Origin of the sequence: Hungatella hathewayi WAL-18680 (assembly GCF_000235505.1) — a bacterium.
In the GTDB taxonomy this organism is placed as follows: Bacteria; Bacillota; Clostridia; order Lachnospirales; family Lachnospiraceae; genus Hungatella_A; species Hungatella_A hathewayi_A.
On sequence record NZ_JH379027.1, the window covers coordinates 1,039,569 to 1,154,911 of the forward strand.

Below are 115,343 nucleotides of genomic sequence, written 5' to 3' on the forward strand. Positions count from 1 at the left end.
CCGAAGTCTTGTATTTTGAGAGAATACAAAAAAATCAAAGAACTGACCGGCATCCCCCTGGTGATGCACGGCGGCTCCGGCATCAGCGTGGAGGACACCCAGAAAGCCATCCGCTGCGGAATCCGCAAAATCAACTATTTCTCCTACATGTCCAACGCAGGAGTAAAAGCCGTCAAAGAACTGCTGACCACCCGCGAAGTCAAGTACTTCCACGACCTCGCAAACGCCGCTGTAGCCGCCATGGAAGAGGACGCCTGCCGCGCTATGGAGATGTTTTCCCTGAAATAAAAATAATAGAGCAGCAAACAAAAACTGCCCCGGACGCCGGGGCAGTTTTTGACTGATAGGCTAAACATACCATTTATTTCTTCTTCACCGGATAACAAATCTCCGTCACATACTCCTCCGGATTCTGGGTCTCGTGGGGGCTTACGTGGTATATCCAGAAGCAGGGGCCGTTGAATTCGTAGCCGTTCTGGGTAATCCAGTTGACGACGGCTTCGTTGATGGGGGCAATCTGGTCGTAGCTTCCTTTGCAGGTGACGGACGCCATCTCCACGGCAGGGGCGGTTTTGAAGGTGACGTGCTCGGTGTCCTTGTATTGGCCGGTGACGGACATCTGGATTTCCACATCCACATCATTTTCCTTGAACTCCTTGTCGTGGAAGACGGCCATGGAATAGCAGGGGGAGGTCATCTGGAGGTTCATGGCTGCCGTTTCCTGGGCCAGGAAGCCCCAGAGCATGCCCTCATTTTCGTAGGCGGGGATAATCTGGCGTACACTTGCCACATAGCGTTCCGGTAATGTCTTTAAAGTCACATGATAATTCATAATACTTCCATCCTTTCTCAACCATTTGATTGTGCTGTCAAGAAGCCGCATTTTCTGCTGGAGGTTCTGCTCCTGGTCTGCCAGTTCTTCTTTTTGAAGCAGGAGGAAACGCTCCAGCTCGTCCGGGTTTTCATACTTGGTCAGAACTTCTTTTATCATAATCAGGCTGAATCCCATATTCTTTAACACCTGAATCAATTCTGCCATGGGCAGCTGGCTGGCGCTGTAATAGCGGTAGCCGGTGTCCCCGTCCGTCTCCTCCGGGATGAGCAGGCCAATCTCGTTGTAATGGCGCAGCATCCGGATGCTGATTCTTGTCAGTTTCGAAAAATCTCCTATTTTTAACATGTTCTCTACCTCACATATATGTGTATTTCTGAGCTCAAATGTAGTATAGAGCATACCATAATGGTAGAGTCAAGCAGATATGTAAAAATTTTAAAAATTCCCAAAGAAAATTACGTGCAAATTCATTTCGCCGTGTTAAGAAAACGTAAAAAAATAAACCACGTCACCATAAAAATAGAATAATATTTCTAAAAAATCCCAGAAAAATTTTGTGAAATTTTCAATATCATAATGTAAACGTTATGAATTCATTAAAATTTTGTATTTGAAATGGGAAAAACAGGTGCCTATAATAAGCAGGATGATATCCAACCGGGTATCCCGCAAAATAGGAATCAAGGGGAAAGGAGTGAGTAAATGGATGGACTTGTGGAAGCGTTGATGGAAGAATTAAACTGCAATGTGGTATTTACCATCCCGCTGTTTGGCGGCATTGACGTGATGGAATCGGTAGTGGTCACCTGGATTATTATGGGTATTTTGATGGCGGCGTCCCTTCTTCTGGTCCGCGGGCTGAAAGTCCGGCGTATTGGAAAGAAGCAGGCGGCGCTGGAGAGTGCGGTGGCCTTCATCTATCAGTTTTTTGAGGACCTTCTGGGAAAGGACGGGACGGCGTACATTCCTTATCTGATTACGGTGGTGGTCTATATCGGCGTGGCCAACATGATAGGTCTGCTGGGCTTTAAATCGCCGACCAAGGATTTGAATGTGACAGCCACGCTGGCGATTATGAGCATCGTGCTGGTGGAGGCGGCGGGCATTCGAAAGAAGGGAATCAAGGGCTGGCTGAAGAGTTTTACGGAGCCAATCGCCATTATCACCCCCATCAACATTCTGGAGCTGGTGATACGGCCCCTGTCGCTGTGCATGCGGCTGTTTGGAAATGTGCTGGGAGCCATTGTGGTCATGGCGCTGATTAAATATCTGGTGCCGTTAGTGATTCCACTGCCGTTCAGTTTTTATTTCGATATATTTGATGGAGTGATACAGGCCTACGTCTTTGTGTTCCTCACATCACTATATATAAAAGAGGCAATTGAGACAGAGTAAACAATTAAAAAATGAAAAAAGTAAATGGGAAGAGGAGAGAGAGTTATGTCAGGATTAATCGCAATAGGAGCAGCAGTCGCAGTTATTACAGGTGTTGGAGCAGGAATCGGAATCGGTATGGCAACCTCCAAAGCAGTGGACGCCATCGCAAGACAGCCGGAGGCAGACGGCAAAATTACCAAGGCGTTACTGCTTGGATGTGCCCTTGCTGAGGCAACCGCGATTTACGGCTTCGTCATCGGTCTGTTAATCATTCTGTTCTTAAAATAATTCGCAGGGAAAGGCGGCAGGATATGTTAAAGATTGATGTTTGGAATATCGCCTTCACGGTGGTGAACCTGCTGGTTTTGTACTGGTTTATGAAACGTTATCTGCTGGGGCCGGTCACCGCGATTCTTTCGGAGCGCCAGTCCATGATTGAGCACGATTTGGACGCGGCGTCCGACGCAAAGAGCGAGGCGCTGGAGATGAAGAAGCAGTACGAAGCCTCCATGGGAAATGCCGACGAAAAGGCAGCTGAGATTGTGGCTGCCGCCCGCGCCAAAGCCGGTGAGGAGTACGATAAGATTCTGGAGCGGGCCAATGCGGACGCCGGAAAGAAACTGGAACAGGCCGAGAAGACCATTGCCCTGGAGCAGGAGAAATCCCTCCACGAGCTGGAAACCTCCATCGCCGGTCTGGCGATGACGGCCGCGGCCAAACTGCTGGAGGAGACAAAGGACAGCGCCCAGGATAAGGCGGTTTACGACAGATTCTTAAAAAAAGCAGGTGAGAGCCATGACTGAGCAGGCGGAGAAATTTGCGGTAGTTCTGTATGAGCTGAAGGTGCCGGCAGAGCAGGTTCACATGATGGCGGAGATATTTACCGGGAACCCGGAATTGACACGGGTTCTGGCAAGCCCTGTGGTGACACGGGAAAAGAAATGCCGGATACTGGAGCAGGTGCTGGCGAAGATGGAGATACGGGACGAAGAGCATCTGTTTCTGCATTTTCTGTGCAAGGTCTGTGACGACGGCTGCATCACGGAGATAGATGACGTGTTCCAGGCATGGCTTCGTTATAAGCATCAACAGGAAGGCGTGCTGGAAGCGGAACTCTACTATGTGACGGAGCCGGAGGAGGCCCAGTTTAACGGATTCCGGGAGTTTCTGCGCCGGACGTATGACGGGAAGGAAGTTCTGCTCCGCGTGGAGCCACGGCCGGAACTGCTTGGCGGGTTCGTGTTGAAGACAGGAGACGTGGAGTACGATTACAGTCTGGCCGGCCGGATGAGGAAGCTTCGCCGGGCCGTGGTGGAACAGCAGGCATAGGAATCCGGAAGGATTCGAAATAAATGTGATAGGAGTCAGAATATGAGTACAATCAGTTCGCAGGAAATTATCTCCATCATCAAAAGCGAGATTGAGAACTACGACATGCAGCAGGAACAGGAGCAGGAAACAGGCTCCGTCATCTGGGTCGGCGACGGCATTGCCATCGTATACGGTATCAACCACGCGATGTATGGCGAGATTGTAATATTTGAAAATGGTGTCAAAGGGATGGTCCAGGATATCCGAAAGGATGAAATTGGCTGTATCCTCTTTGGAAAGGACACCGAGATTACGGAAGGGACGAAAGTCGTCCGCACAAAGAAAAAAGCGGGTATCCCGGTGGGAAATGGTTTCGTCGGCCGGGTGATCAACGCGCTGGGGGAACCCATTGACGGGTTCGGCCCGGTGAAGGAGGAGGATTACCGCCCCATAGAGCAGGAAGCGCCGGGAATCGTGGACAGAAAGTCCGTAGGTGTGCCAATGGAGACAGGAATCCTTGCTATTGATTCTATGTTTCCCATCGGCCGCGGCCAGAGGGAGCTGATAATCGGCGACAGGCAGACGGGAAAGACGTCGATTGCCATGGATACCATCTTAAACCAGAAGGGGAAGGACGTCATCTGCATCTACGTGGCGGTGGGCCAGAAGGCTTCCACCGTGGCCAATCTGGTGGCGACGCTGAGAAAGCATGATGCTATGGATTACACCATCGTTTTGTCCTCCACGGCCAGCGAGCCGGCGCCCCTTCAGTACATTGCGCCCTATTCCGGCACGGCCATGGCGGAATATTTCATGCACCAGGGAAAAGATGTGTTGATTGTCTATGATGATTTGTCGAAACATGCGGTGGCCTACCGCGCCCTGTCCTTATTGCTGGAGCGTTCCCCGGGACGTGAGGCGTATCCGGGCGATGTGTTTTACCTGCATTCCCGGCTGCTGGAGCGTTCCAGCCGGTTAAACGACAGCTTGGGCGGCGGCTCCATCACAGCGCTGCCAATCATAGAGACCCAGGCGGGTGACGTGTCGGCCTATATCCCGACCAACGTCATCTCCATCACCGACGGCCAGATATTTTTGGAGAGCGACCTATTCTTCTCCGGCCAGCGTCCCGCTGTCAATGTGGGACTGTCCGTATCCCGTGTAGGAGGTGCGGCACAGACAAAGGCCATGAAGAAGGCGTCGGGAAGTATCCGGATTGACTTGGCCCAGTACCGGGAGATGGAAGTATTTACCCAGTTCAGCTCCGATTTGGACGCGGCGACGAAGGAACAGCTGGCTTACGGCAAACGCCTGATGGAGCTGCTCAAACAGCCCCTTGGAAGGCCGCTGAATCTCCACGAGCAGGTGATTACCCTGTGTGCGGCCACCGGCAAGGTGATGCTGGATGTGGAGGTCAGCCGGGTGAAGGAGTTCCAGATGGGAATGCTGGCCTGGTTTGATGACAAACACCCGGAGATTGGCCGGGAACTGGAGGAATCCACCGTGCTGAGCGACGAGCTGAAGGAGCGCATCGTACAGGCGGCCGGAGAATATAAACAGAGCCTGCCATCTGCAAAGGGGTGAGGAAGTAATGGCGAGTGCAAGAGAGATTCAGGGCCGGATGAAAAGCATCCGTGACACCAGGAAAATAACAAATGCCATGTACATGATATCCTCCACAAAGCTGAAGAAGAGCCGGAAAATGCTGGAGGAGACGGAGCCCTATTTCTACACGCTCCAGACGCTGATTAAACGTGTCCTCCGCCACATGCCGGAGATGGAGCACCGGTATTTCAGCACGAGAGCGGATGTGAAAGAGGAAGAGCGGACCCACGGCCTGATTGTCATCACCGGCGACAAAGGTCTGGCCGGCGCCTACAACCACAACGTGTTAAAACTGGCGGAAGCCTGGATGACAGAGCATGAGAACCACCGCCTGTATGTGGTGGGCGAGTTGGGACGCCAGTATTTCACAGGAAAGAATATTCCGGTGGAGGAGGAGTTTCACTACACCGTGCAGAACCCCAGCATGCACCGGGCCCGGCTGATATCCATCCGGGTTCAGGAGGACTACGAGCAGGGGCTGTTGGACGATGTCAGTATATTGTATACAAGGATGGTCAACAGTCTGACCATGGAGGCGGAGATGGAGACGCTGCTGCCGTTAAAGCGGGAGACCTTCAGCGATTTGGTGATACCCGCCGGCATTGTGCAGGAGGAAATGCAGATGCTGCCAAATCCGTCGGCGGTCATGGACAATATTGTGCCCAACTACCTGACTGGATTTGTGTTTGGCGCGCTGGTGGAGTCCTTCTGCAGCGAGCAGAATGCCAGAATGATGGCGATGCAGTCGGCCAGCGACAATGCCACAGCCATCTTAAATGATTTGTCCATTGAGTACAATCGGGTGCGCCAGGCGGCGATTACCCAGGAGATCACGGAGGTCATCAGTGGAGCCAAATCCCAGAAGAGGAAACGCAGATAAATTTATATAGAAGGAGTAGCCATGAAAAAAGGGAAAATCATTCAGGTCATGGGGCCTGTGGTAGATGTGGCTTTTGAGGATAACGAACTTCCCCATATCAAGGACGCCCTGGTGGTTGACAACCAGGGAAAGCGCTGTGTGATGGAGGTGGCCCAGCATATCGGCGGCGATGTGGTCCGCTGTATCATGCTGGCGTCCAGCGAGGGGCTGTGCAAGGACATGGAGGTGGAACCCACCGGTTCCGGCATCAAGGTGCCCGTAGGGGAGAAGACCCTGGGCCGGCTGTTCAACGTGCTGGGGGAGACCATCGACGGCGGGGCGCCTCTTGACGGGGAGAAGCAGTGGGTGATTCACAGGGATCCGCCTTCCTTCGAGGAGCAGAGCCCTGTGGTGGAAATGCTGGAGACCGGCATCAAGGTCATCGATTTGCTGGCGCCTTACGCCAAGGGCGGCAAAATCGGTCTGTTTGGCGGCGCCGGCGTGGGCAAGACGGTGTTGATTCAGGAGCTGATTACAAACATAGCGACGGAGCACGGCGGATATTCCATATTCACCGGCGTCGGGGAGCGTTCCCGTGAGGGAAATGATTTGTGGACGGAGATGGCGGAATCGGGAGTGCTGGATAAGACGGCCCTGGTGTTCGGCCAGATGAACGAGCCGCCGGGAGCCCGTATGCGGGTGGCGGAGACGGGACTTACCATGGCGGAATATTTCCGGGATGAGGAGCACCAGAACGTGCTGCTATTTATCGACAACATTTTCCGGTATGTGCAGGCGGGTTCGGAGGTGTCGGCTCTGCTTGGACGTATGCCGTCGGCGGTTGGGTACCAGCCCACTCTGGCTACGGAGGTGGGGGAACTTCAGGAGCGGATTGCATCCACGAAGAACGGCTCCGTCACCTCGGTGCAGGCGGTGTATGTGCCTGCCGATGATTTGACGGACCCGGCGCCAGCCACGACCTTTGCCCATCTGGACGCTACGACGGTGCTGTCAAGAAAGATTGTGGAGCAGGGCATCTATCCGGCGGTGGACCCGCTGGAATCCAATTCCAGAATTCTGGAGGAGGACGTGGTTGGAAAAGAGCACTATGAGACAGCCAGACAGGTGCAGCAGATGCTCCAGAAATACAAGGAACTTCAGGATATCATTGCGATTCTGGGCATGGAGGAGCTGTCGGAGGAAGATAAGCTGACGGTGAACCGGGCCAGAAAGATACAGAGATTCCTATCCCAGCCCTTCCATGTGGCGGAGAATTTCACCGGCATTCCGGGGAAATATGTTCCGGTGAAGGAGACCATCCGCGGTTTTCAGATGATTATAGATGGTGAGATGGATGATTATCCGGAGGCGGCGTTTTTCAATGTCGGGACCATTGACGAGGTGGTGGAGAAGGCAAAGGGGATGTAGAAAGGAGCCGTAGATATGGCGAAATTTTGGCTGAAAATCATTGCCAGTGACCATGTGTTTTACAATGGGAAATGCCAGATGCTGATTGTGCCGGGACTGAATGGGGAGAAAGGCATCATGGCCCATCACGAGGCCATGATTATGGCAACCAGGGAAGGCACGGCCAGATTCCGGGACGAGGAAAATGGCGAATGGACAAAGGCGGTTATCGGCCGCGGCATCGTTCAGGTGGCCAACAACCGGGTGACGGTGGTGGTGGACACGGCGGAGCGGCCGGAGGATATTGACGAAGTCCGGGCGAGAGAGGCCCTGGAGCGGGCCGAAGAGCAGATGCGCCAGAAGCAGAGTCTCCAGGAGTACAAGATGTCCCAGGCGTCCATGGCGAGAGCATTGTCCAGGCTGAAGGAACGGCAGTGGAAGGAACTGCATTAAGAGATGCATGAAAAAGTGTACGAGAAAGTGCATGAAAAAGTGTATAGAAAAATCAGGATAGAAAAACAGGTGAAAGCAGACTGCCGGGATGGCAGGAGAGGCTTTCACCTGTTTTTGGTATGGCGTATTAGAATGTATTAGAAAGTATCAGATGGTATCAGAAAGTATTAGCTTATATCAGGTTAAAATGCTTCAAAGCATTGTAGATACCATCGTGGTCCACGTCATCGGTGACGTAGTCGGCGGCCGCCTTCACGGAAGGGACCGCATTGCCCATGGCGACGGAAATGCCGGCGAACTCCATCATATCCAAATCATTTTCCCCGTCGCCGATCGCCATGATTTCTTCCCGTGGGATGTTGTAGTACTCTATCATTTTGCGGATGCCATTCTGCTTGCCGCCTTTGGCCGGGATAATGTCGATGGCAAGCTCGTGCCATCTGGTGGGCAGACTGTTAGGCATCAGGGACAGAATGTGTTCCTCCTGCTCCGCTGTCACGTAGGGAATCAGCTGGTATATCTCCCGCTCCCCAACCCGGTTGATATCTCCAATCTCCGGCAAAGGGGTCGATATGGCGTCCTGCACCATCTGCACATAATCGTCGTTGTAGTTGATATACATCCGGTCCTCCTCCACAAAAATGCAGGGATAGCGGTTCTGCTTAATATCCTCCACCATGGCCATTAAATCGCCCTTGTCGATAGGAAGGTCATAGATGACTCTCTCATTATTGTAGCAGTACTGGCCGTTGAGGGTGACGAAGCCCTCGAAATCGTCGATATTTAAGGGGAGCTTCTTCATCTCCGACGCGTGGCGGCCGGAGGCAATGAAGGTTTTGATGCCGTTTTGTTTCAGCATTTCAAGGGCCTTCAAAGTGGACTCAGGAACGTGGCAGCAGGTGTGGGAGAGCAGTGTCCCGTCTATATCAAAGAAAATTGCTTTTATCATAATGACCTCCATGCGGTAGTTAATGTGAGTCTAACAGAGAGACAAATTTTTGAGCAGGCAGGCTCAGTGGGTGTTCTTTGCTGTATATTAGACTGATTTGCGTGTGGATTTTTGGAGATATCTTTACGATGGAGATATTGTTATTCGTAAGCTGCATAATAGGGTTCTGGGTTAACAGTGCGATACCTGCCCCCTTTTCTACTAATGCAATGATATTCTCACTTCGTCTGCCAGTATAACCAACAATTGGCTCAAAACCAGCTTTTTTACATTTGTCAACACATAAGTGATACATAAATGTATCACTGGACAATAGTAGCAGTGTTTCATTTGCCAATTCTTCCAGACCGATCGCATCTTTTTCGGCCAAAGGATGAGTGCGTGGCATAATGGCGGCAAGTGTATCTTCAGCAAATAAGATTTGCTGGAACTGAGAACCAAGATCCTCACTGCTTCGAACAAAAGCGAGTTCTAGTTTGTTGTTTTCTATCATTTCGATTAATTGAATGGAGTCCTGTTCAATAAGGTTCAGGGTAAAATCCTGATACTCCTGCTGAAAACGGAAAAGAAGATCAATAATTTTATATTGTGACATGGAAGGGATTGATCCGATGGATAAGGAGCCATGTGAACTTCTTTTGTAATTGAACAGAGCTTTTTGATATTTGGATTGAATCTGTGTGATCTCGCTGGCATAGGGGAGAAAGGTTTTTCCAAATTCACTGAGCGAGATATTTCGTGTAGTTCTATCAAAAAGCGGTATGCCAAGTTCTTCTTCCATAGATTTAATATGTCTTGAAAGAGAAGACTGTGACATAAATAGCTGGTCGGCTGCAGCCAGGTAATTGCCGACTTCTGCAAGTACCACAAATTCTCTTAGATAGTTGATTTCCATGTAGTCTCCTTTGAGCATTAAGAAACTGTAAAAATTGATTTATGCACTCTTTGCATAAATTATAAATGAAAGCGGATTGATTGTCAATTTCGCATAATATATAATTTAAAATACAAACAAAAGTGCAAAGGATGCACAAAAGAGGAGCAGAAAAATGATTATAGATTCAAACATGTATTGGTTCCCGGAAGAATTATTTGAGAATGATAGGCTATTGGAACAATTTCTTCAGGAAATACCAGAAGAATATGGCTGGTATGGTCACTGTGAAGAGATTGTGGGAACAGATGGCTTAAAGCAAATTGTTCTTGAAAAACCGAAAGGATTTCAAAATTTGAATTATGCGCAGCATGATTACATTCTGGAAGAGCAATTGAAGGATATGGATGCGGCAGGCGTAGATAAAGCGGTGCTGAAGGTACCTTGCTGTCAGGAATGGATGAGCGTTTCTATGTGTCGCTATTTTAACAATGAAATGCATAAGCATGCAGAAAAGAGTGGTGGCAGAATGATACCATTAGGAATTGTTCCGCCATATGATACAAAAGAAAATATGGAGGAATTGATTCGGTGCTATGAAAAACTAGGTGTCAGGGCAATCCAGATGTCAGCACATTATGGTGATTCCTATTTAGACGATGAAAAGTTTTCGGCATTTTTTGAGAAGGTAAATGAATTAGAAATGACAGTTTATGTTCACCATACACCAGTGCCGGTTGAGTATGATTCCTTTTTTGAATATAATAATGTAAGAAGGTCCTATGGCAGGTGTGTAGACCAGGGGCTGGCAGTTGGACGAGAATTGTTTAGTGGATTTTTTACAAAATATCCAAACATTAAAATAATTCATTCCATGTTGGGTGGCGGCTTTTTTGCAGTCAGCAATATGATGTTTCCGAAGAAAGCAAAGGTGGAGACTATAAATCGTTTTAAATCTGACAACGAGAAAGTGGTAGAGCAGTTTAAAAATAATATGTTTTTTGAAATGTCCCATGCGCAGCCGTGGGGAAAATCCCAGCTCCTATGTGCCATAGAAAGTCTGGGAGCTGACCATATCATTTTTGGTACTTCTTATCCGGTTCGAAAAGAATGGTTATTAGAAGGGGCTGGCTTCGTAAAAGAGTTGGAGATTACAGAAGAAGAGAAAGAATTAATTTTAGGAAAAAATGCACAGAGCCTTTACGCGATTGAATGAGAGGGATAAACATGTATCGATTAAATCAAAACGGTATTTTTGAAAAAGAGGTTGTGGAAGGCGTAGCAGAATCTTATGTCCAAATGGGATTTGATGCGCAGGCCATGTTCTATTATCCGTCAAATGAAGCAGACATAAAATCTGTCGGTGTTATTTTAATGCATTGTGACCAGAATTATATGGCATTAAATATGGGCCCTCAGTTGGCAAAGCAGGGGTATCAGATATTGGCCTGTGATTCGGATTTTGGTGAAATTGAAAACAAATTTAAGATATTAAACAAAACTATGAAATTTTTGCGAAGTCTGCCGACCGTAGAAAAAGTAATACTAATGGGTCACAGTGGCGGAGCAACTTTGATGACAGCTTATCAGAGCATTGCAGAAAATGGTGCAGAGATATATAAGGGACCAGAGAAACTATACGCCACAACCATTCAGGAAGAATTGATTCCAGCAGACGGCATCATGTTAATCGATGCGAATTATGGAAATGCAGTGATGACATTGCTGAGTCTTGATCCGGCAATTGAAGAAGAAGGAAACGGAATCAAATTGAATCCTGAATTTGACATTTTTGACACTGCCAATGGATATGATCCGGAAGGAGCAAAGTATAGCGAAGCGTTTAAAGAAAAATACTTTAAAGCGCAGGCAGATAGAAATAAACGTCTTATTCAAAAGGCATTAGAGCGGCTGGCATTAATTGAGGAAGGGAAAGGTTCTTATGTAGATGATGAACCTTTCATTATTGCGGCAGCAAATCAGCCAAAGCCCAATAACCGGTTATTACCGGAGGACCTTCATCTTTTAAGCCATACAAAGAACGCTTATGACTTACTTCACGGTGATGGAACCATAACAAACGAAAGGATATATTGTGTTAGAACTCCTGAAATAGACCGCTGTTTTTCCTCAACCTATCATATGGGAGCCAACAAAAATACGGTAAGAAGTTTCTTGAGTTCCCAGGCAATTGAAACGACAGATGATTTTTGTGTGAAAGAAGACGGCATCATTGGACTAAACTGGGATTCTTGTTATGCATCACCGATTGGTAATATTAAAGATATTCGTGTACCAATGTTAACAATGGGATTTACAGGCAGTTATGAATATCTTGCAGCAGAAATGATTTTTGAAAGAGCAGTTATGGAAGAAAAAACGATTGTATTTGTGGAGGGTGCCGGGCATATGTTCACACCAAACCGTGATGCAGAGCAAATACATGGCAGTTTTGGAGATACGGAAAAAATAATATATGATTATATGGGACAATGGCTGAACCGTTTTGTATCGAAATGAGAGGAGGTGATGAATCAATGATGCTGGAAGGAAGAACGTGTGTATTTGCGGGTGCGACAGGGGGAGATGGTGTTGTAGCAGTCATAGAACTGTGCAGAGGCGGTATGAATGTTGTAATGATGACTCACCAGATGGGACAGGCAGAAACGTTGATGAACAAAATCAATGGTATGCAGTTAAAGGGGAAATGCTTTGTTGTTCAGGATGGAGAATGCCAGACACCGGTCAAGACAGATGAAATAGTCTATCGTGAAATATATGAAAGATTTGGCTCTATCGACGTCGTGATCAGTAATACGGGAGATGATGGCTTTGAAGACAGCATCGACATGGTGGATACAAAAAATTTGTTAAGGGGGGTAGATCATCTGCTGGGGGGCAGTTATACCATGTTAAAAAATGCATTGCCTTATTTGCGGAAAAGTAAAGCGGCCAGAGTGATTTTTATGACAACAGTAGAAGGCGTAAAAGGAGGAGTCAATGAGAGCTTTGTCAATGCGGTTGCAAAGGGGGCAGTGCTTTCCCTGACGAAGAACTGTGCGGCGAGACTTGCTGTGGATAATATCAATGTAAACTGTATTGCAAAGGGGCCGATTGAACGGTTAAAACCGTTATTGGAAAGAGATAAAAGCTTACCACCGGTAAAAGATACAACAACATTTTTGGATGATGTTCCCATGGGAAGAATGGGAACTCCAGAAGATATTGCGCACGCAATTTGTTACCTGGCAAGTGAGGAATCCTCTTACATAACAGGAACTGTATTGGATGTAAGCGGCGGAATGAACGTAACGTAAACGATTTGAGCCATAAATGGGCAAATATAAGGAGGTTACTATGAGAGGGAAAAAGATTACAGCATTATTATTATGTGCAACAGTTACCATGTCTTTACTTGCAGGATGCGGCAGTTCTTCCAGTGAAGAGGCAGTTGTAACAGGTACCACAAGTGAACAGGAAAAAGTTGCAGCAGAAAATGCAGAGGCACCGAAAGTAGACACGACCAGAAAGACAACCGCAGATAGTGATGAGAGATATCAGAAGGTTTCTATTGGACTAATCAGTGATCCAAAGGATTTAAGTCCGACCGCTATGAATGGTGATAACAGTAAGTTATATATATATTATAATTTTTATGAAACATTATTTGATTTTAGAAACAATGAATACATACCCATTTTAGCAAAAGGTTATACAGAGGTTGATGAACTGCATTGGGATGTTGAAATATATGATTACATTTATGATACGAACGGTAATCATATCACGGCTAATGATGTTGTTTTTTCCTTGAATCTTTTAAAAGAATCCGGAAATGCATTTAAGTTTGATAGTTTTGAGAGCGCTGAAGCAATGGATGATTACACAGTCAGATTTACATGGACATCTCCAATTGATTCCTTGGGAGCATTGGAATGGCCATGGTGTAGAACCTGTATTATATCCCAGAAATCTTTTGAAGAAGGAAACTTTACAGATGCTCCGGTTGCAACCGGTCCTTATAAAGTAACTGATTTTGTTTCTGGGTCTCACTGTATCCTGGAGGCCAACGATGATTACTGGCAGAAAGAGGAATTGCGTGATGCAGAACATCTGGCAAACGTTCAGACGATAGAATATGATATTATTGCTGAAACATCGCAGCATGTAATCGCATTAAGTACAGGCCAGATTCAGTATTCCGAGTATATCCCTGCAGAAAACCTGGCAGATTTCAGTGATGGTGGACAGTATGCAGATGGAAATGATGTATATGTCTCACAGGGAAGCGGTCTTTACATGTTAATGTGCAACAATTACGGTGGTAAAATAACAGAGGATGTCAACCTTCGGAAAGCAATTTACTGGGCATTAGACAATGAAGCTATTGAAAAAGCAACTGGAAATACGGTGGCAGCAAAAGCATTAGGAACAAGATTCTTTAGCGATTATCAGAGCTCCTGGGAGGAGAATCCTGAAAATTATATGGCATCCTGCAATCTTGATAAGGCAAAAGAATATTTGGAGAAGTCTGATTATAATGGGGAAACGTTAGTTTTATTGGCGCCAAGCGATGAAACAATCAAAACTATTATGACGATGATGCAGGCACTGCTGATGCAGGTTGGCATCAATGTGGAAATCGTAGCAGAAGAAGCGGCTTTGGCTCAGACGGATATGCTTGACCCGGCCAAATGGGATTTGCTGATTAGCCAGATTGGCGGCGGCTCCCAGGTAGGTGAATGGAACCGTCCTATGAACAACAAGGAATTTGGCACAGAATATAACATGGCATTTATCGCGGATGATACCTTACAGGAAAAATTGTTAAATGTTATGTCATTAGCAGGACATACCGATGAAAATACGACAGATATGGTTGACTATATTCTGGAAAATGGGTATTACTATGCGCTCTGTTCGCCAGCAACAAATGCAGTTTACAGCGAAGACTTTGCAAAACTTGTATATCGTGAAAGTGAATTCCTGCGTGCAGGTGCATGTGACTATTACCTAGATTAATATAGATGGCAGTATCTCGTTTGGAAACATCGTTGTGGAGAACTGGATACTGCCATTTTATGAAGACCATATGAATGGAGAAATAATATGGGGAAATATATTGGCAAAAGACTGCTTTGGATGATTTTTATTGTAGTTGGGACAGCATTTGTAATTTTCACAATTCTTTATTTTACACCGGGTGACCCTGCGGTTGTAATCGCGGGGGGAAATGCCAAAGCTGAAGATGTGGAAAATCTGCGTCGTATGATGGGACTGGATCAATCCTATTTTGTGCAGTTAAAAGAATTTTTGTATCATACATTTTTTAAATTTGATTTAGGAACCTCATGGGTTTATGGAAAACCTGTTCTGGATGAACTGCTTATCAGACTTCCGAGAACCCTGATTATTGGATTAACGGCCATGGCTTTAAATCTTACAATTGGTTTACTGATGGGGATTTTTGCGGCAACACATGAAGGGAAGTGGAGTGATTCTCTTACCATGGGAATTGCAATGATATTTATCTCCTGCCCGGATTTTTGGGTTGCATTGATGATGATATTACTGTTTTCATCAAAACTGGGCTGGCTTCCATCCTACGGTATTGGCGGCCCCCAGTATTATATTATGCCTATTCTATGTAGTGCTTTAGGTGGCATTGCGGTAAATGCAAGGCAGACTCGTGCAAGTATTCTCGGTGTATTTCGAGAGGATTATATTACAACAGCCAGAGCAAAAGGACAGAAGGAAAGAAGAGTTGTATTTGGACATATGCTTCCTAATGCATTGATGCCAATTATTACATCAATCGGAAATGGTTTTGCCCGCGTAGTTGCTGGTTCAGCAGTTATTGAAAGTGTATTTTCTATTCCGGGTGTGGGCCTTTATCTGCTAACGGCCATTAATAGCAGAGATTATCCGGTTGTACGTGCCTGTGTATTGTTCTTCGCGATATTTACGGCAGTTGCAATGTTAATAGTTGATCTTGTCTATGCATTTGTTGATCCGAGAATCAGAGCTCAGTATTCACATGCAAGAAAGGGGACGAAACATGAAAAATGAAAAAAGAACCTCGCTTTTTGCAGAAACCATCCAGCGCATTTGGGCGAATATTGGTGCCAGGGCAGGACTTGTTTTATTGGGAATAATTGTATTGGCATGTATTTTTGCACCGTTGATTGCACCATATGGTCTAAATGAAATGGATTTGTCAAACATGTTTAAAGGACCAAGTGCAAAACATATCTTTGGTACTGACGGGATGGGGCGTGATTTGTTTAGCCGGTTATTGTATGGTGGACGTTATTCGCTTGCCTTGGGAATCTGTGCAGCGATTGCTGGTTCTGCAATTGGTACTATCATTGGAAGTATCGCCGGATATTTCGGTGGAAAAGTAGAGACGATTATCATGCGCTTTATGGATATCTGGTCATCTCTTCCAAGCATGCTTTTGTGTATTTTGATTTCTGCTGTTTTGGGTGCCGGTTTTTTTAATACCGTATTGGCTCTTTCTGTGGGAAATGTTCCTATTGGCGTGCGTTTAATCCGAGGACAGATTTTATCGGAACGTTCTAAAGAATATTTGGAGGCAGCTGAATCTATCAATTGTTCAAAAATCAGTATTATGTTCCGGCACTTATTACCAAATGTTATTTCACCAATTATCGTAGATGCTACTATGGGTATTGGTATGACGATTACTATGGCAGCGGCACTTTCTTACATTGGCTTGGGAGTTCAGCCACCTACACCAGAATGGGGAGCTATGTTAGCTGATGCACGTACTCATATTTTGAACTACCCATACTTAATTATGTTTCCAGGACTTTTTATTGCATTGACCGTAACAGCAATTAATTTAATTGGGGATGGACTTCGAGATGCCATGGACCCCAAATTACGGAAGTAGGAGGAAGAATAAGTGAGTGAAGAGAAAAAATTTCTATCGGTACGAAATTTGGAAGTCATCTATACTTCCGGGAAAAAAACCGTGCAGGCAGTTAATAAAGTATCCTTTGACCTTGAAAAAGGCGAAACACTTGCGCTTGTTGGTGAAACCGGGGCAGGAAAAACAACAATTGCAAAATCTATTCTCGGTATTTTACCTAATCCTCCTTCAAAAGTTCTGGGTGGAGAAATATGGCTGGAGGGTGAAGAACTTCTGGGAATGCCAGAATCGAAGAAACTGAAAATCAAAGGCGAAAAAATTGCAATGATTTTTCAGGACCCAATGACAGCTTTAAACCCTTTGATGACAGTTGGAGACCAGATTGCAGAAGGACTTTTATTACATAATGATTATACAAAAGAAGAAGCAGTGAAACAGTCAGAAGAGATGCTGGAAATGGTCGGTATTCCGAAGGCCAGATATATAGAATATCCGTTTGAATTCTCAGGTGGGATGAAACAGCGTGTTGTGATTGCCATGGCTTTAGCATGCAATCCATTATTGCTGCTGGCAGATGAACCGACAACAGCTTTAGATGTAACCATTCAGGCACAGGTCTTGGATTTGATAAAAGAACTGAGAAACAGGCATAACACGTCTATGATTCTGATTACACATGATCTTGGGGTAGTAGCACAGACCAGCGATTATGTTGCGGTAGTTTACGCAGGTAGTATTATAGAATATGCATCAAAAGAAAAGTTATTTTTGCATCCGGCCCATCCATATACAATTGGGTTGTTTGGCTCCCTTCCGAGCATGACAAGAGGGCAGAAGCGTCTGAAACCTATCGCAGGTTCACTGCCCGACCCTACCTGTCTTCCGGAAGGCTGTCCCTTTGCACCTCGTTGTTCTCAAGCAACGGAACTATGTAAACAGGATATTCCTTTTGTGGAAGTGGAAGAAGGACATGTTTGCCGTTGCTGTAATCTGAAAGTGGAGGATTAGACATGTCATTGATTGAGGTTCGTAATTTAAAAAAATACTTTAAGGTTCCTACCGGAACAAACCATGCGGTTGATGATGTCTCTTTTACCATTGAAAAGGGAGAAACATTAGGCGTTGTTGGTGAATCAGGATGTGGTAAGAGTACACTTGGCAGAACATTAATCCGGTTACAGGATGCGACAGATGGACAGATTTTATTAAATGGTCAGGACATTACCAAGGTCAAAGGCAATGAGTTAAAAAAAGTTCGTGAAAAAATGCAGATTGTATTCCAGGACCCATATTCCAGTTTGAATCCAAGAATTCGTATTGAATCTACAATTATGGAGCCATTAAAGCATTCTGGGTTATATAAGACAAAGAATGAACTGAAAGGGCAAACAAAGAGACTGATGGATTTAGTTGGCATTGATGAAAGACTAAGTCAATCTTATCCACATGAATTAGATGGAGGCCGCCGCCAAAGGGTTGGGATTGCCAGGGCATTGGCTTTAAATCCTGAGTTTATTGTTTGTGATGAACCGGTTTCCGCATTAGATGTTTCTATTCAGGCGCAGGTATTAAATCTGCTTATGGATTTACAGGATAAAACTGGTATAGCCTATATGTTTGTTACGCATGACCTATCTGTTGTCCGGCATATTTCTAATTCTATCTGTGTCATGTACCTAGGGCAGATGGTGGAAAAAGCTTCGACAGAAGATTTATTTAAACATACGCTACATCCATATACAAAGGCTCTTTTATCGGCGATTCCATCAACAGATATTTATCAACCGATGCAGAGAGTGGAATTAAAAGGGGAGATAACGTCTCCTATTAATCCCAAGCCGGGATGTCGTTTTGCATTGAGGTGTCCGTATGCTACGGAAGCATGTTCCCAGCCTCAAAAATTAGAGGAAATAGAACCACATCATTTTGTGGCATGTTGTAGAGTTCGTGAACTAAACTAAGGAGTACCAAATGATACAAAACATTGATTTAGCGAAGCGGCCATTTTATTTAAATCAAGATCAGGAAGCCTGGGTGAAATGCAAACTGGAGTCCATGAATGAAAGACAGAAAGTTGGACAGCTTTTTTGTTTGATGGCCGGGGAGTACAGTGAAGAAGAACTGGAAAAACTGATAAGTGAATATTATGTTGGGGGAGTGTTATTCAGACCAATTCATACGAAGGAAGAATTACAGGCAAAGTATGAACGGTTAGACCGAATCGCACCAATTCCTCTTTTAAAGGCTGCAAATTTGGAAGAAGGAGCAGCAGGCGGGTACTTAGGAGGTACAAAATTTGCATACCAGGAAGGAATCGCTGCAACCGGCAATCCTGATATGGCAGAAAAATTTGCAAAAGTGACAGCAAAAGAAGGTCTGGAAGCGGGAATCAACTGGACTTTTTCACCGGTTGCGGATATGGATATTAATTTTAGGAATCCTATAACCAATATTCGGACGTTTGGAAGTGATTTTGCAACGGTTAGAGATTATACCCGGATTTTTGTAGAAACGATTCAACAATATGGGATGGCGGCTTGTGCAAAACATTTTCCAGGAGACGGTGTAGATTATCGGGACCAGCATCTTCATCCAACGTATAACACCTTGTCAGCACAGGAATGGTATGATACATACGGTCAGATTTATCGGAATATGATAGAGGGAGATCTTCTTAGTATTATGGTTGGGCATATTGTGCAGCCGGCTGTTGAACGGGATGTGAATCCGAATTTGACAGAGGAAGAACTACTGCCAGGTTCTCTCAGCAGGGAGTTAGTAACAGGTATATTGCGCCAAAGATATCATTTCAATGGAGTGATTACGACGGATGCAACGATTATGGGTGGATATACTATGGCCATGGAGAGAAAAAAAGCAATTCCTGCAACCATTGCGGCCGGTTGCGATATGATTGTCTTTACGCCGGATTTTTATGTGGATTATCAATTTATGCTGAATGGTTTGAAGGATGGGAGTGTTACAAAAGAACGTCTGGATGAAGCCGTGATCAGGATTTTGGCGTTAAAAGCTAAAGTGGCGTGTGAAAATCCGGTAAAACGGATGCAAGGAAAAGAGTTTGTTTGTAGTATGAGTGATGTAGTAAAGTATACGAACGAGTGCGCCGATGAGGCAGTTACACTGGTAAAGAACCATAGAGACATTCTTCCAGTCAGACCAGGAAAATATAAAAAAGTGAAGCTCATCAATGTAGGGAAAGAAGAAACGGTAGATGGTAATTTAAGTGACATTGTATCCGATTACCTGAAAAAGGAAGGCTTGAAAGTAGAACGGTATGATCCGTATGTAGAGGAACTTCACAGTTCAATATGTGTGAAACATGATGTTTTAACGATGTATATTTGTTGTAAAGAAGCAGAAAGTAATGTGACTACTGTCAGAATATCCTGGTGTATGAAACATGCATTAGATATACCAAGATTTGTAAATGAAGAAGACAGTGTTTTTATTGCATTTGGAAATCCGTATCTTCTCCAGGACGTTCCAAGAATTCCGGTGTTTATCAATGCATACACAGCAACAAAAGTTACAGTAGAAGCGGCACTTGATAAAGTGTTTGGTAAAAGTGAATTTAAAGGAATAAGCCCGGTTGATCCTTTTTGTGGATTACTGGATACCCATTTATAAGGAGAGGAACGGCAAGTGAATGCAATTATTTTTGATTTAGATGGGGTTATTTGTTTTACAGATCACTATCATTTTCTGGCATGGAAACAGATTGCTGATAGCATTGGCGTGTATTTTGATGAACAGGTCAACGACAGACTTCGTGGTGTAAGCCGTATGGATAGTCTGGATATTATTTTGGAAAAATCAAAAATAGAATATTCTCTGGAAGAAAAAAGAATATTGGCTGAAGAAAAAAATAAAAGATATGTTCAATTATTGAATCATATTTCCACTGCAGATTTGTCTGATGAAGTGAAGGATGTACTGCAGGAATTATGTAAGCGTGGCTATAAATTGGCGATTGGCTCAAGTAGTAAAAACACAAAATACATCTTAAAGCAAATTGGATTAGAACATTATTTTGATGCCGTTAGTGATGGCACCATGATTAAGAAATCAAAACCAGATCCGGAAGTATTCTTAAAAGCGGCAGAGATGTTGCAGGAGAGACCAGAATCATGCCTGGTTGTTGAAGATGCATTAGCTGGTGTGGAAGCTGCATGGCGGGGGGGCTTTTTCAGTGCAGGAATGGGGGAAGCAGCAACCCATAAACATGTAACTTTTCCTATAAAAAGACTTTCGGATTTATTAATTATTATGAAGGAATAGAGAGAGAACCGTAGAATAAACTGCTTCCAGGTAAATTTTTTTGCAGGATGGGAAAAAAGTGCTATGATAAAGCAAAAGTTTAGAGACAGAGGGGTAGTTTATGGAATTATTACAATTGCGGTATTTTCTCACGGCGGCGGAGTATCAGCACATGACGAAAGCGGCGGAGCATTTACAGATTGCACAGCCGGCGCTGTCGCAGGCCATTCACAGACTGGAGCATGAGCTGGGGGTGTCCCTGTTTGACAGGAAGAGCAGGAGCATTGAGCTTAACGAGTCGGGGCGGCTGTTACAGAAGCGGCTGACGCCTATCATGCGCGCGCTGGACAGGATTCCGGGGGAACTGAGAGCGGGGCAGGATGTGGCGAACCACACCATCCACTTGAAGATTCTGGCCGCGTCTACCCTGGTGACCAACTGCATTATCGCGTACCGGGCCCTGCATCCGGATGTGAATTTCCAGCTGTATCAGTCGGATACCAATGAGGATTTCGACCTCTGCGTGACGGCCATCCGCTCGGACGTGCCCTGCGAGCTGGAGGATTACAGCGTGATGCTGGAGGAGGAGTTATACCTGGCCGTTCCGGCGAAATCCCAGTACGGGGGAAGAGACTCCATCAATCTGTCGGAGACGGGAAATGACGGCTATATCTGCCTGGCCGGTTCCAGGCCCATCCGCAAGATTTGCAACAGCTATTTTGCGGAGGCGGATTTTGTGCCAAATGTGATATTTGAGAGCGATACCACGGAGTCCGTGCGGAATCTGATTGCCGCGGGGCTGGGAATCGGGTTCTGGCCCAAATATTCCTGGGGAGACATGTCCACCAAACATGTGGTGCTGCTTCCCATCAAGGACCAGGTCTGCCGCAGAAGCATTATCCTGATTCAGTCACCGAGGGGGAAACAGCATCCTATCCTTGGGGATTTCTGCAATTTTTTTGACGGAAAATGCGAAGTGGCTGTAATGTTTTTTGTCTGCTGAATGAAGGCGGGAGATTTATCCAAAGCCTTGTACACCAAATCACAATCACAGGAATAAGTTATAGTAACAACCGTTTAAGATAGGAAGGACTTATGAATTGGATTGTGATTGCTGCCATAGTTATTGTGGTGCTGATACTGGCGGCTGTTTTGATATGGTTTATACGGATGAGACATTTTAAACCCACCAGGGATAAAAGAGTACAGCAGGATATGCTGAATCACGACCTGAAGGAAACCGGATTTGCCTATGAGCTGAGAGGAGATTATTTTTATTCACTGATGGATTGCTGGCAGCGGGAGATGGGGTATTGCAGGCTTTACGATGAAAATGCCCATCTGTTTAACATGATTATGGACTGCGAGCCGGTGACATTTTCCTACGGAGGAAAGAAATGGCTGATTGAGTTCTGGAAGGGGCAGTATGGAATTACCACCGGAGCGGAAATCGGGATTTATAATACGGTGGACGGAACCGTGGATACGGAGAAGTTCCAGGGAACGTTTTATGAGGCGGCCAATGACGGGGAGAGACTTCCCATGTCGTTTGTGCTGAAGAAGAACGGGAAAACGATCATGAAGAGGAAGGACGTTCACTGGTGGCTTACCGGATTTAAGCTGGGTGAGTTTACGGAGCCGGACGCCCTGACTATGGATATTACGATGAAGTTCCCGGACAGGGGAATGTGTTTTGCATTTGTCAACGCCCTTCAGGAGATTGGGTATCAGAAGAGAGAGTACCGGGTGCGGAGAAATGAAGTCAGAATCCATTACGGAAGACCTCATGGGACACAGCCGCTGGCGAACAACCATTTTCAGAGAGCACTGGTCCAGCAGACTAATGAGAATAACTGCGGATTGTATCGGGTGGCGACTATCCGGTTTAAGAATACGCTGGATAAACTGGAATTTATAAAGTCGTCCGTGCCGGAATTGTATGAGATTTTTGTGAATTCGCTGTATGGGAAGGGACTGTATGATTTGTTTGGATGGCTGTTGGATTTGATTCATGGTGGACACAGACCGGAACCGCCGGTGCCGCCAGAGCCGCCGTGCCCGGAGCCACCGGAACCGCCGTGCCCGGAGCCACCGGAACCGCCGTGTCCGGAGCCACCGGAACCGCCGTGTCCGGAGCCACCGAAGCCGCCATGCCGTCCGGAGCCACCGAAGCCGCCATGCCGTCCGGAGCCGCTGTGTCGTCCGGAGCCGCTGTGTCGTCCGGAGCCGCCGTGCCGACCGGAGCCGCCGTGTCGTCCGGAACCGCCATGCCGTCCGGAACCGCCGTGTCGTCCGGAGCCGCCGTGTCGTCCGGAGCCGCCGTGCTGTTCGAGGCCGCCGCATTTCCAGGGGATGCCGTACCGCCAGTATGGTTCGGACTTACCTTTTGGGGAGGCGCAGGAGAGAGGGATGGAAAACTACCGGAATCAGGAAGACAGTCAATATATGCCGTATGTTCCGGAAACGCAGCATGTTCCAGGGGTGCCGGATTATGAGGATTACCTGAATTACAAGCATGGTACCGTAAATGACTATCCCGATATGTCTGGGCAGTTTTCCGACAGCCCACAGGAGGAAGACCAGGACAACTGGGACTTCCGGTAAGGGGCTATGAAGACTTATGAGGACAGAAGATTAAACCAGGCATCCGAGACAGCAAAGGTACTGCCATACAATGACAGTTCCAAAATCGTTCTCATGAGCGACTGCCACCGGGGCCAGGGAAACGCGGCAGACAATTTTCTGCCCAACCAGAACCTGTTTTTCGGGGCGCTGGAGTATTACAACCAGAATGGGTTTACCTATATTGAGCTGGGAGACGGCGACGAGCTGTGGGAAAACCGCAGAATGAAACCCATCATCGAGCTACACAGCGATGCGTTCTGGATGATGAAGCAGTTTTATGAGGACGGCCGCTTCCATATGATATATGGCAACCATGATATCATAAAAAGCAGACAGAAATACTGGGCGAAGCATTGCACCAGTTACTACTGTGAGTGTGAGAAAAAAGAGGTCACCCTGTTTCCAGATTTGGAGGTTTTGCAGAGCATGATCCTGGAGCATGAGGAGAAGAAGCACCAGATACTGCTGCTCCACGGCCATCAGGGGGAGATACTCAACGATATGCTGTGGCCGCTGGCGAGATTCCTGGTCCGGTATGTGTGGAGAAGTCTGGAGCTGGTGGGAGTCCTTGACCCCACCAGAGCCGGCCGCTCCCACAGGGTGAAAGACCGGATTGAAAACCGCCTGGACACTTACGCCAGAGAGCACAACCAGCTGCTCATCGCCGGCCACACCCACCGTCCCTTCTTCTCCGAGCCGGGGAACGGCCACTACTTCAACGACGGAAGCTGCGTCCATCCTAGGTGCATTACCTGTATTGAGATAGAGGACGATAAGATATCCCTGGTCAAATGGGCTGTTGCTGCAAGGGAAGACCGCTCCCTCTATGTGGCAAGAACGGTCCTGGAGGGGCCGGAGGAGATTGATAGGTATTTCTAAATAAATATAGTCAGAGGAGACGTGACTGCGTCTCCTCTATTTTGAATTGAATTTCAGTTAAATTTCAGCGGGCTTTCTATCGTACAACCGGGTATCCATTTCCAATCCAGCTTCGGGAATCACCGTCGATTCCGCCGGACAGGGTGTAGGATTCATAGCCCAGGAAGCGGAGGATGGTCATGACCTGGGAGGATATCTGGCCGGTCTGGCTGTAAACGACGATTGGCTTGTCTGTGGGCAGGGCGGAGAGCTGGGGGCTCATGGCATCGTCGAAGGGGATGTTGAGGGCCCCTTCGATGTGGCCGGCCTGGTAGGAGGCGGCGTCGCGGACGGAGAGGAGGGTGTAGGCGCCGTCATTTGCCTTCACGGACTTTAATAAGTCGGAGGCCGGGAAGTTGAAGGAGGAGTAGGTACTCTTGGCGGAGGCGGCGAAGTAATCGCTGGCGGCCGTTAAGAGCGCCGGGGAGACGGGATAACTGCCTTCCAGAATTCCGGACTGCTCCTGGCTGGTGTGTGCGGCGGCATTGTCAGCCAGGGAGATGCCGTTGTTCCAGCCGCCGTCAATGTTGGCGGCGTTTTTGCCGGCAAGGTTTAAGATTGCAGTCACCTGGGAGCCCAGCTGGCCGGTATAGCAGTTTACATAAATCGGAACATCGTCAGGAATCAGCTCCAAAGACTGGACGATTTCCGGCCCATAGGGAACATTGTAGGCGCCCTCCAAGTGACCGCCCTTGTAGGCGTCGAACGCGCGGACGTCAATGAGCACCATGTTTTCGTTGAGGTCCATTTTTTGGAATACCTCTTCGGGGGTTATCATGTGGTTGTCCTCCGGCAGATTTTCAAAATACATGGAAACAGCTTCCGATACACTGGTGTCAGGCGTTTGGGGGACATCCATGGAGTCCATAGAGTCCGTCTGCATGGAATCATCGCTGGAATTGGTGGCATCGGCTGCTGCGGGAGCGTCTGTCATGGAGTCTGTCTGCATGGCATCCATTTGATTCTGACCGGATGGCATGGAGGAACAGGCACTTAAAGACAGGATTGCACCAGCAGTTAAAAGAAAATATCTCAGTTTCATATAGACCTCCTTGTGGGTATATGTAATTAGTGACATTACAGTTCATAACTGTAATTATATATGTTACAGTTAAATGTGTCAAGAAGTTTTTTCGCTAGTTACCGGCTGGAATATTAAAACGTATGGATCAGTGATCCTTATATACTGATTATCTGAGTCATAAAAAAACAATCGACAAGTCGTTCACACATTGACTTGTCGATTCTTCTTCTATTTCCAGACCTGAGCTAAGATATCTTTTAGTACCAGCCCGGCGTCTACATCATTGTACCCGTAATTCTTTTTCAGACTGTCCAGCATTTCCCTCAGTTTAGGTGTATATTCGTTAATATCAACTTCGTTCTGATATGTGGTGAGAATGGGATATTTTTTGCCCCAGACTTTGGTCCAGTCCACTTTCTTTTCGGTCTCTTCGCTGGTGTGCTCAATGACTTGTTCGATTTCTTTTAAATCAATATCAAATTCAATCAATTCATCCAGACTCAAATGATACAAAAGCGCCAGCTTTTTCGACTGACAGATATCCGGCAGCGTTTCGTCTGTTTCCCAGTTCGAAATCGTCTGTCTGCTCACGCCCAGCTTCTCAGCCACTTCCTCCTGGGATAATCCATTCTTTTTCCTTGCTTGAAATAAACTGTTTCCTAAATTCATAAGCGTCACCTCTCTGTTTGGTATAAAGTAAGTATAGAGGCTGCCGGTGAGAAAATCTACCCATTATGTTTTGCAGTTTTGCAATTGTTTTTAACATGATTTGATAGTTCAAATTTCTTTGTCGTATTTCATCATTTTTTTCTGTTGAGAAATTCAATCAATACCTATATAATAAAACCATTATGCACAAAAGAGGAGAGAGCCATGGCTGTCAATGATGTGATCATGTGGATTATGGGAATCGGGGTGTTGATTGGGGGCGGGGACTGCCTGATTGGGAACCGGTTTGGGCTGGGGGAGAAGTTTGAGGACGGGTTTCGATGTCTGGCTCCCATGGCGCTCAGTATGACCGGAATCATTGCCATCGCACCGGCAATTGCCAGGTGGCTGGGGCCGGCGCTGGTTCCGGCCTGCCAGGCGGTGGGGGTGGACCCGGCCATGTTTGGCTCCCTGTTTGCCATTGATATGGGCGGATATCCTCTGGCCATGGAACTGGCCGGAGATGCGGCGGTGGGATATTTCTCCGGCCTGATTGTGGCGTCCATGCTGGGCGTGACCATCACCTTTGCCATTCCCATGAGCCTGACTCTGCTGGAGGAGGCGGACCAGACGTATTTTGCCAGAGGGGTTATGATAGGACTGATTCCCATCCCGGCGGGGGCCTTTGTGGGAGGTCTGATGATGGGGCTTCCGGTACCGGTGATTGTCCGGAATCTTCTTCCCATCTGTGTGATCGCGGTGGCTCTCATTATCGGCCTTGTGAAGGCGCCGGAGAAACTGGTGCAGATATTTGCCAGGCTGGGCTTCGGCATCCGGGCCATCACCTATGTGGGGCTGATACTGTCAGCCTTTGAGTATATGACGGGAATGACCCTGGTCAAGGGAATGACGCCGATTCTGGACGCGATTCAGGTTCCCTGCCGGATTGCCATCCTGATGCTGGGCAGTCTGCCTTTCATGACGATGGTCACAAAACTGTTCCGCCGCCAGTTCGCTGCTGTGGGACGTCTGTGCGGCATCAATTCGGCGGCCGTGGGCGGTCTTCTCATATCCTGCGTCACCACAATCCCCGTTTATCGTTCCATGAAGGAAATGAACCCCAAGGGGAAAATTGTGGTGACGGCCTGGATGGTCAGCGCCATCGGCGTGTTTACGTCCCATCTGGGTTATACCATGAGCGTAGACCCTGCTTTTTGCGGCCCGGTGCTGTCTGCAAAGTTGATTTCAGCGGCCCTTGCCCTCTGTCTGGCCTGCATATTCCAGTCAGATTCAGGTGGGAAGGCGTCTGATGCGGGACGAACTACAATTATTTAGTTGTGATATCAACAACATATTGACTTTGGCTCGCGCCTGTGTTAGACTACAAACCATAACAAACGGCAGAAATTCCCAACCGGAAGGGAAGCTGCCGCAGATAGGGTAACTTGCCAATGGGGGCAGCACAATTTTATTTGTGCTGTCATTTTTTAAAAAAGGGAAGAGGTAGAAACATGACAAGTAATTTTATTGCACAGTCCTATGGAAAATCTTTAAACTACACCAATATCCAGAACAGTCTGTTTAAAGAGTACGATGTGAAGAAGGGACTTCGAAATGAAGACGGCACCGGCGTGAGAGTCGGACTGACGAGAGTGTCCGACGTAGTGGGCTACGATATTGTGGAGGGAAAAAAGACCAGTGTTCCTGGCGAGCTGTATTTCCGGGGGCTGCGTGTCAATGATTTGGTGGAAGGAAAGGGAGATTCCCATTTCGGCTACGAGGAGACCTGCTTTTTACTGCTGTTCGGTTACCTGCCAAACAAGCAGGAGCTGCGGTCATTCTGCGACGTGGTCAGCAGTATGTATGAGCTCCCTCATGAATTTTTGGAAATGCGTCTGATGAGAATGCCGTCCCGCAATCTGATGAACTGCATCCAGCAGTCAGTACTCAGCCTGTACGACTATGATGACAATCCGGATGACGTGGACCCATATCATACCGTGCTGAAGGGGCTGAATATTCTTGCGAAGCTGCCGTCCATTATCTGTTACGGGTATCACAGCAAGATGCATTATTACAACAAATCCAGTCTGTTTATCCATTATGCCAAGAAGGAGTACTCCATTGCGGAGAATATTCTGTATATGCTGAGGGAGGACAGGAAATTTACGCCCAAGGAGGCGGAACTTTTGGATACCCTGCTGGTGCTTCACGCGGACCACGGCGGCGGAAATAACTCCACATTTACCAACGTGGTGATATCCTCCACGGCCACGGACTTATATTCCACCATGGTCGGTTCCATCGGCTCTCTGAAAGGACCGAAGCACGGCGGCGCCAATGTCCGCTGCGCGGAAATGATGGAGGCGGTCATCAAGGAGATTGGGATTGACGCGGATGAGAAGGCCATCAGAGGCGTGCTGAAGAAAATTCTGGATAAGGATTTCTATGACAATTCCGGTCTGATTTACGGCCTGGGCCATGCGGTCTACACCGAGTCCGACCCGAGAGCGGAGATTCTGCGCCAGTGCTGCAAGGATTTGGCTAAGGAGAAGAAGAGGGAGAAAGAGTTTGCGTTTATGGCAAGATTCGAGACTACGGCCCGTGATTATTTCCAGGAAGTGACAGGGCGCAGAGTGTCCAACAACGTAGACTTTTACAGTGGTTTCGCTTACGATATGCTGAATATTCCCAATGACTTGTACACACCGCTGTTCACCTGCAGCCGCACCATCGGCTGGCTGGCACACAACATCGAGAACAAGCTGTACGACGGCAGAATCATGAGACCGGCCACGAAATACGTGGGAGAATTGCAGGAATATAAGAAGATGGCGGAGCGGTAAGAGCCCGAAAACATCCTGATAATGAGAGAAGCGCGGTGGTTGTGGTAACATGACAGGCCGCGCTTTTGGATTTTGCCGGCCGGGTTTTAGCGGACACAGCCACAATCCGCACTTGCATCCTGCCTCAAAAACAGGTAAAATGTAGAGAAAAGGAAGATGAAAGGAGTACACAGGCGATGATAGAATTATATGATGGCGGGGCCTATCTGGTTCACGGCGACAGGCTTGTGAAAGAGGCGGACGCGGCAGAATTGGCGTCCCTGACAGGCGCACCTGTGAGTAAAGATGAGGCAAAAAAGGGCACGATAGCCTATTCCATTCTGGAGGCCCACAACACCTCCGGCAATATGAATCAGTTGAAATTAAAATTTGATGCGATGGCATCCCATGATATTACCTTCGTTGGGATTGTGCAGACAGCCAAGGCATCCGGGATGACCCGTTTCCCACTGCCCTATGTGCTGACCAACTGCCACAACTCCCTGTGCGCGGTAGGCGGAACGATTAATGAGGACGACCATATCTTCGGTCTGACGGCAGCCAAGCGTTACGGCGGCATTTTCGTGCCTCCCCATATTGCGGTTATTCACCAGTACATGAGGGAAATGATGGCCGGCTGCGGGAAAATGATTCTCGGCTCCGACAGCCACACCCGCTACGGCGCGCTGGGCACCATGGCTGTGGGCGAGGGCGGCGGTGAGCTGGTGAAACAGCTGCTCTGCGACACCTACGACGTGGCATGTCCGGAGGTAGTTGCGGTTTATCTGGAAGGAAAACCGGGCCCTGGCGTGGGACCTCACGACGTGGCGCTGGCCATTGTGGGGGCTGTGTTTAAGAATGGTTATGTGAAGAATAAAGTGATGGAATTCGTGGGACCTGGCGTTTCGTCCATGGATACGGATTACCGGAACGGCGTGGATGTCATGACCACGGAGACCACCTGCCTGTCCTCCATCTGGAGAACGGATGAGGACACGAAAGCATTTCTCACCATGCACGGCAGAGGGGACGAATATCAGGAACTGAATCCTGCCGATGTGGCTTACTACGATGGCGTGGTGAAGGTGGATTTGAGCACCATCAAACCGATGATTGCCCTTCCATTCCACCCAAGCAATACATACGAGATTGACGAGCTGATTGCAAATCCGGGCGATATCTTGAGAAGCGTGGAGAAAGAGGCGGCGAAAATCAGCGGAAGACCGGAAGGCGAGTTCAAGCTGACCGACAAGATCGTGAATGGAAAATTGACCGTGCAGCAGGGGATCATCGCAGGCTGCGCCGGCGGCAACTACACCAGCGTGATGGCGGCGGCCCATATCCTGAAAGGAAAGGACTGCGGAAGCGATATCTTCACCCTGGCGGTTTACCCGTCCTCCCAGCCGGTATTTATGGACCTGGTGAAGAAGGGGGCTATCTCCGATTTGATGGCGGCAGGCGCCACCGTAAAGACGGCCTTCTGCGGACCGTGCTTCGGCGCAGGCGATACACCGGCCAACAACACCTTAAGTATCCGCCACACCACGAGAAACTTCCCCAACCGGGAAGGTTCCAAACCGGGCAACGGACAGATGGCGGCCGTGGCTCTTATGGATGCCCGCTCCATCGCGGCAACCGCAGCCAATGGCGGCGTGCTGACCAGTGCGGCCACCGTGGCGGACGGCTATCAGATACCGGAATATGAGTTCGACGATTCCGCATACAGAAGCCGCGTTTACCAGGGCTATCAGAAGGCCGATGAGAACGAGGAAGTGGTCTACGGACCAAACATCAAGGACTGGCCGGAGATGAGTCCGCTGGCCGACAACATTTTGCTGAAGGTCTGCTCCAAGATTATGGACGACGTGACCACCACCGATGAGCTGATTCCTTCGGGCGAGACATCGTCCTACCGCTCCAACCCGCTGGGACTTGCCGAGTTTACCTTATCCAGAAGAGACCCGGCCTATGTGGGCAAATCCAAAGAGGTGGATGTCATAGAAAAAGCCAGAACCAGAGGAGAAAACCCGGAGAAGACGGCGCCGGAGCTGGCGGCTATCTTTGACACCATCCGCACCATTCCTGGAAATGAAGCCGTAAAGGCGGAGGACACCGAGATCGGAAGCATGATTTACGCCAGAAAACCAGGCGACGGCTCCGCCAGAGAGCAGGCGGCCAGCTGCCAGAGAGTGCTCGGCGGCCTTGCCAACATCGCCAGAGAGTACGCCACAAAGCGCTACCGCTCCAATGTGATGAACTGGGGCATGCTGCCATTCCTGATGGATGAAGAGCCGGAGTTTGAAGTGGGCGACTACATCTATGTGCCGGGGATTCTGAAGGCGCTGGATGGCACTATGGAAGACATCCCTGCTTATGTGGTAAAAGCGGATAGAGCGAGCAAGATTACGCTTCACATTGCCGATATGACGGAGGATGAGAAGAAGATTGTGAAGGCCGGTTGCTTGATTAACTATAACAGGAACCGTAATAACGCATAAATTTATAAAATAAGGCGAGAAAACGCTGCCTGTCCTGCAAAGTACGAAGTATTTGCGGGGCGGCAGCGTTTTTTTAAACTGTTTAAATGAATCGCACTTTCTATGCGGTTCCTATTTCTCTTTCTTCTGTTTCTTAATCACAGACAAAATATAACTGCTTAAGAAGAACCCAGCCGCCGCGAAGCCGGCCATCATGAGGAATACAATACGGTAGCCGCTGATACCCGGATTGCCATCCAGGATACTTCCGTAAACAGAGTACATAAATGCGCCTGGCAGGTAACCGATAAACGCTCCTAAGGACATGGCGGAGCCGGTAATCTCACGGGGAACATCCACTTCGTCCATAGGTGCGAAGAAGATTGCCCGCATACTGAAGACACAGGCGCCGATACTCAATGTCATGACCATGCCAACGTATACATTCATGCTGCCATGGGGCAGAAAAGTGAAGATGGCCAGCATCGCGCCGGTAATGACAAACACGACCTTCAAATACTTTGTGGCGGAATGGAATACCTTATCCGTTAAGTATCCGCCAATAGGCCCGCCCAGCATTTTCAGCGCATATTGATTGATGATTCCGTAAGCGCCTACCAGGACCGCGGGGAGTGCATAGACATCCTTTAAAAATGGAATAAAATATGTAAGGCCGCAGTATACGCAGTAAACGGCAAAGACGTTGAAGGAAACCAGCCAGATATTTCTGTTTTTTAGGGCGCGGATGACACCTTCCATGGCCGCTTTGTTTTTGCTGACGGCCGCACCGGTCTCACTGACTGTTTGAATTTCATCAGGTTCCAGAAGGAAATAGGAGATAAATCCAATGACCAGTGGAACGATGGAGTAGAACAGGATGGCCGCCTTAAAACCGGCTACGGTGCTTCCCATGGCGGCGAAGATTCCTAAAGCGCCAAAGGCCACGAGAGTGTCCATCAGTCCACGGCCGGCTTCCAGGATACCGAACATTCGGCCCTGCTCCTCCTCCGTGCCTAACAGCCGCACGGTTTTTAACATGGTGGGCCAATAGAGCATGTCAGCGCAGATGGCCAGACCGCAGTAGATAAGTAAAAACATCCAGTATGGCGGAAAGGTTGAGAGACCGATTCCCATTAATCCTATTCCAATCAGGGAGACGGGAATCAATATTTTTTTGGAAACCCGGTCCGTTAAATAGATAGACACCAGAAACCCGAAGGTGGAAATAATTCCGGCCACGCTCATGGCGGTGCCAATCTGTGTGTGGGACAGCCCCATGAATTCCTGCATAGGCACGTAAAAAGCGTCTTTCAAAAATCCCAGTTTGTAGATGGTTCCGGCTCCCAGAACCAGGGTTCCGAAGGAGACCCATTTTTTTGAGTTACTGTTTGCTGCTTCTTTTGACATTTCACTCAACTCCTGTTCTTTTCTATTATTTTGTGTGGGTTTGAATACATCGGGCGCACCCGCCTTATGCAGTCAGTATATATGCAAAAATGTGTTAAATCAAGTGAAAATGTGTTAATAAATGCAAAACTGTGGAAATAGACAAAAATATATGTGTGAATTTGTGCAAAAGTTTGGGGAAATATGGTTGATACAGTTGTGAAAGTGTGCTATAATGTGTAAAACGTAGTAAATATTGGGGATGAACTGAAATCTGAATATTTAGAAGGAAAGGAGAACGAGACCATGTTGGTGGAAGAGCGGTATCAGAAAATATTGGACTTGATGAAGGACACCGGCAGCATACGAGGGGTGGAACTGCAGAAAAAACTGCATGTATCGTCGGAGACGGTGCGAAGGGATTTGGAGAATATGGAGGCGCAGGGGCTGATACGGAGAGCCAGGGGCGGCGCGTTCCTCAAGGAGGAGGCGGAGCAGGATAATTCACACAACCGCTACACTCCATTTGGACTCCGGGGCCAGGAACATCCAGACAGCAAGAATGAAATTGCGGAATTTGCGGTTACCTTTATTAAGGATGGGCAGTCCATCGCTTTGGATTCGGGAACGACGGCGTTTGCGCTGGCGAGAGCCTTGAAAAACCGTTTCAAAGATTTGACAGTAGTCACGAATTCTATGGCGATTGCCAATGAACTGGCGGATGCCAGGGGGATTACGCTGATTGTGACTGGCGGTGTGTACCGGCCGGAGGAGTCGGCATTTGTCTCCGATATTGCGGGCCTTATTTTTTCAAAATTAAATATTGATGTGTTTTTTCTGACTACCTGCGGCATTTCCGTGGAGCGCGGGGTGACGTACCAGCGGATGGATGAGATTCTGGTTCAGGAGAAAATGATGGAGTCCTCAGACCAGACGGTTGTCATTGCGGACAGCAGCAAACTTGGGGTGAATTCCCTGGTGAAAATGTGTGATGTGGACAGAATCAGCCGGATTATCACGGATTCGTCCGCAAGCGCCGAACAGATAGAACCGTTTGTGAGAGCGGGAATACCGGTGGAAAAACCACAGTAAGGAGAAGAATTATGATGGAGAAGAACAGACCAAGCGTTTTATTAGTATCTGTGGATGCGTTAAAGCCTGAATTTGTGTTTGAGCAGAAGAGGCTGGGGATATCGCTGCCCAATATCAGCCGGTATTTTGTAGAAGGAGGGGCCTGCGCCAGAGGCGGTGTGAAGAGCGTATTTCCTACCTTTACATATCCATGCCACCAGAGCATCATCACGGGTGTCTGCCCGGCCACCCATGGCACTTATAATAATGGAGTCTTTGATCCGATGGGAGACCATTTAGGGGCGTGGCATTGGTTTGCCAACCGGAAGGTCAAGACGTTGTGGGAAGCTGCAAAGGAGAACGGATATGTGTCGGCGAGCGTGGCATTTCCCACATCCGTAGGCGCGAAGGGGGATTATGTGGCGCCGGAGTTTTGGTGGGATGGCAGTGAGTTTGACAGTCTGCTTCTGGATGCGGTGGCAAAGCCCCAGGGCATGATACTGGAGATGGAAGAGGAGATTGGAAGATATGCCGGCGGCCTGGATTTGACGGAGGAGGGGGACCGGCAGCGGTTCAAAGCGGCCATGTGGGTGCTAGAGCATAAGATTGCGCCGGAATGCTCTGAAAAACCGTTCTTTCTGTCGGCCTACTTTGCATCCTTCGATGAGACGGCCCATCAGCGGGGCGTGTACAGCAAAGAAGCGGCCGGGGCGCTGGAAAAGATTGATTCCATGCTGGGTGAGATGATACAAAAGGTCCATGAGATGACAAACGGTCATGTAGTGGTCTGTGTCTGCTCCGACCACGGAACGCTTGACAATCAGTACAACATCAGTCCCAATGTGAAGCTGAAAGAGGCGGGGCTGATTGACACGGATGAATATGGCCGGGTGACTTCGTGGCGGGCCTGGTCCCAGAGAGCCGGAGGTATGTCGGAAATCAGACTGAAGGACCCGGAGGACGAGGAGGCGAAATCATGCCTGAAGAACGTGATGGAACAGCTGGCTTTGGAGGAAGACAGCGGCATCCTGGAAGTAGTGGACCGGGAAGGCGCCCGTGCCAGAGGAGGATTTCCGCTGGCCGAGTATGTTCTGGTTTCCCAAAAGGGATATGAGATACGTGATAATGTAAACGGTCCTTACTGCACAACAAAACTTCACCAGAAGGCACAGCACGGTTACAGTGAGAATTTTGAGGAAATGCGTGCTTCCTTTATGCTGGAAGGCGAAGGCATACAGGCGGGCGATGACCTGGGGGCCATGAACCTGATTGATATTGCGCCCACACTGGCAGCGCTTATGAGTTTTGAACTGCCTGATGCAGAGGGAACATGTGTGTTAAAGTAAATGGGGAATGCCTATGAAGGTAGTGGAAGGTTTGTTTGGTGGCTTGGCGGATATCCTGTGGGGAAACTGGATGCTGTATCTGCTGGTGGGGCTTGGAGTTTTTTATACGGTGGTGACGAAAGGAATCCAAATTCGCTCGGTTCCCTGGATGATTCGGGAGTTTGGGGGGCGGGATAAAAAGAAAACGAAGGTTCCGGGGCAGGATGGCGGACAGGGGACGCTCTCCTCTGTCCAGGCGCTCTGTACGGCCATTGCGAGCTGTGTGGGCAGCGGCAATATCGTGGGGGTGGCCACGGCGCTGATTGCCGGCGGTCCCGGTGCGCTGTTCTGGATGTGGATTGCGGCATTCTTTGGAATGGCTACGAAATATGCGGAGATTGTGCTGGGCCTGCTTTACCGGGAGAAGACGGAAGAGGGGATGTACCAGGGCGGTCCGATGTACTATATTGCCCATGGACTCCACGCGCCATGGCTGGGAGTGGTGGCGGCAATGCTGCTGTTTCTTCAAAATGCAGGCGCCACGCTGATACAGTCCAACACCATTTCTTCGGTACTGTCAGATATTGGCCATGTGCCGAAGCCGGTTACCGGGATAGTTCTGGCGATAACGATGTCTTTTATTATCCGCGGAGGGCTAAAACGGCTGGCCCATGTGGCACAGCGGATTGTACCGGTGATGGCCGGACTTTATATCATCGGTGGAACTGTGGTGGTGTTGTCCAGCCTGGACAGTTTTCTGCCTATGCTTTCGAGCATTGTGCGGGGAGCATTTTCCCTGGAAGCGGGGATGGGAGCGGTGGCCGGTGTGACCATGAAGGAGGCTATGCGGTTTGGCGTGGCAAGGGGGCTGTACTCCAACGAGGCCGGTGAGGGCTCCGCGGCGGTGATTCACTCGTCCGCCAATGTGGACCATCCGGCAAGGCAGGGGTTTTACGGCGTGGTGGAGGTGTTTGTGGATACGATTGTTATTTGCAGCACGACCGGCTTTGCCATTCTTTCCAGCGGCATTCCCATGGAGGGGGCCAGTGCGGCTTCGCTGGCGGCAGCGGCATTTGGAACCGTGTTTCCGGCCTTTCGGTATATTGTATCCGTCAGCCTGGTTCTGTTTGCGGCCACGTCGATTATGAGCCAGTGGTATTTTGGTCATGTGAGTCTTGTGTACATAAAAAGTAAAAGAGGAACTATCATCTATCGGGTGTTGTTTCCGGTTCTGATTTTGTGCGGAAGTTTAAGCACAGTCGGCCTGGTTTGGTCTATTCAGGATTGTATGCTGGGGCTTTTGATTATTCCCAATGTAATCGCGTTGTTTGTCATGTCGCCGGAGGTTTCGCGGGCGACCAAGGAATTTTTTATCAAGAGGAGAAATGATGATGAATGAGAAGATAAAAGGATATATGGAGCAGATTCCCGCAGTAAAGGACGCGGCAGCCGGAACAGAGACCTTCTGGCTGAATGACAGAAAATGTCCTGAGAGTATGCAGGGGGAGAAGAAGGTTTCCACAGAGCAGATTGAGGATGCTAGAAAGCGGCTGGAGCGTTTTGCACCTTACCTGGCGCTTGTGTTCCCGGAGACGGCGAAGGACAATGGAATCATTGAGTCGGAGCTGCGGGAAATCCGTGCCATGAAACATGAGCTGAATGAGAACTGGGACGCAGGAATTGAGGGGCAGCTGTTCTTAAAGATGGACAGCCATCTGCCAATCTCCGGCTCGGTGAAGGCCCGCGGTGGGATTTATGAGGTCTTAAAGCATGCGGAGGAGCTGGCCATGGAGGCCGGACTTTTGACCGAGGAGGACGATTACAGGAAGCTGGCCCAGCCGGACATGCAGGAGTTTTTCCACAAGTATACGGTGCAGGTAGGCTCCACGGGCAATCTGGGATTAAGTATTGGCATTATGAGTGCAAAGCTGGGATTTCGCGTGATTGTCCACATGTCCGCCGATGCGAAGCAGTGGAAAAAGGATTTGCTCAGGAGCAAGGGCGTGACAGTTGTGGAGTATGAGTCAGACTACTGTGCCGCGGTGGAGCAGGGAAGAAAGAATTCCGATTCAGACCCCATGAGTTATTTTGTGGACGATGAGAATTCCGTCAATTTATTTCTGGGATACGCGGTGGCAGGAGAGCGGGTCAGAAAGCAGCTGGAGGAGAAGCATATCACGGTAGATGCAAAGCATCCTCTGTTTGTCTACCTGCCCTGCGGCATCGGCGGTGCGCCGGGCGGCGTGGCCTACGGATTAAAGGAAATCTATGGTGACCATGTGCATTGCTTCTTCATGGAACCGACACAGGCATGCTGCATGCTGCTTGGAATGGCCACCGGCGAGCATGACGGCGTGTGTGTCCAGGATTTCGGTATCGGTGGGAAAACCGATGCGGATGGCCTGGCTGTGGGACGTCCGTCGGCATTTGTCGGAAGGGTTGTGGAAAAACGATTGAGTGGAATCTGCACAATCGAGGATAAGAAGCTGTATGATTTGATGAGAAGCCTGCTGAAGACGGAGGACATCTTTATTGAACCGTCCGCCTGTGCGGCATTTGCGGCATTTCTGCAGCCGGATGTATTGAAAGAATATGCAAGGAAAGAAGGTCTTACGGACTGTATGGGTAAGGCCACACACATTGCCTGGGCGACCGGTGGGAACATGGTGCCGGAGGAGATGGTCAAGAAGTATCTGGAGACCAGGTAAAACGGTCTGCCTGCCTGTGACGGGTAAGCGTGTTTATAGAAAAAGGGAGCCGGGCTCCCTTTTTTGATGTGCTGGGAATGGAATCTTCAAGTTGTGTGGAATTCTGTCTGCCGGGAAGCGGCAATATTCAGATTCCGGTGTTTCTCATCCGGACCAGTATCTGCTCCACCCGCTTTTCGTGGTCTTCCTTCCGGTAGGCAGGAAAATCCAGCCTTCCGGCGATTGTGCCGTCACTCATGAACATGACCCGGCTGGTTCTGGCGGCCACCTGGGCATCGTGGGTGACCAGTAGGATGGCAGTGCCATTTCGGTTAATCTGCGCCAGCAAATCCATGACTTCTCTGGCCGACTGGGAGTTTAGCGCTCCGGTCGGCTCGTCACCGAAGATAATATCCGGCTGGCACATCAAAGCGCGGCAGATGCCTGCCCGCTGAAGTTGTCCGCCGGAAACCTGGGTGATATCACGTGACGCCAGGTCTCCGATTCCCAGCTGTGCCATCAGCATGTTCGCCCTGCCGGCAAGCTGGTCCGCCTCTTTCGGGTGGTCCCGCATCAGCGGCAGGATGATATTATCCAGAAGATTTAAATTCTTTAGCAGGGCTGGTTGTTGAAACACGAAGCCCATTCTGGTTCTGCGCAAGTCAGAGCGCTGTCTGTCTGACAATTCCGTTAAGTTCTGTTCCTCAAAAAGCACCTGACCGCCGTCAATCTCATCCAGCCCGCCTAGGGCGTAGAGCAGTGTGGATTTTCCGGAGCCGGAGGGGCCCATCACGGATACAAATTCGCCTTTGGCAATCTCTAAGGATACCTGGTTTAATACGGTTCGCGTTTCCGCGCCGGTGCGAAATGATTTTACAATTTTTCTGCCGGTTACGATTGGTTTCATGATTACTCCTTTATGGATTCACGGATGGACACATCCCCCGCCCGGCCGGTTCCCCATACGGCGGCAGCCAGAGCGGCGGCCAGCAGGATGAGCGGCGACAGAAGATAGGTGGACAACGGGTTTATTTGAAAATGAAAGGCGGCCGCGCCGAAACTGGAGATGGCCAGGCCGGCCAGCTGCTCGCCCAGCGTGTTGGCCAGGATGGTTCCAGCGAGGATTCCGGCCGTCAGCACAGTTACCGCCCGCCAGATATACTGGCTGCGGATATCGGAGCCGGTGAAGCCAAGGGCTCTCATGACAGCGATGGAATAGCGGTCTTTGGAAATCAGCATTTTTGTGAACAGCAGTGTCACCAGCAGGGTAATGAAGGCTGCGGCCAGGATGGCAATCTGGGATGCGGACTTTACGGAGTGCAGGGTCTGGCCGAAGGTCTGTGCCACATAGTCATCGATACCGGATATTTTGGCATATGGGAAATCTGCCTGATAGCTGGCGATTTTTTCGTCGAGTATACCCTGATCAGTCAGGGTGGCGCAGATGGTAGTCCAGGCCGTTGGAGTGGCGGTATCGTCAAAGGATGCCTTGGCTGTTTTTCCACCGTTGGTGATGTCCGGGTAAATGCCACAGACCGTAAGCGTCTGCTCCCCATGGTCGGTAATAATGGTCATTGTGTCGCCGACCATCTTTTCTAAATCCTCCGCACTTAGCACGGATAAGGCGATGTCCCGGTCCGTATTCGGCATATGGCCTTCTGTGTACTGAAGCGGATAGACGGTGTGGTCGCCCAGCTCAATTTTCAGAGTTTCCTTGCTTCCGTCATTTAACTTTGCGGAAAAAATCTTGGTGGTAAACCGTGCATACAGGGAAATGTCCCGGTCCTGTTCCAGACGGTCTTCGACAGCGGCGGCCTTCTCGTCAAGCTGTTCCATCTGCTGGAGATCCAGGCGCAGGTCGCAGGTGCCGACTCCCATGTAGGTGACAAATTCAGGGTCCGATATGGTGTGGTACAGATTCTGGGGCACAATCATGATAAAACCTGCCAGAATGATTACCGCCAGCATGGTGGAATATAGTTTTTTCCTGGACAGGACATCCCGAATAGCCAGCAGCGGGCTGAGGGGAAGTCTTCTGTTTTTGGCCAGTGAAAAGATTCCGGTAGAGCCGCCATTTCCCTGCTCCATGCCAAACCGGATGGCCTGCACCGGGGAGATCGTCCGAAAACGTCTCAGCTGGGCGGTGACGTAGAGCAGCACCAGCAGAACAATAAGAACCGCGGCGGCTATGCCAACCAGGATAGAGAGGGCGGGATTTCCGCTGTCTCCAAAGTTCAGCCGTATCTGCGCCTGCATCTGCTCTCTGACTGGGAGGGATAGTAAAAATCCCAGGGCACCGCCGGTCACTGCCATGGCGGCATAGATGGCCAGATAGAGATTGCGGATATCTGTCACCCTCATGCCGATTGCTTTCATCACTCCGATTTCCCGGTAATCGTCCTCAATTTTTGCCTGGAGGGTGAACCGGATGCAGAGCAGGGCAATGATGATAACCAGGAGACTGATAAGGAGGATAACCGCGATGAGGATTCCGTCGGAGACCGCGTTGATCATACGAAACAGCGGCCAGGTCAGGCTGGGACCGTTGGCCGGAAGCCCCGCATTGCGGTATTCCGTTTCAAACGCGCCAAGTTTGGATAAGTCACGGAGACGAAATTCAATCAGATATTCCACCGTGCCAGAGGATGCTAACTGACGGTAGTCGTCTTCATTGACCAGAAAACGCTTGGAGGAAGCCAGCGTGGAATTCATCTGGGAATCCCGGATAAAACCGGCCACGGTAAAGGGGATGCCTCCTACCATGGCCGTATCTCCTGCCCTGGCGGTTCCATCCTTTAGATAGCAGATGGGGACATATAATTCCCCTTTCGCCGGTTTTGCCGGTCTCTGGTCCAAATCAAGGAGAAAATCAAACTGGCTGCTCTGGGTGCACAGACCGTTGTCCTGAAGACTGCCGGTGAGCGTGTGTTCCCCCAGAATGATGTTGGAACCGTCCAGATTGAGGAATTTCAGTATCTGAAAATCGTCGACATTGTCATTCTGAGCGGCAAATGTCTCCAGCCCGCCGGTGGAAAAGTCTCCGGAATGCATTTGCATGAAATGGGGCGCTTTGGCGTCCTCCATCAGCCGGTCGATGGAGCCGGTGAGACTGATGGCCAGACCGGCGGCCAGGGACACCAGCATGGCGGCCGCGGCGATGAACAGGACGGTGACAGCGGTGATGACTTTGTTTCTGGAAATATCACTCAGGATAAACTTTAACTTCATGGGCGCCTCCCATTTCCCGCCGATTCCAGTTGACGGATGGGTTTCATGGAGAACAGGAAGACAGATGTGGCACAGAGCAGCAGTCCCGCCAGTACAATCAACAGGCCGATACCCCGCCCCTGCCCGGTGCCCAGGATACGTCCCACGCTGGCAGACAGGATTCCACCAGGAAGCAGAAGCGGTGTGAACAGATAATCTGCCAGCACACCGGACAGGGCGTAGGCGGCCACATAGCCCAGCTGGGAGATAAGGCCGATGAGTCCCCAGGCCCGCCCCTGGACCTGATTGTCGATATTGGTGCGTAGCAGATAGTCAAGGCTGGCATTCGCGAAGGGCAGCATGGCGAAAAAGAGGAAACCGAAGACCCCGATAAGCAGGAGATTCTCCCGCAGTCCAAAGAGAGCCATGGTGACGCCTGCCCCAAACAGGGAGAGGGACAGTAGATTTGCGTAGGAGGTCCTGATGGAAATGCTGCCCAGCAAAAGGCTGGATGCCAGCATTCCCGTGGCGGCAGCCGTCATGATGGTTCCAAGGGATGCGCTGTCAGAGAAACTGAGTATCATGGGCGAGGCCAGGGTCTGAATAAAGCCCAGGCAGAAGGTAATCAGCGAACCCATGATTACCAGGGGGAGAAGCCCCTTCTTCTCAGTCAATGCCCGCCAGCCGTCTCTCAGTTCCAGGAGGAATGAGTGATGTTCCGCGGATGCCTGGCTGGCGATATCGATGCTGCGGCGGACCACAAGGGTGGTAGACACTGTTACGAAAAAGGTACAGATATCGATAAGCAGCAGGAGACGGATATCGGATATGGTGAGCAGAAAACCGGCAAGTACGGGAGAAATCAGGTATTTTGCTGAGCCTGCTATCTGTACCATGCCGCTGGCTTTGCTGTACTGCTCAGGAGTGAGCATGTCTGTGATAGTTGCCTTGTAGGCGGGCTCCAGCAGGGAGGAGAAGACGGAGCTGATGGTGACGCCAATGCATATCTGCCACACGCTGGCCTGCCCGGACATCAGACAGATCAGGATAAACACCAGGCCGATAGCCGAGAGACTGTCCCCAAGCACCATCAAAAGCCGGCGGTCATAGCGGTCCGCCAGCACGCCGGTGGGAGCGCCAAGAAGCAGGGATGGCAGGAAGGCCAGCAGGGTGACCAGGGCCATATAAGACGCCCGGCCGGTCTGCTGGAAGATGTATACACCCAGACCAAAGGAGGTCAGGCCGCTTCCGATCGCGGAGACGAAATCCCCCGACCACAGGATTAAAAATTTCCCAAAGGAGTGTTCTGTACAAGCTGTGTATCGGTTCCCATATTTCATCACGATTCTCCTAACATTGTTTGGATAAGGCTAAACTGCCCGGGTTTCGCGCCGAGCATCCGTTCCATGAGGAAGAGAAAGGCCTGGATTTTTGTAGTGCGCTGTTCGGGTGTCAGTTCCAGGATGTCGTCGTCCAGCACCGTATTCAGATAGGTAACTGCGATCTCCATCGCTTCCAGCGGATAAGACGTGTCAATCACGCCCGCCGCAATTCCGTCCTCCAAAATCCCGGCCAGGATGGCAGGCACCTGCCCTAAAAGGATGCGCTGTGTCTTCTGGTGCATCAGGGCATTCTGGGGATTGTGTAAATGTTGAATCATTTCCTGCCCCTCCCCATGTTCCGTCACCTCCACATGAAGCGCCATGATAGTCTGTACCATCCGCTCCTCCACAGAACCGCTCTTATCCTCCGCAGCCTCTCTGGCCCGCGCCAGCAAACGGTTCGTCTGCCGCTCAATCAGAGCGTCCATAATATCCTCTTTCGACTTAAAATGATGATACAGCGTCCCCCTGGCAATCCCCACCACGTCCAAAATATCGTTCGTGCTGGTACTATCAAATCCCTTTTCCCCAAACAACGCCGCCGCCGCGTCCAGAATCTCGTTTTTTCGAACTTCCGCTTCTTTTACTACTCTCATGATTTTCACTCCTTTTATGAATAGACCGACAGTCTGTCGGTTGCCTCGTGACATAACAATAACATGGGAATACAGGAATGTCAAGTATAATCATAATAGAAATCAAAAGAGCGATGGGCATATATAAAAGGCTAGAAATCGCCCTAACCAAGGTATATACTAAAGAAAAAGATAAATTCAGTTAAACGGAGGTATATGTCCAGATAGCGACTCACATTCTGGAGGGCTGCACCGTCCGTATGAACGAAATTTTAGGAGAATAAACTCACAAACCAATTTATGATTCCGGATATAAAAAGAAACCCGATACAATGACCATCGTCAAAGTATCGGGTTTTTTTTATCCAATCTACTTACTTAAATCTCATTAATCCGTCTCTTCACATAAGTCGTATGCAGCAGATGATGTGCCATCTCACTGCCTGGTCTGCCAAGATAGGTATCATACAGCTCTTTAATCGCCGGATTCTCATGAGACTTTCTGATAGGATTGTTCTTATCAGAGTCATAGAGAACCTGGGCGCGGAGCGCTCTGACATCCACGGTGTTGCGTACCGGGCCTGGCTGTTGTGGCTGGCCGCCGCCGTTGACACATCCGCCTGGACAGCCCATAATCTCGATGAAGTGGTAGTCCGCCTCGCCGGATTTCACTTTGTCAAGCAGCTTCTTCGCGTTGCCAAGGCCGGAGGCCACAGCAACTTTGACATCCATTCCGGCAACCGGGTAGGTGGCCTCCTTGATGCCTTCCATGCCGCGGACATCGGTGAAGTCCAGAGCCGCCAGCTCTTCCCCGGTCAGTGTCTCCACTGCGGTACGAAGGGCCGCCTCCATAACACCGCCGGTAGCGCCGAAGATGACAGCCGCACCGGTGCCAAGACCGAGAGGCGCGTCAAATTCTTCGTCAGGCAGCTCGTTGAAACGGATGCCCAGCTTCTTTATCATTCTTGCCAGCTCCCTGGTGGTCAGAGAGTAGTCCACATCCGGCACGCCGTTGGCGGCCTGGTCGTTTCTGCCAATCTCGAACTTCTTGGCGGTACATGGCATGATACTTACGGATACGATATCCTTCGGCTTTAAGCCCTGTTTCTCCGCATAGTAGGATTTGGCGATGGCGCCAAACATCTGCTGTGGGGATTTACAGCTGGACAAGTTCTCGGTCATATCCGGGAAGTAGTGCTCGCAGTATTTAATCCATCCTGGAGAACAGGAGGTAATCATCGGAAGCACCCCGCCGTGCTGTACTCTTTCAATAAACTCGTGGGCCTCCTCCATAATGGTTAAGTCCGCACTGAAGTTGGTGTCAAATACCTTGTCAAAGCCGATTCTTCTCAGAGCCGCGGCCATCTTGCCTTCCACATTGGTTCCAATCGGATAACCGAATTCTTCCCCAAGTCCGGCACGGACAGCAGGAGCGGTCTGTACAATCACATGTTTGTCCGGGTCCGCGATGGCAGCCAGAACATCGTCAATGTAATCCTTCTCGCGAAGAGCGCCGGTTGGGCAGACTGCGATACACTGACCACAGGATACACAGCTGGTCTCGCCCAGCCCCATCTTGAAGGCAGAGCCGATATTGGTGTCAAATCCACGGTCATTGGCGCCGATCACGCCGATGCCCTGAACCTTCTCGCAGACAGCCACGCAGCGGCGGCAGAGGATACATTTGCTGTTGTCGCGAATCATGTGGGCCGCGCTGTCATCCGGGCAGGACTGTGTCACAGCGCCATCATAGTACGCCTCGTCCTCCACACCCAGCTCCTTGGCTAAGGTCTGTAACTCACAGTTGCCGCTTCGCACACAGGAGAGACATTTTCTCTCATGGTTGGAGAGCAGAAGCTGCAGAGTCTTCTTTCTGGAATCCAGTACTTTTGGGGTGTTGGTAAATACTTCCATCCCCGGGTTGATTGGGTATACACAGGAAGCCACCAGGCTTCTTGCGCCCTTTACCTCTACCACGCACATACGGCAGGCGCCGATTTCGTTAATCTCTTTGAGGAAACAAAGCGTCGGAATCTCAATATGTGCGATTCTGGCTGCCTCAAGAATGGTAGAGCCTTTTGGAGCACTGACTTCTGTGCCGTTAATTTTAATTGTAATATTCTCCATCTTGATTCTCCTCCATTATTTCTTGTAAATAGCGCCGAATTTACATTTCTCCATACAAGCGCCACACTTGATACACTTATCCTGGTCAATGACATGAGGATTCTTAACCGTACCGACGATCGCGTTGTTTGGACAGTTTCTGGCACACAAGGTACATCCCTTACATTTATCCGGGTCGATGTTGTAGGACATGAGAGCCTTACAAACGCCGGCCGGACATTTCTTATCCCTGATATGAGCTTCATACTCATCGCGGAAGAAGCGCAGGGTGGAGAGAACCGGGTTCGGTGCTGTCTGGCCTAAGCCGCACAGTGCATTTTCCTTAATATAGTAGCAGAGCTCTTCCAGCTTATCCAAATCTTCCATGGTAGCTTTGCCTTTGGTAATCTTGTCGAGAATCTCCAGCATACGCTTGGTTCCTACACGGCATGGGGTACATTTACCGCAGGATTCCTCCACGGTGAACTCCAGGAAGAACTTGGCGATATCCACCATACAGTCGTCCTCATCCAGAACAATCAGACCGCCGGAGCCCATCATGGAGCCGATGGCAATCAGGTTGTCATAGTCAATCGGAATGTCGAAGTGCTCTGCCGGGATACATCCGCCGGAAGGTCCGCCGGTCTGAGCCGCCTTGAACTTCTTGCCGTTTGGAATGCCGCCGCCGATTTCTTCGATGACTTCCCGGAGGGTTGTTCCCATGGGAACCTCCACCAGTCCGGTGTTATGTATCTTGCCGCCCAGAGCGAATACCTTGGTGCCCTTGGACTTCTCCGTACCCATGGATGCGAACCACTCCGCACCGTTTAAGATAATCTGAGGAATATTGGCATAGGTCTCCACGTTGTTTAAGATGGTTGGCTTGCCAAACAGACCCTTCTGGGCTGGGAACGGAGGTCTCGGTCTTGGCTCACCGCGGTTGCCCTCGATGGAGGTCATGAGAGCGGTCTCCTCACCACACACGAACGCGCCGGCGCCCAGTCTCAAGTCGATATCGAAGGAGAAGTCGGAGCCGAAAATGTTGTTGCCCAAAAGTTCCATCTCTCTGGCCTGGCTGATGGCAATTTTCAAACGCTCAACGGCGATCGGGTACTCCGCACGAACGTAGATGTAACCCTGGGAAGCGCCGATGGCATAGCCTGCGATAGTCATAGCCTCCAACAGTGCATGTGGGTCACCTTCCAGCACGGAACGGTCCATAAATGCACCAGGGTCGCCCTCGTCGGCGTTACAGCAGACATACTTCTGGTCCGCGTCATTGCCCTTGGCCAGCTTCCATTTGAGGCCAGTGGAGAAACCGCCGCCGCCGCGTCCGCGAAGACCGCTGTCCAACAGAGTCTGGATTACGTCATCCGGAGTCATCTCCGTGAGAACCTTGCCAAGCGCTGCATATCCGCCGGTACCGATGTACTCCTCGATAACCTCCGGGTTGATAACACCACAGTTGCGCAGGGCAATCCGGTGCTGCTTTTTGTAGAAGTCAGTGTCACTTAAGGCTTTCACGCCGCCGCCGGCAGTGACGGTCTCCTGGTAGAGAAGTCTGGTGACAACTCTTCCCTTTAACAGATGCTCGGATACGATTTCAGGAATATCACTTACCTGAACCATAGAATAGAAGGTTGCATCCGGGTAGATAATCATAATCGGGCCCAGTGCACAGAGGCCGTGGCAGCCTGTCTGAACGACGGCAACTTCCTCCGTGAGGCCGTTTTTCTGGATTTCTTCTTTTAATGTTTCCAATATCTGCTGGCTTCCGGAGGAAGTACATCCTGTTCCGCCGCAAACTAATACATGTGAACGATACATTGGGGCTCCTCCTTATTTGATGTCTGCTGAACTTAATGTGTAGTTTTCCACAACATGACCACCAATCAGATGACGCTCTACAATTTCTTCTGCTTTTTCTGGTGTCATTTTAATATAGGTAACTTTTTCCTTGCCAGGTTCCAGTACTTCGACGATTGGCTCGTATTGGCATAAGCCGATACAGCCTGTCTGGGTAACGGATACTTTGTTTGTCAGTCCACGTTCCTGAACCAGGTTTGACAAGGTGGTGAGCACAGGTCTGGCTCCACTTGCGATTCCACAGGTTGCCATGCCGACTACTACACGGGTGTGCGCATGGTCTTCTCCGCGCATGCTGACCTGACTCTGCATCTTCTCGCGGATTGCCTTTAATTCTTCAAGAGTTTTCATGATTATTCCTCCAATTTAGGATGCCTTACTATGGTTAATACTGGGCACCGCCGTCAGTTTCTAATTTATTTTCCTGTAAATACTCCATGATGTATGAGGAAATCTCCGGCGTGTCAAAGGGGATGTCCCCAATCACCTCGCGAAATTCCCTGGTGTCCAGTGTAAATGTGTTATCGTTGTACTGGTAGTGATAGACGAATTCTGTCTCCGGATGATACACAATCAGCGTGTGAATCGTGCTGGAAATGTCTCCGAGAGGCATGCGGTCTATATGGGAAAGTACGAATACCGCGGTAACGGTAGTTCCGATACCGACCTGGGATTCAATGGTAAAGCTGCCACCGGTGCTCTCTGCCGCGTACTTGAAAAACGGAACGCCGAGCCCCACCTTACGGGTGGTTCTGCTGGTGAAGAAGGGGTCTGTCACCCTCTCAATCTGTTCTTCGCTCATACCGCAGCCGTCATCTTCAATGATGATAGTAAGCCTGTCCGCGTTAAAATCGGCCGCTACCGTGATGGTAACTAACTTCGCGCCGGCTCTGGTGGAGTTCTCTGCCACATCCAGGACATTTAAGGAAATCTCCGTCATCATAGGCTTATCGGTACTTCGCTAAGATACCGGGAATATCGTCAGGAACCAGTCTGCCATAAACCTCATCATTCACCATCATGACAGGGGCAAGTCCGCAGGCGCCTACACAACGGCAGGAGTCTAAGGAGAACTTACCGTCGGGAGTACACTCCCCGTTGGTGATTCCAAGCAGTTCTTCCAATTTGGTAAAGATTGCGCCGGAACCCTTTACATAGCAGGCAGTTCCCAGGCATACGGAAATTTTATATTTGCCTTTTGGCTGCAGGGCGAACTGGGCATAGAAAGTAGCCACCCCATAAATCTTCTCTAACGGAACTCCTGTTTCATCGGAAATCATGGTCTGTACTTCAATAGGAAGATAACCATATATTTCCTGTGCCTTCTGCATAATTGGCATCAGGGCACCTTTTGTGTCTTTTAGCTCAGCAATCGCTTCTTTTAAAGCAGCTTCCTGCTCCGCTGTTCCGCTAAAAGGAACACCTTTTTGTTTGCAAGCCATCTTAAACCCTCCTCTTTGTGTTTATATGCAATGTATATAACATTTTACCATGTTAATGACAAAAAATCCACATCTTGCCTGGATTATTTTGTAAAAAAATTAACAATGCCAATTTGGCTTTTTGAAAGATTGTAAAGTCAATGAATTCCGTATGCTTTCGTTGTTGCACAAATAAAAGTTTCATGTATAATTGTATGTAGAAGTATATTGGTAACAAAAAGTTTTGGTGAAATGAGCAGGAAACCGTATCAGGAATAGGAAACACATAGGGAATGTGAGGAGATGGACATATGACAGTAAAAGATGTAATGGACGTTCTGGGAGCTAGAGTTTTAACCGGGGAGGAGTATCTGGACAGGGAAGTGAGGAGCGCCTGCGGCTCTGATATGATGAGCGATGTGCTGGCATTTTCCAAGGACCACTCCATATTGCTGACAGGGCTTTGCAATCCGCAGGTGATCAGGACGGCGGAGATGCTGGATATTGTTTGTGTAATTTTTGTCAGAGGCAAGAAGCCGGATGAGACGATTCTCGAGATGGCCAAAGAGAGAAATCTGGTGATACTGGAGACCGGACACAGGATGTTTTCCGCCTGTGGAATGTTATATGAAGCCGGGTTACATGGAGGTGCGATTTAATGGCGGATGTCATCACGTTAACGTATCACATCTCGCCGGATGATTTCACCCGGGCGGGGGAAGCCAGCAGTGATGTGAAGAGTAAATTAAAGCAGATGGGGGTATCCCCGGAGGCAGTCAGAAAGGTTGCCATCGCCATGTATGAGGGCGAAATCAATATGGTCATCCATGCGGAGGGTGGAGATATCACGGTTGAGATATCGCCCCAGTGCATCCGCATGGTTCTGGCGGATAAGGGTCCTGGAATTCCCGATGTGGACCAGGCTATGCAGGCGGGGTGGTCCACGGCGCCGGATGAGGTACGCTCCCTGGGATTTGGAGCGGGGATGGGGCTGCCCAATATGAAGAAATATACGGATACCATGAAGATTGATACCGTTCTGGGAGTTGGAACGACCATTGAGATGGTGGTGAACCTGTAACGGGAGAAGGAAAGATTATTTAGGAGAGAAAGGGGTGTGGGGATGGACAAATTTTACCATTCGGTGAGGTTGGACCCGGCCCTTTGCAAGGGGTGCATCAACTGCATCAAGCGGTGTCCCACGCAGGCAATCCGCGTGAGGAACGGCAAGGCGCAGATTAATGGAAAATTTTGTATTGACTGCGGAGAATGTATCCGCGTCTGTCCGCATCACGCCAAGCATGCCACCTATGACAAGCTGGACGTGATGAAGCAGTACGAGTACACGGTGGCCCTGCCGGCGCCGTCGCTGTACGGCCAGTTTAACAATCTGGATGATGTGAATATTGTGCTGAACGGTCTGCTGCTCATGGGATTTGACGATGTGTTTGAGGTGGGAGCCGCGGCGGAGATTGTGTCGGAGGCCACCAGAAGCTATCTGACGGAGCACGAGGACCAGTTGCCGGTTATCAGCACGGCCTGCCCGTCGGTGGTCCGTCTGATCCGGGTGCGTTTTCCAAACCTGATACCGCATTTACTGCCGCTCAATCCACCGGTGGAGGTGGCGGCCTGTATGGCGGTGGAGCGGGCGATGAAGAAGACCGGGCTTGCGAGAGAGAAGATAGGCATCATTTTCATTTCCCCATGTCCGTCCAAGGTGACGTATGTGAAGTCGCCGCTGGGCACGGAGAAGAGCGAGGTGGACCATGTGCTGGCCATCAAGGAGGTATATCCCCAGCTCCTTTCCTACATGAAAGTGGTGGGGGAGGATGGACCGGAGATTGGCACCTCCGGAAAGATTGGAGTCAGCTGGGGACGGAGCGGCGGCGAGGCCAGCGGTCTGTTCACGGAGAACTATCTGGCGGCGGATGGCATTGAGAATGTGATTCGGGTGCTGGAGGATTTGGAGGACCAGAAGCTGCCCAGCTTGAAGTTTGTGGAGTTAAACGCGTGCAGCGGCGGCTGTGTCGGCGGCGTGCTGACGGTGGAGAACCCTTACGTGGCCGAGGTGAAATTAAAACGCCTCCGCAAATACATGCCGGTGGCCAGAAGCCATATGGAGGCGGATGCCGTTGATTGTGTTCCCTGGACCACAGGCGTCCAGTTTGAGCCGGTGTTCCGGCTGGGGGACAATATGATGGAGAGCTTTTCCAGACTGGAACGGGTGGAGCGGCTGTGCAAGAAGTTCCCGGGGCTGGACTGTGGCTCCTGCGGAGCGCCTACCTGCAAGGCTTTGGCGGAGGATATTGTCCGCGGGGAAGCCAGCGAGAAGGACTGCGTCTATTTCCTCCGGGATAATCTCCACAGTCTGTCCCAGGAGGTGGCCATACTGGCGGATGACCTGGCGGACGGAGACAAGGGAGGCACGGAGACGCTGAACATTCTGAAAGAGTATATTCAGCGCATCTCGGATGAGATGACAGTGCTGGACAGCAAGGTGCGGGAGAAATAATGTGCCGGAAAGCTGGAAAGGAGAATACGTTTATGACAGTAAAGGAACTGGCGGAGTGTGGGAAATTCCGTGTGATTAATATGGGGGATAACCCGGAGCGGGAGATTACAAAGCCATTCTGCTGTGATCTGCTCAGCATTGCCATGGGGAAGGCGCCGGAGGGCGGCGCGTGGGTGACGGTGATGGGCAATATGAACACGCTGGCGGTGGCGTCCCTGGCGGATGTGGCCTGCGTAATTATGGCGGAAGGGGCGGTTCTGGATGAGGTGGCGGCCGGGAAGGCGAAGCAGCAGGAGATCACGGTGCTGGCCACGGAGGAGCCTATTTTTGAGGCGGCTCTCGCCATCCATGAGATGATACATGGCTGAATTATACTATGATTTACATATTCATTCCTGCCTGTCCCCATGCGGGGATGATGATATGACGCCGGCCAATATTGTGGGAATGGCGGCCATCAAGGGCTTGGACGTGATAGCGGTGACGGACCACAATTCCTGCCGGAACTGTCCGGCGGTGATGAGGGCGGCGGAGGAATACGGGATTCTGGCGGTTCCGGGGATGGAGATTAACACCTCGGAGGAGGTTCACGCGGTGTGCCTGTTTCCCACACTGGAGCGGGCCCTGGAGTTTGACGCCTATGTGTACGAAAAGCTGGTGAAGTTTCCCAACAACGAGGCTGTCTTCGGAAAGCAGCAGATGTATGACGAGGAGGACAATGTCTGCGGCACGGAGCCCAATCTGCTGATTAACGCCACGGAGATATCCTTTGATGAGCTGTGGACACTGGTCAGGGGATACGACGGGGTCATGTTCCCGGCCCATATTGAAAAGTCAGCCAACAGCCTGATTGCCAACCTGGGATTTATCCCGCCGGACAGCCAGTTTCGGACGGCGGAGATGAAGGATTTGAAGAAACTTCATGAGGTGAAGCGGGCGAACCCGTATCTGGAGAATTGCCGGATCATCAGCAATTCCGACGCCCATTACCTGGAGCATATACAGGAGCCTGAGCTGACGCTTCACGTGGAGGAGCGGACGGTAGCGGCGGTGATTCAGGCGCTGCTGGAAGGATAGCGTTATAAAATTCAAAAAATAATGGCAGTGTACCATCCGTAAAGAGAAGGTACACTGCCATTTGTGTTAGGATGCCCTATGAAGCCGGCAACTCCAGCAGCTGGTCCACATAGATGATATTCGGGTTGGCGATTCTTGACTTGTTCAGCGCATAAATCTCCGGCCACCGCCCGCCGTCGCCCAGCTTCTTATTGGAAATCTTCCACAGCGTATCGCCGCGGATCACCCTGTAAATTGATGCCGCCTTCTGAAGCTCCGGGGAACCGGTCTCCGGAAGCTCGGTCACCTGGTTGGCGCCCCTGACATAGATGCGGGCCGCCGGCTGACCGTACTGCTCCGCCGTGATCACGCCCTTCAAGGCCGTGGTGGTGTAGTCAATCAGCGCATCCTCCAGGGACACTCCGGTCACGTAACCATTTTCCTGATAGGCATCCTTGAAGGAATAGTAGGTGTCGCCGCCCGCGGCGGTAAAGTCGTTGGTTGCTATGGTGTAGGTCCGCTCCAAATCAAGGGGAACGCCGCCCACCATCACATTTTTGACGCGGGTTCCCGGATTGGCGCAGCGATAGTAGGTGCCGTAGGCTTCCCCGTTCTTGTAGGGCTTGGACGTATCCAGGGTAAAGGTAATCCCCGATACCTGCGGAAATGCTCCCAGCGCCGCCGGCGCCGCGTAGGTGGCGGCTTCCAGCGCTTCCAAAAGCTCCTGTCCGGTTAGCTCCATGACAGCCACCTGGTTGCCAAAGGGGAAGACCGTCTTCATATCCAGCATGGAAATGTCTCCCGCTGGGATGGATTCCCGGATGCCGCCGCCGTTGGTGATGGCCGCGTCCACGGTCCCGCCGATGGACTTGTTGGCGCTCCACCGGATGGCGTCCGCCGCGAAGTCACCCAGATTGGTCTCCTGTGTCCGGTTGCCCGGCTCGCGCTCCCCGTTTAACATCACTTCTGTTTTGGCAAATACCTTGCCAAGCTCTTTGTTAATCTCATCGTTTTTCGCCTTGACAGCCGCTTCCACGGTTTTGTCTTTTCCCGTATAGACATCGGCGGAAACCAGCTGGGAGGATAGCTCCTTTGTGTTCGTATCGTAGAGAACCACCCCGGCGTTGGCCAGGTTGGAACCAGTGCTGACGATGAGGGTATCGCTGTTATTGCGGAAGGATGGATAGGACGCTTTATCAACCGGCGCGCCATTTTCCATAACCGTATGGCTGTGGCCGTCGATAAACAAATCGATGCCGGTCACATGGTTTACCACGTCCACGGAGCGGCTGCCTGAGGCGGCGCTCTCCTCATCGATGCCCAGATGGCCGAGGGCCACAATCAAATCACAGCCGGACGCTTTTAACTGGTCCACCTGATTCTGGGCGCAGGCGTAGAGCTCTTTGCCCTGGAGAAATTCCAGCCCCTTCATCTTGTCCGGGCTGGCCTTGGTGGCCGTCTCCGGGGTGTCCAGTCCGAAGACGCCGACCTTCAGACCGCTTTTCGTGGTAAAAATACGTTTTGAGTCAAAAACGACGGATTTGTTGTTCTTGTATACAATGTTGGCGGCCAGAACCGGGAATTTGGCGTCCTTTATCAGGGCTTTTAGGTTGTCCACGCCCCAGTCAAACTCGTGGTTGCCGGGACACATGGCATCGTAGCCGGCCAGATTCATAAAGGCGATGGCGTCCGCTCCCTGGGACTGGTTCACCAGAGCTGTCCCCTGACAGGCGTCCCCTGCAGAAAGCAGAAGAGTGTCGGCCCCTGCCGCCTCGTAGTCCTTCTTTAGCTGGGCAATGGCTGCCGTTCCCAGCACGCCGTCGTCTGCCATATCGCGTCCATGTGTGTCGTTGGTATGGATGATAACCAGTTTGCCGCTCACGTCACCGATGGTAAAAGCCGCGCCGCTTTTGGCAGCCGCCATGGCTGGAATGGCGGGCATCGCTGTCATCATGACCAGCGTAAAGGCAAGGAGCAGTGATATGTATTTTGAGTGTTTCAGTCTTAACTGAAGCTGTTTCATGAAGTATTCACCTCCGTGTAGGTTTGTCACAAACGGTTTTATTCGCACCCTCATATTATCATAATTCTGGGGAAAAGCCTATCTTTTTTGGGAAAATTCCCAGGATTTTTCGCTTTCTTGAACCTGAGGGGCGGATATGGTATGATGGGAAGAGACATGGCACAAGATAGGAACCTGGCTCTGTCATGTGAGAAGACGAAGAGAAAAAATAATGGAGAAGAATAGCTATGAATGATAAGACAGAACAGATAAAAGCCCGCCTGGCGGACTGCGGAAAGGTGCTGGTAGGCATCGGAAAAGAGTGGAAGAAGGAGGGAAATGACGACGTGATGGCCGCCTACGAGGCCCTGCACCAGCTCATCAAGGATAAGGACTATTTTATCGTCACCACCAACACGGACGGAGCCATCTGGGACTCCTCCCTGGATGATAGCAGAATCACCGCACCCTGCGGAAATGTGAACTGGCGGCAGTGTTCCAAAGCCTGCACAAAGGACATCTGGGAGGCCGGCGAGGTGCCGGACGACATCTGTCCCCACTGCGGCGCCCCTCTGACCGGCAATACGGTGGAGGCGGAGACTTATATAGAAGAAGGATACCTTCCGTCCTGGAACGCCTACACCAAATGGCTGACCACCACGCTCAATAAAAATCTGGTGGTGCTGGAACTGGGGGAGGGATTCAAGACGCCCACAGTCATCCGGTGGCCCTTTGAAAAGACCGTATTTTTCAACCGGAAATCCTATCTCTACCGGGTAAACGGGACATTTTCCCAGATATCGGAGGAGATAAAGGAGCGGGCGGAAGGAATTGCGGAGAATTCCGTGACGTGGATCACGCAGCTGTGATGATAAAATGGCCGCCCGGTCAGTTTTGTAAACTGTCCGGGCGGCCATTTTTCGCTGCATAAATTTTATTTTGTATAATTGTCAAAGTATCCCTGAATATAGATAACCGGGGTCCCCTTGTCGCCGGAGCCGGAGGTCAAATCACAGAGCGAACCGATCAGGTCGGTCAATCGTCTCGGCGTGGTTCCCTGGGACGCCATATCGCCCACCAGGTTGTCCGCCTTGTTGCGGATGCGCTCGGAGATGGCAGCCTTCAATTCCTCACCGCTCAAGTCCGCGAAATCATTGTCTGCCAGATATTTTAACTTAATCTCGTTTGGCTGTCCGTTGAGACCCGGTGTGAAGGCCGGGGATACGCAGGGGTCAGCCAGCTCCCAGATTTTGCCGATAGGGTCCTTGAAGGCGCCGTCGCCGTAGACCATAACCTCGATTTGTCTGCCGGTGCGCTCCTTCATCATCTGCTGAACCTGGTTCACGAACGGCTCGCAGTCTCTTGGGAACAGCTTGACCGTGTCCTCGGTGGCCTTGTTGGAGCCCAGCAGGCCGTAGTTTTCGTTGTATCCGCTGCCGTTTACCGGGGCAGTTAAAATGTCATCCAGGCCGTACACGGTTTTGGCGCCGGCGGCCAGCAGACGGCGTTTCGTTCTGGCGCGGGAGTGGATGTCGCAGCAGAGTACACTGTCGGTGTAGTCAAGAATCGTGCGGCAGTCGTTGGCCAGCACCACCTCCACCTCGGCGCCCTGCTCGGTGATCAGCTCTTTATAAACTTCGATGTAGTCCACACCGGTAAATTCATGTTTTTTGTATCCAAATAATTCCCGGTAGCGCTCCTCCGACAGCACGTCAGACCATGGATTCACTCCCTTTTCATCCAGCTCGTCCTCGTCAACCAGATGGTTGCCCACCTCATCCGATGGGTAGGACAGCATGAGTACAATCTTTTTCGCGCCTTTTGCGATTCCCTTTAAGCAGATGGAAAAACGGTTTCTGCTGAGAATCGGGAAAATGACGCCGATGGTGGAGTCTCCGTATTTGGCCTTTACATCGGCGGCAATATCGTTGACGGTGGCATAGTTGCCCTGGGCTCTTGCGACAACGGCCTCTGTGACAGCCAGCACGTCCATATCACGGACGGTAAATCCCTCGTCATTGTCTGCGGCAGCTGCCAGCACGGAATCCACAACGATTTGTGCCAGGTTATCTCCTTCGCGGATGATTGGTGTACGTACCCCTCTGGATATCGTTCCGACTAAACGTTCCCCCATATCTTGATTCTCCTTTGACTGTTATTTTATTTGCATGGTTTTGCATCTTTTGGTATTTCCTACTACATTATAGAGGAAAACTGCAAAAGTTACAAATGGTTTTCAAAACTTGTAATGATTTACGCATTGTGTGAGCGGGCGGGTTGTGATAAAATAATGACAAAAAGGTGTATCAGCTGACAAAAAAGGATGGGATGCGTGTGATAGCGATAATCGATTATGATGCAGGAAACTTACGGAGCGTGGAGAAAGCGCTGACGGCGCTGGGGGAGAAGCCGGTGATTACCAGTGACAGCCATGAGATTCTCTCGGCGGACAAGGTGATACTTCCGGGAGTCGGCTCCTTCGGGGACGCCATGGGACGGCTGCATCAGTACGGGCTGGTCGACGTCATCCGCCAGGTGGCGGACCAGGGAACGCCGTTTCTTGGTATCTGCCTGGGACTTCAGCTGATGTTTGAGAGCAGTGAGGAGAGTGTGGGTGTGGAAGGCCTGGGACTGCTTCGCGGGACCATTAAGAAGATTCCCGACTGTCCGGGACTTAAGATTCCCCATATGGGGTGGAATTCCCTGGATATCACGCCGGGAGCCAGACTCTTTCAGGGCGTGGAGCAGGGAGCGTACGTGTACTTCGTGCATTCCTACTATCTGGAGGCGGAGGACGAAAAAATCGTGGCGGCTTCCACCCAGTACAGCACCAGAATCCACGCGTCGGTGGAGTCCGGCAACGTGTTTGCCTGCCAGTTCCATCCGGAGAAGAGCAGCAGTGTGGGGCTTCAGATTCTGAAGAACTTTATTGAGATAAACTAGAACCTAACATCATGATTTCCAGGAGGCGGCCATGCATACGAAGAGAATTATTCCATGTCTGGATGTACATAACGGCAGAGTAGTGAAAGGTGTCAATTTTGTGAACCTGCGGGACGCGGGGGACCCGGTGGAGATTGCGGCGGCCTACGATAAGGCCGGTGCGGACGAACTGGTATTTCTGGATATCACGGCTTCCTCCGACGCCAGAAACACGGTGGTGGACATGGTGCGCCGGGTGGCGGAGAAGGTGTTTATTCCCTTTACGGTGGGCGGCGGAATCCGCACGGTGGATGATTTCCGGATGCTGCTTCGGGAAGGGGCGGACAAGATATCCATCAATTCCTCGGCCATCAATACGCCGGAGCTGATATCGGAGGCGGCGGACAAGTTTGGACGCCAGTGTGTGGTGGTGGCTATTGACGCGAGAAGGCGGGAGGACGGCTCCGGCTGGAATGTGTACAAGAACGGCGGCCGGATTGACACGGGGCTTGATGCCCTTTTGTGGGCGGAGAAGGCGGACCGTCTGGGAGCGGGGGAGATTCTCCTCACCAGCATGGACTGCGACGGCACCAAGGCGGGATATGACAACGAGCTGACCGCTCTGATTGCGGAGCATGTCTCAGTCCCGGTGATTGCGTCCGGCGGGGCCGGAACCATGGACCATTTTTATGATACCCTGACAAAAGGGAAGGCGGACGCGGCTCTGGCTGCTTCGCTGTTTCACTATAAAGAACTGGAGATTATGGAGCTTAAGAGATATCTGGCGGGGCGCGGGTTATCCATGCGCCTGTGATGTTGGAAGACTGGAAGGAAAAGTACGAATGAGGAGGGAACATCAGATATGGGAATGATAGAGAATGACTGGCTGCAGGCCGTTGGCGGAGAATTTCGGAAACCTTATTATAAGGAACTGTACGAGTTTGTGAAGCAGGAGTACAGCACAAGGGTGATCTATCCGCCGGCAGATGATATTTTTAACGCGCTTCATTTTACACCGCTAAAAGAGGTGAAGGTGCTGATACTGGGGCAGGACCCTTATCACAACGAGCACCAGGCCCACGGACTCAGCTTTTCGGTGCTGCCGGAGCAGAAGGAGATTCCACCGTCTCTGCAGAACATTTACCAGGAACTCCACGACGATTTGGGCTGCTACATACCCAACAACGGGTATCTGGAGAAATGGGCGAGACAGGGCGTTCTGATGCTGAACACGGTGCTGACCGTCCGGGCCCATCAGGCCAACTCCCACCAGGGGAAGGGCTGGGAGAAGTTTACGGACGCCATTATCGAGGCGGTGAATGAGCAGGACAGACCGATTGTCTACATGCTGTGGGGGAGACCGGCCCAGAACAAGATTCCGATGTTAAACAATCCGAAGCATCTGATATTGAAGGCGCCTCATCCCAGCCCGCTGTCTGCTTACCGGGGATTTTTCGGCTGTCAGCATTTCAGCCAGGCCAATGAATTTTTGAAGGCTCATGGGGTAGAGCCGATTGACTGGCAGATCGAGAACTTATAGGACATCCGGAATCTTTTAGAACAGCACACAAAGAGAGGGGAGAAACATGGCGACATTTATAGAGATTTTGAAGGTTCTGGTGTTCGGAATCGTGGAAGGATTTACGGAATGGCTGCCAATCAGCAGTACGGGACATATGATTCTGCTGGATGAGATTATTCCGCTGAGTGTATCGACAGAATTTAAGGATATGTTTATGGTAGTGATCCAGCTGGGCGCGATTCTGGCTGTGGTAGTGCTGTATTTCCATAGATTGAATCCGTTTTCACCGTCGAAAACGGAGAAACAGAAGAGGGCGACAGTTCGCCTTTGGACGAAGATCCTGGTGGCCTGCATTCCGGCGGCCGTCATCGGTCTGCTGATCGATGATTGGATGGAAGCCCATCTGATGAACGGTTATGTGGTGGCGGCGACCCTGATTATCTACGGTGTCCTGTTTATCGTGATTGAGCGGTACAACGAGGGGCAGAAGCCTATCGTGGAGAAGGCGGGAAATATTACGTACCGGCTTGCGTTCTGCATCGGCCTCTTTCAGGTATTGTCCCTGGTGCCGGGAACCTCCCGATCGGGAGCAACCATACTGGGAGCCATCCTGTTAGGCTGTTCCAGAGGCGTGGCGGCGGAGTTCTCCTTCTTCCTTGGAATTCCGGTGATGTTCGGAGCCAGTCTGCTGAAGATTGTGAAATTTGGACTGGGAAATTTCAAGGGGATTGAAGTGTTTTACCTGTTGTTTGGAATGGTAGTGGCATTCCTGATTTCCGTGTATTCCATCAAGTTTCTGCTGGATTATATTCGGAAAAATGATTTCACGGTGTTTGGATTTTACCGGATTGGGCTGGGAATCGTGGTGCTGATTTATTTCGCGGTCACCAGGCTGATGGCGGGATGAGAAATAATGGGTTATTATATCGCCCTTAGACGAAAAACAGAGTGTTCTCCGAAAGGAAAGCACTCTGTTTTGCATTTTTATGAGATCAATACGGGAGGGCGGCAAGGTGTATAGAATTTCGGATATTATGATGGAACAGCCACATTATAAGAGGCGTCGTCATTTGCTATAATTCCGTTAAAGGAACTGAAAGACAGGTTCACAAATCACAAGGAGGAATATGGATGATGGGGAAACATGGATGGAGACGGGCGCTTAGCATGGTGTGTGCGGGGGCCATGGCAGTGTCAATGGCAGGCTGTGGGCAGAAGACGACGGCCAAGGGAGAGGAGAAGGTGGAGATATCCATGCTGGACTTTTTCATTCCCGGCGAGGGCGTGACAAAGGCCATGAAGCCGCTGATGGAGCAGTATTTGGCGGAGCATCCCAATATTGTGCTGGATGAGGAATCGGTATCTAACGCAGATTTGGCTACCAAAGTACAGACGTTAGCCGCAGGAGATGAGCTGCCGGATGTGTTTATGTTAAAAGGGCAGATGGCTCAGGCATTTGTGGAAAACGGAAAATTGTATGCCCTCAATGATGTGCTGGATGCGGATACGGAGTGGAAAGACAACTTTAAAGAGGGAGTGTTCTCCAACTTTACAATTAACGAGAAGATTTATGCCCTGCCGTTCCAGGTGACCAATACCTGTGTCTTTTACAATACGGAGTTGCTGGCCCAGGCGGGAATTACGGAATTTCCAAAAACATGGGACGAACTGATTGGGATTATCCCGGATTTAAAAGCCCTGGGTGTGACGCCTATCGTACTGGGGAACAAAGAGAAATGGAATGCGGAGTCTGTCATCATGAGTACTCTTGGAAACAGGGTAACTGGGGATGACTGGTATCAGAGCATCCGTGATAACAGCGGAGCGAAATTTACGGACCCGGAGTTCGTGGCATCTCTTCAGGCTCTCAGCGACTTAGCGGAGGCGGGAGCATTTAACGAGGATGTAAACAGTATTGACGGAGCGCAGCAGAGACAGATGTATATGAACGGCAAAGCGGCTATCACGATTGACGGAAGCTGGGCAATTGCCAACTTTGATGAAAACTGCCCGGATGAGGTGAAAAATGTAACCGAGATGGCGGCTCTTCCTATGGTGGAAGGTGGCAAGGGCGACCCGGAGGCGATTACCGGAGGAGCAGGCTGGGCGATTGCGGTTAGCGCGAAGATTACACCGGAAAAGCTGGCGGTAGTGACGGATATGTTGAAAGCCATGACAGGACCGGCATACGGAACCGCGGCCATCAAAGAGGGAACTCTGACTGCTGTCAAACCAGGGGAAAATGTGGAGATTACCAGTACTATCGCTGCGAAATTTGATCAATTTGCGGAGGGCAGACCGTTTATTCCGGTATATGACCACCAGCTCAGCTCCGGCGTGATTGACGTGATGCAGGGCGGGCTTCAGGAACTGCTGATCGGACGTGTGACCCCTGAGGAGCTGGCGCAGAGAATCCAGACGGAGTATGAGAATAACGGAAAGTGAGTGAGAGATTATGAGTAAAGCGCTGAGACCTAAAAACGCGGTAATCTACGGACTGCTTGCCCCGGGACTTATCATCTTTGCCATCTGCTGCATCATGCCGCTGTTTGTGGCGGTGTATAACAGCTTTTTCGACTGGAATGGCGGCCCGGAGAAAACATTTATCGGACTGCAGAATTATGCGGAATTAATCGGGGATAAAGCATTTTGGAGTGCGTTTATGAACAACCTGACCTTTATCTTTTGGACTGTGCTTGGTCAGATTGGAATTGCCTTTATCATAGCCATGCTTTTGCAGTCCAGAATCTTGAAATTTAAGAATCTGCACAGGACAGTCATCTTCTTTCCCGTCGTTTTGTCGGCGGTGGTTGTGGGATTCCTGTGGAGAATCATGTATAACTCGGAGTACGGCATTGTTAACACGGTTATGAGAGGTCTGGGATTGGAGCGGTATATCCAACTTTGGCTGGACAATCCCGGCATCGTAATCGGTTCCCTGGCGGTTCCCAAGGTGTGGCAGTTTATCGGGTATTATCTGATTATCCTGCTGGCGGCCATCCAGGGGATTGACCAGAGCGTGCTGGAGGTGGCGGAGCTGGACGGAGCCACCGGGTGGAAGAAATCATGGTATATCGTGATGCCTTTGATCAAGAATACGCTGATGGTGACCGTGATGCTGTGTATCTCCGGCAATATGAAGACCTTTGACCAGATTTTCGTCATGACGGGAGGCGGTCCTGGCACCAGCTCGGAGGTGGTGGCTCTCTACGCCTACAATGTATCCATGAACCGGATGCGGTACGGGTACGGCAGTACGGTGGCCATAGGAATCCTGATACTGAGCTTGCTGCTGATTCTGATCAGCAAAATTGTGGGAAGGAAAAAGGAGGAGGAAGCATGAAGAAGACCGTGAAAATGGTGAAGGCCGTGGCTGCCAATATGCTGGTAGCCGTGTTCTCCATCACCTGCATTTTTCCGATTATATGGATGCTCTACTCTTCCTTAAAGACAGACAAGGAGTTTTCCCTGGATATCTTAAGCCTGCCCAAACATCTGATGTTTGAAAACTACACGAGGGCAATCGCGGAGGGAAACATTGGCACTTACTTTGTAAACAGTATGTTTAACACGGTGATCACCGTGTGCATCGTGATCGTCATATCGTTTGTGACGGGGTACTGCCTTTCCCGGTTTAAATTCCGGGGCAGAACTTTTGTGTACTATATGTTTTTGTCGGGAATGCTGATTCCCATCTACGCGCTGCTGATTCCGATTTTCACGGAGTTTAAGACGCTGGGGCTTCTGAATAAGAAGTACACCCTGATTCTGCCTTACATCGCTTTCGCCCTTCCGGTGGGAGTGTTCCTGGTGGAGAGCTCGGTGGCAAGCGTGCCCATTGAGATTGAGGAGGCGGCGTGCATTGACGGAAGCTCCTTTTTACACACCATGTTTGCTATTGTGATGCCCATGTGCAAGCCGGTGCTTTCCACCTGTGCGATTCTCACATTTTTAAACACATGGAATGAATTTCCGCTGGCGCTGGTGCTGATCAGAAGCAACGCGCTCAAGACCATGCCCATCGGACTCACAAACTTTGTGGGAAGCTACACCGTGAATTATCCGCTGATGCTGGCGGCCCTGGTGGTCTCCACACTTCCGGTGGTAATCATGTATTTATTGTTTTATAATCAGATTATGAAGGGCATGATGGCGGGAGCTGTCAAAGGCTGATGAATACCGCATATCAGACAGGCTGTTTTTATGGCTTGTCTGATATGCGTTTTTGGGGATGAAAGGAGACAGGATGAAAACTTTGTGGAAAAATGTGTTTGGCAGCCTGCAAAAAACGATTTTTGCGGTGATATTGGTGCTGATTGTGGTGCCGACCACCCTGCTGGGGGTGATTTCCTACGGGCAGTACCGGAAGATTATCACGGCCAATGCCAGGACGCTGAACTTGAGCAACACCTCCCAGATTGCTTCCAATATTGAGGGGATTTTAAAGAATATCCGCAACAGCTCCCTGTCCTTTTATCAGAATGACATGGTCAGGGACTATCTGCTGGCGAAGGAGCCAAGACAGGTGGAGGACGCATGGTACAGTTTAAACCAGTATACCCTGAACCAGCTGGCTTACGAGGAGTATATCTATGCCGTGGATTTTGTGAGGATGGACGGGCAGCAGTACAGCTCCAGCTCCGTCACGGAAGGAATCAGTGAGGAGGTACGGGAAATCCTTCTTGCAAAGGACGGGGGAGCCGTATTCCGCACGGATGTCCGCGTGGCTGATTATGGGGACTTGAAGAGTGACGAACTGTACGGCTATGCCAGGTGCATCCATGATATCAATGATATCGGGACGCCCATTGGATTCCAGCAGATTTATCTAAAAAAGCAGGAACTGTTAAGACTGTTAAATGATTACCGGGCTGACGGGGAAGAGTATTATATTGTGGAGAATGGTGATGTCATCATATCCACGGATGAGGAGACCGTGGGGATGCCTGTGACTTCCGTATTTCCCAAGCTGAATTTATCGGAGGAGTACTCCAGCCAGCAGATGAAGGTGGACGGGGCCATGGTGATGACTGCCTGTGCCAGAGTGAAATATCCGGGATGGTATGTGGTGAAGCAGATTTCGTTAAGCGAGATAGACGGGGAGACGGCAGTGGTGCGCCAGCTGTTAATCTCGGCGGGAATTCTGGCGGTGGTGCTGTGTGCCATGGCAGGATTTTTTCTGTCCAGGTTTGTAATCCGACCATTAAAGGAGCTGGAGTCCTCCATGAAGCATATCGAGGAGGACAATTTCAAGCGGAAACTGCCGGAGGAGGGTTACCAGGAACTCTCCCTGCTGGCCAGGGCATTTAACCGGATGAGCACCAGGCTGGATGAACTGGTAAACCGGGTATATCTGGCGGAAATCCGGGAAAAGGATGCCCAGATACGGGCAATGCAGGCGTATATTAATCCCCATTTCCTTTACAATACTCTGGACACCATCTGCTGGATGAGCCGGATGGAGCAGGCGGGGGAAACCTGCAAGCTGATCGAGGCGTTGTCCAAGCTGTTCCGGGCGTCGGTGAAGGATACGGGGAAGACTACCACCGTGGCGGCAGAGTTAGAGCACATCAGAAATTATATTATGATACAGGAGTGCCGCCACACCGATTCTATTGAATTTAAGACAGAGGCAGCGGAGGAAGTGATGAATTGTGAGACGGTGCGCTTCGTGCTGCAGCCGCTGGTGGAAAATGCGATCGTCCACGGACTGGAACCGACAGGGGAGCAGGGCACCATATGGATTAAGATATATGGGGAACAGGGAAAGCTCATCATGTCTGTGGAGGATGACGGCCTTGACGCGGATGTGGAGGAGTTGGAAGGTCTGCTGGCCCGGTACCAGGAAGGTCTCAGGGGGATGGGGCTTTCCAACGTAAACGACAGGATTCGTCTCTGTTATGGGGAAGGGTACGGCATCCAGTTTGAGCGAAGGGAGCCTAAAGGGCTGATTGTGCGGGTGATACAGCCGCTTGTGGCCGGGGGAGGCCAGAAAGAGGGAGGGCAATATGATTAAATTGATGGTGGTTGATGACGAGCCGGTCATCCGTGAGGGAATTGAGACGGCTGTGGATTGGGAACGTCTCGACATCCAGGTGGTGGGGACTGCTGGGAATGGCAGAGACGGGATGGCAAAGGCGCTGGCGCAGAAGCCGGACATTGTCATAACGGATATAAGGATGCCGGTGATGGATGGCATTCATTTTGCAAAGGAGCTGAAGGAGAAACTTCCCAACGTAAGAATTGTGTTTCTGACAGGTTACAGTGAGTTCGAATATGCCAGGGAGGCCATCCGTATTGGGGCGGCGGAGTACCTCTTAAAACCGATAAATACCGGGGAATTGACGGAACTTGTGGGCAGGCTGGCGGACGAGATCAGAAGAGAAAATGCCACGGTGATGAACAGGAACCGGGAGACGGTGCTGCTCAAAGAGAATCTGCCCATGATGCGCAACCGGTGCGTGAAGCGTTTCTTCCAGGGGGAGCTGGGCAGGGGGCCGTTTGTGGAGCGGGCCGGGGCACTTGGAATGGAACTGTCAGGACCCCAATATCAGGTGATTATTCTCTGCATCGATTACTATTACCAATTGATTGCAAACGGTGAGCGGGAGGCAGGGCTTTTAAAGTATGCCATGTCCAACATTGCGGAGGAAGTCCTCTCCGCCAGCGGCCGGCCGGTGGTCTGCGATGAGGGGGAAGCGCGCCTTATGGTACTGTTAAATACGGTGGAGGATACCAGAGGGATTGCGCGCGGCTGCAAGGAAGTCCAGTTCTGCATGAGGAAATATTATGGGGTATCCGTGTCGGTGGGCATTGGGAAGAAGGTGGGAAGCCTGCAGGAACTCAGGCAGTCTTACAAGGCGGCGGATGAGGCCGTGGAGGCGAGAATCAAGCAGGGCAGCAGCCAGATTATTGTTAAGGATGATGAGACAGGCAATGCCGCGGACCGCACCAGGCTGTTCCTGACACCGGAGGAGGAGCAGGAATTAAGTGACGCGGTGAAACTTCTCGATAAGAACCGGGTGTATGACGCCTTGGAACTGATATTTGAGAAATATGTGATGCAGCAGGATATCGGGCGCAAAGGAATTGAGCAGCTCTGTATGTATCTGGTGCTGATTGCCATGCGCCAGCTGGAGCATTTCTCCATTCTTCCGGAACAGGCGCTGGGAAAAAATTACTATTATTACGATGAGATTTCCAAGTATGAGACAGCGGAGGACTTGGAGATGTGGATGAAGGATATTTACTGCTCCTCCCTGGCGGCGGTGGAACAGCAGAGCAACCACAAATATAAGGGAATCGTGGCAGGCGGGATTGCGTATGCCATGGAACATTTCGCGGAGAGTGTCTCCGTGGGCGATGTGGCCCAGGCGGTTTATGTGACGCCCAACTATTTCAGCAAGGTATTCAAGGAGGAGACCGGGGAGAACTTTACGGACTGGCTGAATAAATACCGGATTGAGCAGGCGAAGAAGCGGATGGACGCGGAGCCGGAGGCCAAGGTCTATACCATAGCGGAGGAGACCGGGTTTAGCGACTACAAATATTTCGCGTTTATCTTTAAAAAATATACGGGCTATACGCCCACATCCTACCGAAACCGGTGAGAGTAGAATATCGGATGGTAGTGTAGAATCTATGGTTTTTGATTTTCCTTCTTTCATTATAATAAAATTATTATTATAGTTCGGCGGATAAGCGGGATGACGATTGAAGGAGGAAAACATGGAGGAATTTTTATTTGGCGCGGTTTATATCATCGAGCAGGACTACACCCGGGAAGAGATATGCAGGGACCTGACACTGATGAGGGAGTATGGCTGCAATTTAATTACGCTTTGGCCGGTGGGGAACCCGTGGCTTGCGAAGGATTCCCATCAGTGGGTCTTTTCCCAGACACGGATGGTGCTGGATGAATGTGAGAAGCTGGGGATGAAGGCCATCCTCCAGCTGTTCGGGCAGAACCAGGCCCAGGAGTTTATGCCGGACAGCGCCATGACCAGTGAGATGATGATACATGATGAGCGGGGAGAATACCTCAATGAGAACTGTTACTGGGCGAATTTAAACCATCCGGTGGTCAGAGAGTACATAGAACTGTTTTTTAAGGAAGCGATAACGGCGCTGAAAGACCATAAGGCGGTTTACGGTTATGATGTGTTCAATGAGGCCCATTTCAGAAGCGACGACAGCTATACGGTCAGGTACTACCAGCAGTGGCTGAAGGAGCAGTACGGGACGATTGAGCATTTAAACCGGGTGTGGTACCGCAGATACGAGAGTTTTTCCCAGATCATTCCGGAGAAGAGGCGTTCTGCGTACAGTATCTGGAGCAGTATCATGCCGGACATGGAGTATGAGCGGTTCCGCAGCGTGACGCTGACAGAAATCTGCCGGTTTTTGTATGAGACGGCGAGAAAGTATGACACCGGACATCCCATTATCATTGACGGTACCAGCGCACAGATTCTGGCTGAGGATGTGACGCTTCGGAACAACGATGAGTTTGCCACGGCCCGGATACCGGATATCTATGGTTCCACATTTTATCCCAAGAGCTGGGGCAGGAATTACCGGAGTACGCCGTGGACGATGTCCATGTATTACAGTATTCCGGCGGGAGCGGCCAGGAGAGCGGGAAAGCCGTATCTGGTCAATGAATTGCAGACCCACACCCAGTCGGTGCTGACACCCGGCTCGGAGGTGACGGACCAGGAGCTTTATGACTGGATTTTGATGTGTATGTTTACCGGAGCCCAGGGGATACAGCTGTGGAGATGGAGGCCGTTCCTTCACGGTTACCAGTCCACGGGGCGTGGCCTTACGAGGATGGATGGAACGCCCAATGAGAGGGCGGAGCGGGTGAGAGAGCTGGTATCTCTGATTCGGAAAAACGGGGAACTGTTTCGCCAGTTTTCCATCCAAAAACCGGTGGTGAAATTTGCGGTTTCCTATTCCTCACGATTGTATTTTGACTCGTTCTTAAAGTGGGGGAAGAGTTTTTGGAGTGATGATGTGGAAGGGTGGTACCGGCTGTTCTGGAACCAGGGCGTGACGCCGGAGTTCACGGATATCGAACATTTAGACCAGGAGGACGTGCCGGTGATGGTTCTTCCGTCCATCTTAAGCATCAGCGGGGAGATGGCGGATCAACTGACGGAGTTTGTGGAGCAGGGCGGTCTGCTGATTGCTGACGCCAGACTTGGAAGCGTGAATGAGTACGGCGAGGTGCCGCGGGAAGGAATACCGGGCCGGAAACTTAGCCGGCTGTTCGGACTTGTGGAGACGGATGTGGATTCGGGGCATTCCTTCTATTTAGGCGGGGCGGAGATTCCCTGCAATTATATGGAGCAGAAGCTGGAGGTGGAGGAAGACTCCCAGGTTCTTGGAACCATGGAGGACGGCAGTCCGGCGGTGGTGCTGCACAGGCTTGGAAGAGGCATGACGCTGTATTTTAATTCTTTTGTTGGCGTGGAGATGAAGAACCGGCGCTTGAGAGAGGTGGAGGAGACGGTGATGTCCCTTCTGAAAGAACAGTGCCCGGATGTGGCGACTGTCCAAAAAGGAGAGCGCGTTCATGTGAGCCGTATCAGGGCCGGAAGCCGGAACGCGGCTCTGGTCATCAACTTTGACACGGTGGAACAGAAGGTACAGATGAGCGGATTACCGGAGGGCGTGTCTATTGAGAATCTGATGACCGGTGAGAGGACCGTATCAGGGCGTGTGACGGAATTTACGATTCCGGAAAATACTGCTGTCATCTATCAATGGCCGGAGGAACAGCCGTGATTCTTGTATTTGACGTGGGCGGTACCGGGGTGAAATACGGGACCGCCGATGAACAGGGGAATTTTCTGGCCCAGGGGCGTTTTGACACACCGGTTAGCGGGCTGGAAGAATTCCTGGAGAAGGTGGAGGACGTGTACCGTCAGGCGGGAGATGTATCCGTGATAGAGGGCCTGGCCTTCAGTTTCCCCGGGGAGGTGCACAGCCGGGAGGGCGTCATTCGTGGAATCAGCGCGGTGCCCTATATTCATGAAGTGGAGTTAAAGAGCATCCTGGAAAGGCGGTTTTTCGGCCTGCCTGTAACCATGGCCAACGATGCGAAATGCGCCGCCCTGGGGGAACTGTGGAAAGGCGTGGCACAGAAGTGCGGGAATGTGGTGTTTGTCATCTGCGGAACCGGAATCGGCGGAGCGGTGATCGAACACGGAAAGCTGTACCGGGGAGTGACCATGAACCGGGGGGAGTTTGGCAATTTTCCCATGGGAGGGTTTGAGAACGGGGAACTGCTTACCTGGAGCGATTACACGCTGGAGAAGCAGGCCAGGAAATACGGCGAAAAGAGGAACCGGACCATAACGGGAAAGGAATTGGCGCGGCTGGCGGAGGCGGGCGAGGAACTGGCGGTGGGGCTTTTGGATGAATTTTATTACCGGATGGCGGTGGGGTGTATCATTCTGGAGTTTTCCTTTGACCCGGAAATCATTGCCATTGGGGGAGGAATCAGTGAAAACCAAAGGATTATCCAGGGGATTCGAAAGAAGACCGAGGAGCTTTTGGAGGGGCAGAGGCCAGGCTATTTAAGGCCCAATATCTGTGCCTGCAAGGGCGGCAACCAGGCGAACCTGTATGGGGCGCTTTACTACTATCTGCACCAGGATGTTATGGAAGAGTAAGAGAAGGCAGGGAGAAAGAGAGGACAGGAATATGGATTATCAGTTTCCGGAAGGATTTTTGTGGGGAGGGGCCAGCTCCGGCCCACAGTCGGAAGGTGGAAGTACGGAGGGAGACAGGGTGATGTCGGAGTGGGACTACTGGTTTTCAAAGGAGCCGGAGCGCTTCTATCGCCAGGTAGGACCGTCGGTGACTTCTGATTTTTACCACAAGTACCCGGAATATATTGAGAAAATGAAAGCGGCGGGCGTCAAGTCCTACCGCACCTCCATCCAGTGGAGCAGAGTCATCCGTGACTGTGACGGAACGGTCAATGAGGACGGGATACAATTTTATAACCAGGTGATTGATGAATTGATACGCAATGGGATTGAACCTATGATGTGCCTCCATCACTTTGACCTTCCACTGTACTGGGTGGAGAAAGGCGGTTTTGAGAACCGGGAGACCGCTTATGCATTTGCCAGGTTTGCGGCGGTCTGCTTTGGGCGGTTTGGGGACCGGGTGAAATACTGGACAACCTTTAATGAGCCGGTGATTATCCCGGAAACCGGATATCTGTATCAGAGACATTACCCGGCGGTGTGTGACGCGGGGAAGGCGGCGGCGGTGGGATATCATGTGCAGCTTGCCAGCAGTCTGGCCGTGGCGGAATTTCGAAAGAGCGGGTGTGATGGAAAAATTGGAATTATCATCAATCTGACGCCTACCTACTGTGAGAATCCGGAGAAAGCGGAGGACCGAAGAGCGGCGGAGATTCTGGACCTGATATTCAACCGCTCGTTTCTGGACCCGTCTGTCAAAGGGGAGTATCCAGTGGAATTAAAAGAACTGCTGGAGGCGGAAGGGATTTTGCCGGAGGTGTCAGAGGGAGACAGGGAGATGATCCGGGAAAATACCGTGGATTATCTGGGTGTCAACTATTACCATCCGAGGCGGGCAAAGGCGAGAACCACGGTTTATGAGGGGCCGCTGATGCCGGAAAAATACTATGAGCCTTACGAGTTTGAGGGGCAGAAGATGAACACGTCCCGCGGGTGGGAGATTTATGAGCCTGCCATCTATGACATTGCCATGAACCTCAAAGAAAACTATGGGAACATCCCTTGGTACATCTCGGAAAATGGAATGGGAATCCAGGATGAGGAGCAGTTTATGGGGGCTGACGGTATGGTGGAGGATGACTACCGGATTGAATTTATTAAAGAACATTTAACATATCTCCACAAGGCCATAGAGGAGGGCTGTAACTGCTTTGGATATCATCTGTGGTCGCCGTTTGACTGCTGGTCCTGGACGAACGCTTACAAAAACCGGTACGGGCTTTTGCGGGTTGATATTTATGATGGGTGTAAGATTACGATGAAGAAGTCAGCACACTGGTTTCGGAAGCTGTCGGAGAACAACGGGTTTTAAGCGGAGCGGAAGGGGGATATGCGATGGCTTTGGAACATGGTTGTGATGATCCGGTCAGGCTGGACAATGCGAGAGCGTGGAGGACTTACCTGGGTGGGAAAATGCTGGATGCGTTCCACGGTTGTAACCATGGGGATGACGGGCACTTTCCTGAGGAATGGGTGACGTCACTGGTGGCGGCCAGGAACGCGGGCCGGGAGGACGTGGTGGAAGGAATCAGCCGGATTTACGGGGAAGATACTACGCTGCAGGAATTGATTTTATCGGCTCCCGGCGCTTTTTTGGGGGAACGTCATGTAAAAAAGCTGGGCGTGACCATGGGGGTACTGGTGAAGCTTATTGATTCTGCGGAGAGACTGGCGGTACAGGTGCATCCTGACCGGGAGAAAGCCAGGGAGTTATTTCAGTCGGAGTACGGCAAGACCGAGTGCTGGCACATTCTGGGGGGACGTGAGATCAATGGGGAGAAGCCCAGCGTGTATCTTGGATTCCGGGAAGGGATTACGAGGGAGCGGTGGATGGAGCTTTTTAAACGACAGGACATTCAGGGAATGCTTGGGTGTATGCACCGGTTTTTTGTGGAGCCGGGGGACACGATTCTGATTGAAGGCGGTGTCCCTCATGCCATCGGGGCGGGATGCTTCCTGGTGGAAATCCAGGAGCCGACGGATTACACCATCCGGGTGGAACGGACAACACCGTCCGGATACCGGGTGGAGGATGTGATGTGCCACCAGGGACTTGGATTTGAGCGGATGTTTGACTGTTTCCATTACGACGGATTGTCCCGTGAGGAGACGAGGAGGCGCTGGTTTTTGAAACGGAGGCCGGCGGCAGGATACCGGGGAGGAGAGGCGGAGACACTGGTGGGATATGAGGATACGCCGTTTTTCCGTATGAATATTCTGACGGTTCCGGGGGATGCGAAGCAGACGGTTATTGGGCGGGATGTGGCTGAGTCTGGGGCCGGAGATTCCTGTACGGTACAACAGGAGCTTCATGGGTCGGGAACGGGTGATTGCTCCGGTCTGTATGTGCTTGAAGGGGAAGGGGAGATGACTGCCGGGGACAGAAGTGTTACGGTCAGGCGGGGAGAGCAGTACTTTCTTCCGGCAGGTATCAGGGAACTTCGCTGGAGAGCTGGGACGGGCGGAAATTTGAAGATGATTCAGTTTTTTGGACCATGTTTGGACTAGTAGGATAAGAATAGTACCATAGAGAAAAGGCGGAAGAATGATGGAGCGATTCTTCCGCCTTTTTGTTACCAGTCTTTAATTTAAGCCCTCAGCAATCTCATAGATCAACCGCTCGGAATCCTCCCAGCCCAGACATGGGTCGGTGATGGATTTGCCGTAGCAGTGTTCGCCTACCTTCTGGCAGCCTGGCTCGATGTAGCTCTCTATCATGATGCCTTTGACCATGTCGCTGACTTCCTTGGCATGGCGGCGGCTGTGGAGTACTTCTTTGGTGATGCGGATCTGCTCGTGGTACATCTTGTTGGAATTGGAATGGTTGGCATCCACGATGCAGGCCGGATTCTGTAAATTCCGTTTGCCGTAAAGCTCATGAAGCAGGATTAAGTCCTCAAAATGATAGTTGGGGATACACTGGCCGTGTTTGTTGACGGCGCCTCTCAAAATGGTGTGAGCCAGTGGATTGCCCGGCGTGTGGACTTCCCAGCCACGGAAAATGAACTCGTGGGAGCCTTGGGCCGCCACGACGGAATTCAGCATGACGGACAAGTCGCCGCTGGTGGGATTCTTCATGCCGATTGGCACGTCGCAGCCGCTGGCTACCAGACGGTGCTGCTGGTTCTCCACGGAGCGGGCGCCTACGGCGATGTAGGACATTAAATCGGATAAATACCGGACATTTTCCGGATATAACATCTCATCCGCGGTGGTGAGGCCGGTCTCCTGAACCACGCGCATGTGCATGCGGCGGATGGCAATCAGACCTTCGTACATGTCCGGCTTCTTCTCCGGGTCCGGCTGGTGAAGCAGACCCTTGTAGCCCTCGCCGGTGGTCCGTGGCTTGTTGGTGTAGACCCGCGGGATGATGATGATTTTGTCTTTGACTTTCTCCTGGACGGGCACCAGACGGCTGGTGTAGTCGCAGACAGCATCCTCGTTGTCCGCGGAACAGGGGCCGATGATGACGAGGAATTTATCGCTCTCGCCTGTCAGTACTTTCTTGATTTCTTCGTCCCGTTTTGTTTTCACATCTGCTAACTGTGCCGGCAGAGGAAACTGCTCTCTGATTTCAGCGGGGGTCGGTAGCTTATTCATAAACTCAAGTCCCATAATATCCTCCTCTTTTCTCTGGGGTGCGCTTGATTCTTAGGAATATCGTAAGCGAATCGTAAATCGTTATCAATTGACTCTTACACATTGCTCAATTATAATATAGCATAGTAAAAATTGCAAAGATATTTTTACTTGACTATATGGCAGAATGCCGATTAGGTAAGGCGTACATGTCTATGCCGGAAAAATGAGGAGACTATAATTATGAGAAAAATGATACTTACGGCCGCAGCGGCCATGACGGTGTTTACGATGATGACCGGGTGCCAGGCGAAGCCGGCCGGAGATAACGGCCAGACCACCCAGGCCACGGTAGAACAGACAACCGAGGAGCAGACAACGACTGCCGCCAAGGAAATCAGTCTGGATGAAATTCACGCGGCAGTGAAAGAGGCTTACGGTGAGAATTACATTCCAAGCGCTGCCTTTGACGAGCAGGGAATGAAGGAACTTTTTGGAATTAACAGTGATCTGTATGACAGCTTCATCGCGGAAGGCCCCATGATCAGCGTTCACGTGGACACCTTTGTGGCAGTGAAGGCGAAAGAGGGCAAAGGGGAGGAAGTGGCACAGCATCTGAATGACTACCGCGATTCCCAGTTAAACGGCGCCATGCAGTACCCGATGAACCTGCCAAAGATTGAGGCATCCCAGGTAGTCCGCCACGGCGACTACGTATTCTTTGTCATGCTGGGAACCCCATCTGAGGAGGCGGAGGCCCAGGGCGAGGAAGCGGCTTTAGAGTCCGCCAAGGAGAATACCCAGATTGCCATTGACATCATTGACGGTTACTTCGCTTCTTAATTTTATATCGGACGATATATGGCCCGGGCTGTCAATGACGGTCCGGGCGTTCTATTTTCAGACATAGAGGGGGGAGAGCATGGTATTCAGCAGTTTATTATTTCTATTCCGGTTTCTGCCGTTGATGCTGGCGGCCTATTTTATCGTGCCAAGGCGGTTTCGCAATGGCGTGCTGTTTTTGGGAAGCCTGATTTTCTACGGGTGGGGCGAGCCGGTGTATATCGGGCTTTTGCTGTTTTCCACGGTGGTGGATTACACCCACGGGCGGGCCATCGGCTGGCTTTTGTCGCAGGGCAGACAGAAGGCGGCCAAATGGGTGGTGGTGTCCTCAGCGGTCATCAATCTGGGCCTGCTGGGATTTTTTAAATACACGGATTTTCTGCTGGGAGCGGTGAACCATGTGGCAGGGACCCAGATTCCGCTGTTAAACCTGGCATTGCCAATCGGAATCTCCTTCTATACCTTTCAGACTATGTCCTATACCATTGATGTGTATCGGGGGAAGACAAGGGTACAGAAAAACATCATCAATTTCGGCGCCTACGTGTCCATGTTCCCCCAGCTGATTGCCGGGCCAATCGTGCGTTACAGCACCATTGCGGAGGAGTTGGATGAGAGGCAGGAAAGCTATGAGATGTTTGGGGACGGCATCGCCTGTTTTGTCAGCGGACTGGGGAAAAAGGTGCTGCTGGCCAACACCATCGGAGCCCTCTGGACGGAGATTCAGGGAATCCCGGACGGGGAGCGGAGCGTGGTCTTGCTGTGGCTTGGCATTCTTGCCTTTGGGATGCAGATTTACTTTGATTTTTCCGGGTATTCGGATATGGCGGTGGGCCTGGGACGGATGTTCGGGTTTCATTTTCCGGAGAACTTCCGCTATCCCTACACATCAAAGAGCATAACGGAGTTCTGGAACCGGTGGCATATCTCTCTGGGAACCTGGTTCAAGGAGTACGTCTATATCCCTCTTGGCGGAAACCGAAAGGGAATCGGACGGCAGATATGCAATATCATGATTGTGTGGCTTCTGACAGGCATCTGGCACGGAGCCGGATGGAATTTCCTGCTGTGGGGCGTGTATTTCGGCGTGCTGCTGCTGTTGGAGAAGCTGGTGTTGAAACGGTATCTGGAGAAAATGCCGTCGCTGCTGCAGTCCGTGTACGCCATGCTGCTGGTGTTTCTGGGCTGGGTGCTGTTTGCTCATGACGATATGGCGGCGGGGGCATTGTACTACCGGCAGATGTTCGGGCTGGGGCAGATTGCATTTGTCAACGGGAGAACGCTCTATCTGCTGGTGTCCTATCTGCCGCTGCTTGTGATCACCGTGGCTGGCAGTACGCCCCATCCGAAGCGGCTGGCCGCCGCCCTGTTTCAGAAGCTGGGAGCCGGCAGGGATGAGGAGCCGGTGACCGTGACGGCCGCCGCCATCACGGCCATGGCGGTTGTGACGATTCTGGTGGTGGCGTATCTGGTGGACGCCAGCTATAATCCGTTTCTGTATTTCCGGTTTTAGGCGGCAGACGAGAAGGGAGGGCTGTGTACAGTGAAGAAAAAAGACAGAAAAAAACAGATGGTTCTCAGTTTTACCGGCTTCCTGGCCGGAGCCACGGTATTCAGCATGATGATGCCCCAGAAGGGATTCTCCGCCACGGAGAACCGGTACTTAAAAAAGCGTCCGGTGTTTACGGTGGAAGGGCTTTTGGATGGCAGCTATGGGCGGGATTATGAGACTTCCTTAAGCGACCAGTTTCCGGCCCGGGATGCATGGATTGGCATCAAGGTGATGGCGGAGCGGGCGCAGGGGCGGAAGGATGTCAATGGCGTTTACTTTGGGAAGGATGATTATCTGATTGAGAAATTTGACACGGAGGAGATCGAGGGAGAGCAGCTGGACAAGAATCTTAGCTGGGTGTCCACCTTTGCGGAGAAGGCGGAGGAGCGGCTGGGGGAAGACCGGGTGCGGATCATGCTGGTTCCCACCGCATCCCAGATTCTGAAAGACAAACTGCCCCTTCTGGCGGCTCCCTATGAGCAGAGTCTTGTGGCGGAGCGGCTGGCAGAGATGATGGGGGAGGACGGCCAGAGCCTGCTGGTGCCGGTGGAGGAGATGCTGGCGGCCCACGGACAGGAGGACATTTATTATCGGACGGACCATCACTGGACTTCCCTTGGCGCTTATTACGGTTACCGGGCGTGGGCGGAGTCGGTGGGAATAACGCCCTGGGAGCAGGACGCATTTTCCATTCAGATGGTAAGCGAGGAGTTTCTGGGGACCGTCTCCTCCAAAGTGAATCTGCCCCACAAACCGGATTCCATCAACCTGTATCTTCCAAAGGCGGAGCCGGCCTATGAGGTATTCTACGACGGCGCGCCGGAGCCGGCCCCCATGTATTCCTACAAGGCCCTGGAGGGGAAAGATAAATATGCCGTTTACCTGGACGGAAACCACGGACTGACGGAGGTGAGAAATCCCGGCGCGGCAGAGCAGGAGGGGGAGGAGCGAAAACTGCTGATCATCAAGGATTCCTTTGCCCACAGTTTTGCCCCGTTTGCGGTGAATCATTTTGGCGAGACCTTTATGATAGATTTGCGGTATTTCAACCAGAGTCCCCAGATCTTTATGGAGGAACACGGGATTACGGACGTGCTGGTGCTCTACCAGATACCCGGATTTTCCCAGGAAAAGACGGTGAGCAAGCTGATTCGGTAAAAAGTTTACCCAATAAATGCGTTTTTGAGGAAGAGACGGAGAAAGACTTCGTCTCTTTTTTATCGAATGTTGCACTGGTGACGAAAATGGGGTATATTAGTAGAAGAAACGTAGAAAGGTGATAAAAAGATGGAGAATAAGATGACGATAACCTGGCTGGGCCATTCCTGTTTTAAGTTAGAGTCACAGGGTTATTCCCTTATTTTGGACCCCTATTCGGATGGAAATGTTCCAGGTCTTGCATTCTTGAGAGAAGAAGCCAATATGGTGTTGATGAGCCACAATCACAATGACCATAACGCCAAGAAGAATGTGCAGCTGGTTAGAGATACGGCGCCAAATCCGTTTCGCATACAGGAACTTCACACATTTCACGACGAGATGGAGGGAGCGCTCCGGGGGGATAATACGATACATATCATTAATGACGGGACATACCGTGTGGCACATTTGGGGGATTTGGGATGCAGTCTGGACAGAGAGCAGGAGGACGCCCTCCAGGGGCTTGATGTTCTGATGATTCCTGTGGGGGGTTATTATACCATCGATGCGGTGAAAGCCCACCGGATTGCCGAGCGGCTGATTCCAAAGATAGTCATTCCCATGCATTTTCGCGGGGAGAATTATGGCTATAATGTGCTGGAATCGGTGGAGGAATTTTTAAAGCTGCGGTATGATGTGGTCCGCCATCAGGGGAATACGCTGGTACTCAAAAGAGATACGCCGTGGCAGACGGCGGTATTTACTTATAAGAGATAACTGGTATAATAGAGATAGCAGTTAAAATCTAAACATTGGGGTAGTAAGCGTATGAGAAATTATTTAGGGAAAAAAAGAGCGGGGAGCATGGCTCTTGGGGCCATGCTCTTTTTGAGTGTGGTATTAACCGGCTGCATAGGGCGAAATGTCGACGTTCCGGCAGAGAGTGAGCCATCGTCAGTCGAAACGCCAGCGGCCATGACAGAGGCGGAAGAAACGCCGGCGGAGACGGTGAGCGGTATGGAGGAGACATCCCTGATGGGACAGTCGGCCGGACAGGTTTATCTGTACGGGGAGATGCACGGCGAGCAGAAGATTATCGAAAAAGAGTTTGAGGTGTGGAAGGATTACTACGGCGGGGAGGGGCTGCGCCATATGTTTATCGAGGCGCCATACTATACCGCGGAATATCTGAACCTGTGGATGGAAGCTGACAGCGACGAGATTCTGGATGAGGTCTATGACGACTGGGAGGGCTCGGCGGCCCATAATCCGTATCTGAAGGAATTTTATCAGAACATCAAGCGGGAATGCCCGGAGACCGTTTTTCACGGGACGGACGTGGGCCACTGCTATGACACCACGGGAGAGCGCTATTTGAGTTACTTGAGGGAGAATAAGCAGGAAGATTCCGAGCCGTATGCCCTCACCCAGGAATGTATGGAGCAGGGGAAATATTTCTATGACAATTCAGACGACGTGTACCGTGAGAATAAGATGGTGGAGAATTTTGTAAATGCATTTGAGGCCCTGGATGGCGAGAGCATCGTGGGATTTTACGGCGGAGCCCATGTGGGCCTTGATGCTATGGATTATCTGACCGAGACCATTCCCTGCATGGCGAACCAACTCCATGCGCTTTATGGGGATGCGATTCACAGCGAGGATTTGACCTGGGTCAGGAAGGATATCGAGCCGGAGCGGATCGATATGGTCACGGTGGCCGGGAAGGAATACCAGGCGGCCTATTATGGGAAGGTGGATTTGACAGGCTTCAAGGACTTCGCATACCAGGAATACTGGCGTCTGGAAAATGCTTACGATGACTTTAAGGACATGCCGAAGACGGGCGACATGCTGCCCTATGACAATTACCCCATGCTCCTTGAAACTGGCCAGGTGTTCCGAGTGGAAACGGGTAAAGCGGACGGGACTGTGCTGAGAGGATATTACCGCTCCGATGGAAATAAGTGGCAGGGGAGAATCGCAACGGAAGAGTTCCGTGTGGAGTGATAGGAAATCCTATTTTAGGACGATTGGATGCCTGTTATCTAAATAAAAAATAAACACGGGCTGAAACTATTATTAAGAATCCCCAGGAGGATTGACTTCCGCCTGGGGGTTTATTATAGTAGGAGTATAGAAAGCAGTGTGAAAGGTGAGAGGCAAAGTGAAAGAGAAGATACAGCGTTTTATGATTGGGCGTTACGGAGTGGATGAGATGAACCGTTTTTTGATGGGGGTGACCATGGTCCTCATCGTCCTGGATTTGTTTCTCCGTTCCCACGTGTTATACCTGCTTGGAGCCTTATGCCTGATTTGGTGTTATTACCGAATGCTGTCAAAGAATATCAGCAAACGGTTCCAGGAGAACCAGAAGTATCTGAATCTGGAATTCCGTGTTAAGGAAGGCTGGAAGAACCTGAAATTCAAGATATCCCAGGCCCGCCAGTTCCACATCTACAAGTGCCCCGGCTGCGGCCAGAAGATACGGATTCCCAGAGGAAAAGGAAAAATCAGTATCCACTGCCCCAAGTGCCAGACGGATTTTATTAAGCGGAGTTAAATTGCGATACAACAAAATACGAATCCCTGAAGAGATGCACCTTGTATGCCGCTCTTCAGGGATTTTTTGCTGTGTTTTATTATTTTCCATATATTTTTTTATAATATGACATTTTATGTGATACTCACTTCCGTTATACTTAACTCACGAAACAAGTTGGAACCATAAAAATGGAGGGCAAAAGATGAAAAAGAGATTCCAAAAAACAGCAGCCATTGCAATGAGCGTAATCCTGGCCACGACATTAACCGCCTGCGGCAGTTCAGGCGGGGCCAGCGCCGGTGGGGAGAACGGACAGCCAGGTACGGATGGGGGAGCAATGACAGAAGAGTCAGGCGCCAAAGCTCCGGGAGATAAAAAAGAGAAAATTGAACTGACAGGAATGGTTCAGCAGTCCAGATGGTATTCCGGACTTCAGAAAATGGTGGAAAAGCTGGAGACAGATGAGAATATCGTCATTGAGTTTGAAGTGATTCCGGATGACCAGTACGACAATCTGATGAAGATGAGGCTGAATTCCCATGAGGCGCCGGATTTGGTTGCCTACCAGTTCGCGGACCTGTTTGCGGCGGTAAACCCGGAGGAATTTTTTATTCCAATGGATGGGGAAACCTGGATGTCAGATGTGATCGCGCCGGAACTGACGGAGTACAACGGGAAGCATTACGGGTACTGCTTTGAGGCTTCCAACGGATTCCAGGGACTGATTTACAACGAGGATGTCTTTGCGGAACATGGAATCACCGAACTGCCCAAAACCCTGGAGGAGTTCTACGGAATCTGCGACAAACTGAAAGAAGAGGGCGTGACACCTATCGCTATTCCTTCGGATACCTGGGTGCCTCAAATCTGGATGACTTCCGGCATGGCGAGAGCCCTTGGCACCGATGAGGCAAACGAAGAATTTGCAGAAAAAATCCTGACGAACCAGGCAAAATTCAATGATTACCCGGAGATGGCGGCGGTCATCGACGAGTATCTGGATTTGTTTAAAAAAGGGTATGTCAACGAAGATTTTATGACCGTGAGCTATGACGAGATTCTGGGAAGACTGGCTGGCGGTGAGATTGCAATGATTTATGGGGCAACGGAAATCCTCACTTCCATCGAGGAATCCTATCCTGATTCAAACTTTACGATATTTAATCCGCCGGTTGGCTATGATGAGAAGGATGTCCTTGCCTATCTGCCGACGGCCATGGGAATTGCAGTCAATAAAGACACGGAAAAACTGGATACGATTAAAAAAATATTTGAGGTTTGGAGCACGCCGGAGTATGGTAATCTCTATTTTGAGAGTCGTCCGGGATTCCCCAATATCAAGGGCATTGACGGAAATGAATCGGCCATGAACCCGGATATTCCAAAAATCTATTCCGAGTATATGGAAAGCGGACGGGTTGTGGCCCAGATGAACCAGTATATCGACACGCTGCAGCCGTTGTTTGGCAACACCTTGTGGGTTTACTTCCTGGAGGCTCCGTCGAAAGGAAATATGGACGGCGCTGCGGTTCTGGATCGTTTCCAGAAGGATGTGGAAAAATTTATGACAGAAAAAGGCGCGGAAGGCTGGAAGTAGGGAAACGCAGCAGGAAGTAAGGGATAATATCATGAAGAAATCAGGAAAAAAGGCGGTGATGTATCCGCTGCTGGCCGTGGTACCGGCCTTGGTGGTCTATACGCTGTTTGCCGTGGTTCCAATTGTAATCAGTTTTTTCTACTCGTTTACGGACTGGAATATGGAGCGGCTTTATGATTCCACATTTATCGGGATAAAAAATTACCTGGAACTGATCTCCAACCCCGTATTTTTAAAGTCCATTGGCAACACCTTTCTGTTTGCCGTGTCAACCACGGTATTAAAAACCGTGGTCGGGTTTGTGCTGGCTTTGGCGCTGGTCAAAAATCTGTACGGCAGAGGTCTTATGAGAGCCGTATTTTATGCGCCCTGTGTCATCAGCATCACCGTGGTTGGCGTGTTATTCAAATCCATACTCGCCAACCGGGGCCTGTTAAACAACGCGTTGGCGCTGATGGGGCTGAAATGGCTTTCCCATGACTGGCTGGGGAGCTATGGGACGGCGATGGGAAGCGTGATCTTTGTGGAGACCTGGATGTGGGCCGGATTTAACATGTTTATCTTTTTGTCCGGTCTCCAGGCCATCCCACAGGATTATTATGAGAGTGCGACGCTGGATGGCGCCTCGGCTTTTGAGAAATTTAAACATATCACCATGCCGTTGATTGTGCCATCCCTGACCGTGGTGGGAACCTTAAGCATCGCAGGCGGCTTGAAGGTGTTTGATATCATTTATGTCATCACCAACGGAGGACCGGGATTTGACACCCAGGTCCTCTCCACCTACACCTATCAGTCCTTCAGCCTTGGATTTCTGGGAGAATCAACGGCCGGTTCCATGATTCTGGCCGTGATAGTGGCCGCGATTTCCTTTGCGATGAACCGGTACTTGACAAAACGGGAGGTGGAGATGTGAAAAAGAAAAAGACAAAGCTGGAAATCCTGCTTTCTATTTTGCTGGCGGCCCTGGCAATGTTATACATCATTCCCTTTCTCATGATGGTATTGGGTTCCTTTAAGTCTCAGGCGGAGGCGGCAAAATTTGATTTGTCTCTCCCGTCGAAGTGGCTGTTTTCCAATTACGCCCATGTGATGGAATCGGGGAAAATTCTATCCGGGTATATCAACAGCGCCATAATCACAATTCCGGTTACCTTTGTGTCCCTGGTGCTGGGGGCCCTTGCCGGGATTGTGATATCGAGAAGGAATGACAGAATCTGTGAGGGTCTGTACTATTATTTTATTTTCGGTTTGACGCTGACGCTGCAGATTGCTTCGATTTTCTTTCTGTTAAAGGCATTTCACATTTACGGAACCTTTTTTTCCGTCATCTGCATTTTTATATCGCTGAGAATTCCGTTTACGGTGATGACATTTTCCAGTTTCGTGAAGGGGGTTCCCAAGGAAATCGACGAGGCGGCCATGATAGACGGATGCAGCTTTGGGAAGATGGTTTTTTATGTCCTGCTTCCGGTTCTGAAGCCGATTGCGGTGACCAATATTACCATAACCGCCATTGACGTATGGAATAATTTCATGATACCATTATTTTATTTAGGTTCCGCAAAAAAAGCGACGGTTGCCATGGCCATATACAGCTTTTTTGGCAGATATAACAGAGACTGGCAGTATGTGTTCGGGGCGCTTTCCCTTGCGGTGCTGCCCATGCTGGTGCTGTTTGTGATATTACAAAAACATATTGTGGCGGGGATGACCTCCGGAGCGGTGAAAGGGTGATGGGTGAACAGGATGAAAGCGAGATTTGTGGTAATTGGATATGGATGGAGGGCGGATTTTTTCTATCGTCTGGCGAGGATGCTGCCCAATCAGTTTGAGATAACGGCAGGGGTTCTTCGGACAAGGGAAAGAGCCGCACAGGCAGCGGAAGAGTATTCCGTGTTTGCGACGGACAATCTGGAAGAAGCATTGGAAACGAAGCCGGACTTTGTGGTTCTCTGCGTTCCGAGAGGGATTGTAAAGGACTATCTAATCCGTCTGATGAAGGCGGGATACCCGGTGCTTTGCGAGACGCCTCCGGCAAAGAACGTCCGGGAGATGGAGGAATTGTGGGAAGCCAAAGCAGCGTACAATGGAAAAGTCCAGGTGGTGGAGCAGTATTTTCTGCAGCCTTATTATGCCGGGCTGCTGCAGATTATTGATCAGGGGTATCTGGGAGAGGTGTCCGGTGTGATGCTGTCCGCCCTCCATGGATACCATGCGGTCAGCATGTTCCGCAAATTCCTGGGGGTCGGATTTGAGAATTGCCGGATTCAGGGGCAGAGATTTACCGCTGACGTGACGGCCACCAACTCCAGAAGTGGATTTGAGTATGACGGCAGGGTGATTCAGGCGGACAGAGACTGGGTTTCCATGGCATTTGAACAGGGGAAAACCGCTTTTCTGGACTTTTCCGGAGAGCAGTATTTCTCTCCCATCCGCACAAGGCGGCTGAATATCCAGGGCGTCCGCGGGGAAATCAATGATATGACAGTCCGTTATTTAAATAGAGAAAATGTCGCCGTCACCCAGGAAATACAGCGAAATGACATCGGCGTGTACAATAATATGGAGTGGTCACACAAGGGAATGATGTTTCTGGACAGGGAGATATACACCAATCCCTATTATCCCGCCCGGCTGAATGATGACGAGATTGCGGTGGCTTCCTGCCTGACAAACATGAAGGAATTCGTGGAGACGGGGAAGGAATTTTACTCGCTTAAAGAGGCGCTTCAGGACACCTATCTCTCCTTTGCCATGGAAGAGGCAATCGAAAAGAAGCAGATGGTGGAGACCAGCCGCCAGATTTGGGCGGATTAGAGCGGGGCAGCAGGTTTTTTCTGAGGCAAGGGGGGGGGGGGATTGCTTTGCAGAAATATAAATTTCAGCGCCAGATATTGGTGAGAAATATTGTCGTGATAGTCATCGTCATTATGGTGTTAACCGCGTTTGCCTTTGGATATCTGGTTCGAATGAATGAGAAGGCATTTCAGGAACAGACAGATATCCAGGTGCGCGGGATTGCCTCGCAGATTGACAGCACGCTGCAGATGGCCGATGAGGTGGCCCTGCAGCTTGCTGCAAACAGCTATATCATCGGAGCTTTTGAGCAGATAACGAAATACCAGGGCAGTGAAAATTACTTTGTGGACCACGCGGCCTTAGACTACCAGTTAAAGCAGTTTATGATGTCCTACACGCTGAAAAGTAATTCCATCGGACGAATCTGTCTGCTGAGCAATAACCGGGATTTAACTTTTGTCGGGAGGGCGGCGGATTACGGTTATCTGGAAAAGGACTGCCGGGATGAACAATTTTTACAGGAAATGGAGACGTATTTTCGGACACCGGGTAATTCCCGGCTATTTTTCGTTCATGAACAGGACCCGTTTTCCGTGTCGGAGGACCCGCTTGTGTCCGCAACAAGGCAGATTCAAAACTATCAGTTGATTCCCTCCCGTGGACTGGGATATGCGCAGGCCCAGATTCCCATGAGAAGTCTGGCCCAATGTTACTCCATTCTGGATGACGGGGTGGAAGGATATTTACAGAATACAAAAACAGGAACCATTCTCTATTCCCAGAACGGGGAGAGGAACTTAGAAGAGCTGGAGGAAATCCTGGCTGACAATGCAAGGGTATGTTACCGCAGTGTCTACCACAACGCGGAGGTGCTTCCGGATTATGGGCTCCGGGTGATCCTTGTTGCGAGGAACCGGAATCTCGTCGGCAGTATGATGTCCACGCTGATGTGGATGGTGCTGCTGATTGTCTGTGTGGTGAGTGTCATCTGTATTGGACAGATGCAGGTGATTAAAAAGACGACGGAGCCGATTGTCCAGCTGTGTGATATGGTGGAGACGCTGCATGCGGATGAGAACCTCCAGGAGATTCCCACGATTGTGTCTGTGGAGGATAATGAACTGAGGCAGTTGAACCTGGCCTTCGGCGAGCTGGTCAAAAACTTAAAGCTCTCCATGGAGAAAAATATGACGAGCCAGATTAATGAGCTCCAGACTCACATGTTTGCCCTGCAGTCCCAGATGAACCCGCATTTTATACACAATATTTTAAATGTAATTTCCGCTATGGAAGGAACGGAGGAGGCGGACAAGATTCCTGAGATTTGTGAAAAACTCTCGGATATGATTCGCTACAACACCGTGTATGAGACAAACTATGTGACCATCGAGGATGAAATCAGACATGCGGAAAATTATCTGGAGCTGATGAAGGTGCGCTATGAGAATAAATTCCAGTACTCCATGGTATATATTGGGGAAAAGAGAACCTGCACGATACCCAAATTCATTATCCAGCCCATTCTTGAAAACAGTTTTACCCACGGGTTTAAAAAGAAGGAATTTCCCTGGCTGCTAGATGTCCAGATTTATCTGTCCGATGAAAACTGGGAGATTACCGTCCGTGACAATGGGTATGGGATGAGTGAGGAGCAGGTAAAGGCGTTGAAGGAAGAACTGGATGCCATGAAAGAAAAAGCGGTCCCGGAGCTGATGCAGGAGTTAAAGATTGGGGGACTGTCCATCAAAAATATCTTTATCCGTCTGTTTATCGCGTATGGGGACGAGATGATATTTGATGTGCAGGGCAGACTGCGGGAAGGGATAAAAATCACATTAGGAGGGAGTATTCATGATACGGGTAATGGTAGTGGAAGATGAACCGCCGATTCAGAGAAGTATCTGTCAGAGAATTGTAAAACTGAATCCCAATTTTGAGATAGCGGCCACTGCGGACAACGGAAAAGATGCCATTGCCTGGCTTTCCTGCCACGAGGTGGATGTGCTTTTTGTGGACATCAATCTGCCGGTGGTCAATGGCCTTGGAGTTTTGGACTATATTACGGAAAACGGCATGCATGTCATACCGGTTGTCCTGAGCGGTTACAAAGACTTTGAGTATGTCAAGCGGGCGTTTACCAACCATGTGATTGATTATCTGCTAAAGCCGCTTAAGGAAAAGGAATTGGAAGCGCTGCTCCAGCGAATCGAAAGCATTTACCGGAAATCCCGTTTTGAGGAGAGTGCCCAGGAGCTGGAGGAGGCCCTTGACGGGGAGAGAGCCGGGGCGAAGGATAAAACAGAGAGGGACAGCGCTTACTGTATGATGCTGTTAATCTTTGGCAATTCTCACGGAGGACTGGCGGCCGATGAGCTGAATGCCAGTGAAATCTACCGGGATATGAATCTGGAGGGAGTTATCACTTCCATGATTTCCAGGGAGGCATTCTGGATTATTGACGGGAAGCAGGTCAATGAGAAACTGATTTTTATCCGGAGGAGCAAAGAACTGCCCATCGACAGGCTGAACCGGATTCCGGGAGCCCTAGAAAAGCGGAAATTTCCGGTGACCGTGGTTTATAACAAGGAGCCGGTAAAACTTCAGGAGATTAATTCCATCTACCGCCAGATGCGAAACTATGCCAGGGAACATATGATTTTTGCAAAAGATGCGGTGCTGATGTTTTGTGGGAATAATTTAAAGCCGGAAAGCTGGAATCAAAAAGAGAAGATTGATCAGATGATCTATCACTGCCGGCAGAATCCAAACGCCGATACGGTGTTTCGGGAATTTAAGAGACTGCTTGCGCTGGTGACGGAACGGCCGGTCAGATATAAAGATGCGGTCTATGCGCTCAAATATTTCATGTCAAAGCTGTGCGGGGAGCTTCCGGGCAGGAGAGAGTACTTTGAGCTGGAGGATTCCCTTCAATTTATTTTTGATAATTTTTATTCGGCCGATGAAATTGAGACGGAATTCCGGTTTCTCATAAAGGAAATCTTCGATACCGCGCAGCGGGGATGCAGGGATAAGAAGCAGCTGGCGGATGAGATAAAAGCATATCTGGACGCCAATTATCGGAAGAACATCACCAATCAGGTGCTCTCGGAGCAGTTCGGATTTGTGGCCTCCTACTTAAGCAGTATCTTCAAGGAGTACTATCAGCTGACTCCCAGCGATTACATGATTCAAAAGAGGATGGAGACGGCGAAGTATCTTCTGGCAAATGAAAATGGAAAGATAAAGGATGTGGCAATAATGATTGGCTATGAGGACCCGCTTTATTTCTCCAAGGTATTCAAGCGCTATTTTGGAATGAGTCCCAGGGAGTATACCGGGCATATCGAAGCCCCAAAGAGCTGATATCTCTTTGGGGCCACTTTTTATTTTTTCCCTACTCCAGCAATAGGTGCAGAGCTTGCAGGGAGAAACGCCGATGGACGCAACCAGGTCGTCCAGGCGGTGGTAGCGGAGGGTGGTGAAGTTCAGCATTTTGCGGATTTCTTCCACCATCTCTTTATAATTCTGGCTGTCCGGGTTGGCGTAGTCGGCCAGGATGTCGTCGGGGACGTTGTCGCCCTCCCGCTCCCGGATGATTCTTCTTGTGATTAAGTCCAGCTCGGAGTTGGAACGGGAGAAGTTTAGGTAGGGGCAGCCGAACATCAGCGGCGGGCAGGCCGGGCGGATGTGGACTTCCTTAGCTCCGCTCTGGTAGAGAAACTCGGTGGTCTCCCCAAGCTGGGTGCCCCGGACGATGGAATCGTCGATGAGCAGCAGGCTCTTGTCCCGGATTAAGGCATCCACGGGTATCAGCTTCATGCGGGCAATTAAGTTCCGCTGGTTCTGGCTCTGGGGCATGAAGGAGCGGGGCCAGGTGGGCGTGTATTTGATGAAGGGCCGTGCAAAGGGAATGCCGGATTCATTGGCGTAGCCCACCGCGTGAGCGATGCCGGAATCGGGGACACCGGCCACGATATCGGTTCTCACGTCATCCCGTTTCGCCAGCATTTTCCCGCATTCGTAGCGCATGGTCTCCACATTGATTCCCTCGTAGGTGGAGGTCGGATATCCATAGTAAACCCAGAGGAAGGAGCACATCTTCATCTCCTCCCGCGGAGGCGCCATCTGCTCCACACTCTCCGGAGTTATGTAAACTATTTCCCCAGGCCCCAGTTCTTTATAATCCGAGTATCCCAGGTTGATGTAAGCGAAACTTTCGAAGGAAACGCAGAAGGCGTCCTCCTTGTATCCCACCATAATGGGTGTCCGTCCCAGACGGTCTCTGGAGGCGTAAATTCCCTCAGGAGTCAGAATCAGAATGCTCATGGAGCCCTCGATCTGCTCCTGGGCATACAAAAGTCCCTCGGTGATCGTCGATTTCTGATTAATCAGAGCCGCCGTCAGCTCCGTCGGGTTGATGCGTCCGCCGCTCATCTCCAGGAAATGGATGTGGCCGTTCTCGTAGGCACGCTCCACAAGGGCCTGCTGGTTGTTGATTTTCCCCACGGTAGTGATGGCAAAGCTGCCAAGATGAGATTGAATTAAAAGAGGCTGCGGCTCATTGTCGGAAATGCAGCCGATGCCGATGGTTCCCTCCAGCTCGTCCAAATCTCCGTCAAATTTGGTACGGAAAGGAGAATTTTCAATATTGTGAATGGAGCGCGCAAATCCATTTGCCCCGTACACGGCCATGCCGCCCCGCTTGGTACCGAGATGAGAGTGATAGTCCACCCCGAAAAACAAATCCAGCGTACAGCTGTTTTTTGATGCTACACCAAAGATTCCACCCATTCGATTTACCTCATTCTATGTTGTTTCTTTATGGTCTCTGTTATCGTGTGTCTGCCTGTCATATAAAAATCACCTATTATCTTAACATAAAGAGAGGGGCGGGGACAATGAAACCGTATATTAAATATTCTTATGAGTTTTAAGAAGCAAGTTTTAAGAAGCAGCGAAAAAATACTTGACTTTTGCGTGAAATATTTTTATAATAAGCACCATCAATGAAATGATAAGAGCGAAGGCGCTTAAGAATGTTGAATTCTTAAGCGCCTTTTGGCGTTTTATAACAATGCTTCGGGAAAGGTGGAGGGAAGATGACGGATATGGTAAAAGTGGAACATTTAAAGAAAAACTTCGGAGATTTGGAAGTGTTGAAAGATATCAGTCTGACGGTGAAAGAAGGAGAGAAACTTGTCATCATTGGGCCTTCCGGCTCCGGAAAGTCGACATTTATCCGGTGTATCAACTATTTGGAGGAACCGACTTCCGGGAAAATCACTGTGTCAGGAACGGAAGTGACCAGAAAAAATCATCTGGAGATGGCGAAAAAATATTCCTCCATGGTATTCCAGCAGTTTAATCTCTATCCGCACTTGACGGTGGTTGAAAATCTGACACTGGCGCCCATGAGGCTTCAGCATATTCCGAGAGAACAGGCCATAGCAGATGCCATGAAGTGCCTGGAGCGGGTGGGGCTGAAGGATAAGGCAGGCAGTTATCCGGTTCAGCTGTCCGGAGGGCAGCAGCAGAGGGTGGCGATTGCCAGAGCCCTGTGTACGAAGCAGCCGCTGATTCTGTTTGATGAACCGACCTCGGCCCTGGACCCGGAGATGGTGCAGGAGGTCTTGAATGTGATGGTGGAGCTGGCGGGTGAGAATATTACTATGATATGTGTTACACATGAGATGGGATTTGCAAGGCAGGTGGCGGACCGGGTGATTTTTATGGATGGCGGTTATATTCTGGAGGAAGGCACGCCGGAACATTTTTTCGAGGCGCCGGAGCATGAGCGCACAAAGGCGTTTTTAAGCAAGATTCTTCATTAGGAATCCTGCTTGAAATAAATTTTAGAAAGAGGAGGCAATATTATGAAAAAGAAAGTTTTGGCTATGGCGATTACGATGGCGGTGACAGCGGCTTTAAGCGGCTGCGGAAGTACTGGCGGTACGGCTGCGGCAGAGACAACAGCCGCTGGGACTACCGCAGCGCAGACTGCAGATACGACAGATGAGGCACAGGATAAAACCAGTGGAGCGGATACGGATGGAAGTGATACGGCAGCCGCTGACGGCCAGGTGACTGCGGATGTACAGAAGATTATAGACAGAGGCGTGCTGAAGGTGGGATGCAAGTCCGATATTCCGAAGTTTAGTCTGCAGAATACGGCCACGGGAGAGTATGAGGGATTTGAAGATGATTTGGCATATGAAATTGCGGGCGTTATCTTTGGATGTACAGCGGATGAGGCCAGGGAAAAGAAACTGGTGGAGTTTCAGGGCGTGACGGCCAAGACCAGAGGACCTCTTCTGGAAAATGGTGAGATTGATTTGGTAATCGCAACCTTTACTATCACGGACGAGAGAAAGGAAACCTACAATTTCTCGACCCCATATTACACAGACGCGGTGGGACTTCTGGTGAATAAGGATTCCGGCATACAATCCATTGAGGATTTGGATGGAAAGGTGATTGGCGTTGCCCAGTCTTCCACGTCGAAGGATGGATTTGAGGCTTATGTGGCGGAAAAAGGCCTGAGTGTAAAACCGGAATTTCAGGAATTTGACGGTTATCCGGCACTGGCACAGGCGCTGGCGACAAAACAGATTGACTGCTTCTCCGTTGACAGGGCTATTTTAGCCGGCTATGTGAATGACACCAACCTGATTCTTGAAGACCGCTTTGCAGAGCAGGAGTACGGTGTGGCTTCCGCTAAGGATAACGCCGGGCTGGCAGCTCTGGTGGAGGAGAAAGTATCCGCTATGCTGAAAGACGGCTCCATGAAAACGCTGCAGGATACATGGGGACTTCAGTAATAAGGATAGAAAAGAAAGATAGAAAAGGAAGATAGACATGATAAAGGGTCTCTTTGAAGGAAGAAGATGGAATGCCCTGATTGAGGCATTTCCGGAATATTACATACCGGGGTTTCTGATGACGCTGAAGATTTCTCTTGTGGGACTTTTAGTGGCGCTGATTCTGGGGCTGGTGTTTGGGATGTTTTCCACATCAAAATGGAAGCCGTTTTTGATTCTGTCCAGAATTTATGTGGAATTTATCCAAAATACGCCTCTGGCGCTGCAGGTCATGTTCTATTATATGGTGCTGCCGATGGCATTTTCCTCCACCGGGTATCGTATTCCCAAGTTTGTGCTGGGGGTAATCGGTGTGGGAATCTACCACGGCGCTTATATTTCGGAGGTCATTCGGACCGGAATTGAGGCGGTGCCAAAAGGGCAGGCGGAGGCCGCGGCATCCCAGGGATTTTCCTATTTACAGACCATGCGTTTTGTGATTCTTCCGCAGACCATCCGGATTATCATGCCGCCGCTGGCAAACCAGGCGCTTAATTTGGTGAAAAACACGTCGATACTTGCCATGGCGGCAGGGATGGATCTGATGTATTTTACGGACTCCTGGGGAGCGGACAGAGGATTTTTTGCACAGGCATATCTCACCAGCGCGCTGATGTTTTTTGTCATCTGCTTTCCGCTGGCCCGGCTGGCCCGGTATCTGGAAATCCGCTCTATGCGGCTGCCCGTATCGAAACAGATAGAATTACAGGTGGAGGAGGAAGTGTCATGTTAGCATTATATAATCAAAACTTTACGCCTGCGAATGTCACGTTTATGTTAAAAGGGCTGCGTATGACCGTGGTGATAGCGGTTCTGGCAGCGGTTATCAGCATGGCGGCGGGGACGGTTTTGGCTCTGGTCCGTACCTATGCATCGGGACCGTGGAAGTGGCTTGGCGGGCTGGTGGCGGCCTATACGGAGTTTTTCCGGTGTACGCCGAATCTGCTTTGGATTTTGTGGATTTATTTTACGGTGAAAGGAAATAAGACAGTGGTGTCCGTATTTGCCATCAGCCTGTTTACCTCCGCGGTTATGGCTGAGATATTCCGGGGAGGATTGAATGCCATCCCCAAGGGACAGTTTGAGGCGGCCAAATCCCAGGGGTTTGGTTTTGGAAAAACGCTGTGGTACATCGTGCTTCCCCAGATGTATAAAAAAGTGATTCCGGCGCTATTGAGCCAGGTTATCACGGTTATCAAGGACACTTCTTTCCTGAAAATGGTGGACGTGGCAGAGTTTATGAGAAACTGTGGCGTGGTGATGGGCAGCATTTATGATATTAGGGGTATGCTGATGCTGTTTGCTTTTGAGGCGCTGTGTTATTTTATCATCTGCTTTACACTGAGCTGTGTGGTCCGGGCGTATCAAAAAACGATTGTAACTGCATAGTAACCGGTTCTGCGTGCGAAGCGGTGAAGAGAAATCGTAATAGTACTGTAATGATCCAGGGAGGAACTGATATGGAGAAATTTATTCTGACAATTACCAGAGAATTCGGAAGTATGGGGCGTTCGATTGCCCGTGAACTGTCGGAGATATTGGGAGTAGAATTTTATGACAGGGACATTGTGGAAGAAGTGTCACGTCAGCTGAATATGCCGGTAGCTGCCATCAGTGACAAGGAGGAGAAAGCGAAACATGGTTTCCTCCCCCGTATGTTTCCGCTGGGGACAGAGGAGGAGTATGTTCAAGATATGATATTTGAGGCACAAAAGGAGATTATCAGGGATTTGGCGGGGAAATCCAGTTGTATTTTGGTAGGACGCTGTGCCGATTTTGTGCTGGAACAGGAGAAACATGCGATTCATATTTTTATCTATGCACCATATGAAAAGCGGCTGGAGAACTGTGTCAATATTCTGGAAATGCAGGAGGGAGAGGCAAGAAGGATGATTCTCTCGGTTGATAAAGCCAGGCGGGCATATCACAAGAAATATGCGGGATATCTGCCGGAAGATACAAGACATAAGCAGCTGATGGTGGATTCTTCGCTTTTGGGTGTGACAGGGACGGCTGAGATGATTGCAGGGATTGTGCGCTCACTGTATGGAGGGTGATGGGCTGGTTGATGGCGCTGGCTTATGATACTGGCCGATACTGGCTTACGGTGCTGTCTGTCCAGATACGGACCTGGTCTGCCAGTCCGGAACGGCATTTGTCAACGGATTTTTAGGAATCGGCTTGACAAATCGGAGTGAATTCAATATAATGGCTTTAATTTCATGAGTAAAAGCGATGATAAGAAGAAGTAGCATTTCGCAGCAGCACACAGAAAGCAGCCGGGTGATGAGAGGCGCGTGGAAAGCGGAGTGTGAATACATCTTTGAGCTTCACACGGAACGATTGCCTGTGGCTGGGAGTTTTTTTGCTGGCTGGGCGGTTTAGTAGGCTGTGACGGATTCCTGCACACGTTATCGTGCTAGAGTATGGAGGTTTCGTACTCGAAGAGACAGCCGGATGTGAGTCCGGTTGTGAACTTAAGGTGGTAACACGAGAGCTTGTCTCGTCCTTTGGAGGACGGGGCTTTTTTGTTTTTATAAATTTATCGTGGCGCCAGTGCAAAGAAGATTATCACGTTTAAAAGTGAAAGAGAAGATAGACTGAGACAGATTAAAAAGAAAAGGAGATTGGAAACATGACATGTTACGACGAACTGGTTGCCCGCGGTCTGATTGCCCAGGTGACAAATGAAGAGGAAATCAAGAAGATGGTAAATGAGGGAAAGGCCACGTTTTACATCGGTTTTGACCCGACGGCGGACAGCCTCCATGTAGGGCATTTCATGGCCCTGTGTCTGATGAAACGGTTACAGATGGCCGGGAATAAGCCGATTGCGCTGATTGGCGGCGGTACCGGGATGATCGGCGACCCATCCGGCAGAAGCGACCTTCGCCAGATGATGACGCCGGAGATTATCCAGCACAACTGTGACTGCTTTAAGCAGCAGATGAGCAAGTTCATCGACTTTTCCGATGGGAAAGCTCTGATGGTGAACAATGCCGACTGGCTGTTAAATTTAAATTATGTGGAATTTCTCCGCGAGGTGGGAACCTGCTTTTCCGTCAACAACATGCTGAGAGCCGAGTGCTACAAGCAGAGGATGGAGAAGGGACTTAGCTTCCTGGAATTCAACTACATGATTATGCAGAGCTATGACTTTTATGAGTTATTCCAGAGATACGGCTGCAACATGCAGTTTGGCGGCGATGACCAGTGGAGCAATATGTTAGGCGGCACCGAGTTAATCCGCCGGAAGCTGGGCAAGGATGCCCATGCCATGACCATCACCCTGCTGTTAAACTCCGAGGGCAAGAAGATGGGCAAGACCCAGTCCGGAGCCGTGTGGTTAGACCCCAACAAGACTTCCCCGTTCGAGTTCTACCAGTACTGGAGAAATATCGCCGACGCCGATGTGCTGAAATGCCTGCGGATGCTCACCTTCCTGCCCATCGAGCAGATTGATGAGATGGACAAATGGGAGGGCAGCCAGCTGAATACGGCCAAGGAGATTCTCGCATACGAGCTGACCAAGCTGGTTCACGACGAGGCTGAAGCCAACAAGGCCCAGGAGGCCGCCAGAGCCCTGTTCTCCGGCGCCGGAAGCCTGGAAAACATGCCGAGCCACCAGTTGACAGCCGACGATTTTACGGACGGAGCCATTGATATCCTGGCAGTCCTGCAAAAGTCCGGCCTTGCCCCATCCCGCGCCGAGGCAAGACGCAACGTGGAACAGGGCGGCGTTTCCATCAATGGAGAGCAGGTGAAGGATATCAAGAAAATGTTTACGGCGGAAGATTTCGGCGGTGATGGAATGGTTGTGAAACGTGGGAAGAAGAACTTTATGAAGGTGACTTTATAAAGACGGTTATAAAAGAACAGATTTTAAACGAAATAGAAATAGAAAGTGGACAGCGGCAGACTTGTAGTAGCGGAATACTAGCGAAGTCCGCCGCTTGTCTTTCATCTGGGATAAAATCCCGGGAGATGGGAGGATGGTAAGATGGCGTTACAGTTACAACTGGCGGCGGCAGAGGATGCGGCCCGCATTTGGAATATGCAGAAGATAGCCTTTCAAAAGCTGCTCGACAAATATCAGGATTTTGACACCAGCCCGGCCAATGAACCGCTAGGAAAAAGTGAGCGGGCGGCTGGCGCAGAAAGGGCGGTACTACTATTTTATCAAAGTGAATGATGAGATTGCCGGTGCGGTCAGTATAACGGACAGAAAGGACGGCAGCCCCAAACGCCTCGCCCCCATTTTCCTCCTCCCCCAGTACGAAGGCCAGGGATTGGCGCAGGAGGCCATCCGCGAAGTGGAGCGGATTCATGGCAGTCATACATGGGAGCTGGATACGATACTGCAGGAGGAAAAACTGTGTTATCTCTACGAGAAGATGGGATACAGGAAGACCGGGGAACTGACACCTGTCAACGATAGAATGACGCTGGTGTTTTATGAAAAAGAGTGATGGTATCAGTTGATTTATACGACAGATTATGATATGCTTAACACATTCATCTGTGGCAGTTCATCTGCCATATGTATCATGTCAAGAGTTGTTCACATACTGACAGGTTCGTCAGTGATTTCATGGAACTGGTTATGGGAAAGAGAATTCTTGCATTTTCATGGTACGCCGGATATAATGGAGTTAAGTGAAGAAGTCTGTTTGTCCTGTAAACCGTGAATGTAAAAATACGTTCTTTTCCAGGCTGTTGTTGGAATGGGAAAGGAAGGTTTTATGGGGCAGAAAGATATCGCCCTGGTGCGATTTTTTGAAGATCAGGGGCGCTATGCAGATTTAATTAACGGGTTTGTGTTTCAGGGGAAACAGGTTGTCTCGGAAGAGGACGTCCAGGAACTGGATTCGAGGGTTACCGGAGTATTCGGGAGACTTAGAAAAAGGTTTATGGTACAGAAGTACCGGGACTGTGTGAGACGGGTTGTGTTTGGAATGGATATTGCCGTCGTCGGCATTGAGAATCAGGATAAGGTGCATTACGGAATGCCGGTGCGGGTGATGATGGAGGATGCGGCGGACTATGATAAGCAGCTGCGCCAGATTAGACGTTTTCACCGGAGAAAGCGGGATTTGCGTGGCGACGAGTTTTTGAGTGGATTTGCCAGAGAGGATAAGATACATCCGGTGCTTACCATCTGCATTTATTATGGCAGTAAGCCTTATGATGGGGCGAAAGAACTGTATGAGATGATGGAGTACCAAAATTTTCCGGAGAACCTGAAATATATGCTGAATAATTATAAGATACAGGTTTTGGAAATTAGGAGTTTGGAAGATATTGACCGTTTTAAGACTGATTTGCGGGAGGTATTTGGATTTATTCAGCGTGCGGGGGATAAGGAAGCAGAGAGAGCGTTTACATTTGAAAATGAAGAGAAATTTAAGCTGATGGATGAAGATGCGTTTGATGTCATCACCGCATTGACCGGTTCCGTTGAATTGGAAAGCGTGAAAGATGCATGCCGTGAAGAAGGAGGGAAAGTTAATATGTGTGAGGCAATTAAAGGAATGATTGAGGATGGGAGAGAAGAAGGAAAGAGGGAAAAAGCCTATAAAACTGCCAGTAATATGTATATCCGGGGATTTTCCGCCCTGGAGACGGCAAGCCTTCTGGAAGAAAGCCTGGAGACGGTAACAGCATGGTATGAGGAGTGGGCCAGAAAGTAAACAGATCATGCAGACAAATCAGAGAGTCAGACAGAGAAAGGAAGGCGGGCATTATGATAACTGTGTTTAACCGGCGGGAGGTCTATACGACGTTTGACATGAAGAAATTTAATGAGATTCGGACCTGTCTGGAGCAGGCGGGGATTGAGTATACATACCGGACCGTTTCCCAGAACGGCAGCGCCGGCATTGCTCCCAATAACCGGAGCCGGATGGGGAGTATTGGGGTGAATCTGCAGAAGGATTTGGAGTATCTGGTTTATGTGAAAAAGTCTGATTATGAGAAGGCGCTTCATGTGTTGAAATAGACTGTGATGCAAAGATTGGCGGCCCCTGGAATCCCAGGGGCCGTTGTGTATACAGGCATCCATCTGTCTATAAAAATATCTAAAACAAATGTTCCATCAATATCTTAATTCCCATCAAGATCAATATGGTTCCCCCGGCGAATTCTGCCTTGGATTTGTACTTACATCCAAACACGGTGCCGACCTTCACCCCGACCATCGACAGCACAAACGTGATAACCCCAATAAAGGAAACGGCCGGGACAATATCAACCTGGAGAAATGCAAATGTCACTCCCACCGCCAGTGCGTCAATGCTGGTGGCAACCGCCAGTATCAGCATGTCCTTAGCGGCCACGGAGGCATCACAGGATTCCGATTCCTTATTCAGAGACTCTTTTATCATGTTAAATCCAATCACCCCCAGCAGAATAAAGGCAATCCAGTGGTCAATCGAAGTGATGGCCTCCTGAAACTGGGAGCCAAGGGCGTACCCAATCAGAGGCATTCCCGCCTGAAAACCACCAAAATAAAGTCCCACAATAACGGCATTTTTCACGTTCCACCGGCACTGTGACAGACCCTTGCAGATAGACACTGCAAACGCGTCCATGGACAAACCTACGGCAATGAGAAACAATTCGAAAAGTGACATGTGATATCCTCCTGATAAAATCTTCTTATGGTATGATGCCGGATGAGGTAAGTAAGTATATGAATCAGCGTATAAAAAAAGACCTACCTGCAGCCGGAAAACTGCAGATAAGTCTCATTATTTAAAATAAAGCCAGATATGTTCCATATCAGTATGTTGACCTTATTACACGCAAGAAGTGCTAACTACTCCCTTATCTTTCAGCTATTCTATAAAAGTTCTGGCGTCTTGTCAAGAAAAATTCTCAAAAAGTTGAAAATTAGGTCTTGCAAATCGAAAATGATTGTGATACTATTATGGAAATTCAAATTCGTATCCGTGGCGTGAACGGTTGTCTTTGCACGACGGACATGATGAGGAGAATGGCTGAGAAAGAGACTCTGACCGAAAGGAACCTGACAGGAAGAGGGCGTCACCGACTGAGAGCGCCGTCATGGGGGAAGAGGTTAAGGGAACACTCTGGAGCTGGTATGTTGAACAGGAACTGGCTGTGCGGTATTTGGAGATATTGAGAGAGGCGCAGCGAAGTTTAAGTAAGCATATCCGTCGGCACACGTTACGTGCGAGAGTGGGGGTTTGTGTTTTTAAAAAGACCTCAATGCGGGTGGTACCGCGGGAATCAGATGTTGTCCCGTCCCGGAATATGTAACAGTATTCCGGGGCGGGTTTCTTTTTGCCCTTCCTGGAATCGGAAAACTATTCATGAAGGTAAGGAGAAATGCGCAATGGAATTTATCAGTGGAGTGAGAGAGAAGGAAACAGTGTGTATCCAAAGGATTCTGGAAGGAGACCTGGTTGGGGAGTCTGTGAAAATGAATGGCGCGGTGCATACCATTCGGGACATGGGCGAGGTTGCGTTTGTGATTCTCAGAAAGGCTGACGGCCTGGTACAGTGTGTGTACGAGGCGGGCGTGACAAAATTTGATTTAAAGAACTTAAAAGAGGAATCGGCAGTGGAAATCACCGGGACGGTGGCTCCCGAAGAGCGGGCCCCTCACGGGTTTGAGATTCGGCTGAAGGACATCCGGGTGCTGTCCGAGCCGGCGGAGGTGATGCCCATCGCCATCAGCAAATATAAGATGAACACGTCCCTGGAGACGAAGCTGGCGCTGCGGCCCATCTCCCTTCGGAATGTGAGGGAGCGGGCCAAGTTCAAACTTCAGGAAGGCATCGTGAGAGGATTTCGGGATTACTTACACGGAAAGGGATTTACGGAAATCCGCACGCCGAAGATTGTGGCCCGCGGCGCCGAGGGCGGCTCCAATGTATTTAAACTGGATTACTTTAACAAGAAGGCGGAGTTGGGGCAGAGCCCCCAGTTTTATAAACAGACTATGGTGGGCGTCTATGACCGGGTATTTGAGGCGGCGCCGGTGTTCCGGGCGGAGAAGCATAACACCACCAGACATTTGAATGAGTACGTGAGCCTGGACTTTGAGATGGGGTATATTGACGGGTTCGAGGACATTATGGAAATGGAGACCGGTTTTCTGCAGTATACCTTTGAGCTGTTGGAGCGGGAGTACAAAAAAGAACTTACGATGTTAAATGTAACGCTTCCCAACGTGGACAAAATTCCGGCCGTGCGGTTTGACAAAGCTAAGGAGCTGGTGTCCCAGAAGTACCACCGGACCATCAGAAACCCCTATGATTTGGAGCCGGAGGAGGAATTGCTGATTGGACAGTATTTTCAGGAGGAGTTCGGAAGTGATTTTGTATTCGTCACCCATTATCCTTCCAAAAAACGACCGTTTTATGCCATGGATGACCCGGCGGACCCTAAGTTTACCTTGAGTTTTGACTTATTATTCCGCGGCCTGGAGGTGACCACCGGAGGCCAGAGAATCCATGATTACCGGATGATTCTGGAGAAAATGGAGAAACGCGGCATGGACCCGGCGGATATTGAGTCCTATCTGATGATATTTAAGTACGGAATGCCGCCCCACGGCGGTCTGGGAATTGGGCTGGAGCGTCTGACCATGAGGCTGTTAGATGAGCAGAATGTCCGGGAGACAGCATTGTTCCCACGTGACGTGACACGCCTGGAGCCATAAAGTGCACAGGAACGATCAGAAAGAGAGGGAAGAAGATGGCAAACGTAATCAGTGATGAAACAATCGAGTACGTCAGCATACTGGCAAAACTGGAACTTTCAAAGGAGGAAAAGGAAAGTGCCAGAAAAGACATGGGTCAGATGCTGGATTATTTTGATAAATTAAATGAATTGGACACTACCGGGGTGGAACCCATGTCCCATGCATTTCCGGTGTATAATGTATTCCGCGAGGATGTGGTGACAAACGGGGATGAGCGTGATGACATGTTGAGGAACGCGCCGGAGAGCAAAGAGGGAATGTTCAAGGTCCCGAAAACCGTAGAATAGGAGGACGGCTATGAGTATCTTATCATTGACTGCCGTGGAAATCGGCAGAAAGATAAAGGCGGGGGAAATCACCGCGGTGGAAGCCACAAAAGCTGTCCTGGAGCAGATTCGGGCATTGGAACCACAGGTGCACTCCTATGTGACCGTCGATGAGGAAGGTGCGCTAAAGCGGGCGGAGGAAGTGCAGAAGCAGATTGATGACGGGACACTGACAGGGCCTCTGGCCGGCGTGCCGGTGGCGATAAAGGATAACCTGTGCACGGAGGGACTTTTGACCACCTGCGCTTCCAGGATTCTGGAGAATTTCGTCCCCAGCTACACGGCGGAGGCGGTCCGAAACCTGGAAAAAGCCGGAGCCGTGATACTGGGAAAGACCAACATGGATGAGTTCGCCATGGGAAGCACCACGGAGACATCGGCCTATGGCGTCACCAGAAACCCGTGGAATTTAGAACATGTGCCCGGCGGTTCCTCCGGCGGCTCCTGCGCGGCTGTGGCGGCAGAGGAATGTTTCTACGCGCTGGGCTCCGATACCGGCGGCTCCATCCGCCAGCCCAGCTCCTACTGCGGTGTGGTGGGCATTAAACCGACTTACGGAACCGTTTCCCGGTATGGGCTGGTGGCCTACGGCTCCTCACTGGACCAGATAGGTCCCATCGCTAAGGATGTGACGGACTGTGCCACGATTTTGGAGGTGATCTCTTCCTATGATAACAAGGACAGCACTTCGGTGAAACGTGATGATTATCAGTTCACCTCCGCTCTGGTGGATGATGTAAAAGGAATGAGAATTGGAATTCCCAGGGATTATTTTATAGAAGGACTGGACAGCGGCGTGCGGGATGCTATCCTGGCAGCGGCGGATACCTTTCGGAAAAAGGGTGCTGTCGTGGAGGAGTTTGATTTGGGCCTGGTGGAGTATGCTGTTCCTGCTTACTACGTGATTGCCACCGCTGAGGCCAGTTCCAACTTATCCCGGTTTGACGGTGTGAAATACGGGCATAGGGCAAAGGAGTATGAGGGACTTCACAGCATGTATAAGAAGAGCCGCTCCGAGGGATTCGGCCCTGAGGTGAAGCGGCGGATCATGCTGGGCTCCTTCGTGTTAAGTTCCGGCTACTATGACGCCTATTACCTGAAAGCATTGAAAACGAAGGCATTAATTAAGAAGGCATTTGACCGGGCGTTTGAAAATTATGACGTCATTCTGGCGCCGGTGGCTCCGACCACCGCGCCGAAGCTGGGCGCCTCCCTGACCGACCCGATGAAAATGTATCTGGCTGACATTTACACCATCTCCGTAAACCTGGCTGGTCTGCCAGGTATGACCGTGCCCTGCGGGAAGGATAAAAATGGATTGCCGATTGGACTGCAGATCATCGGAAACTGTTTTGATGAGAAAATAGTAATCCGTGCCGGGTATACCTTTGAGCAGACCAGAACCTACGAGGCGCCGGCATTTGCCGGAAGGGACACAGAGGGCGCAAACGACGCAGCGGCCACAGACCAGGCAGAAACGGAGGGCAGATAGATGAGCAGACAGTATGAGACCGTCATCGGTCTGGAGGTTCACGTAGAACTTGCCACGAAAACAAAAATCTTCTGCGGCTGCTCCACCGCGTTCGGCGGCGCGCCCAACACCCACACCTGCCCGGTGTGTACCGGTATGCCGGGCTCCCTGCCGGTATTAAACAGACAGGTGGTGGAATATGCGCTGGCGGTGGGGCTTGCCACCAACTGCGGCATTAACCAGTACTGCAAATTTGACAGAAAGAACTATTTTTACCCGGATAATCCACAGAACTACCAGATATCCCAACTCTATCTCCCCATCTGCCACGACGGCTGGGTGGAGATTGAGGGAACCTTCGGCAAGAAAAAAGTAGGCATCCATGAGATTCACATGGAGGAGGACGCCGGAAAGCTGATTCACGATGAGTGGGACGACTGCTCCCTGGTGGATTATAACCGCAGCGGTGTGCCGCTGATTGAGATTGTGTCCGAGCCGGATATGAGAAGCGCCGATGAGGTGATCGCCTATCTGGAGAAGCTGCGCCTCATCATCCAGTATCTGGGCGCCTCCGACTGCAAGCTCCAGGAGGGCTCCATGCGGGCTGATGTCAATCTGTCCGTCCGGGAGGTGGGCGCGCCGGAATTCGGAACCAGAACCGAGATGAAGAACTTAAACTCCTTCAAGGCCATTGCCAGAGCCATCGAGGGGGAGAGGAAGCGGCAGATAGAACTTCTGGAGGAAGGAAAGCGGGTCGTCCAGGAGACCAGGCGGTGGGATGACAACAAGGAATCCTCCTATGCCATGCGCTCTAAGGAGGACGCCCACGATTACCGCTATTTCCCGGACCCGGATTTGACGCCGGTGGTCATCAGTGACGAGTGGCTGGACGAGGTGAGGAAACGCCAGCCGGAGCTTCGCACGGAAAAACTTCTGCGCTACGAGCAGGAATTCCAGATTCCCAGGTACGATGCGGAAATTCTCACCGGTTCCAAGCCTATGGCGGACCTCTTTGAGGCGACCACCGCCATCTGCAAAAGGCCGAAGGAAGTATCCAACTGGCTGATGGTGGAAGGCATGAGGCTTCTGAAAGAACAGGAGATGGATCCGGAAGAGATAAAATTCTCTCCGGAAAACCTTGCAAAATTAATTCAGTTGGTGGATAATGGTACTATTAACCGCACGGTAGCCAAAAACGTGTTCGAAGAAATCTTTACATCCGACATCGACCCGGAGGTCTATGTGGAAGAAAAGGGCCTGAAGGTCGTCAATGACGAGGGGGCGCTGAGAAAGACGGTGGAAGATATTGTGGCGGCCAATCCGCAATCCGTGGAGGATTACCATAATGGCAAACAGAAGGCCATGGGCTTTCTGGTGGGCCAGACGATGAGAGCCATGGGCGGGAAAGCAGACCCTGTCATGGTAAACAGGATACTCGCAGACATTTTAGATAAAATATAAGGAGAATCAGATGAGGAGGAAAAAAAGCAGTATGAAACCATTTGCAGAGATGACAAAAGAGGAGTTACAGGAATTAAGGAAGCAGCTGCATATCCAGTACAAGGAATTTCAGGGAAAAGATTTAAGACTGGATATGTCCAGAGGAAAGCCAAGCACAGAGCAGCTTGATTTATCCATGGGTATGATGGATGTACTCAGCAGCAAGGATGATTTGACCTGTGATGACGGAACGGACTGCCGCAACTACGGCGTTCTGGACGGTATCAAGGAGGCTCAGGAGCTGCTGGCCGATATGATGGAGGTGGCGCCCGACCACATTATCATTTATGGAAACTCCAGTCTGAATGTGATGTACGATACCGTGGCCCGTTCCATGACCAACGGCGTGATGGGAAGCACTCCCTGGGGCAAGCTGGATAAAGTGAAATTCCTCTGTCCGGTACCAGGATATGACAGACATTTTGCCATCACCGAATATCTGGGAATTGAGATGGTGAATGTGCCGATGACACCAACCGGTCCCGATATGGACATCGTGGAGGAACTGGTGGCCAATGACGATACTATCAAGGGTATCTGGTGTGTGCCGAAGTACTCCAACCCACAGGGCATCTCCTACTCCGACGATACGGTACGCCGTTTTGCCCGCCTGAAACCGGCTGCTCCGGATTTTAGAATCTACTGGGATAATGCTTACACCATCCATCATCTGTATGACCATGACCAGGACCATTTAATCGAGATTCTGGCGGAGTGTAAGAGAGCCGGAAATCCGGATATGGTTTACAAATTTGCATCTACCTCCAAGGTCAGCTTCCCTGGTTCCGGTATCGCGGCAATCGCGGCGTCCCAGAACAACCTGGAAGATATTAAGAGACAGATGAAAATCCAGACTATCGGCCATGACAAGGTGAACCAGCTGCGCCACGTGAGATTCTTCGGGGATATTCACGGCATGGTGGAGCATATGAGAAGGCATGCGGATATTATGAGACCGAAGTTCGAGGCGGTTATCTCGATTCTGGAGAGAGAGCTTGGCGGGCTTGGCATCGGCACCTGGACCAATCCAAAGGGTGGATATTTCATTTCCTTTGATTCTCTGGATGGCTGTGCGAAGGCGATTGTGGCCAGATGTAAGAAGGCAGGGCTGGTGATGACCGGTGCCGGCGCCACTTATCCATACGGCAAGGACCCTCACGACAGTAATATCCGGATTGCACCGTCCTATCCGCCACTGTCAGATTTGATGCTGGCGATGGAATTGTTTGCGCTCTGTGTGAAGATTGTGAGCATAGATAAACTGCTGACTGAGATGAACAGCCAGCAGCAGGGAAATTAAATATCAGTATTTGATGAGGAGCGAGTGGGAATCCACCGCTCCTTTTTGCTGCAATAAATAGTCCAGCCACTCGCTGTATTTGGACTTGTCCTGATACTGCTGCCAGATACGGTAGTCGTCGGAGGCTAAGTAGTCTTTGCCGGTGTCGCGGATGAGGCCGTCGGAGGCATCCATATAGATTTTGCTCCAGAAGGATTCCAGACGGTTAAAATCCCCGCCGGTAATGCCGAGGGCGCGCAGCATGCCGCCTACCAGACCCTCGGCAGTCTTCTGACGGCAGGCCCGGGAGTAATCGGAAAAATGCAGCAGCTCCTCCTCACCGGAACCCTGTGCCGCCGCCCAGCCCTCCATATCCAGAGAATGGGTGCGGCAGGCGATGGAGCGGGTATCCGGGGTGACGGTAATGTCAGTCCAAAGATTAGGATAATCAGCCGGCATCCCGCCGGTAATCTCATAGAAGGAACCACCGTGGAAAGTGGTCATAGCCGTGTGCTGTTTGTGAAGATGGCCGCTGATGTTGAGTGGAACCTGATGCATTTCCAGCAGGGATAACAGGGCGTCCCGGTTCTCAAAAGGGGACATCTGGTTGTACTGGGGGGAACTGTGTCCCAGCAGGTTGTGGTGGGATGACGTCACAATGACGGCGCCCGCCTCATCCGCCTGCTCTAACACATGCTGAACCCAGGATAAGGTGTCATCGCTGACCCCGCCGTAGGTGTTGGAAATGTTGGTGTCAAGCATCAGAAGCCAGAAGCTGTCCGTGAGCGGAGCCACGTAGCTTAAGGAGGCCGTGTCTCTCATGAGAGGCGTGGCGTAGCCGTAATCGGCATAGAGTTTTGCAAATTCCTCCTGTGAGACCCCCTTCAAATCATGGTTCCCGGGTATGACCAGGATACGTGTCCCCTGACTTTTGGCCAAATCCAGTTTTTTTATCAGGGCTTCATGCTCGTTTCTCAGCCCATTGTTGGTTAAATCCCCGCACAACAGCAAAACATCCGGCTGCCGCCCAACCACTTCCTCTAAAAGGCAGTCGGTCAGCTGGCTGATATACTTCATCTGTGGAATCAGCGAGCTGGCGGCGTCGGAGACCTCCGGCTGGTAATGAAGGTCGGTGGCCATGGCGATGTGGAGCGGTTTGGTGGATACGGTATCGGCGGCAGCCGTGGTATTGGTATTTTTGGCGACGGTTCCTGAGGCAGCCACCCCGGAAGACGTATCTGAGAACATGCCTGCGGTATCCGATGAAGCGGCGGCACAGCCGCCCAATATTAGCATGAGAATAAGGCTGGATAGAACTGTTTTTATCTTCATGATTCTCCTTAAAAATGGATAATAATAGTAATTATTATCAATATATAATAAAATGGAGTGGAAGTCAACCAAAACAATAAAAAATAGTTGACAAAGTCATGTAATTGCATTATACTTGACCTAGTCAACTAAAGGAGGGATGGAAATGTACGAGCAATCGCTTGCTTTTTTTACTACATTATTAAATAAAGATTTTACGAACTACTGCAACCGGCGGCTGGCGGAGGCGGGGCTTTTGCAGGGGCAGTTGTATTTTATCCTGTATGTGGGGAAGCATCCCGGATGTGCGCCTAAGGAGCTGGCAAAGGGGCTGCGGATGGACATCGGGCATACGACCAGGTCGCTGGTGAAGCTGGAGCAGGGGGGATTTCTGGAGCAGGAGTCCAACCCGGATGACAGGCGTGCCCATATTTTGCGGCTGACGGAGAGGGGAGAGGCGGCATTTCGCCTTAGCCATGAACTGTTTGCCCAGTGGGATGAGATGGTGCTGGACGGTTTTACGGCGGAAGAGAGAGAGCAGTTGATGGGGCTTTTAAAGAAGACACTTCACATGGAGGGAGGAATGCCCTGTGTACGAAACAATATTCAGTCCCGTTAATCTGGGCGGGCTTGTGTTGAAAAACAGGATTATCTTTGCTCCGACAACCCTGGGGCTTGGGGGAGAGGCGCTGGAGGAGAAGATCAGGAAGATTGCTGCCGGCGGCTGTGCCATGATTGTGATTGGGGATGTGCCGGTGTCCGGCCGTGGCGCTCATTCCCTCTATGGCAAAAAGGGGTTTGCCCATTATGAGAAGCTGTGTGAGGTGATTCACCAGGAGGGCTGTCTGGCCTGCGCCCAGCTGCATCAGTCAGACAGCAATATTAAGGGAATGCTCAAATACATTCCCGGTGTGCTGACGAAGAGAATCACCATGGAGGAGCTGCGCCCGCTGTTGAATCAGCAGGTGGGAACGTACATCACCAATATGCCGGAACAAAAGGTTTCATCCATCGCATCGTCTTTTGGCGATGCGGCGGTTTTGGCGAAGAAGGCCGGATTTGACATGATTCAGGTCCATGGAGACCGGATGTGCGGCAGCTTTTCTTCCCAGGTGTTCAACAGCCGGACAGACAGCTACGGCGGCAGCCCGGAGAACCGCGCCAGGTTTGCCGTGGAAGCGGTGTCCGCGGTGCGCAAGGCCCTGCCGGACATGCCAATCGACTACAAACTGGCGGTGCGCCAGGAATCCCCTCATTATGGAAATGCGGGAGTACTGTTGGAGGAACTGCCGGTGTTTGTGCCGCTGCTGGAGCAGGCGGGTGTAACCAGCTTTCATGTGACGCTGGCGAACCATGCCAAACTGACGGACACCATTCCGCCGGCGGACCACGTTTATTTTTCGGAGGAAGGATGTTTCCTGCACTACTGTGACGTGGTGAGAAAGTACACGAAACTGCCGCTGACCGGTGTGGGCGGACTGACCAACCCGGATTTCATCGAGCAGCAGCTGGCCACGGGACGCATCGACTGCGCCGCCATGAGCCGCCAGCTTCTGGCAGACGCGCAGTGGCCGGACAAGCTGATGCAGGAGCAGGGAGAATCCATCCACCGCTGCGTCCGCTGCAACCGGGAATGCCTTGGCGGGATACAGCAGCACAAGGGGGTTCACTGTATCTATGACAACAAATAAAAGAAAAGGAGAATCATCATTATGACAAAGGGAACAAAAATCTGGCTCTGGTGTGCGCTGGTTCTGTGCGCGCTTACAACAATCTTAAACGCGGCCTCCGGCCGCTGGCTGTCCGTGGCGATTGCCGTGGTATCTTTGGGCGGCCTGTGTGTCCTGCTGTTTACCCAGAAAAAATGGGGCTTCATCCTGATGTGCATCTGCTATATCCTGTCATTTTGCAACGGCGTCTACCAGGGCGTCATCGGAGAGAGCGGCATGGTAGCAGCCATCGTGATGTCCTTCATCGGCTCAGCCCTGGTGCCGGTGGTGACATACTTATTCCTGCGTAAGAGCTGGAACGAATTGAAGTAAATACATATGAAATTCAGAATGGAGCTGTAAAAGAGATGCTGTCAAACCGGTATACTGGGTTTGACAGCATCTCTTATTTTAACGCTCACACCAGGAACCGGCGGCTTGACTTTACCCGGGGGCGCGGATATAATACAATAGAGTAAAATTATTTAAAATCTGGATAGAATATGGGTGGATACCATGAATTGGAACTTGTGGAAACGGCTGGTGAATCGGGAGTCGGTGAGTTATATTATTTTTGGCGTGTTGACGACGCTGGTGGACTGGGTGGTTTATACGGTCTGCTGGAAGTTTGGGATGGATTACCGGGTGTCGACGGCAGTCAGCTGGTGTGCGGCGGTGCTGTTTGCATTTGTGACCAATAAATTGTTTGTGTTCCAGAGCCGGGATTTGAGTCTGGAACTGCTTTGGAAGGAATTTGTGTCATTTGTGGGCTGCCGGGCGGCTACCGGGGTGTTTACCATGGTGGCCATGATTGTGATGGTGGATTACCTGCATTTGAATGAATTTATTGGGAAATTGTTTGTGTCAGCGATTTCGCTGGTGTTGAATTACATTTTCAGCAAACTGTTTATATTTAAGAAAAATCATGATGGCGAGGACGAACAGTATGGAACATGATGAGGTCAGGAGGATTTCGGAGGAGCTGGAAGAATTGCTGAATCAGCCGAGAGCTTCCGTGGAGGAGGAGACCGAAGATAAGAAAGAGGCAGCCGCGCCAGGAACCGGCGTGGAGACTGCGGGGACGAAAGAACAGCCGGCGATGATGGAAAACATGCCGGAGGAGACGCCGGAAGAACCATTCCTACCGGAGGATGGGGAAGAGGCCCCCGAATCGGAACTTCAGGAAATGACGGAGAGTGTGGAGACACCGGAATATCAGGAGAAAACATCGAAACCAGCGGAAGCCTCGGGCAAAATTCCGGATGAGGAGGAGTCAAATCCGGAATCTGATAAATATGATACCGCAATCCCCCAGGCGGCCATCCTTCCGGAAGAAATCTACGACTTAGAAGAGGTGGAGAGAGAAGAAAAATCCAGGGAGAAATCCCCAAGGCGGTGGCACCGGAAGAATTACATCCGGCCAGTGGACGGCCTGATTATGGCCTTCGTGGTGCCGGTGATTATCATGATTATCATCTTCGCCCAGCGGGGCATTTTCCCGTTCGGTGAGGAAAGCTTTTTGAGGACGGATATGTATCACCAGTATGCACCGTTCTTCTCCGAATTCCAGTACAAGCTGACCCACGGCAAAAGCTTACTGTACAGCTGGGATATCGGCATGGGCGTCAATTTCTCGGCCCTCTATGCCTACTATCTGGCCAGCCCCCTAAACTGGCTGCTGATACTGTGTCCAAAGAACCTGATTATCGAATTTATGACCTACTCTATCGTGTTGAAGATAGGTCTGTGCGGGCTGACCTTCGCCTACTATCTGAGAAAACACTGCAATACTACGGATTTCGGCGTGGCCTTCTTCGGCATTTTCTACGCACTGTCGGGATACATGGCGGCGTACAGCTGGAACATCATGTGGCTGGACTGCATTCTGCTGTTCCCCCTGATTATGCTGGGCCTGGAAATGCTGGTGAAGGAGAGGAAATGTCTTCTGTACTGCACCGCCCTTGGAATGTCCATTCTTTCTAATTATTATATTTCCATCATGATATGCATCTTTATGGTGCTGTATTTTGTGGTGCTGCTGATTCTGGAGAAGAAGAAATCCATCGTGGATTACGCCTGGAATATTGTCCATTTCGGCATCTATTCCCTGGTGGCCGGCGGGCTGGCGGCGGTGGTGCTGCTGCCGGAGGTCTATGCCCTCCAGGCGACGGCTTCCAGCAATTTTAATTTCCCGAAGACCGTCACCTCCTACTTCTCGATCTTTGACATGATAGCAAGACACATGGGCAATGTGGAGGTGGAGATTGGTCTGGACCACTGGCCCAATATCTACTGCGGCGTGGCGGTGTTTATCTTTCTGGCGCTGTATCTGGTGTGCAAAAAGATATCCGTGCGGGAGAAAATCATGTACTGTGGAATGCTGCTGTTCTTCTTTGCCAGCTTTTCCTTAAATGTACTGAACTTTATCTGGCACGGCTTCCATTACCCCAACAGCCTGCCTTGCAGACAGTCCTTTATCTACGTGTTCCTGGTGCTGTTTATGTGCTATCAGGCGTACCGGAATCTAAAGGATATCTCATGGAAGACGATTGTGATTGCCTTCTTCAGTTCCATCGTCTTCGTGATTCTTGCGGAGAAACTGGTGGAGCAGGAGCATTTCAAATACTACGTGTACTATGTGGCCATCCTGTTCCTGGCCATCTATGCGGGGCTTCTGTATTTATATAAGTATAAAAAGGTGAATTTCAATGTGCTCATGATGATGGTGCTGGCGGTAGTGGCCGTGGAATCGGCGGTAAACACCACGATAACCAGCGTGACCACCACCAGCAGAACCAACTATATGGATGACAATGAGGACGTAGCCAATCTCATGGAGCTGATACGTCCTGCCGATACCTTCTACCGGGTGGAGAAGGTGACCAGGAAGACGAAGAACGATGGGGCGTGGATGAATTTCCCATCGGTGTCCCTGTTCTCCTCCACGGCCAATGCCAGCCTGACCTCCTTTTTCAAAATGATGGGCTGCGAGGGCAATACCAACGCGTACAGCATCACCGGCAGCACGCCGCTGGTGGATTCCCTGTTTTCCGTGAAATACGGCCTGTATTCCGGGCAGTACAGCGACGACGAGCTGCTGACCTTCAAGGGGCAGTCGGGGGATACCTATCTGTATGAGCGGAATTACACCCTGCCGCTGGGCTTTGTGGTGGATGAGCAGATGGAAAATAACTGGCAGATGGATTTGGGCAACCCGGCGGAGGTGCAGAACGATTTGTGCAATGTCATCGGCGCCGAGCAGGTGCTGGTGGAAGCGGCCGGTGAGACAAATGGAGATACCTTCCGGTTTACGCCGGAGACCTCCGGAGATTATTATGCCTATGTGATTAACCGGAAGATCGATGAGATTACCGTGACCAAAGGGGAGGACAGCAAGACCTTCAAAAATGTGGACAGAGGCTTCCTGGTGGAGATGGGCTACTGTCCTGCCGGCCAGGAAGTGGTGATCAAGTCTGCGAAGGAAGGCCAGGATTTGACGGTGCGGGCTTACCTGTTCAACAACCAGGGACTGCGCTCCGCCTACGAGATCTTGAACCGGTATCCGATGACGGTGACCGGCTGGGCGGACGACAAGATTGAGGGCGTTGTCACCGTAGAGAAACCGGGACTTCTGTTTACCAGCATTCCCTACGACCATGGCTGGACGATTATGGTGGACGGCTCCAAGCGGATGCCGCGAAAGATGTTTGGCGCGTTTATGGGCGTCAGCCTTTCGGAAGGGACCCACACGGTTGTGCTGGAGTACGAGCCGGAGGGACTGCGCACCGGATTCTATATCACGGCTGGCTGTGTCATTTTCCTGATTATCGTGTCCATCACCCACTATCTCCTGGAGCGGATGAAGCGGGAAGAGGAGGAGTATGAGGCCGGACTCAGACGGGAGGAAGAGGAAGCCCGGAAGAGGGCTGATGAGGAAGATGAAGCCGAAGAGGAAGCCGGAAATGACGGGAATGAGGAGTACTTCTTTGATGATGAGGACGAAGACCCTGTCGAGGAGGATACGATAGAACAGGATATATCGGAATAACGAAAGAAAAATAACGAGCAGGCGAGGAGACAAGAACTATGAAATTATGGGGCGGACGCTTCACGAAAGAAACGAATCAGTTAGTGCACAATTTTAATGAATCTCTGTCATTTGACCAGAAATTCTATCATCAGGATATCGACGGCAGCATTGCCCATGTGACCATGCTGGCGAAGCAGGGAATTGTGTCCAACGAGGACAAGATTGCCATCATCGAGGGCCTGGAGAGCATCAAGGAAGATTTGGAGGAAGGGCGGCTGGAATTTACGAAGGAACATGAGGATATTCATTCCTTTGTGGAAGCCAACTTGATCGCGCGCATCGGCGAGGCGGGGAAACGTCTCCACACCGGCCGCAGCCGCAATGACCAGGTGGCTCTCGACATGAAGCTGTACTGCCGGGATGAGATTGACGAGATTGACGGGCTGATTCAGAAGCTGCTCAAGGTGCTGCTTGGCATTATGGAGGAGAATGTGGATACCTACATGCCGGGATTTACCCATCTCCAGAAGGCACAGCCGATTACCCTGGCTCATCATATGGGAGCTTACTTTGAAATGTTTTCCAGAGACCGTTCCAGATTGCAGGATACGAAGAACCGGATGAATTACTGCCCTCTTGGCTCTGGGGCTCTGGCTGGGACCACCTATCCGCTGGACCGGGAGTATACGGCCCAGCTGCTGGGATTCCAGGGGCCTACATTAAACAGTATGGACTCTGTGGCGGACCGGGATTACGTGATAGAGCTTCTCAGCGCGCTGGCGACGATTTCCATGCATCTCAGCCGGTTCTGTGAGGAGATTATCATCTGGAATACCAATGAATACCAGTTTGTGGAGATTGACGACGCGTACAGCACGGGCAGCAGCATTATGCCGCAGAAGAAGAATCCGGATATCGCGGAGCTGGTGAGAGGAAAGACGGGCCGGGTGTATGGTGCGCTGATGTCCATTCTCACCACCATGAAGGGAATTCCGCTGGCCTACAACAAGGACATGCAGGAGGATAAAGAGCTGACCTTTGACGCCATTGACACGGTGAAAGGATGTCTGGCCCTGTTTACCGGGATGATATCCACTATGACCTTCCGCAATGACGTGATGGAGAACAGCGCAAAGAATGGATTTACCAATGCCACCGATGCGGCGGATTACCTGGTGAACCACGGGGTGCCGTTTCGGGATGCCCATGGAATTGTGGGGCAGCTGGTACTGTACTGCATCGAGAAAGAGAAGGCGCTGGACGATATGACGCTGGAGGAATTCAGGGCCATCAGTCCGGTGTTTGAGGACGATATTTATGAGGCCATCAGCATGGAGACCTGCGTGAAAAAGCGTATGACCATCGGCGCTCCGGGGCAGGAAGCCATGAAGCGGGTGATTGAGATCTACAAAGGACAACTGGAAGATTAATAGAAAACATGCACATCAATAGATAGAAGGGGCCACCGGAAACAGTCTGGTGGCCCCCTCTTTTTAAAGTATGGACGCAAAGTTTAAATCTTTGGAATCTCTTTTGGAACATGGATACTGTTGTAAAAATCCTTCTGGCTGCAGCCCGCCCGGCCGCCTCCCGCGCAGGCACAGGCACAGGCGCATCCCGCACAGGCGCAGGCGCATCCGCCGCCTCCCATACCGCCGCCGCGGTGGTGGTAGTGGGAATAGCCGCCGCCGTAACCGCGGCCATCACTGTAAGTACTCTTGCCCCATGCAAGCTGGTAGCCGAAGTAGCCGGTGCAGACAATAATCAGGAATACAATCGAACCGTTAATGCCGCTTTCCCCGCTGCTGTTTCCATATGGCTGGGACCAGTTCACAAGATGGGGGGAGTCAAAATCGCTGATATGGTAGTAGACTCTCATATTCCGCTTTTTCCCCGGTGAGAGAGAACCCTCCCAGATGAGGGAATCCCCTACGGCCTTGTCCGCGTTGTGGGAAACCGGCGTGGCCGGATTGTTCCAGATGAATTTATAATGCTTGATATTGGTATGGTTAAACCATCCGGGCGTGAAATCATAAAATGGCTGGTCCGGCGCCTCCGGATTATTGCACATCAGACTGCTCTGGGTCACCGTGAACCAGAAGGAGAGAACCTCGCCCTTGTAGTAGGCGCGGTTCAAATCAAAGCAGGCATATGGCCCATCATTGGAAAAGACATCGGAGCCGTAGCGGCGGCGGTCAGAAATGGCGCCTCCGTATTCCACAATTCCATAATCATAGTTGGCCATGCCAAGTTTTACCCATTCCAGAGGTCCTTCTCTGGTATCGTTCAGCACCTTCCACTGATAGCGGTAGGTGATTTCCACAGCTCCCTGGGGCAATGGGGTGACTTCCACCTCGTAGTCGAGAATCTCATCCAGTGGGCGGTTCGCCATGTACATGTAGATAAGCAGGACGACGATTCCGACGGCGGCTACCCGGAGGAACACCCACAGCTTTTTCTTCTGTTCGTCCTTTTTCTCCTGAGAATCGGCCATCAGGCATTCCCTCCTTTCTGAAATCGCTCCGTCCGTAGAGGACAGAGAAGGGCATCCTCCTCGCTCATGGAGCGGATGGATTGGCAGGTTTCATGGTTCCAGATTTGTTTCCAGGAAGTGGTGAGCAGGTTTCCCAGGGAAAATCCTTGGCCCAGCCAGCTCTGGCAGGGAACCACCGTGCCGTCAGGGGCCACCGCCATGTTGGAGAGGCAGGCGCCGCACATGGGAACGGATAGGTTTAACTCTCTAAGAAGAGCGGTATCCGCCCGCCCGGGGGAGGTGAAACTCAGCTCCATGCCGGTTTCCTCACAAAATTCCGCGGCGGATGTGAGAATGATGCCCATCTCATCCAGGGAAAGCTGGGAGGAGAGGGAATCCTGGGAGGAGGCGTTGCCGGTCTCAATCAGCCCGGAGCAGGTGACATAGCGGACTCCCTCCTCATGGAGGAAATGCAGGGTGGAGAGATAGTCTTCATTGTCCCGGCAGAGCGGGGTGTTGACGCTGACATTCAGACCGGCTTTCAATGCGTTTCGGAGCCCTTCCACCGTCTGCTCCCAGCCGCCGTCCGTGTGGGGGAGACTGGCTCCCACCAGGCTGTTGTGAATGGCCGGATCAAAGGAGTACAGGGTAATCTGGACGCTGTCCAGACTGGCTTCCCGAAGTTGTCCGCACAAAATTTTTGTAAGTCTGCAGCCGTTGGTGTTGAGTCTCGTGACAAACCAGCGGGAGTATTCCACCAGTTCCACCAGGTCGTCCCGCATGGTGGGTTCCCCGCCGGTGAAGGTCAGCTGGGGGATACCGGCATCTTTGCATTTATCAATGACCGTTTTCCACTGTCTGGTCGTCAGCTCCTTCACACTGGCCGCCGGCTGGCCGGCGGCGTAGCAGTGGCGGCATTTCAGGCAGCAGTTCCATTGGCCGCCCTCCGATACCATGGAGCTTATCATCAAGTCCATTCGGTGAGGGGCGGACATGTGGGACGCATAGCTTCTCAAAGACATGGCCGGGATATCCGCATCCGGCGCATGGCCCCGTGCCACATCATAGAACATGGTGAGCATTTCCCGCAGGTCGTCCGCGATCTGCTGCCTGGGAGCGGAATACACCTTTCTGGTATCGTCCACCGACGCCTTCATAACCTGTTCCATATCGTCCATAGTCATGGGACGCCCCTCATACTGATTGACCTCCCGGATAAAACAGCCCAGCAGAATCGCCCAGGAGTATCCGAGGGGCAGAATATAATACCCATTCAGAATCATCACATAGGGATTGTGGGCAAAGGGCTTCCACTTCGGCGGTATCAGATGAATCCGGACACATCCCGGTCCCTCCGGATTCAAGGTCGTATGCACCACCCCCGCCTTCCAGGCCCGGTGCGCCGCCAGCTCATGTCTGAGTCCCATATCATTACCCTCCTGTCTGCATCGTTCAGATACCAATATTTTATCACAGTCGTTAATCGCCATAAAGTAAAATTGTAAGTTGTTGGAAAAATTAAGAATACGGAAAGAACTTGAAGCCAAAAAACGGGCATGCCGCATTCATAACGGCATAGCCCGTTTCTTAGATTATATCAATCTATCAATCAGTACCCATTTTTATTTCTGGTTGTTCTTCTCCAACTCTGCCATCTTCATAGCGCGAACCTTTAACGGCAGGCCGAACAGGGTAATGAAACCGTCGGCGTCGTGGTGGTCGTACAGGTCGCCGGTGGTGAAGGAGGCCAGGGACTCGCTGTATAAGGAGTAGGGGGAGGTGGTGCCGGCTTTGATGATGTTGCCTTTGTAGAGTTTGAACTTCACTTCGCCGGTTACGTATGCTTGCGTGGACTCCACGAATGCCTGGATGGCCTCACGCAGCGGGGTGAACCATTTTCCCTCGTATACAATCTGGGCGAACTTGTTGCCCATGTCTTTCTTCACTTCCATGGTGGCACGGTCTAACACAAGCTCCTCCAGCTGGGCATGGGCTTCCATCAGGATGGTGCCGCCCGGAGTCTCGTAGACGCCGCGGGACTTCATGCCTACCACACGGTTTTCCACGATGTCAATGATGCCGATGCCATGCTTGCCGCCCAGAGCATTTAACTCGGTGATAATGTCGGAGACCTTCATCTTCTTGCCGTTGACGCTGACCGGAATTCCCTTTTCAAAGGTCATGGTCACGTACTCGCCCTTGTCAGGAGCCTTTTCCGGGGAAACTCCAAGAACCAGCAGGTGGTCGTAGTTTGGCTCGTTGGCCGGGTCCTCCAGTTCCAGACCCTCGTGGCTGATATGCCATAAGTTGCGGTCACGGCTGTAACTGCTGTCTGCGGAAAATGGAAGGTCGATGCCATGCTGCTTACAGAATTCAATTTCATCCTCACGGGACTGCATGGTCCACACGTCGGT

At 50.6% G+C, this 115,343-nt stretch carries 105 protein-coding genes and 1 pseudogene (1 of these 106 only partly in view); 82 read left to right on the forward strand and 24 right to left on the reverse strand.

Features of this window, described 5'->3' with window-relative positions:
- On the forward strand, positions 1-288 hold a 288-nt coding region (locus tag HMPREF9473_RS04755; RefSeq protein WP_006778926.1), incomplete at its 5' end, for a class II fructose-bisphosphate aldolase.
- Positions 289-361: 73 nt separating this feature from the next.
- Here the strand turns inward: HMPREF9473_RS04755 and HMPREF9473_RS04760 are convergent.
- Complete coding sequence (locus HMPREF9473_RS04760; RefSeq protein ID WP_006778927.1) at positions 362-1,180, reverse strand: MerR family transcriptional regulator; 819 nt, start codon at positions 1,178-1,180, stop codon at positions 362-364.
- A 357-nt stretch (positions 1,181-1,537) separates the two neighbouring features.
- On the opposite strand from HMPREF9473_RS04760, the gene HMPREF9473_RS04765 reads away from it, so the two are divergent.
- Genes HMPREF9473_RS04765 through atpC form a run of 8 tightly spaced genes read left to right on the forward strand, consistent with a single transcriptional unit; the run spans position 1,538 to position 7,847 of the window.
- The gene (locus HMPREF9473_RS04765) at positions 1,538-2,230 is read left to right on the forward strand and encodes a F0F1 ATP synthase subunit A (protein ID WP_006778928.1); all 693 of its coding nucleotides are present in this window, start codon (positions 1,538-1,540) and stop codon (positions 2,228-2,230) included.
- A gap of 45 nt (positions 2,231-2,275) precedes the next feature.
- The gene (gene atpE, locus HMPREF9473_RS04770) at positions 2,276-2,500 is read left to right on the forward strand and encodes an ATP synthase F0 subunit C (protein WP_006778929.1); all 225 of its coding nucleotides are present in this window, start codon (positions 2,276-2,278) and stop codon (positions 2,498-2,500) included.
- A 23-nt stretch (positions 2,501-2,523) separates the two neighbouring features.
- Entirely contained in the window at positions 2,524-3,015 is a 492-nt protein-coding gene (atpF, locus tag HMPREF9473_RS04775) for a F0F1 ATP synthase subunit B (RefSeq protein WP_006778930.1), read from the forward strand.
- Entirely contained in the window at positions 3,008-3,541 is a 534-nt protein-coding gene (atpH, locus tag HMPREF9473_RS04780) for an ATP synthase F1 subunit delta (RefSeq protein ID WP_006778931.1), read from the forward strand. Before atpF ends, atpH begins: the two co-directional genes overlap by 8 nt.
- Positions 3,542-3,583: 42 nt before the next feature.
- Positions 3,584-5,107 (forward strand): F0F1 ATP synthase subunit alpha, encoded by a 1,524-nt coding sequence (gene atpA, locus HMPREF9473_RS04785; RefSeq protein WP_006778932.1) that lies wholly within the window; start codon positions 3,584-3,586, stop codon positions 5,105-5,107.
- 7 nt (positions 5,108-5,114) lie between these two features.
- Entirely contained in the window at positions 5,115-6,008 is an 894-nt protein-coding gene (gene atpG / locus HMPREF9473_RS04790) for an ATP synthase F1 subunit gamma (RefSeq protein ID WP_006778933.1), read from the forward strand.
- 21 nt (positions 6,009-6,029) lie between these two features.
- A complete protein-coding gene (gene atpD, locus HMPREF9473_RS04795; protein WP_006778934.1) occupies positions 6,030-7,415 on the forward strand; it encodes a F0F1 ATP synthase subunit beta in 1,386 nt (461 codons plus the stop codon).
- Between the two features lie 15 nt (positions 7,416-7,430).
- Positions 7,431-7,847 carry an ATP synthase F1 subunit epsilon gene (atpC, locus tag HMPREF9473_RS04800; protein WP_006778935.1) on the forward strand — a complete coding sequence of 139 codons (417 nt, stop codon included), beginning with the start codon at positions 7,431-7,433 and terminating at the stop codon, positions 7,845-7,847.
- A gap of 172 nt (positions 7,848-8,019) precedes the next feature.
- Here the strand turns inward: atpC and HMPREF9473_RS04805 are convergent, their stop codons facing one another.
- Positions 8,020-8,796: a Cof-type HAD-IIB family hydrolase gene (locus HMPREF9473_RS04805; RefSeq protein ID WP_006778936.1), complete on the reverse strand. Its 777-nt coding sequence runs from the start codon at positions 8,794-8,796 to the stop codon at positions 8,020-8,022.
- Between the two features lie 19 nt (positions 8,797-8,815).
- Positions 8,816-9,691 carry a LysR family transcriptional regulator gene (locus HMPREF9473_RS04810; protein ID WP_006778937.1) on the reverse strand — a complete coding sequence of 292 codons (876 nt, stop codon included), beginning with the start codon at positions 9,689-9,691 and terminating at the stop codon, positions 8,816-8,818.
- Between the two features lie 154 nt (positions 9,692-9,845).
- Here HMPREF9473_RS04810 and HMPREF9473_RS04815 point away from each other — a divergent pair, with 154 nt between their 5' ends.
- The 13 genes from HMPREF9473_RS04815 to HMPREF9473_RS04875 all read left to right on the forward strand — a co-directional run bounded on the left by HMPREF9473_RS04815 (position 9,846) and on the right by HMPREF9473_RS04875 (position 24,347).
- A complete protein-coding gene (locus HMPREF9473_RS04815) occupies positions 9,846-10,886 on the forward strand; it encodes an amidohydrolase family protein (protein ID WP_006778938.1) in 1,041 nt (346 codons plus the stop codon).
- A gap of 11 nt (positions 10,887-10,897) precedes the next feature.
- Complete coding sequence (locus HMPREF9473_RS04820; RefSeq protein ID WP_006778939.1) at positions 10,898-12,190, forward strand: hypothetical protein; 1,293 nt, start codon at positions 10,898-10,900, stop codon at positions 12,188-12,190.
- A 17-nt stretch (positions 12,191-12,207) separates the two neighbouring features.
- Positions 12,208-12,987 carry an SDR family NAD(P)-dependent oxidoreductase gene (locus HMPREF9473_RS04825; RefSeq protein ID WP_006778940.1) on the forward strand — a complete coding sequence of 260 codons (780 nt, stop codon included), beginning with the start codon at positions 12,208-12,210 and terminating at the stop codon, positions 12,985-12,987.
- Between the two features lie 40 nt (positions 12,988-13,027).
- Positions 13,028-14,692: an ABC transporter substrate-binding protein gene (locus HMPREF9473_RS04830; RefSeq protein ID WP_006778941.1), complete on the forward strand. Its 1,665-nt coding sequence runs from the start codon at positions 13,028-13,030 to the stop codon at positions 14,690-14,692.
- Between the two features lie 87 nt (positions 14,693-14,779).
- Positions 14,780-15,739 (forward strand): ABC transporter permease, encoded by a 960-nt coding sequence (locus HMPREF9473_RS04835; protein ID WP_006778942.1) that lies wholly within the window; start codon positions 14,780-14,782, stop codon positions 15,737-15,739.
- Positions 15,729-16,586, forward strand: a complete 858-nt coding sequence (locus HMPREF9473_RS04840) for an ABC transporter permease (protein WP_006778943.1) — start codon at positions 15,729-15,731, stop codon at positions 16,584-16,586. The genes HMPREF9473_RS04835 and HMPREF9473_RS04840 overlap by 11 nt, the downstream gene beginning before the upstream one ends.
- A 12-nt stretch (positions 16,587-16,598) precedes the next feature.
- Positions 16,599-17,573 (forward strand): ABC transporter ATP-binding protein, encoded by a 975-nt coding sequence (locus HMPREF9473_RS04845; protein WP_006778944.1) that lies wholly within the window; start codon positions 16,599-16,601, stop codon positions 17,571-17,573.
- A gap of 2 nt (positions 17,574-17,575) precedes the next feature.
- Positions 17,576-18,526, forward strand: coding sequence for an ABC transporter ATP-binding protein (locus tag HMPREF9473_RS04850; RefSeq protein ID WP_006778945.1), 951 nt, complete (start codon positions 17,576-17,578; stop codon positions 18,524-18,526).
- 10 nt (positions 18,527-18,536) lie between these two features.
- Positions 18,537-20,213, forward strand: coding sequence for a glycoside hydrolase family 3 protein (locus HMPREF9473_RS04855; RefSeq protein WP_006778946.1), 1,677 nt, complete (start codon positions 18,537-18,539; stop codon positions 20,211-20,213).
- A gap of 15 nt (positions 20,214-20,228) precedes the next feature.
- A complete protein-coding gene (gene pgmB / locus HMPREF9473_RS04860) occupies positions 20,229-20,864 on the forward strand; it encodes a beta-phosphoglucomutase (RefSeq protein ID WP_006778947.1) in 636 nt (211 codons plus the stop codon).
- A 100-nt stretch (positions 20,865-20,964) separates the two neighbouring features.
- Positions 20,965-21,846, forward strand: a complete 882-nt coding sequence (locus HMPREF9473_RS04865) for a LysR family transcriptional regulator (RefSeq protein WP_006778948.1) — start codon at positions 20,965-20,967, stop codon at positions 21,844-21,846.
- A gap of 92 nt (positions 21,847-21,938) precedes the next feature.
- On the forward strand, positions 21,939-23,447 hold the full coding sequence (locus HMPREF9473_RS04870) for a DUF4474 domain-containing protein (protein WP_006778949.1): 1,509 nt from the start codon (positions 21,939-21,941) through the stop codon (positions 23,445-23,447).
- Between the two features lie 6 nt (positions 23,448-23,453).
- Positions 23,454-24,347: a metallophosphoesterase family protein gene (locus HMPREF9473_RS04875; protein WP_006778950.1), complete on the forward strand. Its 894-nt coding sequence runs from the start codon at positions 23,454-23,456 to the stop codon at positions 24,345-24,347.
- 76 nt (positions 24,348-24,423) lie between these two features.
- Here HMPREF9473_RS04875 and HMPREF9473_RS04880 read toward each other — a convergent pair whose 3' ends face one another.
- Positions 24,424-25,428 (reverse strand): rhodanese-like domain-containing protein, encoded by a 1,005-nt coding sequence (locus HMPREF9473_RS04880; protein WP_006778951.1) that lies wholly within the window; start codon positions 25,426-25,428, stop codon positions 24,424-24,426.
- Between the two features lie 210 nt (positions 25,429-25,638).
- Complete coding sequence (locus HMPREF9473_RS04885) at positions 25,639-26,079, reverse strand: helix-turn-helix transcriptional regulator (RefSeq protein WP_006778952.1); 441 nt, start codon at positions 26,077-26,079, stop codon at positions 25,639-25,641.
- 204 nt (positions 26,080-26,283) lie between these two features.
- Between HMPREF9473_RS04885 and HMPREF9473_RS04890 the strand changes: the two genes are divergently transcribed.
- The 3 genes from HMPREF9473_RS04890 to HMPREF9473_RS04900 all read left to right on the forward strand — a co-directional run bounded on the left by HMPREF9473_RS04890 (position 26,284) and on the right by HMPREF9473_RS04900 (position 31,381).
- Entirely contained in the window at positions 26,284-27,393 is a 1,110-nt protein-coding gene (locus HMPREF9473_RS04890; protein ID WP_006778953.1) for an ethanolamine utilization protein EutH, read from the forward strand.
- Positions 27,394-27,569: 176 nt separating this feature from the next.
- Positions 27,570-28,904: a citrate synthase gene (locus HMPREF9473_RS04895; protein ID WP_006778954.1), complete on the forward strand. Its 1,335-nt coding sequence runs from the start codon at positions 27,570-27,572 to the stop codon at positions 28,902-28,904.
- Positions 28,905-29,080: 176 nt separating this feature from the next.
- Entirely contained in the window at positions 29,081-31,381 is a 2,301-nt protein-coding gene (locus HMPREF9473_RS04900; RefSeq protein WP_006778955.1) for a hydratase, read from the forward strand.
- A 111-nt stretch (positions 31,382-31,492) separates the two neighbouring features.
- On the opposite strand, the gene HMPREF9473_RS04905 is transcribed toward HMPREF9473_RS04900, so the two are convergent.
- On the reverse strand, positions 31,493-32,767 hold the full coding sequence (locus HMPREF9473_RS04905) for an MFS transporter (protein ID WP_006778956.1): 1,275 nt from the start codon (positions 32,765-32,767) through the stop codon (positions 31,493-31,495).
- Positions 32,768-33,052: 285 nt separating this feature from the next.
- Here HMPREF9473_RS04905 and HMPREF9473_RS04910 point away from each other — a divergent pair, with 285 nt between their 5' ends.
- The 4 genes from HMPREF9473_RS04910 to HMPREF9473_RS04925 are packed head-to-tail and all read left to right on the forward strand — an operon-like array spanning position 33,053 to position 37,850.
- The gene (locus tag HMPREF9473_RS04910; RefSeq protein ID WP_006778957.1) at positions 33,053-33,838 is read left to right on the forward strand and encodes a DeoR/GlpR family DNA-binding transcription regulator; all 786 of its coding nucleotides are present in this window, start codon (positions 33,053-33,055) and stop codon (positions 33,836-33,838) included.
- A gap of 11 nt (positions 33,839-33,849) precedes the next feature.
- Positions 33,850-35,163, forward strand: coding sequence for an alkaline phosphatase family protein (locus HMPREF9473_RS04915; protein ID WP_006778958.1), 1,314 nt, complete (start codon positions 33,850-33,852; stop codon positions 35,161-35,163).
- A 13-nt stretch (positions 35,164-35,176) separates the two neighbouring features.
- Positions 35,177-36,541: an alanine/glycine:cation symporter family protein gene (locus tag HMPREF9473_RS04920; RefSeq protein WP_006778959.1), complete on the forward strand. Its 1,365-nt coding sequence runs from the start codon at positions 35,177-35,179 to the stop codon at positions 36,539-36,541.
- Entirely contained in the window at positions 36,534-37,850 is a 1,317-nt protein-coding gene (locus tag HMPREF9473_RS04925; RefSeq protein WP_006778960.1) for a D-serine ammonia-lyase, read from the forward strand. The genes HMPREF9473_RS04920 and HMPREF9473_RS04925 overlap by 8 nt, the downstream gene beginning before the upstream one ends.
- Before the next feature lie 127 nt (positions 37,851-37,977).
- Here HMPREF9473_RS04925 and HMPREF9473_RS04930 read toward each other — a convergent pair whose 3' ends face one another.
- The 9 genes from HMPREF9473_RS04930 to HMPREF9473_RS04970 form a co-directional block, all read right to left on the reverse strand.
- A complete protein-coding gene (locus HMPREF9473_RS04930; RefSeq protein ID WP_006778961.1) occupies positions 37,978-38,736 on the reverse strand; it encodes an ABC transporter ATP-binding protein in 759 nt (252 codons plus the stop codon).
- A 2-nt stretch (positions 38,737-38,738) separates the two neighbouring features.
- A complete protein-coding gene (locus HMPREF9473_RS04935; RefSeq protein WP_006778962.1) occupies positions 38,739-41,057 on the reverse strand; it encodes an FtsX-like permease family protein in 2,319 nt (772 codons plus the stop codon).
- A complete protein-coding gene (locus HMPREF9473_RS04940) occupies positions 41,054-42,376 on the reverse strand; it encodes an MFS transporter (RefSeq protein ID WP_006778963.1) in 1,323 nt (440 codons plus the stop codon). The genes HMPREF9473_RS04935 and HMPREF9473_RS04940 overlap by 4 nt, the downstream gene beginning before the upstream one ends.
- Positions 42,376-43,014 carry a TetR/AcrR family transcriptional regulator gene (locus tag HMPREF9473_RS04945; RefSeq protein ID WP_006778964.1) on the reverse strand — a complete coding sequence of 213 codons (639 nt, stop codon included), beginning with the start codon at positions 43,012-43,014 and terminating at the stop codon, positions 42,376-42,378. Before HMPREF9473_RS04945 ends, HMPREF9473_RS04940 begins: the two co-directional genes overlap by 1 nt.
- A gap of 357 nt (positions 43,015-43,371) precedes the next feature.
- Entirely contained in the window at positions 43,372-45,120 is a 1,749-nt protein-coding gene (locus tag HMPREF9473_RS04950) for an NADH-dependent [FeFe] hydrogenase, group A6 (RefSeq protein WP_006778965.1), read from the reverse strand.
- A gap of 15 nt (positions 45,121-45,135) precedes the next feature.
- Positions 45,136-46,926, reverse strand: a complete 1,791-nt coding sequence (nuoF, locus tag HMPREF9473_RS04955; protein WP_006778966.1) for an NADH-quinone oxidoreductase subunit NuoF — start codon at positions 46,924-46,926, stop codon at positions 45,136-45,138.
- A 12-nt stretch (positions 46,927-46,938) separates the two neighbouring features.
- Entirely contained in the window at positions 46,939-47,316 is a 378-nt protein-coding gene (locus HMPREF9473_RS04960; protein WP_006778967.1) for a (2Fe-2S) ferredoxin domain-containing protein, read from the reverse strand.
- 34 nt (positions 47,317-47,350) lie between these two features.
- Positions 47,351-47,908 (reverse strand): sensor histidine kinase, encoded by a 558-nt coding sequence (locus tag HMPREF9473_RS04965; protein ID WP_006778968.1) that lies wholly within the window; start codon positions 47,906-47,908, stop codon positions 47,351-47,353.
- Between the two features lie 4 nt (positions 47,909-47,912).
- On the reverse strand, positions 47,913-48,407 hold the full coding sequence (locus tag HMPREF9473_RS04970) for a complex I 24 kDa subunit family protein (RefSeq protein WP_006778969.1): 495 nt from the start codon (positions 48,405-48,407) through the stop codon (positions 47,913-47,915).
- Positions 48,408-48,697: 290 nt separating this feature from the next.
- Between HMPREF9473_RS04970 and HMPREF9473_RS04975 the strand changes: the two genes are divergently transcribed.
- From HMPREF9473_RS04975 to HMPREF9473_RS04995, 5 genes are read left to right on the forward strand one after another with little or no spacing between them, the layout of a single operon-like run.
- Complete coding sequence (locus HMPREF9473_RS04975; RefSeq protein WP_006778970.1) at positions 48,698-49,045, forward strand: DRTGG domain-containing protein; 348 nt, start codon at positions 48,698-48,700, stop codon at positions 49,043-49,045.
- A complete protein-coding gene (locus tag HMPREF9473_RS04980; protein ID WP_006778971.1) occupies positions 49,045-49,467 on the forward strand; it encodes an ATP-binding protein in 423 nt (140 codons plus the stop codon). The genes HMPREF9473_RS04975 and HMPREF9473_RS04980 overlap by 1 nt, the downstream gene beginning before the upstream one ends.
- 42 nt (positions 49,468-49,509) lie before the next feature.
- Positions 49,510-50,898 carry a [Fe-Fe] hydrogenase large subunit C-terminal domain-containing protein gene (locus HMPREF9473_RS04985; RefSeq protein ID WP_034858784.1) on the forward strand — a complete coding sequence of 463 codons (1,389 nt, stop codon included), beginning with the start codon at positions 49,510-49,512 and terminating at the stop codon, positions 50,896-50,898.
- Between the two features lie 32 nt (positions 50,899-50,930).
- Positions 50,931-51,266 (forward strand): hypothetical protein, encoded by a 336-nt coding sequence (locus HMPREF9473_RS04990; protein ID WP_006778973.1) that lies wholly within the window; start codon positions 50,931-50,933, stop codon positions 51,264-51,266.
- Positions 51,259-51,975 (forward strand): PHP domain-containing protein, encoded by a 717-nt coding sequence (locus tag HMPREF9473_RS04995; RefSeq protein WP_006778974.1) that lies wholly within the window; start codon positions 51,259-51,261, stop codon positions 51,973-51,975. The genes HMPREF9473_RS04990 and HMPREF9473_RS04995 overlap by 8 nt, the downstream gene beginning before the upstream one ends.
- Before the next feature lie 76 nt (positions 51,976-52,051).
- On the opposite strand, the gene HMPREF9473_RS05000 is transcribed toward HMPREF9473_RS04995, so the two are convergent.
- On the reverse strand, positions 52,052-53,977 hold the full coding sequence (locus HMPREF9473_RS05000; protein WP_006778975.1) for a 5'-nucleotidase C-terminal domain-containing protein: 1,926 nt from the start codon (positions 53,975-53,977) through the stop codon (positions 52,052-52,054).
- Between the two features lie 227 nt (positions 53,978-54,204).
- On the opposite strand from HMPREF9473_RS05000, the gene HMPREF9473_RS05005 reads away from it, so the two are divergent.
- Positions 54,205-54,825 carry a hypothetical protein gene (locus HMPREF9473_RS05005; RefSeq protein WP_006778976.1) on the forward strand — a complete coding sequence of 207 codons (621 nt, stop codon included), beginning with the start codon at positions 54,205-54,207 and terminating at the stop codon, positions 54,823-54,825.
- A 65-nt stretch (positions 54,826-54,890) separates the two neighbouring features.
- On the opposite strand, the gene HMPREF9473_RS05010 is transcribed toward HMPREF9473_RS05005, so the two are convergent.
- Positions 54,891-56,090 (reverse strand): coenzyme F420-0:L-glutamate ligase, encoded by a 1,200-nt coding sequence (locus HMPREF9473_RS05010; protein ID WP_006778977.1) that lies wholly within the window; start codon positions 56,088-56,090, stop codon positions 54,891-54,893.
- A gap of 200 nt (positions 56,091-56,290) precedes the next feature.
- Between HMPREF9473_RS05010 and hisH the strand changes: the two genes are divergently transcribed.
- The 13 genes from hisH (at position 56,291) to HMPREF9473_RS05075 (ending at position 71,692) form a co-directional block, all read left to right on the forward strand.
- Positions 56,291-56,899 (forward strand): imidazole glycerol phosphate synthase subunit HisH, encoded by a 609-nt coding sequence (gene hisH, locus HMPREF9473_RS05015; protein WP_034858791.1) that lies wholly within the window; start codon positions 56,291-56,293, stop codon positions 56,897-56,899.
- 31 nt (positions 56,900-56,930) lie between these two features.
- Positions 56,931-57,692, forward strand: coding sequence for an imidazole glycerol phosphate synthase subunit HisF (gene hisF / locus HMPREF9473_RS05020; RefSeq protein ID WP_006778979.1), 762 nt, complete (start codon positions 56,931-56,933; stop codon positions 57,690-57,692).
- A gap of 48 nt (positions 57,693-57,740) precedes the next feature.
- A complete protein-coding gene (locus HMPREF9473_RS05025) occupies positions 57,741-58,418 on the forward strand; it encodes a uracil-DNA glycosylase (protein WP_006778980.1) in 678 nt (225 codons plus the stop codon).
- A 46-nt stretch (positions 58,419-58,464) separates the two neighbouring features.
- Complete coding sequence (locus tag HMPREF9473_RS05030) at positions 58,465-59,307, forward strand: undecaprenyl-diphosphate phosphatase (protein WP_006778981.1); 843 nt, start codon at positions 58,465-58,467, stop codon at positions 59,305-59,307.
- Between the two features lie 224 nt (positions 59,308-59,531).
- The gene (locus tag HMPREF9473_RS05035; protein WP_242830776.1) at positions 59,532-60,845 is read left to right on the forward strand and encodes an extracellular solute-binding protein; all 1,314 of its coding nucleotides are present in this window, start codon (positions 59,532-59,534) and stop codon (positions 60,843-60,845) included.
- A 10-nt stretch (positions 60,846-60,855) separates the two neighbouring features.
- The gene (locus HMPREF9473_RS05040; protein ID WP_006778983.1) at positions 60,856-61,743 is read left to right on the forward strand and encodes a carbohydrate ABC transporter permease; all 888 of its coding nucleotides are present in this window, start codon (positions 60,856-60,858) and stop codon (positions 61,741-61,743) included.
- Positions 61,740-62,573, forward strand: a complete 834-nt coding sequence (locus tag HMPREF9473_RS05045) for a carbohydrate ABC transporter permease (RefSeq protein ID WP_006778984.1) — start codon at positions 61,740-61,742, stop codon at positions 62,571-62,573. The genes HMPREF9473_RS05040 and HMPREF9473_RS05045 overlap by 4 nt, the downstream gene beginning before the upstream one ends.
- 73 nt (positions 62,574-62,646) lie before the next feature.
- Positions 62,647-64,416 (forward strand): cache domain-containing sensor histidine kinase, encoded by a 1,770-nt coding sequence (locus HMPREF9473_RS05050; RefSeq protein ID WP_006778985.1) that lies wholly within the window; start codon positions 62,647-62,649, stop codon positions 64,414-64,416.
- Positions 64,409-66,010, forward strand: a complete 1,602-nt coding sequence (locus HMPREF9473_RS05055; RefSeq protein WP_006778986.1) for a response regulator — start codon at positions 64,409-64,411, stop codon at positions 66,008-66,010. Before HMPREF9473_RS05050 ends, HMPREF9473_RS05055 begins: the two co-directional genes overlap by 8 nt.
- A gap of 118 nt (positions 66,011-66,128) precedes the next feature.
- Complete coding sequence (locus HMPREF9473_RS05060; RefSeq protein WP_006778987.1) at positions 66,129-68,192, forward strand: beta-galactosidase; 2,064 nt, start codon at positions 66,129-66,131, stop codon at positions 68,190-68,192.
- Complete coding sequence (locus HMPREF9473_RS05065; protein ID WP_006778988.1) at positions 68,189-69,082, forward strand: ROK family protein; 894 nt, start codon at positions 68,189-68,191, stop codon at positions 69,080-69,082. The genes HMPREF9473_RS05060 and HMPREF9473_RS05065 overlap by 4 nt, the downstream gene beginning before the upstream one ends.
- Before the next feature lie 31 nt (positions 69,083-69,113).
- Positions 69,114-70,496, forward strand: a complete 1,383-nt coding sequence (locus HMPREF9473_RS05070) for a glycoside hydrolase family 1 protein (RefSeq protein ID WP_006778989.1) — start codon at positions 69,114-69,116, stop codon at positions 70,494-70,496.
- A 23-nt stretch (positions 70,497-70,519) separates the two neighbouring features.
- Positions 70,520-71,692 carry a type I phosphomannose isomerase catalytic subunit gene (locus tag HMPREF9473_RS05075; protein ID WP_006778990.1) on the forward strand — a complete coding sequence of 391 codons (1,173 nt, stop codon included), beginning with the start codon at positions 70,520-70,522 and terminating at the stop codon, positions 71,690-71,692.
- A gap of 75 nt (positions 71,693-71,767) precedes the next feature.
- On the opposite strand, the gene HMPREF9473_RS05080 is transcribed toward HMPREF9473_RS05075, so the two are convergent.
- Entirely contained in the window at positions 71,768-72,799 is a 1,032-nt protein-coding gene (locus HMPREF9473_RS05080) for a 3-deoxy-7-phosphoheptulonate synthase (protein WP_006778991.1), read from the reverse strand.
- Between the two features lie 207 nt (positions 72,800-73,006).
- Here HMPREF9473_RS05080 and HMPREF9473_RS05085 point away from each other — a divergent pair, with 207 nt between their 5' ends.
- The 12 genes from HMPREF9473_RS05085 to HMPREF9473_RS05140 all read left to right on the forward strand — a co-directional run bounded on the left by HMPREF9473_RS05085 (position 73,007) and on the right by HMPREF9473_RS05140 (position 86,605).
- Positions 73,007-73,606 (forward strand): DUF4358 domain-containing protein, encoded by a 600-nt coding sequence (locus HMPREF9473_RS05085; RefSeq protein WP_006778992.1) that lies wholly within the window; start codon positions 73,007-73,009, stop codon positions 73,604-73,606.
- Positions 73,607-73,685: 79 nt separating this feature from the next.
- Positions 73,686-75,119 carry an MBOAT family O-acyltransferase gene (locus HMPREF9473_RS05090; protein WP_006778993.1) on the forward strand — a complete coding sequence of 478 codons (1,434 nt, stop codon included), beginning with the start codon at positions 73,686-73,688 and terminating at the stop codon, positions 75,117-75,119.
- Positions 75,120-75,149: 30 nt separating this feature from the next.
- A complete protein-coding gene (locus HMPREF9473_RS05095) occupies positions 75,150-76,316 on the forward strand; it encodes a DHHW family protein (RefSeq protein WP_006778994.1) in 1,167 nt (388 codons plus the stop codon).
- Between the two features lie 129 nt (positions 76,317-76,445).
- On the forward strand, positions 76,446-77,075 hold the full coding sequence (locus HMPREF9473_RS05100) for an MBL fold metallo-hydrolase (RefSeq protein ID WP_034857980.1): 630 nt from the start codon (positions 76,446-76,448) through the stop codon (positions 77,073-77,075).
- Between the two features lie 51 nt (positions 77,076-77,126).
- A complete protein-coding gene (locus HMPREF9473_RS05105; RefSeq protein ID WP_138669904.1) occupies positions 77,127-78,308 on the forward strand; it encodes a hypothetical protein in 1,182 nt (393 codons plus the stop codon).
- Between the two features lie 157 nt (positions 78,309-78,465).
- On the forward strand, positions 78,466-78,861 hold the full coding sequence (locus HMPREF9473_RS05110) for a hypothetical protein (protein ID WP_006778997.1): 396 nt from the start codon (positions 78,466-78,468) through the stop codon (positions 78,859-78,861).
- A gap of 184 nt (positions 78,862-79,045) precedes the next feature.
- Entirely contained in the window at positions 79,046-80,440 is a 1,395-nt protein-coding gene (locus tag HMPREF9473_RS05115) for an ABC transporter substrate-binding protein (protein WP_006778998.1), read from the forward strand.
- Positions 80,441-80,471: 31 nt separating this feature from the next.
- Positions 80,472-81,356 carry a carbohydrate ABC transporter permease gene (locus HMPREF9473_RS05120; protein ID WP_006778999.1) on the forward strand — a complete coding sequence of 295 codons (885 nt, stop codon included), beginning with the start codon at positions 80,472-80,474 and terminating at the stop codon, positions 81,354-81,356.
- Positions 81,353-82,177, forward strand: a complete 825-nt coding sequence (locus tag HMPREF9473_RS05125) for a carbohydrate ABC transporter permease (RefSeq protein WP_006779000.1) — start codon at positions 81,353-81,355, stop codon at positions 82,175-82,177. The genes HMPREF9473_RS05120 and HMPREF9473_RS05125 overlap by 4 nt, the downstream gene beginning before the upstream one ends.
- A 12-nt stretch (positions 82,178-82,189) precedes the next feature.
- Positions 82,190-83,260, forward strand: a complete 1,071-nt coding sequence (locus HMPREF9473_RS05130) for a Gfo/Idh/MocA family protein (protein WP_034857986.1) — start codon at positions 82,190-82,192, stop codon at positions 83,258-83,260.
- A 47-nt stretch (positions 83,261-83,307) separates the two neighbouring features.
- Entirely contained in the window at positions 83,308-85,122 is a 1,815-nt protein-coding gene (locus HMPREF9473_RS05135; RefSeq protein WP_138669906.1) for a sensor histidine kinase, read from the forward strand.
- Positions 85,094-86,605, forward strand: coding sequence for a response regulator transcription factor (locus tag HMPREF9473_RS05140; protein ID WP_006779003.1), 1,512 nt, complete (start codon positions 85,094-85,096; stop codon positions 86,603-86,605). Before HMPREF9473_RS05135 ends, HMPREF9473_RS05140 begins: the two co-directional genes overlap by 29 nt.
- A gap of 24 nt (positions 86,606-86,629) precedes the next feature.
- Here HMPREF9473_RS05140 and HMPREF9473_RS26715 read toward each other — a convergent pair.
- Positions 86,630-88,033, reverse strand: a pseudogene (locus tag HMPREF9473_RS26715) (amidophosphoribosyltransferase); the annotation flags it as partial.
- 308 nt (positions 88,034-88,341) lie between these two features.
- Here HMPREF9473_RS26715 and HMPREF9473_RS05150 point away from each other — a divergent pair.
- The 11 genes from HMPREF9473_RS05150 (at position 88,342) to HMPREF9473_RS05190 (ending at position 96,097) form a co-directional block, all read left to right on the forward strand.
- Positions 88,342-89,073: an amino acid ABC transporter ATP-binding protein gene (locus tag HMPREF9473_RS05150; RefSeq protein ID WP_006779004.1), complete on the forward strand. Its 732-nt coding sequence runs from the start codon at positions 88,342-88,344 to the stop codon at positions 89,071-89,073.
- Between the two features lie 42 nt (positions 89,074-89,115).
- On the forward strand, positions 89,116-90,060 hold the full coding sequence (locus tag HMPREF9473_RS05155) for a transporter substrate-binding domain-containing protein (protein ID WP_006779005.1): 945 nt from the start codon (positions 89,116-89,118) through the stop codon (positions 90,058-90,060).
- Positions 90,061-90,097: 37 nt separating this feature from the next.
- Complete coding sequence (locus HMPREF9473_RS05160; RefSeq protein WP_006779006.1) at positions 90,098-90,832, forward strand: amino acid ABC transporter permease; 735 nt, start codon at positions 90,098-90,100, stop codon at positions 90,830-90,832.
- Positions 90,826-91,488 (forward strand): amino acid ABC transporter permease, encoded by a 663-nt coding sequence (locus tag HMPREF9473_RS05165; protein ID WP_006779007.1) that lies wholly within the window; start codon positions 90,826-90,828, stop codon positions 91,486-91,488. The genes HMPREF9473_RS05160 and HMPREF9473_RS05165 overlap by 7 nt, the downstream gene beginning before the upstream one ends.
- A 71-nt stretch (positions 91,489-91,559) precedes the next feature.
- Positions 91,560-92,156, forward strand: coding sequence for an AAA family ATPase (locus HMPREF9473_RS05170; RefSeq protein WP_006779008.1), 597 nt, complete (start codon positions 91,560-91,562; stop codon positions 92,154-92,156).
- A 178-nt stretch (positions 92,157-92,334) separates the two neighbouring features.
- A complete protein-coding gene (locus tag HMPREF9473_RS27220; RefSeq protein ID WP_157140199.1) occupies positions 92,335-92,484 on the forward strand; it encodes a hypothetical protein in 150 nt (49 codons plus the stop codon).
- A gap of 250 nt (positions 92,485-92,734) precedes the next feature.
- Positions 92,735-93,958: a tyrosine--tRNA ligase gene (tyrS, locus tag HMPREF9473_RS05175; protein ID WP_006779009.1), complete on the forward strand. Its 1,224-nt coding sequence runs from the start codon at positions 92,735-92,737 to the stop codon at positions 93,956-93,958.
- 141 nt (positions 93,959-94,099) lie between these two features.
- Positions 94,100-94,291: a hypothetical protein gene (locus HMPREF9473_RS28050; RefSeq protein ID WP_006779010.1), complete on the forward strand. Its 192-nt coding sequence runs from the start codon at positions 94,100-94,102 to the stop codon at positions 94,289-94,291.
- Positions 94,284-94,568 (forward strand): GNAT family N-acetyltransferase, encoded by a 285-nt coding sequence (locus HMPREF9473_RS28055; protein WP_242830777.1) that lies wholly within the window; start codon positions 94,284-94,286, stop codon positions 94,566-94,568. Before HMPREF9473_RS28050 ends, HMPREF9473_RS28055 begins: the two co-directional genes overlap by 8 nt.
- 273 nt (positions 94,569-94,841) lie before the next feature.
- Complete coding sequence (locus HMPREF9473_RS05185; RefSeq protein ID WP_006779012.1) at positions 94,842-95,789, forward strand: hypothetical protein; 948 nt, start codon at positions 94,842-94,844, stop codon at positions 95,787-95,789.
- Between the two features lie 53 nt (positions 95,790-95,842).
- A complete protein-coding gene (locus tag HMPREF9473_RS05190) occupies positions 95,843-96,097 on the forward strand; it encodes a hypothetical protein (RefSeq protein WP_006779013.1) in 255 nt (84 codons plus the stop codon).
- A gap of 79 nt (positions 96,098-96,176) precedes the next feature.
- Here the strand turns inward: HMPREF9473_RS05190 and HMPREF9473_RS05195 are convergent, their stop codons facing one another.
- The gene (locus tag HMPREF9473_RS05195) at positions 96,177-96,731 is read right to left on the reverse strand and encodes a manganese efflux pump MntP (protein ID WP_006779014.1); all 555 of its coding nucleotides are present in this window, start codon (positions 96,729-96,731) and stop codon (positions 96,177-96,179) included.
- 725 nt (positions 96,732-97,456) lie between these two features.
- On the opposite strand from HMPREF9473_RS05195, the gene aspS reads away from it, so the two are divergent.
- From aspS to HMPREF9473_RS05220, 5 genes are read left to right on the forward strand one after another with little or no spacing between them, the layout of a single operon-like run.
- The gene (aspS, locus tag HMPREF9473_RS05200; RefSeq protein ID WP_006779015.1) at positions 97,457-98,788 is read left to right on the forward strand and encodes an aspartate--tRNA(Asn) ligase; all 1,332 of its coding nucleotides are present in this window, start codon (positions 97,457-97,459) and stop codon (positions 98,786-98,788) included.
- A gap of 35 nt (positions 98,789-98,823) precedes the next feature.
- Positions 98,824-99,117: an Asp-tRNA(Asn)/Glu-tRNA(Gln) amidotransferase subunit GatC gene (gene gatC, locus HMPREF9473_RS05205; RefSeq protein ID WP_006779016.1), complete on the forward strand. Its 294-nt coding sequence runs from the start codon at positions 98,824-98,826 to the stop codon at positions 99,115-99,117.
- A gap of 10 nt (positions 99,118-99,127) precedes the next feature.
- Complete coding sequence (gene gatA / locus HMPREF9473_RS05210; protein ID WP_006779017.1) at positions 99,128-100,648, forward strand: Asp-tRNA(Asn)/Glu-tRNA(Gln) amidotransferase subunit GatA; 1,521 nt, start codon at positions 99,128-99,130, stop codon at positions 100,646-100,648.
- Complete coding sequence (gatB, locus tag HMPREF9473_RS05215) at positions 100,649-102,088, forward strand: Asp-tRNA(Asn)/Glu-tRNA(Gln) amidotransferase subunit GatB (RefSeq protein WP_006779018.1); 1,440 nt, start codon at positions 100,649-100,651, stop codon at positions 102,086-102,088.
- Between the two features lie 31 nt (positions 102,089-102,119).
- Positions 102,120-103,427 (forward strand): aminotransferase class I/II-fold pyridoxal phosphate-dependent enzyme, encoded by a 1,308-nt coding sequence (locus HMPREF9473_RS05220; protein WP_034858799.1) that lies wholly within the window; start codon positions 102,120-102,122, stop codon positions 103,425-103,427.
- Between the two features lie 3 nt (positions 103,428-103,430).
- Here the strand turns inward: HMPREF9473_RS05220 and HMPREF9473_RS05225 are convergent, their stop codons facing one another.
- Entirely contained in the window at positions 103,431-104,738 is a 1,308-nt protein-coding gene (locus HMPREF9473_RS05225) for a metallophosphoesterase (protein ID WP_006779020.1), read from the reverse strand.
- Positions 104,739-104,883: 145 nt separating this feature from the next.
- Here HMPREF9473_RS05225 and bilQ point away from each other — a divergent pair, with 145 nt between their 5' ends.
- The 6 genes from bilQ to argH all read left to right on the forward strand — a co-directional run bounded on the left by bilQ (position 104,884) and on the right by argH (position 111,886).
- Positions 104,884-105,336: a bilirubin utilization transcriptional regulator BilQ gene (bilQ, locus tag HMPREF9473_RS05230; protein ID WP_006779021.1), complete on the forward strand. Its 453-nt coding sequence runs from the start codon at positions 104,884-104,886 to the stop codon at positions 105,334-105,336.
- Complete coding sequence (bilR, locus tag HMPREF9473_RS05235) at positions 105,308-106,408, forward strand: bilirubin reductase (RefSeq protein ID WP_006779022.1); 1,101 nt, start codon at positions 105,308-105,310, stop codon at positions 106,406-106,408. The genes bilQ and bilR overlap by 29 nt, the downstream gene beginning before the upstream one ends.
- 21 nt (positions 106,409-106,429) lie before the next feature.
- Entirely contained in the window at positions 106,430-106,759 is a 330-nt protein-coding gene (locus tag HMPREF9473_RS05240) for a hypothetical protein (protein WP_006779023.1), read from the forward strand.
- A 183-nt stretch (positions 106,760-106,942) separates the two neighbouring features.
- Complete coding sequence (locus HMPREF9473_RS05245) at positions 106,943-107,383, forward strand: GtrA family protein (RefSeq protein ID WP_006779024.1); 441 nt, start codon at positions 106,943-106,945, stop codon at positions 107,381-107,383.
- Positions 107,373-110,474, forward strand: coding sequence for a YfhO family protein (locus HMPREF9473_RS05250; protein WP_006779025.1), 3,102 nt, complete (start codon positions 107,373-107,375; stop codon positions 110,472-110,474). The genes HMPREF9473_RS05245 and HMPREF9473_RS05250 overlap by 11 nt, the downstream gene beginning before the upstream one ends.
- Before the next feature lie 38 nt (positions 110,475-110,512).
- Positions 110,513-111,886, forward strand: a complete 1,374-nt coding sequence (gene argH, locus HMPREF9473_RS05255) for an argininosuccinate lyase (protein ID WP_006779026.1) — start codon at positions 110,513-110,515, stop codon at positions 111,884-111,886.
- A gap of 83 nt (positions 111,887-111,969) precedes the next feature.
- Here the strand turns inward: argH and HMPREF9473_RS05260 are convergent, their stop codons facing one another.
- From HMPREF9473_RS05260 to HMPREF9473_RS05270, 3 genes are all read right to left on the reverse strand, one after another.
- Positions 111,970-112,950, reverse strand: a complete 981-nt coding sequence (locus tag HMPREF9473_RS05260; RefSeq protein WP_006779027.1) for a hypothetical protein — start codon at positions 112,948-112,950, stop codon at positions 111,970-111,972.
- Positions 112,950-114,356: a radical SAM protein gene (locus HMPREF9473_RS05265; RefSeq protein ID WP_006779028.1), complete on the reverse strand. Its 1,407-nt coding sequence runs from the start codon at positions 114,354-114,356 to the stop codon at positions 112,950-112,952. The genes HMPREF9473_RS05260 and HMPREF9473_RS05265 overlap by 1 nt, the downstream gene beginning before the upstream one ends.
- A gap of 195 nt (positions 114,357-114,551) precedes the next feature.
- A protein-coding gene (locus tag HMPREF9473_RS05270; RefSeq protein ID WP_006779029.1) for an argininosuccinate synthase crosses the window boundary here: on the reverse strand, positions 114,552-115,343 show its 3' portion. 438 nt of this gene lie beyond the right edge of the window; 792 of the gene's 1,230 nt are visible here — the last part of the coding sequence; its start codon lies beyond the right edge, outside the window; it ends in the stop codon at positions 114,552-114,554.

Excerpts from the sequence above, each read along its gene's own strand:
- HMPREF9473_RS04760 (WP_006778927.1), bottom strand. The coding sequence starts at position 1,180 with ATGTTAAAAATAGGAGATTTTTCGAAACTGACAAGAATCAGCATCCGG.
- HMPREF9473_RS04765 (WP_006778928.1), top strand. The coding sequence starts at position 1,538 with ATGGATGGACTTGTGGAAGCGTTGATGGAAGAATTAAACTGCAATGTG.
- atpE (WP_006778929.1), top strand. The coding sequence starts at position 2,276 with ATGTCAGGATTAATCGCAATAGGAGCAGCAGTCGCAGTTATTACAGGT.
- atpF (WP_006778930.1), top strand. The coding sequence starts at position 2,524 with ATGTTAAAGATTGATGTTTGGAATATCGCCTTCACGGTGGTGAACCTG.
- atpH (WP_006778931.1), top strand. The coding sequence starts at position 3,008 with ATGACTGAGCAGGCGGAGAAATTTGCGGTAGTTCTGTATGAGCTGAAG.
- atpA (WP_006778932.1), top strand. The coding sequence starts at position 3,584 with ATGAGTACAATCAGTTCGCAGGAAATTATCTCCATCATCAAAAGCGAG.
- atpG (WP_006778933.1), top strand. The coding sequence starts at position 5,115 with ATGGCGAGTGCAAGAGAGATTCAGGGCCGGATGAAAAGCATCCGTGAC.
- atpD (WP_006778934.1), top strand. The coding sequence starts at position 6,030 with ATGAAAAAAGGGAAAATCATTCAGGTCATGGGGCCTGTGGTAGATGTG.
- atpC (WP_006778935.1), top strand. The coding sequence starts at position 7,431 with ATGGCGAAATTTTGGCTGAAAATCATTGCCAGTGACCATGTGTTTTAC.
- HMPREF9473_RS04805 (WP_006778936.1), bottom strand. The coding sequence starts at position 8,796 with ATGATAAAAGCAATTTTCTTTGATATAGACGGGACACTGCTCTCCCAC.
- HMPREF9473_RS04810 (WP_006778937.1), bottom strand. The coding sequence starts at position 9,691 with ATGGAAATCAACTATCTAAGAGAATTTGTGGTACTTGCAGAAGTCGGC.
- HMPREF9473_RS04815 (WP_006778938.1), top strand. The coding sequence starts at position 9,846 with ATGATTATAGATTCAAACATGTATTGGTTCCCGGAAGAATTATTTGAG.
- HMPREF9473_RS04820 (WP_006778939.1), top strand. The coding sequence starts at position 10,898 with ATGTATCGATTAAATCAAAACGGTATTTTTGAAAAAGAGGTTGTGGAA.
- HMPREF9473_RS04825 (WP_006778940.1), top strand. The coding sequence starts at position 12,208 with ATGATGCTGGAAGGAAGAACGTGTGTATTTGCGGGTGCGACAGGGGGA.
- HMPREF9473_RS04830 (WP_006778941.1), top strand. The coding sequence starts at position 13,028 with ATGAGAGGGAAAAAGATTACAGCATTATTATTATGTGCAACAGTTACC.
- HMPREF9473_RS04835 (WP_006778942.1), top strand. The coding sequence starts at position 14,780 with ATGGGGAAATATATTGGCAAAAGACTGCTTTGGATGATTTTTATTGTA.
- HMPREF9473_RS04840 (WP_006778943.1), top strand. The coding sequence starts at position 15,729 with ATGAAAAATGAAAAAAGAACCTCGCTTTTTGCAGAAACCATCCAGCGC.
- HMPREF9473_RS04850 (WP_006778945.1), top strand. The coding sequence starts at position 17,576 with ATGTCATTGATTGAGGTTCGTAATTTAAAAAAATACTTTAAGGTTCCT.
- HMPREF9473_RS04855 (WP_006778946.1), top strand. The coding sequence starts at position 18,537 with ATGATACAAAACATTGATTTAGCGAAGCGGCCATTTTATTTAAATCAA.
- HMPREF9473_RS04865 (WP_006778948.1), top strand. The coding sequence starts at position 20,965 with ATGGAATTATTACAATTGCGGTATTTTCTCACGGCGGCGGAGTATCAG.
- HMPREF9473_RS04870 (WP_006778949.1), top strand. The coding sequence starts at position 21,939 with ATGAATTGGATTGTGATTGCTGCCATAGTTATTGTGGTGCTGATACTG.
- HMPREF9473_RS04875 (WP_006778950.1), top strand. The coding sequence starts at position 23,454 with ATGAAGACTTATGAGGACAGAAGATTAAACCAGGCATCCGAGACAGCA.
- HMPREF9473_RS04880 (WP_006778951.1), bottom strand. The coding sequence starts at position 25,428 with ATGAAACTGAGATATTTTCTTTTAACTGCTGGTGCAATCCTGTCTTTA.
- HMPREF9473_RS04885 (WP_006778952.1), bottom strand. The coding sequence starts at position 26,079 with ATGAATTTAGGAAACAGTTTATTTCAAGCAAGGAAAAAGAATGGATTA.
- HMPREF9473_RS04890 (WP_006778953.1), top strand. The coding sequence starts at position 26,284 with ATGGCTGTCAATGATGTGATCATGTGGATTATGGGAATCGGGGTGTTG.
- HMPREF9473_RS04895 (WP_006778954.1), top strand. The coding sequence starts at position 27,570 with ATGACAAGTAATTTTATTGCACAGTCCTATGGAAAATCTTTAAACTAC.
- HMPREF9473_RS04900 (WP_006778955.1), top strand. The coding sequence starts at position 29,081 with ATGATAGAATTATATGATGGCGGGGCCTATCTGGTTCACGGCGACAGG.
- HMPREF9473_RS04905 (WP_006778956.1), bottom strand. The coding sequence starts at position 32,767 with ATGTCAAAAGAAGCAGCAAACAGTAACTCAAAAAAATGGGTCTCCTTC.
- HMPREF9473_RS04910 (WP_006778957.1), top strand. The coding sequence starts at position 33,053 with ATGTTGGTGGAAGAGCGGTATCAGAAAATATTGGACTTGATGAAGGAC.
- HMPREF9473_RS04915 (WP_006778958.1), top strand. The coding sequence starts at position 33,850 with ATGATGGAGAAGAACAGACCAAGCGTTTTATTAGTATCTGTGGATGCG.
- HMPREF9473_RS04920 (WP_006778959.1), top strand. The coding sequence starts at position 35,177 with ATGAAGGTAGTGGAAGGTTTGTTTGGTGGCTTGGCGGATATCCTGTGG.
- HMPREF9473_RS04925 (WP_006778960.1), top strand. The coding sequence starts at position 36,534 with ATGAATGAGAAGATAAAAGGATATATGGAGCAGATTCCCGCAGTAAAG.
- HMPREF9473_RS04930 (WP_006778961.1), bottom strand. The coding sequence starts at position 38,736 with ATGAAACCAATCGTAACCGGCAGAAAAATTGTAAAATCATTTCGCACC.
- HMPREF9473_RS04935 (WP_006778962.1), bottom strand. The coding sequence starts at position 41,057 with ATGAAGTTAAAGTTTATCCTGAGTGATATTTCCAGAAACAAAGTCATC.
- HMPREF9473_RS04940 (WP_006778963.1), bottom strand. The coding sequence starts at position 42,376 with ATGAAATATGGGAACCGATACACAGCTTGTACAGAACACTCCTTTGGG.
- HMPREF9473_RS04945 (WP_006778964.1), bottom strand. The coding sequence starts at position 43,014 with ATGAGAGTAGTAAAAGAAGCGGAAGTTCGAAAAAACGAGATTCTGGAC.
- HMPREF9473_RS04950 (WP_006778965.1), bottom strand. The coding sequence starts at position 45,120 with ATGGAGAATATTACAATTAAAATTAACGGCACAGAAGTCAGTGCTCCA.
- nuoF (WP_006778966.1), bottom strand. The coding sequence starts at position 46,926 with ATGTATCGTTCACATGTATTAGTTTGCGGCGGAACAGGATGTACTTCC.
- HMPREF9473_RS04960 (WP_006778967.1), bottom strand. The coding sequence starts at position 47,316 with ATGAAAACTCTTGAAGAATTAAAGGCAATCCGCGAGAAGATGCAGAGT.
- HMPREF9473_RS04965 (WP_006778968.1), bottom strand. The coding sequence starts at position 47,908 with ATGATGACGGAGATTTCCTTAAATGTCCTGGATGTGGCAGAGAACTCC.
- HMPREF9473_RS04970 (WP_006778969.1), bottom strand. The coding sequence starts at position 48,407 with ATGGCTTGCAAACAAAAAGGTGTTCCTTTTAGCGGAACAGCGGAGCAG.
- HMPREF9473_RS04975 (WP_006778970.1), top strand. The coding sequence starts at position 48,698 with ATGACAGTAAAAGATGTAATGGACGTTCTGGGAGCTAGAGTTTTAACC.
- HMPREF9473_RS04980 (WP_006778971.1), top strand. The coding sequence starts at position 49,045 with ATGGCGGATGTCATCACGTTAACGTATCACATCTCGCCGGATGATTTC.
- HMPREF9473_RS04985 (WP_034858784.1), top strand. The coding sequence starts at position 49,510 with ATGGACAAATTTTACCATTCGGTGAGGTTGGACCCGGCCCTTTGCAAG.
- HMPREF9473_RS04990 (WP_006778973.1), top strand. The coding sequence starts at position 50,931 with ATGACAGTAAAGGAACTGGCGGAGTGTGGGAAATTCCGTGTGATTAAT.
- HMPREF9473_RS04995 (WP_006778974.1), top strand. The coding sequence starts at position 51,259 with ATGGCTGAATTATACTATGATTTACATATTCATTCCTGCCTGTCCCCA.
- HMPREF9473_RS05000 (WP_006778975.1), bottom strand. The coding sequence starts at position 53,977 with ATGAAACAGCTTCAGTTAAGACTGAAACACTCAAAATACATATCACTG.
- HMPREF9473_RS05005 (WP_006778976.1), top strand. The coding sequence starts at position 54,205 with ATGAATGATAAGACAGAACAGATAAAAGCCCGCCTGGCGGACTGCGGA.
- HMPREF9473_RS05010 (WP_006778977.1), bottom strand. The coding sequence starts at position 56,090 with ATGGGGGAACGTTTAGTCGGAACGATATCCAGAGGGGTACGTACACCA.
- hisF (WP_006778979.1), top strand. The coding sequence starts at position 56,931 with ATGCATACGAAGAGAATTATTCCATGTCTGGATGTACATAACGGCAGA.
- HMPREF9473_RS05025 (WP_006778980.1), top strand. The coding sequence starts at position 57,741 with ATGGGAATGATAGAGAATGACTGGCTGCAGGCCGTTGGCGGAGAATTT.
- HMPREF9473_RS05030 (WP_006778981.1), top strand. The coding sequence starts at position 58,465 with ATGGCGACATTTATAGAGATTTTGAAGGTTCTGGTGTTCGGAATCGTG.
- HMPREF9473_RS05035 (WP_242830776.1), top strand. The coding sequence starts at position 59,532 with ATGATGGGGAAACATGGATGGAGACGGGCGCTTAGCATGGTGTGTGCG.
- HMPREF9473_RS05040 (WP_006778983.1), top strand. The coding sequence starts at position 60,856 with ATGAGTAAAGCGCTGAGACCTAAAAACGCGGTAATCTACGGACTGCTT.
- HMPREF9473_RS05045 (WP_006778984.1), top strand. The coding sequence starts at position 61,740 with ATGAAGAAGACCGTGAAAATGGTGAAGGCCGTGGCTGCCAATATGCTG.
- HMPREF9473_RS05050 (WP_006778985.1), top strand. The coding sequence starts at position 62,647 with ATGAAAACTTTGTGGAAAAATGTGTTTGGCAGCCTGCAAAAAACGATT.
- HMPREF9473_RS05055 (WP_006778986.1), top strand. The coding sequence starts at position 64,409 with ATGATTAAATTGATGGTGGTTGATGACGAGCCGGTCATCCGTGAGGGA.
- HMPREF9473_RS05060 (WP_006778987.1), top strand. The coding sequence starts at position 66,129 with ATGGAGGAATTTTTATTTGGCGCGGTTTATATCATCGAGCAGGACTAC.
- HMPREF9473_RS05070 (WP_006778989.1), top strand. The coding sequence starts at position 69,114 with ATGGATTATCAGTTTCCGGAAGGATTTTTGTGGGGAGGGGCCAGCTCC.
- HMPREF9473_RS05075 (WP_006778990.1), top strand. The coding sequence starts at position 70,520 with ATGGCTTTGGAACATGGTTGTGATGATCCGGTCAGGCTGGACAATGCG.
- HMPREF9473_RS05080 (WP_006778991.1), bottom strand. The coding sequence starts at position 72,799 with ATGGGACTTGAGTTTATGAATAAGCTACCGACCCCCGCTGAAATCAGA.
- HMPREF9473_RS05085 (WP_006778992.1), top strand. The coding sequence starts at position 73,007 with ATGAGAAAAATGATACTTACGGCCGCAGCGGCCATGACGGTGTTTACG.
- HMPREF9473_RS05090 (WP_006778993.1), top strand. The coding sequence starts at position 73,686 with ATGGTATTCAGCAGTTTATTATTTCTATTCCGGTTTCTGCCGTTGATG.
- HMPREF9473_RS05100 (WP_034857980.1), top strand. The coding sequence starts at position 76,446 with ATGGAGAATAAGATGACGATAACCTGGCTGGGCCATTCCTGTTTTAAG.
- HMPREF9473_RS05105 (WP_138669904.1), top strand. The coding sequence starts at position 77,127 with ATGAGAAATTATTTAGGGAAAAAAAGAGCGGGGAGCATGGCTCTTGGG.
- HMPREF9473_RS05115 (WP_006778998.1), top strand. The coding sequence starts at position 79,046 with ATGAAAAAGAGATTCCAAAAAACAGCAGCCATTGCAATGAGCGTAATC.
- HMPREF9473_RS05120 (WP_006778999.1), top strand. The coding sequence starts at position 80,472 with ATGAAGAAATCAGGAAAAAAGGCGGTGATGTATCCGCTGCTGGCCGTG.
- HMPREF9473_RS05130 (WP_034857986.1), top strand. The coding sequence starts at position 82,190 with ATGAAAGCGAGATTTGTGGTAATTGGATATGGATGGAGGGCGGATTTT.
- HMPREF9473_RS05140 (WP_006779003.1), top strand. The coding sequence starts at position 85,094 with ATGATACGGGTAATGGTAGTGGAAGATGAACCGCCGATTCAGAGAAGT.
- HMPREF9473_RS05150 (WP_006779004.1), top strand. The coding sequence starts at position 88,342 with ATGACGGATATGGTAAAAGTGGAACATTTAAAGAAAAACTTCGGAGAT.
- HMPREF9473_RS05155 (WP_006779005.1), top strand. The coding sequence starts at position 89,116 with ATGAAAAAGAAAGTTTTGGCTATGGCGATTACGATGGCGGTGACAGCG.
- HMPREF9473_RS05160 (WP_006779006.1), top strand. The coding sequence starts at position 90,098 with ATGATAAAGGGTCTCTTTGAAGGAAGAAGATGGAATGCCCTGATTGAG.
- HMPREF9473_RS05165 (WP_006779007.1), top strand. The coding sequence starts at position 90,826 with ATGTTAGCATTATATAATCAAAACTTTACGCCTGCGAATGTCACGTTT.
- HMPREF9473_RS05170 (WP_006779008.1), top strand. The coding sequence starts at position 91,560 with ATGGAGAAATTTATTCTGACAATTACCAGAGAATTCGGAAGTATGGGG.
- HMPREF9473_RS27220 (WP_157140199.1), top strand. The coding sequence starts at position 92,335 with ATGATAAGAAGAAGTAGCATTTCGCAGCAGCACACAGAAAGCAGCCGG.
- tyrS (WP_006779009.1), top strand. The coding sequence starts at position 92,735 with ATGACATGTTACGACGAACTGGTTGCCCGCGGTCTGATTGCCCAGGTG.
- HMPREF9473_RS28050 (WP_006779010.1), top strand. The coding sequence starts at position 94,100 with ATGGCGTTACAGTTACAACTGGCGGCGGCAGAGGATGCGGCCCGCATT.
- HMPREF9473_RS05185 (WP_006779012.1), top strand. The coding sequence starts at position 94,842 with ATGGGGCAGAAAGATATCGCCCTGGTGCGATTTTTTGAAGATCAGGGG.
- HMPREF9473_RS05190 (WP_006779013.1), top strand. The coding sequence starts at position 95,843 with ATGATAACTGTGTTTAACCGGCGGGAGGTCTATACGACGTTTGACATG.
- HMPREF9473_RS05195 (WP_006779014.1), bottom strand. The coding sequence starts at position 96,731 with ATGTCACTTTTCGAATTGTTTCTCATTGCCGTAGGTTTGTCCATGGAC.
- aspS (WP_006779015.1), top strand. The coding sequence starts at position 97,457 with ATGGAATTTATCAGTGGAGTGAGAGAGAAGGAAACAGTGTGTATCCAA.
- gatC (WP_006779016.1), top strand. The coding sequence starts at position 98,824 with ATGGCAAACGTAATCAGTGATGAAACAATCGAGTACGTCAGCATACTG.
- gatA (WP_006779017.1), top strand. The coding sequence starts at position 99,128 with ATGAGTATCTTATCATTGACTGCCGTGGAAATCGGCAGAAAGATAAAG.
- gatB (WP_006779018.1), top strand. The coding sequence starts at position 100,649 with ATGAGCAGACAGTATGAGACCGTCATCGGTCTGGAGGTTCACGTAGAA.
- HMPREF9473_RS05220 (WP_034858799.1), top strand. The coding sequence starts at position 102,120 with ATGAAACCATTTGCAGAGATGACAAAAGAGGAGTTACAGGAATTAAGG.
- HMPREF9473_RS05225 (WP_006779020.1), bottom strand. The coding sequence starts at position 104,738 with ATGAAGATAAAAACAGTTCTATCCAGCCTTATTCTCATGCTAATATTG.
- bilQ (WP_006779021.1), top strand. The coding sequence starts at position 104,884 with ATGTACGAGCAATCGCTTGCTTTTTTTACTACATTATTAAATAAAGAT.
- HMPREF9473_RS05240 (WP_006779023.1), top strand. The coding sequence starts at position 106,430 with ATGACAAAGGGAACAAAAATCTGGCTCTGGTGTGCGCTGGTTCTGTGC.
- HMPREF9473_RS05245 (WP_006779024.1), top strand. The coding sequence starts at position 106,943 with ATGAATTGGAACTTGTGGAAACGGCTGGTGAATCGGGAGTCGGTGAGT.
- HMPREF9473_RS05250 (WP_006779025.1), top strand. The coding sequence starts at position 107,373 with ATGGAACATGATGAGGTCAGGAGGATTTCGGAGGAGCTGGAAGAATTG.
- argH (WP_006779026.1), top strand. The coding sequence starts at position 110,513 with ATGAAATTATGGGGCGGACGCTTCACGAAAGAAACGAATCAGTTAGTG.
- HMPREF9473_RS05260 (WP_006779027.1), bottom strand. The coding sequence starts at position 112,950 with ATGGCCGATTCTCAGGAGAAAAAGGACGAACAGAAGAAAAAGCTGTGG.
- HMPREF9473_RS05265 (WP_006779028.1), bottom strand. The coding sequence starts at position 114,356 with ATGGGACTCAGACATGAGCTGGCGGCGCACCGGGCCTGGAAGGCGGGG.